This window comes from Halorubrum sp. SP9, from assembly GCF_005435015.1.
In the GTDB taxonomy this organism is placed as follows: domain Archaea; phylum Halobacteriota; class Halobacteria; order Halobacteriales; family Haloferacaceae; genus Halorubrum; species Halorubrum sodomense.
This window is the reverse complement of sequence record NZ_SGXU01000004.1, coordinates 1-107,797: the sequence shown is the minus strand read 5'-3', so window position 1 is coordinate 107,797 and position 107,797 is coordinate 1. Positions and strand designations below refer to the sequence as shown.

General features: G+C 70.4%; 115 protein-coding genes and 1 tRNA gene (1 of these 116 cut by a window edge). 60 read left to right on the top strand and 56 right to left on the bottom strand.

Going from position 1 to position 107,797, the window contains the following annotated elements; genetic code table 11:
• On the bottom strand, positions 1 to 374 hold the 5' portion of the coding sequence (locus EXE45_RS04265; RefSeq protein ID WP_092920379.1) for a thioesterase family protein. It extends 25 nt beyond the left edge of the window; the window shows 374 of its 399 coding nt (coding positions 1-374); it begins with the start codon at positions 372 to 374; the stop codon falls past the left edge of the window.
• 92 nt (positions 375 to 466) lie between these two features.
• Here EXE45_RS04265 and EXE45_RS04260 point away from each other — a divergent pair, with 92 nt between their 5' ends.
• Positions 467 to 946 (top strand): Lrp/AsnC family transcriptional regulator, encoded by a 480-nt coding sequence (locus EXE45_RS04260; RefSeq protein ID WP_092920378.1) that lies wholly within the window; start codon positions 467 to 469, stop codon positions 944 to 946.
• Between the two features lie 21 nt (positions 947 to 967).
• On the opposite strand, the gene EXE45_RS04255 is transcribed toward EXE45_RS04260, so the two are convergent.
• Positions 968 to 1,984, bottom strand: coding sequence for an amidohydrolase family protein (locus tag EXE45_RS04255; RefSeq protein ID WP_092920377.1), 1,017 nt, complete (start codon positions 1,982 to 1,984; stop codon positions 968 to 970).
• A 275-nt stretch (positions 1,985 to 2,259) separates the two neighbouring features.
• Between EXE45_RS04255 and EXE45_RS04250 the strand changes: the two genes are divergently transcribed.
• The 3 genes from EXE45_RS04250 (at position 2,260) to EXE45_RS04240 (ending at position 7,749) form a co-directional block, all read left to right on the top strand.
• A complete protein-coding gene (locus tag EXE45_RS04250; protein WP_137693633.1) occupies positions 2,260 to 3,741 on the top strand; it encodes a proton-conducting transporter membrane subunit in 1,482 nt (493 codons plus the stop codon).
• On the top strand, positions 3,731 to 6,199 hold the full coding sequence (locus tag EXE45_RS04245; RefSeq protein ID WP_137693632.1) for a DUF2309 domain-containing protein: 2,469 nt from the start codon (positions 3,731 to 3,733) through the stop codon (positions 6,197 to 6,199). Before EXE45_RS04250 ends, EXE45_RS04245 begins: the two co-directional genes overlap by 11 nt.
• 143 nt (positions 6,200 to 6,342) lie before the next feature.
• The gene (locus EXE45_RS04240) at positions 6,343 to 7,749 is read left to right on the top strand and encodes an ATP-binding protein (protein WP_137693631.1); all 1,407 of its coding nucleotides are present in this window, start codon (positions 6,343 to 6,345) and stop codon (positions 7,747 to 7,749) included.
• A gap of 39 nt (positions 7,750 to 7,788) precedes the next feature.
• On the opposite strand, the gene EXE45_RS04235 is transcribed toward EXE45_RS04240, so the two are convergent.
• Together EXE45_RS04235 and phoU are read right to left on the bottom strand one after the other, a co-directional pair.
• Positions 7,789 to 8,133: a hypothetical protein gene (locus EXE45_RS04235; RefSeq protein WP_137693630.1), complete on the bottom strand. Its 345-nt coding sequence runs from the start codon at positions 8,131 to 8,133 to the stop codon at positions 7,789 to 7,791.
• 133 nt (positions 8,134 to 8,266) lie between these two features.
• Positions 8,267 to 8,941, bottom strand: a complete 675-nt coding sequence (phoU, locus tag EXE45_RS04230; RefSeq protein ID WP_137693629.1) for a phosphate signaling complex protein PhoU — start codon at positions 8,939 to 8,941, stop codon at positions 8,267 to 8,269.
• A 165-nt stretch (positions 8,942 to 9,106) separates the two neighbouring features.
• Here phoU and EXE45_RS21665 point away from each other — a divergent pair, with 165 nt between their 5' ends.
• From EXE45_RS21665 to EXE45_RS04220, 3 genes are all read left to right on the top strand, one after another.
• Positions 9,107 to 9,241, top strand: coding sequence for a hypothetical protein (locus tag EXE45_RS21665; RefSeq protein ID WP_255510131.1), 135 nt, complete (start codon positions 9,107 to 9,109; stop codon positions 9,239 to 9,241).
• Positions 9,242 to 9,335: 94 nt separating this feature from the next.
• Positions 9,336 to 10,094, top strand: coding sequence for a carbonic anhydrase (locus EXE45_RS04225; RefSeq protein WP_137693628.1), 759 nt, complete (start codon positions 9,336 to 9,338; stop codon positions 10,092 to 10,094).
• A 124-nt stretch (positions 10,095 to 10,218) separates the two neighbouring features.
• Positions 10,219 to 11,481, top strand: coding sequence for a PQQ-binding-like beta-propeller repeat protein (locus EXE45_RS04220; RefSeq protein WP_092920370.1), 1,263 nt, complete (start codon positions 10,219 to 10,221; stop codon positions 11,479 to 11,481).
• A 66-nt stretch (positions 11,482 to 11,547) separates the two neighbouring features.
• Here EXE45_RS04220 and EXE45_RS04215 read toward each other — a convergent pair whose 3' ends face one another.
• From EXE45_RS04215 to rpl7ae, 5 genes are all read right to left on the bottom strand, one after another.
• Entirely contained in the window at positions 11,548 to 11,775 is a 228-nt protein-coding gene (locus EXE45_RS04215) for a hypothetical protein (protein ID WP_137693627.1), read from the bottom strand.
• Positions 11,776 to 12,123: 348 nt separating this feature from the next.
• Positions 12,124 to 12,603, bottom strand: a complete 480-nt coding sequence (gene ndk, locus EXE45_RS04210) for a nucleoside-diphosphate kinase (RefSeq protein WP_137693626.1) — start codon at positions 12,601 to 12,603, stop codon at positions 12,124 to 12,126.
• Entirely contained in the window at positions 12,600 to 12,794 is a 195-nt protein-coding gene (locus tag EXE45_RS04205; RefSeq protein WP_092920367.1) for a 50S ribosomal protein L24e, read from the bottom strand. The genes ndk and EXE45_RS04205 overlap by 4 nt, the downstream gene beginning before the upstream one ends.
• A 3-nt stretch (positions 12,795 to 12,797) precedes the next feature.
• Positions 12,798 to 13,022, bottom strand: coding sequence for a 30S ribosomal protein S28e (locus EXE45_RS04200; protein ID WP_004595321.1), 225 nt, complete (start codon positions 13,020 to 13,022; stop codon positions 12,798 to 12,800).
• A 6-nt stretch (positions 13,023 to 13,028) separates the two neighbouring features.
• Entirely contained in the window at positions 13,029 to 13,391 is a 363-nt protein-coding gene (gene rpl7ae / locus EXE45_RS04195; RefSeq protein WP_092920366.1) for a 50S ribosomal protein L7Ae, read from the bottom strand.
• Positions 13,392 to 13,660: 269 nt separating this feature from the next.
• On the opposite strand from rpl7ae, the gene EXE45_RS04190 reads away from it, so the two are divergent.
• The gene (locus EXE45_RS04190; RefSeq protein ID WP_137693625.1) at positions 13,661 to 15,094 is read left to right on the top strand and encodes a bifunctional UDP-sugar hydrolase/5'-nucleotidase; all 1,434 of its coding nucleotides are present in this window, start codon (positions 13,661 to 13,663) and stop codon (positions 15,092 to 15,094) included.
• Positions 15,095 to 15,197: 103 nt separating this feature from the next.
• Positions 15,198 to 15,755, top strand: coding sequence for a diadenylate cyclase (locus tag EXE45_RS04185; RefSeq protein ID WP_092920364.1), 558 nt, complete (start codon positions 15,198 to 15,200; stop codon positions 15,753 to 15,755).
• Between the two features lie 24 nt (positions 15,756 to 15,779).
• Here EXE45_RS04185 and EXE45_RS04180 read toward each other — a convergent pair whose 3' ends face one another.
• The 5 genes from EXE45_RS04180 to EXE45_RS04160 all read right to left on the bottom strand — a co-directional run bounded on the left by EXE45_RS04180 (position 15,780) and on the right by EXE45_RS04160 (position 19,454).
• On the bottom strand, positions 15,780 to 16,673 hold the full coding sequence (locus EXE45_RS04180; RefSeq protein ID WP_137693624.1) for a bifunctional methylenetetrahydrofolate dehydrogenase/methenyltetrahydrofolate cyclohydrolase: 894 nt from the start codon (positions 16,671 to 16,673) through the stop codon (positions 15,780 to 15,782).
• A gap of 93 nt (positions 16,674 to 16,766) precedes the next feature.
• Positions 16,767 to 17,561, bottom strand: a complete 795-nt coding sequence (locus EXE45_RS04175) for an aldo/keto reductase (RefSeq protein ID WP_137693623.1) — start codon at positions 17,559 to 17,561, stop codon at positions 16,767 to 16,769.
• A gap of 58 nt (positions 17,562 to 17,619) precedes the next feature.
• A complete protein-coding gene (locus tag EXE45_RS04170; protein ID WP_137693622.1) occupies positions 17,620 to 18,348 on the bottom strand; it encodes a hypothetical protein in 729 nt (242 codons plus the stop codon).
• 69 nt (positions 18,349 to 18,417) lie between these two features.
• Complete coding sequence (locus EXE45_RS04165) at positions 18,418 to 19,098, bottom strand: HAD family hydrolase (protein ID WP_092920360.1); 681 nt, start codon at positions 19,096 to 19,098, stop codon at positions 18,418 to 18,420.
• Positions 19,099 to 19,199: 101 nt separating this feature from the next.
• Positions 19,200 to 19,454 carry a hypothetical protein gene (locus EXE45_RS04160; RefSeq protein WP_137693621.1) on the bottom strand — a complete coding sequence of 85 codons (255 nt, stop codon included), beginning with the start codon at positions 19,452 to 19,454 and terminating at the stop codon, positions 19,200 to 19,202.
• Positions 19,455 to 19,466: 12 nt separating this feature from the next.
• On the opposite strand from EXE45_RS04160, the gene EXE45_RS04155 reads away from it, so the two are divergent.
• Complete coding sequence (locus EXE45_RS04155) at positions 19,467 to 20,606, top strand: CBS domain-containing protein (RefSeq protein WP_092920359.1); 1,140 nt, start codon at positions 19,467 to 19,469, stop codon at positions 20,604 to 20,606.
• Between the two features lie 145 nt (positions 20,607 to 20,751).
• Here the strand turns inward: EXE45_RS04155 and radB are convergent, their stop codons facing one another.
• Both radB and EXE45_RS04145 read right to left on the bottom strand, forming a co-directional pair.
• On the bottom strand, positions 20,752 to 21,459 hold the full coding sequence (gene radB, locus EXE45_RS04150) for a DNA repair and recombination protein RadB (RefSeq protein WP_137693620.1): 708 nt from the start codon (positions 21,457 to 21,459) through the stop codon (positions 20,752 to 20,754).
• A gap of 196 nt (positions 21,460 to 21,655) precedes the next feature.
• Complete coding sequence (locus EXE45_RS04145; protein ID WP_004595330.1) at positions 21,656 to 21,862, bottom strand: cold-shock protein; 207 nt, start codon at positions 21,860 to 21,862, stop codon at positions 21,656 to 21,658.
• A gap of 208 nt (positions 21,863 to 22,070) precedes the next feature.
• On the opposite strand from EXE45_RS04145, the gene EXE45_RS04140 reads away from it, so the two are divergent.
• The 5 genes from EXE45_RS04140 (at position 22,071) to EXE45_RS04120 (ending at position 26,337) form a co-directional block, all read left to right on the top strand.
• On the top strand, positions 22,071 to 22,781 hold the full coding sequence (locus EXE45_RS04140; protein WP_137693619.1) for an SCO family protein: 711 nt from the start codon (positions 22,071 to 22,073) through the stop codon (positions 22,779 to 22,781).
• The gene (locus tag EXE45_RS04135) at positions 22,778 to 23,323 is read left to right on the top strand and encodes a TlpA disulfide reductase family protein (RefSeq protein ID WP_137693618.1); all 546 of its coding nucleotides are present in this window, start codon (positions 22,778 to 22,780) and stop codon (positions 23,321 to 23,323) included. The genes EXE45_RS04140 and EXE45_RS04135 overlap by 4 nt, the downstream gene beginning before the upstream one ends.
• A gap of 36 nt (positions 23,324 to 23,359) precedes the next feature.
• On the top strand, positions 23,360 to 24,025 hold the full coding sequence (locus EXE45_RS04130; RefSeq protein WP_092920355.1) for a cytochrome c biogenesis protein CcdA: 666 nt from the start codon (positions 23,360 to 23,362) through the stop codon (positions 24,023 to 24,025).
• 112 nt (positions 24,026 to 24,137) lie between these two features.
• The gene (locus EXE45_RS04125; RefSeq protein WP_092920354.1) at positions 24,138 to 24,794 is read left to right on the top strand and encodes an AIM24 family protein; all 657 of its coding nucleotides are present in this window, start codon (positions 24,138 to 24,140) and stop codon (positions 24,792 to 24,794) included.
• A gap of 154 nt (positions 24,795 to 24,948) precedes the next feature.
• The gene (locus EXE45_RS04120; protein WP_092920353.1) at positions 24,949 to 26,337 is read left to right on the top strand and encodes an NAD(P)/FAD-dependent oxidoreductase; all 1,389 of its coding nucleotides are present in this window, start codon (positions 24,949 to 24,951) and stop codon (positions 26,335 to 26,337) included.
• A 68-nt stretch (positions 26,338 to 26,405) separates the two neighbouring features.
• On the opposite strand, the gene EXE45_RS04115 is transcribed toward EXE45_RS04120, so the two are convergent.
• The gene (locus EXE45_RS04115) at positions 26,406 to 27,542 is read right to left on the bottom strand and encodes a Xaa-Pro peptidase family protein (RefSeq protein WP_137693617.1); all 1,137 of its coding nucleotides are present in this window, start codon (positions 27,540 to 27,542) and stop codon (positions 26,406 to 26,408) included.
• A 173-nt stretch (positions 27,543 to 27,715) separates the two neighbouring features.
• Between EXE45_RS04115 and EXE45_RS04110 the strand changes: the two genes are divergently transcribed.
• A tRNA-Val gene (locus EXE45_RS04110) sits at positions 27,716 to 27,790 on the top strand.
• Between the two features lie 223 nt (positions 27,791 to 28,013).
• Here the strand turns inward: EXE45_RS04110 and EXE45_RS04105 are convergent.
• From EXE45_RS04105 to EXE45_RS04095, 3 genes are all read right to left on the bottom strand, one after another.
• Positions 28,014 to 28,733: a hypothetical protein gene (locus EXE45_RS04105; protein ID WP_137693616.1), complete on the bottom strand. Its 720-nt coding sequence runs from the start codon at positions 28,731 to 28,733 to the stop codon at positions 28,014 to 28,016.
• Complete coding sequence (locus EXE45_RS04100) at positions 28,730 to 29,920, bottom strand: hypothetical protein (RefSeq protein WP_137693615.1); 1,191 nt, start codon at positions 29,918 to 29,920, stop codon at positions 28,730 to 28,732. Before EXE45_RS04100 ends, EXE45_RS04105 begins: the two co-directional genes overlap by 4 nt.
• 163 nt (positions 29,921 to 30,083) lie before the next feature.
• On the bottom strand, positions 30,084 to 31,295 hold the full coding sequence (locus EXE45_RS04095; protein WP_137693614.1) for a DNA cytosine methyltransferase: 1,212 nt from the start codon (positions 31,293 to 31,295) through the stop codon (positions 30,084 to 30,086).
• Positions 31,296 to 31,435: 140 nt separating this feature from the next.
• On the opposite strand from EXE45_RS04095, the gene EXE45_RS04090 reads away from it, so the two are divergent.
• Positions 31,436 to 31,699, top strand: a complete 264-nt coding sequence (locus EXE45_RS04090) for a hypothetical protein (protein ID WP_137693613.1) — start codon at positions 31,436 to 31,438, stop codon at positions 31,697 to 31,699.
• Between the two features lie 20 nt (positions 31,700 to 31,719).
• Here the strand turns inward: EXE45_RS04090 and EXE45_RS04085 are convergent, their stop codons facing one another.
• Complete coding sequence (locus EXE45_RS04085) at positions 31,720 to 32,055, bottom strand: winged helix-turn-helix domain-containing protein (protein ID WP_092920347.1); 336 nt, start codon at positions 32,053 to 32,055, stop codon at positions 31,720 to 31,722.
• 352 nt (positions 32,056 to 32,407) lie between these two features.
• Between EXE45_RS04085 and EXE45_RS04080 the strand changes: the two genes are divergently transcribed.
• The 9 genes from EXE45_RS04080 to EXE45_RS04040 all read left to right on the top strand — a co-directional run bounded on the left by EXE45_RS04080 (position 32,408) and on the right by EXE45_RS04040 (position 39,716).
• The gene (locus EXE45_RS04080; protein WP_137693612.1) at positions 32,408 to 32,713 is read left to right on the top strand and encodes a helix-turn-helix transcriptional regulator; all 306 of its coding nucleotides are present in this window, start codon (positions 32,408 to 32,410) and stop codon (positions 32,711 to 32,713) included.
• Positions 32,714 to 32,777: 64 nt separating this feature from the next.
• On the top strand, positions 32,778 to 33,464 hold the full coding sequence (locus EXE45_RS04075) for an AAA family ATPase (RefSeq protein ID WP_092920345.1): 687 nt from the start codon (positions 32,778 to 32,780) through the stop codon (positions 33,462 to 33,464).
• Between the two features lie 108 nt (positions 33,465 to 33,572).
• Positions 33,573 to 33,857, top strand: a complete 285-nt coding sequence (locus EXE45_RS04070) for a translation initiation factor eIF-1A (protein ID WP_004595341.1) — start codon at positions 33,573 to 33,575, stop codon at positions 33,855 to 33,857.
• A 236-nt stretch (positions 33,858 to 34,093) separates the two neighbouring features.
• Positions 34,094 to 34,432: a thioredoxin gene (gene trxA, locus EXE45_RS04065; protein ID WP_092920344.1), complete on the top strand. Its 339-nt coding sequence runs from the start codon at positions 34,094 to 34,096 to the stop codon at positions 34,430 to 34,432.
• Positions 34,433 to 34,517: 85 nt separating this feature from the next.
• Positions 34,518 to 35,660 (top strand): aminotransferase class V-fold PLP-dependent enzyme, encoded by a 1,143-nt coding sequence (locus EXE45_RS04060; RefSeq protein WP_137693611.1) that lies wholly within the window; start codon positions 34,518 to 34,520, stop codon positions 35,658 to 35,660.
• An 87-nt stretch (positions 35,661 to 35,747) separates the two neighbouring features.
• Positions 35,748 to 36,305 carry a class I SAM-dependent methyltransferase gene (locus tag EXE45_RS04055; protein ID WP_092920343.1) on the top strand — a complete coding sequence of 186 codons (558 nt, stop codon included), beginning with the start codon at positions 35,748 to 35,750 and terminating at the stop codon, positions 36,303 to 36,305.
• A 119-nt stretch (positions 36,306 to 36,424) separates the two neighbouring features.
• Positions 36,425 to 37,528: a DoxX family protein gene (locus tag EXE45_RS04050; RefSeq protein ID WP_137693610.1), complete on the top strand. Its 1,104-nt coding sequence runs from the start codon at positions 36,425 to 36,427 to the stop codon at positions 37,526 to 37,528.
• Between the two features lie 85 nt (positions 37,529 to 37,613).
• Positions 37,614 to 38,900, top strand: coding sequence for a glucose-6-phosphate isomerase (locus EXE45_RS04045; RefSeq protein ID WP_137693609.1), 1,287 nt, complete (start codon positions 37,614 to 37,616; stop codon positions 38,898 to 38,900).
• 81 nt (positions 38,901 to 38,981) lie between these two features.
• Complete coding sequence (locus EXE45_RS04040) at positions 38,982 to 39,716, top strand: CPBP family intramembrane glutamic endopeptidase (protein WP_137693608.1); 735 nt, start codon at positions 38,982 to 38,984, stop codon at positions 39,714 to 39,716.
• Positions 39,717 to 39,859: 143 nt separating this feature from the next.
• Here EXE45_RS04040 and EXE45_RS04035 read toward each other — a convergent pair whose 3' ends face one another.
• On the bottom strand, positions 39,860 to 41,158 hold the full coding sequence (locus EXE45_RS04035; protein ID WP_092920339.1) for a DNA double-strand break repair nuclease NurA: 1,299 nt from the start codon (positions 41,156 to 41,158) through the stop codon (positions 39,860 to 39,862).
• Positions 41,159 to 41,428: 270 nt separating this feature from the next.
• Here EXE45_RS04035 and EXE45_RS04030 point away from each other — a divergent pair, with 270 nt between their 5' ends.
• Complete coding sequence (locus EXE45_RS04030; RefSeq protein ID WP_092920338.1) at positions 41,429 to 43,336, top strand: methyl-accepting chemotaxis protein; 1,908 nt, start codon at positions 41,429 to 41,431, stop codon at positions 43,334 to 43,336.
• Between the two features lie 53 nt (positions 43,337 to 43,389).
• Here the strand turns inward: EXE45_RS04030 and EXE45_RS04025 are convergent, their stop codons facing one another.
• From EXE45_RS04025 to EXE45_RS04015, 3 genes are all read right to left on the bottom strand, one after another.
• The gene (locus EXE45_RS04025; RefSeq protein ID WP_092920337.1) at positions 43,390 to 43,815 is read right to left on the bottom strand and encodes a hypothetical protein; all 426 of its coding nucleotides are present in this window, start codon (positions 43,813 to 43,815) and stop codon (positions 43,390 to 43,392) included.
• A 1-nt stretch (position 43,816) separates the two neighbouring features.
• Complete coding sequence (locus EXE45_RS04020) at positions 43,817 to 44,320, bottom strand: DUF2240 family protein (protein WP_199233592.1); 504 nt, start codon at positions 44,318 to 44,320, stop codon at positions 43,817 to 43,819.
• Between the two features lie 67 nt (positions 44,321 to 44,387).
• Positions 44,388 to 45,854, bottom strand: coding sequence for a Na+/H+ antiporter NhaC family protein (locus EXE45_RS04015; RefSeq protein WP_137693607.1), 1,467 nt, complete (start codon positions 45,852 to 45,854; stop codon positions 44,388 to 44,390).
• Positions 45,855 to 46,041: 187 nt separating this feature from the next.
• Here EXE45_RS04015 and EXE45_RS04010 point away from each other — a divergent pair, with 187 nt between their 5' ends.
• The gene (locus EXE45_RS04010) at positions 46,042 to 47,025 is read left to right on the top strand and encodes a GTPase (RefSeq protein WP_137693606.1); all 984 of its coding nucleotides are present in this window, start codon (positions 46,042 to 46,044) and stop codon (positions 47,023 to 47,025) included.
• 52 nt (positions 47,026 to 47,077) lie between these two features.
• Here the strand turns inward: EXE45_RS04010 and EXE45_RS04005 are convergent, their stop codons facing one another.
• The 3 genes from EXE45_RS04005 to EXE45_RS03995 form a co-directional block, all read right to left on the bottom strand.
• The gene (locus tag EXE45_RS04005; protein ID WP_137693605.1) at positions 47,078 to 47,821 is read right to left on the bottom strand and encodes an SIMPL domain-containing protein; all 744 of its coding nucleotides are present in this window, start codon (positions 47,819 to 47,821) and stop codon (positions 47,078 to 47,080) included.
• 59 nt (positions 47,822 to 47,880) lie between these two features.
• Positions 47,881 to 50,016, bottom strand: coding sequence for a formate/nitrite transporter family protein (locus EXE45_RS04000; protein WP_137693604.1), 2,136 nt, complete (start codon positions 50,014 to 50,016; stop codon positions 47,881 to 47,883).
• 166 nt (positions 50,017 to 50,182) lie between these two features.
• Complete coding sequence (locus EXE45_RS03995; RefSeq protein WP_092920497.1) at positions 50,183 to 51,457, bottom strand: TIGR00341 family protein; 1,275 nt, start codon at positions 51,455 to 51,457, stop codon at positions 50,183 to 50,185.
• A gap of 126 nt (positions 51,458 to 51,583) precedes the next feature.
• On the opposite strand from EXE45_RS03995, the gene EXE45_RS03990 reads away from it, so the two are divergent.
• Together EXE45_RS03990 and EXE45_RS03985 are read left to right on the top strand one after the other, a co-directional pair.
• On the top strand, positions 51,584 to 51,832 hold the full coding sequence (locus EXE45_RS03990) for a hypothetical protein (protein ID WP_092920331.1): 249 nt from the start codon (positions 51,584 to 51,586) through the stop codon (positions 51,830 to 51,832).
• 138 nt (positions 51,833 to 51,970) lie between these two features.
• Entirely contained in the window at positions 51,971 to 52,888 is a 918-nt protein-coding gene (locus EXE45_RS03985; protein ID WP_092920330.1) for a homoserine kinase, read from the top strand.
• 58 nt (positions 52,889 to 52,946) lie between these two features.
• Here the strand turns inward: EXE45_RS03985 and EXE45_RS03980 are convergent, their stop codons facing one another.
• The gene (locus EXE45_RS03980) at positions 52,947 to 54,656 is read right to left on the bottom strand and encodes an HTTM domain-containing protein (protein WP_092920329.1); all 1,710 of its coding nucleotides are present in this window, start codon (positions 54,654 to 54,656) and stop codon (positions 52,947 to 52,949) included.
• A 149-nt stretch (positions 54,657 to 54,805) separates the two neighbouring features.
• Between EXE45_RS03980 and EXE45_RS03975 the strand changes: the two genes are divergently transcribed.
• Positions 54,806 to 55,222, top strand: coding sequence for a thiol-disulfide oxidoreductase DCC family protein (locus tag EXE45_RS03975; RefSeq protein ID WP_092920328.1), 417 nt, complete (start codon positions 54,806 to 54,808; stop codon positions 55,220 to 55,222).
• Positions 55,223 to 55,280: 58 nt separating this feature from the next.
• On the opposite strand, the gene EXE45_RS03970 is transcribed toward EXE45_RS03975, so the two are convergent.
• From EXE45_RS03970 to EXE45_RS03960, 3 genes are all read right to left on the bottom strand, one after another.
• Complete coding sequence (locus tag EXE45_RS03970; protein WP_137693603.1) at positions 55,281 to 55,850, bottom strand: dihydrofolate reductase; 570 nt, start codon at positions 55,848 to 55,850, stop codon at positions 55,281 to 55,283.
• Positions 55,850 to 56,878: a thymidylate synthase gene (gene thyA / locus EXE45_RS03965; protein ID WP_092920326.1), complete on the bottom strand. Its 1,029-nt coding sequence runs from the start codon at positions 56,876 to 56,878 to the stop codon at positions 55,850 to 55,852. The genes EXE45_RS03970 and thyA overlap by 1 nt, the downstream gene beginning before the upstream one ends.
• A 119-nt stretch (positions 56,879 to 56,997) precedes the next feature.
• A complete protein-coding gene (locus EXE45_RS03960) occupies positions 56,998 to 57,594 on the bottom strand; it encodes a metal-dependent hydrolase (RefSeq protein ID WP_199233593.1) in 597 nt (198 codons plus the stop codon).
• A gap of 114 nt (positions 57,595 to 57,708) precedes the next feature.
• On the opposite strand from EXE45_RS03960, the gene EXE45_RS03955 reads away from it, so the two are divergent.
• The 5 genes from EXE45_RS03955 (at position 57,709) to EXE45_RS03935 (ending at position 63,356) form a co-directional block, all read left to right on the top strand.
• Entirely contained in the window at positions 57,709 to 58,794 is a 1,086-nt protein-coding gene (locus tag EXE45_RS03955) for an alanine--glyoxylate aminotransferase family protein (protein ID WP_137693601.1), read from the top strand.
• Positions 58,795 to 59,007: 213 nt separating this feature from the next.
• A complete protein-coding gene (locus EXE45_RS03950) occupies positions 59,008 to 59,514 on the top strand; it encodes a hypothetical protein (protein WP_137693600.1) in 507 nt (168 codons plus the stop codon).
• A gap of 149 nt (positions 59,515 to 59,663) precedes the next feature.
• On the top strand, positions 59,664 to 60,650 hold the full coding sequence (locus EXE45_RS03945) for an aldo/keto reductase (RefSeq protein WP_137693599.1): 987 nt from the start codon (positions 59,664 to 59,666) through the stop codon (positions 60,648 to 60,650).
• 168 nt (positions 60,651 to 60,818) lie between these two features.
• Positions 60,819 to 62,330 (top strand): lipopolysaccharide biosynthesis protein, encoded by a 1,512-nt coding sequence (locus tag EXE45_RS03940; protein WP_137693645.1) that lies wholly within the window; start codon positions 60,819 to 60,821, stop codon positions 62,328 to 62,330.
• Between the two features lie 54 nt (positions 62,331 to 62,384).
• On the top strand, positions 62,385 to 63,356 hold the full coding sequence (locus EXE45_RS03935) for a succinylglutamate desuccinylase/aspartoacylase family protein (RefSeq protein WP_137693598.1): 972 nt from the start codon (positions 62,385 to 62,387) through the stop codon (positions 63,354 to 63,356).
• A 29-nt stretch (positions 63,357 to 63,385) separates the two neighbouring features.
• Here the strand turns inward: EXE45_RS03935 and EXE45_RS03930 are convergent, their stop codons facing one another.
• From EXE45_RS03930 to EXE45_RS03920, 3 genes are all read right to left on the bottom strand, one after another.
• Positions 63,386 to 63,763 carry a DUF5811 family protein gene (locus EXE45_RS03930; protein WP_092920320.1) on the bottom strand — a complete coding sequence of 126 codons (378 nt, stop codon included), beginning with the start codon at positions 63,761 to 63,763 and terminating at the stop codon, positions 63,386 to 63,388.
• A gap of 94 nt (positions 63,764 to 63,857) precedes the next feature.
• Positions 63,858 to 64,403, bottom strand: coding sequence for a pyruvoyl-dependent arginine decarboxylase (locus tag EXE45_RS03925; RefSeq protein ID WP_137693597.1), 546 nt, complete (start codon positions 64,401 to 64,403; stop codon positions 63,858 to 63,860).
• A gap of 83 nt (positions 64,404 to 64,486) precedes the next feature.
• Complete coding sequence (locus tag EXE45_RS03920) at positions 64,487 to 65,710, bottom strand: proteasome-activating nucleotidase (protein ID WP_092920318.1); 1,224 nt, start codon at positions 65,708 to 65,710, stop codon at positions 64,487 to 64,489.
• Between the two features lie 344 nt (positions 65,711 to 66,054).
• Here EXE45_RS03920 and EXE45_RS03915 point away from each other — a divergent pair, with 344 nt between their 5' ends.
• Positions 66,055 to 66,612, top strand: coding sequence for a response regulator (locus EXE45_RS03915; RefSeq protein WP_092920317.1), 558 nt, complete (start codon positions 66,055 to 66,057; stop codon positions 66,610 to 66,612).
• A gap of 37 nt (positions 66,613 to 66,649) precedes the next feature.
• Here the strand turns inward: EXE45_RS03915 and EXE45_RS03910 are convergent, their stop codons facing one another.
• The gene (locus EXE45_RS03910) at positions 66,650 to 66,934 is read right to left on the bottom strand and encodes an amphi-Trp domain-containing protein (RefSeq protein ID WP_092920316.1); all 285 of its coding nucleotides are present in this window, start codon (positions 66,932 to 66,934) and stop codon (positions 66,650 to 66,652) included.
• 107 nt (positions 66,935 to 67,041) lie between these two features.
• Between EXE45_RS03910 and EXE45_RS03905 the strand changes: the two genes are divergently transcribed.
• A complete protein-coding gene (locus EXE45_RS03905) occupies positions 67,042 to 67,431 on the top strand; it encodes a hypothetical protein (RefSeq protein ID WP_092920315.1) in 390 nt (129 codons plus the stop codon).
• A gap of 156 nt (positions 67,432 to 67,587) precedes the next feature.
• Here EXE45_RS03905 and EXE45_RS03900 read toward each other — a convergent pair whose 3' ends face one another.
• Positions 67,588 to 68,667, bottom strand: coding sequence for an aminopeptidase (locus EXE45_RS03900; protein ID WP_137693596.1), 1,080 nt, complete (start codon positions 68,665 to 68,667; stop codon positions 67,588 to 67,590).
• A 154-nt stretch (positions 68,668 to 68,821) separates the two neighbouring features.
• Here EXE45_RS03900 and EXE45_RS03895 point away from each other — a divergent pair, with 154 nt between their 5' ends.
• Positions 68,822 to 69,808 (top strand): M48 family metallopeptidase, encoded by a 987-nt coding sequence (locus EXE45_RS03895; RefSeq protein ID WP_137693595.1) that lies wholly within the window; start codon positions 68,822 to 68,824, stop codon positions 69,806 to 69,808.
• Positions 69,809 to 70,190: 382 nt separating this feature from the next.
• Here the strand turns inward: EXE45_RS03895 and EXE45_RS03890 are convergent, their stop codons facing one another.
• Positions 70,191 to 71,498, bottom strand: a complete 1,308-nt coding sequence (locus EXE45_RS03890; protein ID WP_092920312.1) for an acetamidase/formamidase family protein — start codon at positions 71,496 to 71,498, stop codon at positions 70,191 to 70,193.
• 121 nt (positions 71,499 to 71,619) lie between these two features.
• Between EXE45_RS03890 and EXE45_RS03885 the strand changes: the two genes are divergently transcribed.
• From EXE45_RS03885 to EXE45_RS03875, 3 genes are all read left to right on the top strand, one after another.
• On the top strand, positions 71,620 to 72,570 hold the full coding sequence (locus EXE45_RS03885) for a DUF6293 family protein (RefSeq protein ID WP_092920311.1): 951 nt from the start codon (positions 71,620 to 71,622) through the stop codon (positions 72,568 to 72,570).
• 457 nt (positions 72,571 to 73,027) lie between these two features.
• Positions 73,028 to 74,488, top strand: a complete 1,461-nt coding sequence (gene cofH / locus EXE45_RS03880; protein WP_092920310.1) for a 7,8-didemethyl-8-hydroxy-5-deazariboflavin synthase subunit CofH — start codon at positions 73,028 to 73,030, stop codon at positions 74,486 to 74,488.
• Positions 74,489 to 74,621: 133 nt separating this feature from the next.
• Positions 74,622 to 74,942, top strand: coding sequence for a DUF2250 domain-containing protein (locus EXE45_RS03875; RefSeq protein WP_092920309.1), 321 nt, complete (start codon positions 74,622 to 74,624; stop codon positions 74,940 to 74,942).
• A gap of 32 nt (positions 74,943 to 74,974) precedes the next feature.
• On the opposite strand, the gene hmgA is transcribed toward EXE45_RS03875, so the two are convergent.
• A complete protein-coding gene (hmgA, locus tag EXE45_RS03870) occupies positions 74,975 to 76,198 on the bottom strand; it encodes a hydroxymethylglutaryl-CoA reductase (NADPH) (RefSeq protein WP_092920308.1) in 1,224 nt (407 codons plus the stop codon).
• A gap of 91 nt (positions 76,199 to 76,289) precedes the next feature.
• On the bottom strand, positions 76,290 to 76,763 hold the full coding sequence (locus EXE45_RS03865) for an N-acetyltransferase (RefSeq protein ID WP_092920307.1): 474 nt from the start codon (positions 76,761 to 76,763) through the stop codon (positions 76,290 to 76,292).
• Between the two features lie 209 nt (positions 76,764 to 76,972).
• Between EXE45_RS03865 and EXE45_RS03860 the strand changes: the two genes are divergently transcribed.
• From EXE45_RS03860 to EXE45_RS03845, 4 genes are all read left to right on the top strand, one after another.
• The gene (locus tag EXE45_RS03860; RefSeq protein ID WP_137693594.1) at positions 76,973 to 77,863 is read left to right on the top strand and encodes a DUF502 domain-containing protein; all 891 of its coding nucleotides are present in this window, start codon (positions 76,973 to 76,975) and stop codon (positions 77,861 to 77,863) included.
• Positions 77,860 to 78,303 (top strand): archease, encoded by a 444-nt coding sequence (locus EXE45_RS03855; protein ID WP_137693593.1) that lies wholly within the window; start codon positions 77,860 to 77,862, stop codon positions 78,301 to 78,303. Before EXE45_RS03860 ends, EXE45_RS03855 begins: the two co-directional genes overlap by 4 nt.
• Before the next feature lie 67 nt (positions 78,304 to 78,370).
• Complete coding sequence (locus EXE45_RS03850; RefSeq protein ID WP_137693592.1) at positions 78,371 to 78,913, top strand: hypothetical protein; 543 nt, start codon at positions 78,371 to 78,373, stop codon at positions 78,911 to 78,913.
• A 98-nt stretch (positions 78,914 to 79,011) separates the two neighbouring features.
• On the top strand, positions 79,012 to 80,520 hold the full coding sequence (locus EXE45_RS03845; protein ID WP_137693591.1) for an RtcB family protein: 1,509 nt from the start codon (positions 79,012 to 79,014) through the stop codon (positions 80,518 to 80,520).
• Positions 80,521 to 80,556: 36 nt separating this feature from the next.
• On the opposite strand, the gene EXE45_RS03840 is transcribed toward EXE45_RS03845, so the two are convergent.
• From EXE45_RS03840 to EXE45_RS03830, 3 genes are all read right to left on the bottom strand, one after another.
• Complete coding sequence (locus EXE45_RS03840; RefSeq protein WP_092920302.1) at positions 80,557 to 80,868, bottom strand: MTH1187 family thiamine-binding protein; 312 nt, start codon at positions 80,866 to 80,868, stop codon at positions 80,557 to 80,559.
• A gap of 89 nt (positions 80,869 to 80,957) precedes the next feature.
• Entirely contained in the window at positions 80,958 to 81,893 is a 936-nt protein-coding gene (locus EXE45_RS03835; protein ID WP_137693590.1) for an alpha/beta hydrolase, read from the bottom strand.
• Positions 81,890 to 82,336, bottom strand: a complete 447-nt coding sequence (locus tag EXE45_RS03830; RefSeq protein ID WP_092920300.1) for a hypothetical protein — start codon at positions 82,334 to 82,336, stop codon at positions 81,890 to 81,892. The genes EXE45_RS03835 and EXE45_RS03830 overlap by 4 nt, the downstream gene beginning before the upstream one ends.
• A 240-nt stretch (positions 82,337 to 82,576) precedes the next feature.
• Between EXE45_RS03830 and EXE45_RS03825 the strand changes: the two genes are divergently transcribed.
• The 3 genes from EXE45_RS03825 (at position 82,577) to EXE45_RS03815 (ending at position 85,594) form a co-directional block, all read left to right on the top strand.
• On the top strand, positions 82,577 to 83,521 hold the full coding sequence (locus EXE45_RS03825; RefSeq protein ID WP_137693589.1) for a DUF4013 domain-containing protein: 945 nt from the start codon (positions 82,577 to 82,579) through the stop codon (positions 83,519 to 83,521).
• A gap of 25 nt (positions 83,522 to 83,546) precedes the next feature.
• Complete coding sequence (locus EXE45_RS03820) at positions 83,547 to 84,614, top strand: mRNA surveillance protein pelota (protein WP_137693588.1); 1,068 nt, start codon at positions 83,547 to 83,549, stop codon at positions 84,612 to 84,614.
• 401 nt (positions 84,615 to 85,015) lie between these two features.
• Positions 85,016 to 85,594, top strand: coding sequence for a hypothetical protein (locus tag EXE45_RS03815; RefSeq protein ID WP_137693587.1), 579 nt, complete (start codon positions 85,016 to 85,018; stop codon positions 85,592 to 85,594).
• A gap of 22 nt (positions 85,595 to 85,616) precedes the next feature.
• On the opposite strand, the gene EXE45_RS03810 is transcribed toward EXE45_RS03815, so the two are convergent.
• The 4 genes from EXE45_RS03810 to infB all read right to left on the bottom strand — a co-directional run bounded on the left by EXE45_RS03810 (position 85,617) and on the right by infB (position 88,429).
• The gene (locus tag EXE45_RS03810; protein ID WP_092920296.1) at positions 85,617 to 85,943 is read right to left on the bottom strand and encodes a hypothetical protein; all 327 of its coding nucleotides are present in this window, start codon (positions 85,941 to 85,943) and stop codon (positions 85,617 to 85,619) included.
• Between the two features lie 61 nt (positions 85,944 to 86,004).
• Entirely contained in the window at positions 86,005 to 86,184 is a 180-nt protein-coding gene (locus EXE45_RS03805) for a hypothetical protein (protein ID WP_137693586.1), read from the bottom strand.
• A gap of 61 nt (positions 86,185 to 86,245) precedes the next feature.
• A complete protein-coding gene (locus EXE45_RS03800; RefSeq protein ID WP_092920294.1) occupies positions 86,246 to 86,554 on the bottom strand; it encodes an amphi-Trp domain-containing protein in 309 nt (102 codons plus the stop codon).
• An 81-nt stretch (positions 86,555 to 86,635) separates the two neighbouring features.
• Complete coding sequence (gene infB, locus EXE45_RS03795) at positions 86,636 to 88,429, bottom strand: translation initiation factor IF-2 (protein WP_137693585.1); 1,794 nt, start codon at positions 88,427 to 88,429, stop codon at positions 86,636 to 86,638.
• A gap of 222 nt (positions 88,430 to 88,651) precedes the next feature.
• On the opposite strand from infB, the gene EXE45_RS03790 reads away from it, so the two are divergent.
• The 3 genes from EXE45_RS03790 (at position 88,652) to EXE45_RS03780 (ending at position 90,558) form a co-directional block, all read left to right on the top strand.
• Positions 88,652 to 88,897 carry a PRC-barrel domain-containing protein gene (locus EXE45_RS03790; RefSeq protein WP_092920292.1) on the top strand — a complete coding sequence of 82 codons (246 nt, stop codon included), beginning with the start codon at positions 88,652 to 88,654 and terminating at the stop codon, positions 88,895 to 88,897.
• A complete protein-coding gene (locus EXE45_RS03785) occupies positions 88,897 to 89,355 on the top strand; it encodes an NOB1 family endonuclease (RefSeq protein ID WP_092920291.1) in 459 nt (152 codons plus the stop codon). Before EXE45_RS03790 ends, EXE45_RS03785 begins: the two co-directional genes overlap by 1 nt.
• Before the next feature lie 102 nt (positions 89,356 to 89,457).
• On the top strand, positions 89,458 to 90,558 hold the full coding sequence (locus EXE45_RS03780) for a DUF2891 domain-containing protein (RefSeq protein WP_137693584.1): 1,101 nt from the start codon (positions 89,458 to 89,460) through the stop codon (positions 90,556 to 90,558).
• Here EXE45_RS03780 and uppS read toward each other — a convergent pair.
• Positions 90,555 to 91,550, bottom strand: a complete 996-nt coding sequence (gene uppS / locus EXE45_RS03775; protein ID WP_092920289.1) for a polyprenyl diphosphate synthase — start codon at positions 91,548 to 91,550, stop codon at positions 90,555 to 90,557. The two genes, EXE45_RS03780 and uppS, sit on opposite strands and share 4 nt — an antisense overlap.
• 65 nt (positions 91,551 to 91,615) lie before the next feature.
• Between uppS and lwrS the strand changes: the two genes are divergently transcribed.
• From lwrS to EXE45_RS03755, 4 genes are all read left to right on the top strand, one after another.
• Complete coding sequence (gene lwrS, locus EXE45_RS03770; RefSeq protein ID WP_137693583.1) at positions 91,616 to 91,999, top strand: LWR-salt protein; 384 nt, start codon at positions 91,616 to 91,618, stop codon at positions 91,997 to 91,999.
• Positions 92,000 to 92,099: 100 nt separating this feature from the next.
• Positions 92,100 to 92,753, top strand: coding sequence for an HAD family hydrolase (locus EXE45_RS03765; protein WP_092920287.1), 654 nt, complete (start codon positions 92,100 to 92,102; stop codon positions 92,751 to 92,753).
• A 34-nt stretch (positions 92,754 to 92,787) separates the two neighbouring features.
• Entirely contained in the window at positions 92,788 to 93,132 is a 345-nt protein-coding gene (locus EXE45_RS03760; RefSeq protein ID WP_092920286.1) for a PadR family transcriptional regulator, read from the top strand.
• 25 nt (positions 93,133 to 93,157) lie between these two features.
• Entirely contained in the window at positions 93,158 to 93,640 is a 483-nt protein-coding gene (locus EXE45_RS03755) for a CopG family ribbon-helix-helix protein (RefSeq protein WP_092920285.1), read from the top strand.
• A 40-nt stretch (positions 93,641 to 93,680) separates the two neighbouring features.
• On the opposite strand, the gene EXE45_RS03750 is transcribed toward EXE45_RS03755, so the two are convergent.
• Positions 93,681 to 95,930: an AAA family ATPase gene (locus EXE45_RS03750; protein ID WP_137693582.1), complete on the bottom strand. Its 2,250-nt coding sequence runs from the start codon at positions 95,928 to 95,930 to the stop codon at positions 93,681 to 93,683.
• A gap of 118 nt (positions 95,931 to 96,048) precedes the next feature.
• On the opposite strand from EXE45_RS03750, the gene endA reads away from it, so the two are divergent.
• Both endA and EXE45_RS03740 read left to right on the top strand, forming a co-directional pair.
• The gene (gene endA / locus EXE45_RS03745; RefSeq protein ID WP_137693581.1) at positions 96,049 to 97,215 is read left to right on the top strand and encodes a tRNA-intron lyase; all 1,167 of its coding nucleotides are present in this window, start codon (positions 96,049 to 96,051) and stop codon (positions 97,213 to 97,215) included.
• 137 nt (positions 97,216 to 97,352) lie between these two features.
• Positions 97,353 to 97,955, top strand: a complete 603-nt coding sequence (locus EXE45_RS03740; protein WP_092920282.1) for an LURP-one-related/scramblase family protein — start codon at positions 97,353 to 97,355, stop codon at positions 97,953 to 97,955.
• Between the two features lie 66 nt (positions 97,956 to 98,021).
• Here EXE45_RS03740 and EXE45_RS03735 read toward each other — a convergent pair whose 3' ends face one another.
• The 7 genes from EXE45_RS03735 to EXE45_RS03700 all read right to left on the bottom strand — a co-directional run bounded on the left by EXE45_RS03735 (position 98,022) and on the right by EXE45_RS03700 (position 104,823).
• Complete coding sequence (locus EXE45_RS03735) at positions 98,022 to 98,954, bottom strand: ABC transporter permease (RefSeq protein WP_241989419.1); 933 nt, start codon at positions 98,952 to 98,954, stop codon at positions 98,022 to 98,024.
• On the bottom strand, positions 98,951 to 100,012 hold the full coding sequence (locus tag EXE45_RS03730) for an ATP-binding cassette domain-containing protein (RefSeq protein WP_137693580.1): 1,062 nt from the start codon (positions 100,010 to 100,012) through the stop codon (positions 98,951 to 98,953). Before EXE45_RS03730 ends, EXE45_RS03735 begins: the two co-directional genes overlap by 4 nt.
• Before the next feature lie 152 nt (positions 100,013 to 100,164).
• On the bottom strand, positions 100,165 to 101,025 hold the full coding sequence (locus EXE45_RS03725) for an NAD(P)H-binding protein (RefSeq protein WP_369333746.1): 861 nt from the start codon (positions 101,023 to 101,025) through the stop codon (positions 100,165 to 100,167).
• 105 nt (positions 101,026 to 101,130) lie between these two features.
• Positions 101,131 to 101,586: a cupin domain-containing protein gene (locus tag EXE45_RS03720; protein WP_137693579.1), complete on the bottom strand. Its 456-nt coding sequence runs from the start codon at positions 101,584 to 101,586 to the stop codon at positions 101,131 to 101,133.
• Between the two features lie 69 nt (positions 101,587 to 101,655).
• The gene (locus EXE45_RS03715) at positions 101,656 to 102,063 is read right to left on the bottom strand and encodes a helix-turn-helix domain-containing protein (protein ID WP_137693578.1); all 408 of its coding nucleotides are present in this window, start codon (positions 102,061 to 102,063) and stop codon (positions 101,656 to 101,658) included.
• 339 nt (positions 102,064 to 102,402) lie between these two features.
• Positions 102,403 to 103,773: a serine--tRNA ligase gene (serS, locus tag EXE45_RS03705; protein WP_092920278.1), complete on the bottom strand. Its 1,371-nt coding sequence runs from the start codon at positions 103,771 to 103,773 to the stop codon at positions 102,403 to 102,405.
• Between the two features lie 501 nt (positions 103,774 to 104,274).
• Positions 104,275 to 104,823 carry a hypothetical protein gene (locus EXE45_RS03700; protein ID WP_092920277.1) on the bottom strand — a complete coding sequence of 183 codons (549 nt, stop codon included), beginning with the start codon at positions 104,821 to 104,823 and terminating at the stop codon, positions 104,275 to 104,277.
• Between the two features lie 128 nt (positions 104,824 to 104,951).
• On the opposite strand from EXE45_RS03700, the gene EXE45_RS03695 reads away from it, so the two are divergent.
• Positions 104,952 to 106,349 carry a dihydroorotase gene (locus EXE45_RS03695; RefSeq protein ID WP_092920276.1) on the top strand — a complete coding sequence of 466 codons (1,398 nt, stop codon included), beginning with the start codon at positions 104,952 to 104,954 and terminating at the stop codon, positions 106,347 to 106,349.
• A gap of 290 nt (positions 106,350 to 106,639) precedes the next feature.
• The gene (locus EXE45_RS03690; RefSeq protein ID WP_137693577.1) at positions 106,640 to 107,686 is read left to right on the top strand and encodes a MoxR family ATPase; all 1,047 of its coding nucleotides are present in this window, start codon (positions 106,640 to 106,642) and stop codon (positions 107,684 to 107,686) included.
• The last annotated feature ends 111 nt before the right edge of the window (positions 107,687 to 107,797 follow it).

Below are 107,797 nucleotides of genomic sequence, written 5' to 3'. Positions count from 1 at the left end.
CCGGCCCGGTGTTCCTCGGGGATCGGCGCCGGCTTCCCGGTGTCGGGGTCCAGCGAGACGAGCGTCGCCTCGGCCGCCGCGGCGACCGCGTCACCGACCCGGACCTCGTGGGTCATCGTCGCGCTCGACCGCCCGAGGTCCGCCACGTCGACGGTGACCGTGACCTCGCCGTCAGCGAGTTCGACGGGGGACCGGAAGTCGATCGATATCGACGCCAGCACGGTCGACGCCCGCGAGATGTCGACATCGAGCACGTCGCGGAAGTACCGCGTCCGCGCCTGTTCGATGTACGTCGCGTAGACGGCGTTGTTGACGTGGCCCATCGCGTCGATGTCGCGGAACCGCACGTCGATGTCCGCGGTGTACGTTCCCATATTCGACCCACTGACGGCGACCGTATGTAGGCGTCGGGATCGGAGCGGTGACTCGACAACGTATAAAAACGAGACGCGCCTACGACGAACGCATGGACAACGGCGCGATAGACGACGTCGACAGGGCGATCCTGTACGCGCTACAGGCGGACGCCCGAAACACATCGTCCGGGGACATCGCGGAGCGGACCGGCACCTCGGACAGCACCGTCCGCAAGCGCATCCGGCGCCTCGAGTCCGACGGCGTGATCAAGGGGTACAGCGCCAGCGTCGACTACCAGCGGTCGGGGTACCCGCTCCGGATGCTGCTCTACTGCACCGCGTCGATACCGGAGCGCGGCGAACTCATCCCCGACATCCTCGACATCGACGGCGTCGTGTCGGTCCAGGAGCTGGTGACCGGCGAGCAGAACCTCCTCGTGACCGTCGTCGGCGAGTCGGACAGCGACATCACGCCCGTGGCGCAGGCCCTCCTCGACATGGGCGTCACCGTCGCCGACGAGGTGCTCGTGCGGACCCACGAGACGACCCCGTTCGGTAGGTTCGACGCGGAGCGTCACGACGAGGAGTGAGGCCTCCTCCGTCGGCGTCGGTCAGGCCACGACCCGCTCAACGTCCAGCCCGGTCGCCCGCCGGACGACCGCACTGACCGGATCGTCCGACCCGGACAGGTTGTCCGAGTCGCCGTCGAGGACGACGAGCGCCGCCCGCCGACCGGGCTCGACGACGCCGCAGTCGAGGCCGGCGATCTCCGCCCCTGCGGCGGTGGCCATCCGCAACGCCTCCCGGTCGGTCACGTCGAACCGCTTCGCCGTGTACGCCATCTCCCGGAACATCGACGGCTGATTCAGCATGGCGTTGTCCGTCCCGAGCGCGACCGTCGCGTGGTCGAGCAGTTCGCGAACCGGCGGTTCCCCCACGTCGAGGACCGCGTTCGCGCGCGGACAGACCGCGACCGGGACCGACCGGTCCGCGACCCGTTCCAAGTGCTCCCGCCCGGCGTGGACCATGTGAACGAGGAGGTCCGGGTCGAGGTCGAGCGCCGGGTGGATGTCGGTCGCGTCCGGTTCGCCCGCGTGGATCGCGAACGGCCGGTCGCGCTCCTCGCAGGCGGCGCGCTCCGCGGCGAAGTCGCCGTCGTTCGCGCCGGACGCGCCGTAGCCGTCGGCGACGTCGAGGACGGACGGGTCGCCGCTCCCGAAGATGAACGGGTCGACCCCCGTCTCCGCGGCCGCCTCGCGGAGCGCCCGCGCCCCGGCACGCCCCGATTCGCGGAAGTCCAGGGCGGAGACGGTGCCGGTCCGCCGCATGAACCGGAGGGTCCGGCGCATCGCCGACACCAGTTCCTCGCGGTCGGCGGCCGCCAGCCGGCGGTGTTTCAGGCTGTCCGGCGGCACCACCGCCTCCTCGAGCGACAGGCCGACGGCCGCCTCCTTCGCGACCGAGTCGCCGAGGTGGGTGTGCGCGTTGACGAACGCCGGCAGCACGATGTCCGTCGAGTCGGTGTCCGCCTCCTCGACCGCCTCGATCCGTCCGTCCTCGACGACGACGCGTCCCCGAATCGGGTCGAACGACTCGCCGGCGAGGACGGTTCCCGAGAGCGTCTCCATACCGTCCCTGCGAACTCGGGGACGATATGAGTTCCTGAGTGGCGACGGCGAACGACGCGCGAGTCTCGCCGCTGCGAGGAGAGCGAGGGCCGGCGGGTCGCCCGCCACTCCTCGGCCCCGCAGAAACATAATGTTCTATAATTCGCAATTTACGAACGATTTGTGAATAAAGACAAGTTTAATACCCGGAGTGTTCTCAGGTGGTGTAGAGAGCGACCGAAATCGGATCTGAACTCGTTTCGGATTCCGGAACCGGTCGCACAACGGATCGACCGATGTCAGGACGCACCTCGAAACCGACGGTCGGAGCGCTCCGGGAGGCGGCGAACGCGTCGTCCGCTCCCGTCGTACTAACGCGGCTCGCGTGGGCGCTGTTCGCCGCGAGCGTCGTCGCGCTCGTCGCCCGACTCCGACTCGACGGGGCGTGGGAGGTCCCCGGCGCCGTCGCCGTCGACGGACTGACCGTCCTGCTGTGGGTCGTCGTGACGTTCTTCAGCGGGATCGTCCACAGCTATTCGCGCCGCTACATGGCCGGGAGCGCCCACGAGACTGAGTTCTTCCTCGGGGTCTTCGGGTTCACGCTCGCCGTGATGGCGCTCGTCGCGGCCGACCACCTCGCGCTGTTCTGGTGCTTCTGGCTGGCGATGGGGCTCCTGATGGCCCGGCTCGTCGGCACCGTCGACGGCTGGCCGCAGGCCCGGGCCGCCGCGGGCGTCGCCCGCCGGCACTTCCTCGCCAGCAGCGCGCTCCTCGGCGTGGCGCTGACGGCGCTGTGGTGGGCGACCGGCGAGACGACCATATCGGGTATCGCCGCGAGCGCCGACGGCCTCGGCGGGCCCGCGTGGCTCGTCGCGGGCGTCGCGCTCGTCCTCGCGGCGATGATCCAGTCGGCGCTCGTCCCGTTCCACGGCTGGCTGCTCTCCTCGATGACCGCCCCCACGCCGGCGTCGGCGCTGATGCACGCGGGGTTCGTCAACGCGGGCGGAGTCCTGCTGACTCGCTTCGCGCCCGTCGTGACCGCCGAGACCGCGCTCATGCTCGGTATCGCGGTCGTGGGCGCGGCGAGCGCCCTGGCCGGGAAGCTACTCAAAACGGTCCAGCCGGACGTCAAGACCGAACTGGGCTGCTCGACCGTCGGACAGATGGGGTTCATGATACTCCAGGCCGGCCTCGGCTTCTTCGGCGCCGCGATCACGCACCTGATCGTCCACGGCTTTTATAAGGCGTACCACTTCCTCAGCGCGGGCGAGGAAGTCGAACACACCGGTCCGACCGGAGAGGACCTCCCCGGGACGGGCTTCGCGGGCGCGGTCGTCGTCCTGCTGACCGCGCTGGCCGGCGGCGCGACGTTCGCGCTCCTGACCGGGAAGGGAACGAGCGTCGACGGCGGACTGCTGCTCGCGTCGCTCGTCGCGCTCACGACGCTCCACGCGGCCCGGAGCGCGGTCAGACGCACCGGCCTGCCGGCGACGGCGCGCTACGGCGCGGTCCCGCTGGTCTTCCTCCCGGCCATCGCGGGCTACGCGCTCGTCTACGAGGCCGTTTCGAGCGTCCTCTCGGGGGTCCCGATGGTCTCCGCACCGACCGAACTGACCGCGCTTCACGCGGTCGTCGCCGTCGCCTTCCTCGCGGCGTACGTCGCGATCGAGACCGGGGTGTACGAGCGGAGCGAACGCCTCTACGTCGCGCTGTTGAACGCGGGCCAACCCGCCCCGGACACCGTCTTGACCGCCACGGAGGAGTACGATGAGCACTGAACGCGCTATCGAGGACCGCGTCGACGAGGCCGCGACCGCCGTCGGATCGGTGTGGCCGATCCACTCGTTCGTGACCGCGAACCCCCTCTCCGGCTTCGAGGACCTGCCGTTCCCCGAGGCCGTCGAGCGGGCGTCCGACCGCCTCGGGGGCCGCGGCTATCCGAGTCCGGAGACGTTCCGGGCGGCCCTCGACGAGGGGCGGATCGACCGCGACCGCCTCGACTCGGAACTGGCCGAGCGGGGCTACGAAGCCGACCCGGAGAGCCTGCTGGCGCGGGCGGAGACCGCCGCCGAGCCGGAACCGTCAAGCGCCGCGGAGGCGGCGGACTCCCGGAACGCCGCCGAGGAGGCGGGCCCCGCCGACGCCGAGCGCGTCGACCGCGTGCTGACGAAGTGGCTGTCGGTGTTCCTCGACGAGGGGCGGGCCCAGTGGTCGATGCCGAACCGCGAGGACGGGTTCTACGACGCCTTCCGGTCGGTGGCCGCGTACGACGACGAGGTTCCCGAGGGGGGCCTCGTCACCGATCTGCCGGACTCACCGATCGAAGCGATCGAGTCCGCGCTGGAGTCGCACCCCGAGGGGCGGTGGAACTCCGTCTTCGAAGCGCAGTTCGCGGCGCTGCCCGGATGGACCGGCCTGCTCAAACGCCGTGCCGACGACGGCGGCGCGTGGCAGTCCGCGTACCCGATCACGCCGGAAGGGTACCTCGCGGTGCGGCTCGCGCTGGCCGACGCCTTCGACGTCGACGTCGCGCCGCCGACCGAGTCGGGCGACACGGCGACCGGAGCGTGTGAGGCGCCGACCGAGGGGAGCGACGGAATCGCCGAGGCGTTCCTGAGCGCGTGGGAGGCCACGTACCGCGGTGAGCTCGTCGGCCGGGTCGCCGCGGAGAGCGAGGCGCTCGACGACGGCGACGCCTCGGGTCGGCCGGCCGCCCAGTTGGTCTTCTGTATCGACACGCGCTCGGAGGTCATCCGCCGCCACGTCGAGGCGACCGGCGACTACGAGACGCACGGATACGCCGGCTTCTTCGGCGTTCCGATGGAGTACCGGGGATACGACTCCGAGGTCTCGGTCGACGCCTGTCCGCCCATCGTCGACGCGCAACACCGCGTCTCGGAGGTCCCGGTCGACGACGACGCGCGGGCGAGTCGCGACCGCCTGGCGGGCCTCCGCGAGGCCGCGGGCGAGGTGATCGAGACGCTGAAGTCGAACCCGGCCACCGCGTTCAGTTTCGTCGAGAGCGCCGGGAGCGGGTACGGGCTCGCGCTCGCGGCCCGCACGCTCGTGCCCGGTCGCGTCCGCGACCTGCTCGGCGGCGCGGACGACGCGGTGCCGGGCGACCACGAGTTCTGCGAGCCCGGTGTCCACGAGCACGACGACTCCGGCGAGGGGCTCCCGACGGGCCTGACCCGCGACGAGCGGGTCGAGTACGCCGCGACCGCGTTCGAGCTGATGGGGTTCGAAGAGTTCGCGCGGCTCGTCGTCTTCACCGGTCACGCGGCGGAGACGGCGAACAACCCCTACGACTCCAGCCTCGACTGCGGCGCCTGCGCCGGCAACCCCGGCGGCCCGAACGCCCGCGCCCTCGCCGCGATCTGTAACGACCCCGACGTGCGGGCGGGGCTGCGCGAGCGCGGGATCGACGTGCCCGACGACACCGTCTTCCTCGCCGCCGAACACAACACGACGACCGACGAGATCGAACTGTACGACGGCGACGTCCCGGACTCGCACGCCGCGGACCTCGACCGGCTGCGCGCGGACCTCGACGCCGCCCGCGAGGGCGCCGCCGCCGAGCGCACCGGGTCGGACGAGGGGACGCCGGCCGTTCGCGAGGCGGAGCGCCGCGCCGCCGACTGGGCCGAGGCGCGCCCCGAGTGGGGACTGGCCGGCAACGCCGGGTTCGTCGTCGGGCCCCGGGAGCTGACGAGCGGGCTCGACCTCGACGGGCGCGCGTTCCTCCACTCGTACGACTGGACGACCGACCCGGACGGCGACGCGCTCGAAGCGATCCTCGCGGGGCCGACCGTCGTCACCCAGTGGATCAACGCCCAGTACTACTTCTCGACGGTCGACAACGCGGCGTACGGAAGCGGGTCGAAGGTGACTCACAACCCGGTCGGCAACGTCGGCGTCTACCAGGGCAACGGCGGCGACCTGATGACCGGGCTCCCGCTCCAGTCGGTGATGGCCGACGCCGACGCCCCGTACCACCAGCCGCTCAGGCTCTCGGCGGTGATCCACGCGCCGGTGGACCGCGTCACCGAGGCCCTGCGCGACGCCGAGACGGTGACCGGGCTGCTGGACAACGACTGGCTCTCGCTGACGGTGATCGACCCGACGCGGGACCACCGCGCGTTCCACTACGAGGGCGACCTGGAGTGGGCGCCGGCGCCCGAGGCGACAGACGCGAGCGCCGAGCCGCGGACGGCGCCCGCCGTCGCCGACGACTGAGTCGGGAGGGTCCGGAACCGCACCGTTCCGTCCGGTGCCGGGTCCGGGACCGCAGCGTTCCGGCGGGTCGGGGGGCGACAGCGAGGTATCAGAAGTGATTGTCGCGGGACAACGACTTTCGGGTCGCTTCCGGTAGCGGGGGCATGAGAAGCGACCCTCCCGTCGATCTGCTGTACGTCAACGACGACGACCGGCTCCGGGAGCTGGTCTCCGCGCAGCTGCGCGCCGAGAGCGACCGGCTCCGGATCGAGACCGCGGACTCCGCGGCCGAGGGCGAGCGGCTGCTGGCGGCGGAGCCGATCGACTGCGTGCTCTGCGATCACCACATGCCGGAGGTGACCGGCGTCGAGTTCCTGAAGCGGGTCCGCGAGGACCGCCCGGACCTCCCCTTTCTGCTCTTCACGAACACCGGGACCGAGGCCGTCGCGAGCGAGAGCATCGAGGCCGGCGTCACGGACTACGTGATCCAGGACGCCATCGAGAACCAGGCGCCGCTGCTCGCCCGGAAGATAATCACCTACGTCGAGCACCGGCGGGCGCAGCGCGAGCGCGACCGGACGAACGAGCGGCTCCGCCAGATCGCCTCCGTGACCGACCAGGTGTGGTGGGTGTTCTCGCCGACGTGGGACGAGCTGCGGTTCATCAACGACGGCCACGAGGCGATCTTCGGCCAGCCGGTGTCGGAGCTCCGGGCCGATCCGACGACGTTCCTCGACCGCGTCCACGGGGACGACGCGGACCGCGTCCGGCTGGCGATGGAGTCGGCCTCGAAGGGGACGCCGCAGGTGGTCGAGTACCGGGTCGAGAAGTCCGATGCGGTGCGGCTCTGGGTCGAGTCGCGGTGTAAGCCGATCACCGACGACGCCGGGAACGTCACCTCGCTCGTCGGGCTGACGCGGGACGTGACCGACCGGAAGCTGTACGAGCGGGAGCTGACCGAGACGGTCGACCGGCTGGAGGAGTTCACCGCCACCGTGTCTCACGACCTCCGGAATCCGCTGAACATCGCGGCCGGGAACCTCCAGCTCGCGCGGGAGCGCGACGGGGACGAGCACCTCGAGACGGCGATCGACGCGGTCGCGCGGATGGACGACCTCATCGAGGAGGTGCTGACGCTCGCGAAGGAGGGCCGGACGCTCGGCGAGCGGCGGGACGTTCCGTACGAGGAGATCGTCGAGAAGAGCTACGAGAACGTCCGGGCGTCCGAGAGCAGCCTACGGGTCACGGGGAGCGTCTCGCTGTCGTGCGACTCCGCGCGGCTCACGCAGGCGTTCGAGAACGTCGTCCGCAACGCCGTCGAGCACGGCGGGAGCGGCGTCACGCTCACCGCCGGCGTGCTCCCCGACGAGGCGGGCGTGTTCGTCGAAGACGACGGGCCCGGGGTCCCGCCCGCGGAGCGAGACCGCGTCTTCGAGAAGGGACACACGACCCGCCGGGACGGGAGCGGGTTCGGACTCGCGATCGTCGAGCGGATCGTCGACGCGCACGGCTGGGACGTGCGCCTCACCGAGGGGACGGAGGGCGGCGCTCGCTTCGAGATCCTCACCTGACAACGCGGACGGAAGGGAGAAGAGCGGAGTGCGACCCGTTCAGACGCCGGGGACGCCGAACGCGCTGATTCCGAGGCCGAGGACGCCGTCCAACACCACGATGACGACCAGCGCGGCCGCCCACGCGACCAGCCCCATGATCGCCGCGTCCTTCCAGCTTCCGGGGTACCGCCACTTGATCACCCACACCCACGCGACCAGCGCGACCACCGATCCGACGACGGGGATCAGCGACCCGATCGCCCACGCGACGGCGCCGAGCAGCGCCGTGACCACCGCGTGCGAGTAGTCGTCGACGCCCGCGACGAGCCGGCCGCTGACGTGAATTCCCAGCCCACCGACCAACAGCGCGACGACGAACGAGACGATCGCTCCGAGTACCATGTGTACGCCGTCGCCGGTCGGAGGGATATAACGGGGGGACAGCGTCACGCTCGGTGATAGGTTCGGGGCTGCCGGCGCGCTCCGGACGGGTCGCCGGCGTGAATCGTTCGGACCGAACCGGAGCGACCGCCGCTCAGTACAGCAGCTCGTCGTCGTTCTCGATCATGTACAGCGACCGGGCGGCGATGTTCACCGCGTGGTCGCCGACGCGTTCGAGGTCGCGGATCGTGAGGAGGAGCCGCGAGACGTTCCGCATCGTCGCCTCCACGTCCTCCTCCTCGCGGAGCTCGTCGCGCTCGATGAGGTCGCGGACGACGAGCTCGCTGGCGGCCTCGCAGGCGGCGTCGACGTCGTCGTCCGCCTCGGCGACGGCGTAACAGCGCTCGGGGTCCGACTCCGCGTACGCGTCCATCGCCTCCTCGAGCATCGCCAGCGTGTCGTCTCCGATGCGCTGAGCGTCGACGTCCGAGAACACCTCCCGGTCGGCCTGCTTGGCGTACTCCCCGAGGTTCGTCGCGAGGTCCGCGATCCGTTCGAGGTCGGTGATGATCTTGAACGACGCCGCGATGAACCGCAGGTCGCCCGCGACCGGCTGTTGAAGCGCGATGAGGTCGGTACACTGGCCCTCCAGTTCGAGGTACAGGTCGTTGATCTCGGCGTCGCCGGCGATCACTTCCTCGCCCAGCTCCTCGTCCTGCTGTTCGAGGGCGTCGAGTCCCATGCGGAGGCGCTCCGCGACCAGTTCGCTCATGTAGAGGACGTCGGCGCGGAGCCCTTCCAGTTTCGTCTGATACTGTTCGCGTGGCATCGTGTTGGCGTATCCGCCACGCCGGACGCACAAAAACACGTCGCCGGGGGTGATTCACCGAGGAATCCACGCGGGAGAGCCCGGTCGACGGGGCGACCGGACGAGGACCCGACGGTCCCGCGGTCGAGCGAAGCGTTCAAACCCCGCCGCGACGAGAACTCGGACATGCAGAACATGGAAGGCCTCGTCCTCGACGAGAACGAGGAGGCGCTCGCGCCCGCGGTGGTGATAGCGACGATCGCGCTCCTCGCGGTGTTCGTCGTCGGGGCCCTGGTCTCGGTTGTCGGCCTCGTCGCCTGATCCGGCCTCCGTTCCGGCGGCAACGGCCGACGCTCCCGCATCGGAGCGTTCCCGTGCCCGCGGCGTTTTTGCCTCTTCGACGGATCGGGACGGTATGGACCAGCGGATACTCGGCGACCTCCTCGACCGCAACGACGACCACGTCGCTGCGCTCCCGTCAGGCGCCTTCGACCGGCACCGCGACGGCCAGCGTCCCGGGGTGGTCTCCGTCTGCTGTTCGGACTCGCGCGTCTCTCAGGAGGGGATGTTCGCCGTCGACGAGCCGGGGTTCCTCTTCACGTCCGGCGCCATCGGCAACGGCGTGAGCGCGCTCGTCGACGGCGAGCGGGTCCTCGACGGGAGCGTGGCGTATCCCCTCCGTCACACGCACACCGAGGTCCTCGTCGTGGTGGGTCACACCGGATGCGGCGCGATCGGCGCCGCGCTCACGGCGGCTCGCACCGGGGAGTTCCCGGCCGAACCGGGAGTCCGCGCCGACGTCGAAGCGCTGGTGCCGATCGTCGAGGCCGGACTGGACGATCCGGCCGTCACCGGAAGGGGAGGCGGCGGCTCCGATACGCAGAGCGACGGCGCCTCCGATACGCAGAGCGACGGCGCCTCCGACCGCGACGACGACGCCCGGATCCGCGACCGCCTCGTCGAGTACAACGTCCACGAGCAGGTCGCGTTCGCCCGCGAGAGCGAGGAGACGGCCGACGCGACCGTGTACGGGTTCGTCTACGACCTCCACGGCGCGTACGGCGACCGCGACGGCGCCGCCTACCTCGTGAACGCCGACGGGGAGCGGGACCCCGCGGCGCTGCGTGACCTCGTCGGCGACGCGCGCGGCCACCACGTGGCCACGCTGTTGTAGCGGGACGCAGTTCCCTCGCGCGCCCCGGGACACGCGTTTCGGTCGCCCGGTGCGTGCTCCGGGTCCCGACGGCCGGGAGGCACATCCGACAACCGTTTCACCGCGACGCCCGAAGTGGGTTCAAATGGACCGACGCGTCCTGTTCGCGACGCTTATCTTGCTGGCCGGGGGCGCGACCGGCGTCGGCGTGTCGCTGTTCGCGTTCGTGGGCATCGACGACGCGACCGCGGAGACCACGGTCGTCTGGGAGTCCGAGCCGGCGGCCGGCGACGACGGCAGCGGGGCGGTGGTCGCGACGGTCGACGGCGATCCCCTGATCGTCCGGCCCGCGGTCGAAAACGGGTCTCGCGCCGTCCGCGCGACGGTCGTGGGGACCGACGAGACGGCCTGGACGACCCCGATTTCCGGACCAGACGCCGAGCGCGGCGGCGGCGACGCGAGCGGGAGCGGCGGCGACTCGGGCGAGAGCGGCGGCGGTCCCCTCGGCGTCAGCGGGCTCGTCACGGGGACCCTCGGCGGCGACCCGGTGATCGCGCTCACGACGGCGCCGGGAGAGCTCGTCGTCCTCGACGCGAGCGACGGGTCGGAGCGGTTCGCGGTCGAACTCGGCGGTCCGGGAGGACTCCGACCGGCGGTCGGTGACCTCACCGGCGACGGGAGCCGAGAGGTCGCCGCGGTCGCGACGGACGGGAGCGTTCGCGTCGTCGACGGCGGGGGCGACCCGGTGGCGGAGGCCGCGGTGCCGGGCGACGTTACCCGACGACCGCTCCTCGTCGAACCGGACCTCGAAGCCGGTGAACGGGGCGGACTCGCGGTGTTGACGACCGTCGGTGACCCGGCGACGATCCACATGCTCGACGGGAGCGGCGAGACGCGCTGGACGACGACGCCGAGCGTGAACCCGCTGAGTTGGAGCGCCGCGGACAGCGGCAACGGTCCCGTGCTGGCGCTCGGCGGGTCGAACGGGAACCTCGAGACCATCGAGACGAGCGACGGGTCGACTCGCTACGAGGTCGGCCTCCAGGACCTCCCGATCGCCGTCGGCGACGCGGACCCCGGACGGGTGTACGTCGGGGGGTCGGGAAGCGTGTGGGCCGTCAGCCTCCTCGACGGCGAAGTCGTCTGGAAACAGCAGTACGACGCCGGGACCCGTATCAACGAACCGCGCGTCGGTGATGTCGACGGCGACGGCGAAATCGCCCCGGTGGTGGTCAACCGCGCCGGCGAAGTCCTCGCGATGACCCGGAAGGGTCGCGTTGTCGCACGGGGCGGTCCCGACGACGTCGTCGCGTACGGCGGCCCGCTGTTCGCCGACGTCACCGACGACGCCGGCGACGAGGTGATCGTGGTCGCGGCCGACGGGACCGCGATCGCGGTCGACACCTGAGCCGTCGGGCGCGCTGTCGGTCGGGGTGGCTCAGACGGTGCGCGTTCACGCGGGCGAAGTCCTGAGTCACAACCCGTCGAGAATAACTCCGACTCCGAACAGCGCGATAAACGCGCCCGCGATCCTGCCGATCATAACCGACACGACACTCATCTCGATGTCGGCCGCGGTCTGTTTCGTTCCCCGCGACTTCACGACGCGATTGAACGCGTCCACGAGAGGGTGATTCACCACGGCCAATCCGCCCATCAGTACGAGTACGAGCCCCGTCCCGACCGGGAGGAAGTCGACCACGGAAGCCGTTCGGCGCGCTTCGAACAAATATTTTCTTGTCGCTTTCCGTTCGCACACCGCTCACTGCGATAGATTCGGAGGGACAGAACCTGTACTTACCGACGTAGCCGATCGCGTCCGGCCGTGTCCCGGCCGATTTGCGCTCGGCATTCGACGCGGCCCCGACGAACGATCAGCGCTCAATGGTCTCAGCGGAGCCGTCGGTTTATAACCGATTTTCTTTCGAAAACCGCGTGACTGCGGACCGTTTTCTTACGAGGTTCACCGGAAATGCGGTGTGTCGAGGGAGCGGGGGCTCGGCGGGACGGGTCGGTCCACAAAAGGTTCAAAAATCGGAGCGTGACCGCGTCAGTGGTCCTCGTCCTCGTACACCCACGCCGAGGTGTCGAGGTCGTAGTCGACGAGCTCCGCCTCGTCGAAGAACAGGTCGATCTCGCGCTCGTTGGCGCCCTCGTCCTCGTGGTCCGACGCGTGGATCACGTTGTGGCCGAGGTCTAAGCCGAAGTCGCCGCGGATCGTGCCCGGAGCGGACTCGGCGGGATCGGTCTCTCCGACCATCGCGCGGACCTGTCGGGTCGCGTCCGCGCCCTCCCACACCATCGCGAAGACGGGGCCGGAGGTGATGAACTCGACGAGGCCGTCGAAGAACGGCTTGTCCTCGTGTTCGCCGTAGTGCTCGTGGGCGAGCGCCTCGTCGATCCGGATGAACTTCCCGCCGACGAGCTTGAGCCCGCGGTCCTCGAAGCGAGAGACGATCTCGCCGATGAGTCCGCGCTGGACGCCGTCGGGCTTCACCATCACGAAGGTGCGCTCGTCGTGGTGGCTCACCGGTCGTCGCCTCCGGCTCTACGACCCTCCTCGGTCCACTCGAGGTCGCGAGCCTCGCGGCCGAGGAAGTAGTTCTTCTCCGCCTTCGAGTCGACGAAGTGGAGGATCTGTCCGTCCGTCTTCACGTACATCGTGCCCGTGCCGGGCTCGATCTCCTCGCCGGTGTAATCGCAGGTGCGTGTCTCGACCATTGGTTATCGGCCTCCGATGGAGTCGGCGTCGCGCTGGGTCTCCCGCAGCTGGAGCACGTCGCCCAGACGGACGGGACCCAGGACGTTCCGGGTGATGATCCGTCCCTGGTTCGATCCCTCCTGGATGCGGCACTTGACCTGCATGGCCTCGCCGTGCATCCCGGTTTTGCCGACGACCTCGATGACCTCCGCGGTCGTCGAGTCGCCGGTACCCTCTTCTGCGCTCATGGGTGGTTATCGGAGCTCCGCGACCTTCTCGCCGATGTCCTCGACATCGTCGTCGGCGTCGCCGGCATCGACGACGGCGGCGGCGGCCGAGCCGACCTCGAGGCCGGCGGCCTGGCCGACCTCGTCCTGCGTGTCGACGAAGACGACGGGGATCCCCTTCTCCTCGGCGAGCTCGGGGAGATGCATCACGATCTCCTCGGGGGAGACGTCCTCGGCGACGATGACGAGGTCCGCGTTGCCGCGCTCGACGGCCTTGGTGGTCTCGTTGGTTCCTTTCTTCACTGTGCCGGTGTCTCGGGCGACCTCGAGCGCTTCGAGGGATCGCTCCGCGAGGTCCGCTGGGGTGTCGTAGTCTACGTAAACGGGCATATGTTTCTCCTGTCCTCCGCGCGGGCTCGCGTGTCCGTCCCGTGGTCGGTCCCTAACGGAACGGCACATCATCAACCCCACAGAGGCTGTGCCCCGTCGTAGTCAGGACATCCATAAAAGCGCTTTCAATGTCTCGTGCGTGTGCGAGCGCGGGTCACGGGTCGGAACCCCGAGAGAACACGAGAAGGCGACGCCGGCGAGCCGCGGCCACCGAGGCGGGCGAACTCCGCGTTTTTTAAGCGTCGCTCGCCCCTCCGGACGCACGTCCGATGGTCCGTCTCGTTCACTACTCCGATATCGAGAACGTCTTCGACGCCCCCGAGCGGGCGGCCCGGCTCGCCGGCCGGCTCCGAGCGCTCTCGGGCCCCGACGCCGCGGTCGTCGCCACCGGCGACACGACCGCGCCGGGCGTCCTCTCGCTGGTCGCGACCGGCAGGCAGGTCCTCGACTTCTACGACGCGACCGACACCGAACTCGACACGTTCGGCAACCACGAGTTCGACTACGGTCCCGACGCGCTGCGCGACCTCGTCGCCGACTCACCGGCGACGTTCGTCTCCGCGAACGTCCGGGACGAGGACGGCGATCCGTTCGGCCGCGACGAGGGCGTCGTTCCGTGGGCGATCCGCGAGGTCGACGGCGCTCGGATCGGGTTCGTCGGCGTCACCGACCCCGCGACGGACTCGCTGAACCCGATGGCCGCCGACCTCTCCTTCGACGACCCCGTCGGCGCGGCGCGCGACGCGCTCGCGGAGATGCGCGCTGCGGCCGCCGAGCGAGGGAAAGACGCGTCGGTCGACGGCGCGACGGGCGGGGGACTCGACCGGGTCGTCGTCCTCTCGCACCTCGGGGCGGGCGACGACGACCTCGCCCGCGAGCTCGACGCGGACGCGATACTCGGCGGCCACGTCCACAGCCGTCGGAACGAGACCGTGGCGGACACCCTGCTCGTCCGGCCCGGCGTCAACGGGGAGACGGTGGCCGAGGTCGACCTCGACGCCGACCCGCCGACCGCGACGCTACACGAGCCGGACGGGGCCGAGCCCGCTCCCGGGCTGGCGGACGCGCTCGCGGCGCGGATGGCCGCGGCCGACCTCGGCGAGGTCGTCGACGCGGTCGAGGAGCCGATCGATCGCTCCGGGGACGTGGTCCACGGCGGGGAGTGCCGCGTCGGCAACTTCGTCGCGGACGCGTTCCGCTGGGTCCACGACGCCGACGTGGGCCTGTCGAACGCCGGCGGGCTCCGGCAGGGCGATCCGTGGGACGGCGACGTGACGAAGGCCGACCTGATCAGTCTGATCCCGTTCGAGGAGCCGGTCGCGCTCGCGTCGGTCACCGGCGCGGAGCTCCACGACGTGTTCCGCGAGATGGCCGCCCCCGACGTGGACTTCGGCGAGGAGGACTGGTGGCACGGTCACGTCTCGAACGCCCGGGTCGTCTGGGACGACGAGGCCGAACTAATCCTCGAAGCCACCGTCGGCGGCGAACCCATCGACCCGGACGCGCGCTACACGGTCGCCGTCTCGGAGTACCTGCTCCACTCCGAACACGAGTACCCGACGCTCGCACAGCGCCACCGGATCGACGAGGCCGGCATCCAGTACGAGGTGTTGGCCGACTACGCCCGCGAACACGGAATCGACCCCGAGATCGAGGGCCGGATCGAGATCCGGAACCGCGCCGCCGCGGCCGACGACGACTGAAGCCGGCGGAGCGGACCGCGCTCCCGTCGCGGGCGGCTCGTCCGCCGTCTGCCGCGTCGTGACGGAGTTTTAACAGTATCCGTGCCGTTGTGTCACACACGGTATGGAGTCGCTCGACCGAGTCCTGAAGAAGTACGCGACAAGCCAGGACCTGATGGACCAGATCAGGTACACCGCCGAGGCGCTCAGCCTCGGCTTCGACCAGTGGGACGAGCAGTACGTGAGCGGTCCCAGCCTCTACGTGCTGATCGTGGCGGAGGTCAACTTCGACGAGTACACCGACCCGCTGGGCGACAACCGGTGGCCGGTCGACCGGTGTCAGGTCGTTACCGAGTCGCCCGACGTGTTCACGAAGGTCGCCCGCGACGTGGCGTTCAGTCGGGACGGGGCCGTCGTCGTGACCGGCGACGGCACCATCCAGCGACAGATGGTCCGCGTTCGGAGCCCCTTCGAGGAGGAGGTGCCGGGCGTCGCCGCCCTGGAGTTCCCCGATTGGATGGGCACGAAACACATGAGCGCGCTGGAGACGTCGCTGCGCGACGACGTCCTCTGGGCGATCACGCTCAGCGAGGAGGACGGCCGCGTCACCACGTTCCTCGACGGCACGTACCAGGACTACCCCCGCGACGACATCGGCGGCCGCTGGCGTCCCGAGGGGTAGGGGACGGCGGCGGTCGACGCCGCGCTACTCCAGACGCACGTCGACGCCGCGCTGGATCCCGGCCGCCTTCACCGTGTTATACAGGAGCATCGCGCGCGTCATCGGCCCCACCCCGCCGGGGACGGGCGTGATCGCCTCCGCCACTTCGCTCGCCGACTCGTAGTCCACGTCGCCCACGAGCTCGTACCCCTTCTCCGTGTCCGCGTCGACGCGATTGATCCCCACGTCGATCACGGTCGCGCCCTCCTTGAGCATCGAGCCGTCGACGAACTCCGGGATGCCGGCGGCGGCGACGACGAGGTCCGCGCCGGCCAGCTTCGCCTCCAGGTCCTCCGTCCGGGAGTGACAGACCGTCGTGGTCGCGTTCCCGGTCGGGGCCTTCTGGATCAGCAGGTTCGCCATCGGCTTCCCGACGATGTCGGAGCGGCCGACGACGACCGCGTCCGCGCCCTCCGTCGCCACGTCGTAGGCGTCGAGCAGCTTCTGGACGCCGTGGGGGGTACACGGCTTGAACCGGGCGTCGCCCGCGACGAGCCGACCGACGTTCTCCGGGTGGAAGCCGTCCACGTCCTTCTCGGGGTCGACCCGCCGGAGGACGGTCCGCTTGTCCACGTGGTCCGGGAGCGGGAGCTGGACCAGAACCCCGTGGACGTCGTCGCGGCCGTTGAGGTCGTCGATGGTCTCGTACAGTTCGCTCGCGGGCGCGTCGGCATCGATCTCGACGTGGAAGCTCTCGATGCCGACCTCCTCGCAGTCGCGCTGTTTCATCGAGACGTACGTCTCGCTGGCGGGGTCGTCGCTCATCAGCACCGTGGCCAGCCCCGGTTCGACGCCGGCGTCGGAGAGCCGCGCGACCTCGTCGGCGACCGCGTCGCGCACGTCGGCCGCGACGGCCTCCCCGTCGATGATCTCTGTCACGGGAGGACGTCGACGGCGGCGGAATAAAAATCATACGGGATCGTGGTTATCGAACCTCGAACAGACCTAAATCGATCCAAAAATACGGATCAACTACGCGGGGAACAGCTCCTCCTCGCGATCGACGGCGTCGATCGCGGCGACCTCCGCGTCGGTCAGTTCGAGGTCGGCCGCCGCGAGGTTCGCCCGGAGGTGGTCCTCGGTCGACGCCTTCGGGATCGTCACCACCGGCTCCTTGGCGGCGGCCCACGCGATCGCGACCGCCTCGGGCGCCGTCCCGTGCGCCTCGGCGGCCTCGACGACCGGCTCCACCTCCCGCACCCGCCCGCCGGCGAGCGGCGAGTAGGCGACGACCGGATAGCCGTGTTCGCGGGCGTGATCGAGCAGGTCCGGCCGGAAGAACAGCGGGTGGAGTTCGGTCTGGTGGGCCGCGGGCGGCCGGCCGATGACCTCGATCGCGCGGTCCAGGTCCGCGATCTCGAAGTTCGAGACGCCGAGGTTCCGAACGAACCCCTCGTCGACCAGTCGATCGAGGGCGGGCAGCGTCGCCTCGGGGTCGTAGTCGCCGCGCGGGCGGTGGACGTACAGCAGGTCGAGCGCGTCGACCCCGAGGCGGTCCGCGCTCTCGCGGGCGGCGGGCGCGACCGTGTCGGCCGCGAGGTCGTCGATCCACAGCTTCGTCGCGACGGTCACGTCCTCGCGGTCGAGGTCGCGGTCCGCGGCGCCGACGGCCCGGTCCAGCCCCGCGGCGAGCCCCTCGCCGACGACCGCCTCGTTCTCGTAGATCCGAGCGGTGTCGAGGTGGCGGTAGCCGGCGGCGAGCGCGGTCGCGACCGCGTCGGGGTCGTCGATCCCCATCGTGCCGAGACCGACGGGCGGAAGGTCCATGGTCCGGCGTGGACCGACCGGGGCAAAAAGCGCCCGACTTCCCGCGCCGGGCGAGCGGCTACGAGCGGGGCGCGGTCGACGAGACCGCGAACGAGACGTCGCGGGAGACGGTCTCGTACCCCTGCGCGGCGAGCGCGTCGGCGTAGTACCGCTCGGCGACCAGCGTCTGCGGCAGGCTGCGGAGGCCGAACCGCCGCCGGGGGCGCAGTTCGACGTCGACGACCGTCCGGCCCGCCGTCCCGTCGGCGGCCTCTCGGACCGCGGCCGCGTACGCGCCCCACGGCCGGCCGTCGAGCGTCCCCTCTATCAGGACGCGCGCCGCCGGGTCGCCGTCGACCGCGCTCGCGCCGTCCGACGGCTCCGCCTCCGTGTCGACCGTCAGCGAGTGGCTCCGGAGCCCGAGGAGCCACTCGTGTTCGTAGACGCCGCCCGCGCCGTCGGACGCCGGGCGGACCTCGTCGGCGACCCCCCACTGGAGGGCGAGGACCGGCGGCGTCGCCGACGCGAACGCCTCGGTCACCTCCTCCGGGGGCGCGTCGGTCCGGAGCCTCGTCGTCCCGCCCCGACGCAGGACCGGCGCGCGCAGCGCGACGGCGAGGACGAGGGCGACCGCCGCGCCGTGCCAGAGCGAGAACGCGGCGACCGCAGCGAGGAATGCGCCCGCGGCGAGCAGCGCGAGCGTCCAGCTCGCGACCCGTTCGGTGCGTCGGTACCCCGTGACCGCGGCGTCGAGCGCGTCTCGGTCGACGCGGCGACGCGACTCGACGGGAGCGGAGGGCTCGGGCATGGCCGCCGACTCGGCGGGACCGCAGTTCAGAATTTCGGTCGATGCGGTCGGCCGCGGCGGCGGGCGCCCTCAGGCCGAGTCGTCCGCCTCGGGGGCCCGCCCGCAGAGGCTCACGAGGTCGTGGAGGTCGTCGATCTCATAGGTCGGCTGACAGGTGAGATCCGTCGACCGGCGATGGGGCCGGCGGACGAACGCGGAGTCGATGCCGGCGTTGTCGGCCGCGCGCACGTCCGACTCGTTGTCGCCGACGAACAGCGCCGTCTCGGCGCCGAGGTCTTCGAGGGCGCGCTCGATGTAGTACGGCGAGGGCTTCTTCCGCGAGAGGCTGGCGACCGAGGGCTCGCGGCCGTACGCCACCTCGAAGCGGCCCGCCAGCCCGAAGTGGTCCAGCAGGGCGTCGACGGTCGCCTGCTGGTTCGAGGAGACGACGCCGAGCGGGGCGTCCAGCGCGCGCAGCGCGTCGACGTCGTCGTACGGCGTCTTCCGTCCCTTCCGGGCGGCGTCGATCTGCGCCGCGGCGGCGGTCTCGTCCCTGACCCGCCAGAACTCCGTCGGGTCCACCCCGTAGCGCTCGCAGATGTCGGTCAAGGTCGCGGGGTCGACGCCGATCGCGACGTCGTCCACGTGGGCCAGGTCCGGGTCCTCGACGCCGAGGCTCACGAACGCGTCCCAGGCGGCCTCGCGGAGCGTGTCGAACGGCGTCCGCCCGATCAACACCCCGTCATTGTCGAGGACGACGGCGTCGTACACGCCTTTTCTTGGGGCGGTAACGGGCAAAAAGGTTTCACACGCCGGGACGGCCGCGCCCCACGGGCCGCGGGGCGTCGCCTCACGCGCCGAGCCGACGGCTCTCAGACGCCGAACAGCCGGAGGAAGAGCCCGGCGAACAGCGAGAGCGCACCGGCGAGCGGGCCGATAAACGGGGTCGGACCCGGGAGGGGAGTCACGATCAGCGCGACGCCGACGGCGATCAGCGCGGTCGATGGCTTCGCGCCTGAACTTCGGTCGCCGCGCGGAAATACCTTCAGGCGGATTCCGCTCGTCGGACGGCGGCTGTCGGCGCGCGCGACGACTCCCGCACTTTCAATACCCGGCCCGTCGAACACGTAAATCGGACCATGAACATCTCTGATATCGCGGTACCGGAATACGTCGAGGTCGACGTCGATGAGCGGCTCGCGAAGGTCCGTTCTATCTTCGAGCGAGAGAATCCCAAGGGGATCGTCGTCGTCGAGGACGGCGAGTACGCGGGCGTCGTCGGTGAGAAACAGCTCATGCGCTCGCGCATGGAGGACGACACGAAGGTGTCGGCGGTGATGAAGCCCGCGCCCTCGGTCGACCGCCACGAGGACGTGCGCGAGACCGCGCGGCTCCTCGTCGAGGGCGACGTGAAGATCGCGCCCGTCTACGAGGGCGAGAAGCTATACGGCATCGTCACGGTCGATCAGATCCTCGAGGCGGTCCTCGACAGCCTGGACGCGATCACCGTCGAACAGATCGCGACCGAGGACGTGATCGGCATCGGCGAGACGGAGAGCGTCGGCCGAGCGATCAACCGCCTCCGCGAGAACGGCGTCTCTCGGCTCCCCGTGCTCGACGACGACGGCGACCTCGTCGGCGTCGTCACCACCAACGACATCGTGGAGTTCGTCGTCCGCGACCAGGAGCGACAGGGCAGCGGCGACCGCGCGGGCGACATCGACCGGATGCTCGACATCCCCGTCTACGACATCATGTCGAGCCCGGTCGTCACCGCGACCGACGACGAGACCGCTCAGACCGTCGTTCAGCGGATGTTCGACAACGAGGTCTCCGGGCTCGTCGTCACGCCCGGGGACGCCGACACCGTCGCCGGAATCGTGACGAAGACCGACGTGTTGCGCGCCCTTACCTTCACCGAAGAGGACTCGATGGACGTCCAGATCACGAACGTCGACCTGCTGGACACGACCTCTCGCGAGCACATCGTCCAGTCCATCGAGCAGGTCGCGGACAAGTACGCGGACATGCACGTCATCCACGCGCACGTCCGGCTCCACGCCCACAAGGAGAAGCTCCGCGGTACGCCCCTGATCCAGTGTCAGATCCGCCTCCGCACCAACGAGGGGCAGGTCGGCGGCTCCGGCGAGGGGTACGGCGCCGAACACGCCTTCCACGTCGCGCTCGACAAGCTGGAGCGGAACGTCTTAGAGATCAAGGGCGTCAACGCCGACGAGGAGTACCGCGGCCAGCTCCTCCGGAAGCTCGGCCAGCTGTGAGCCGATAGACGCTCGGCCTAGCGGCGGCCCGCGTCGCCGGGCCGTCGGCGGGCCGCGGTCGCTCGCTGCGAGCGTTTCGGTCCCGGTCTCCGCTTCTCCGGCCTCCGCTTCTCCGCCCTCCGCTTCGACACGTCCCCCGCGACGCTCAGGCGTCGGTCCCCTCCGCGAGTCCGTCGGCGACGATGCGGAAGGTCGCGGTGTCGCCCCCGGGCTTCGAGCGGTGTTTTTCCAGAGTGGCCCGACGGTTCCCGCCGCGGAACCGGTCGACGCGGACGATCGCGCCGGTCCAGTGGTTCAGCGTGTTGCCACCGAGCGCGCGGTCGCGGTCGCCGTCGGGGTCGGTGAACACCTGGTTCGTGATCACGACGGCGAGGTCGTGACGGCGGGCCAGAGAGAGGAGGTGAGTCACCTGTTTGGCGACCCTGCGGAGCGACTCGCCGCCCTCGGTGTCGCCGGCGCGCTCCAGTCGGTAGAAGCCCGTCGCGGAGTCCAACACGATCAGTTCGACTTCCTCGGCCAGTTCCTCCGCGTCGCGGACCGCCTCGCGCTGGTCGTCGAAGTCGTACGCCTCCGATATCACCAGCCGCGAGGCGATCTCCTCGACCGTCTCACCGTCGTCGTTCCGACCGACCTTCCCTTCGGCGATCTGCTCGAACCGGTCGATCGAGAGCCCCTCGGTGTCGATGTAGAGGACGCGGTCGCCGCCGGCCGCGACCTCGACCGCCGCGGCGAGCGCGAGGTTCGTCTTCCCCGCGGCCGGCGGGCCGTACACCTGCGTGACGACGCCGCGCTCGAAGCCGCCGCCCAACAGCTCGTCGACCGGGCGACAGCCGGTCGGGATCGGATCGCTCACTAGCGAGAGCTTCGCTCGCGTTCGTATTTAAACGGTCGATCGCGTCGCTCGTCGGGGGAGAGTCGCCGCTCGTCGGATGGGGCCGTCGCTCGTCGAGGCGTGATAAGTGTGAAAAAAGCGGAGATAGGCGTCGATCGCGTCGAGCGACGGCCGAAATCCGGTAGTGCGTGCGGACGCGTCGTCCGCTACGTGGGGGTTAGTTGCGGACGAGGTTCGTCGCGCGGGGTCCCTTGGGGGACGATTCGATATCGAATTCCACTTCCTGACCCTCCTCGAGGTCCGGGCCGCCGACGTCTTCCATGTGGAAGAACACGTCTTCGTCGTCGTCGAGGTCGCCGTCGTCAGTCGAGATGAAACCGTAGCCGCCAGTGTCGTTGAAGAAATCAACCTTACCGTTTGCCATTGCGAATATACGTACAGCCCGTTCGGGGATAACCCTTGCGAGGGTCACGGTACCACGGAGGTTCCGGACGTTCGTCTATTCGAGAAACCCCGAATACCGCCTCGTCTCTGGCCGCTACGGTCGATGTTCGAACTCTCCCGGTCGTGTTCACTGCGCGCCACCAGGCGCGGGGTTCATTTACGAGCGACCACGTAGTTTCGACGACAACATGGACCGCCGCCACTTCCTCCGCTCGCTCGCCGCGACCGGCGCCGCCGCCGGCGCGACCGCTACCGCCGGCTGTGCCGGCGTTATCGGAGACACTGGCCTCCTCGGCGACGACGGGACGGTCCTGAGGCCCCCGGAGCAGACCCGCGGCGATCCGGTCCACCCGATCCACGGCGACGAGATGCCCGAGTTCAGCGTTCCCGACCCGATTTCGGGAGAGGAGATATCCACGGCGCAGTTCGAGGGCGAGCGCGCGTTCCTGTGGACCTCCTTTTACACGAGCTGTCCCGACGGCGTCTGCCCGGCGCTCATCCTCCGGCTCCGGCGCGCCCAAGAGGTCGCGGCCGAGCAGGGGTTCGGCGACGAGGCCGCGTTCCTCCCGCTCACCTTCGACCCCGAGCGCGACACCGCCGAGGTCCTCCGCGAGTACGCCGCCCGGCGCGGGGTCGACCTCGACGCCGGGAACTGGCACTTCCTTCGGCCGGAGAGCTACGAGGCGGGAAAGGAGCTGATGATGGAGAACTTCGGGCTGAAGATCGAGAAGTACCCGGACGAGAACGACCAATACGAGAATCTGGAGTACACGTTCCCGCACTACGGGCTCATCCTCCTCGTCAACAAGCGGGGAATCGTCGAACGGGCGTACCCGCGCGGCCCGGCCACCGACGTCGAACGGATCGTCGGCGACTTCCGACGGGTGGTGACGGCGTGAGGCGACGGCACCTGCTGGCCGGGCTCGCGAGCGTCGGGGTCCTCGGCGGCGCGGGCGCCGTCGCGACCGGCGGGGTACCGGACGCGCTCGGCGGCGAGGAAGCGCCCGAGCCGATCGAACCGGTGACGCTCGACACGGTCGACGCGCCCGGGAGCCGCGACGGCGAGGTGACGATCCCGGCGCCCGACCGGCCCACGTTCGTCGACTTCTTCGGGACGTGGTGTCCGCCCTGTGCCGAGCAGATGCCGGCCCTGGCGGCGGCCCACGATCAGATCGGCGACGAGGTGCTGTTCGTTTCGGTGACGACGGAGCCCGTCGGCGGCGCGGTCAGCGAGGAGACGATAGTCGACTGGTGGACGAAACACGGCGGCGACTGGCTCGTCGCCGCCGACGTGACCGCCGCGCTCGCGGCGCGGCTCAACGTCGGTAAGTACCCCAGCGCGCGCGCCATCGACGCCTCGGGACGCGTCCGCTGGGCGACCTCCGGGACCCACACGGCCGAGGAGTTCGTCGAGGGAATCCGGCGAGCGATCGACCGATGACGGGGCGGGCCGATCGATGAACGGACGGGCCCGCCGATGACGGACGTCTCGCTCGCGACGAACGTCCCGTTCGCCGTGACCGCGGGCGTGGCGACGTTCTTCTCCCCGTGCGCGTACCCCCTCCTGCCGGGGTACGTCGGTTTCTACGTGAACTCCGTCGACGCCGACTCCGCGTCCGTCCTCGGCGCCGGAGTTCGCGGCGTCGCGGCCGCGGTCGGCGTGCTGGCGACGTTCGCGCTGCTCGCCGGCGCCACCGTCCGGATCGGTTACTCGACGCTGTCGAACATCACCGTCTTCGAGACGTTCGTCGGCGGGCTGTTGATCGCCTTCGGACTGCTCGTGGTCGCCGGGCGCGCGCCGTCGGTGTCCGTACCGCTGCCGCAGCGACGCACCGGCGTGTTCGGCTTCGGCGTCTTCGGGGCGGGGTACGCGCTGGCCGGGGCCGGTTGCGTGGCGCCGGTGTTCCTGGGCGTCGTCGCCCGCGCGATCGCCCTCCCGTCGGAGGCGGCTGTTCTCGTCGTCGCCGTCTACGCGGGCACCGTCGCGGTCCTGATGGCCGCGACGACCGTCGCGACCGGCGTCGGTCTCATCAGCAACGCCAATCGGGTGATGGCGCACGCCGGCCTGCTGAAACGGATCGCGGGCGCCGTGATGATCGCCGCGGGAATCGGACAGCTGTACCTCTCGCTGGTCGTGTACTGACCGACCGCGGCACCGTCCGATCCCTGCCAAACGTTCGCACGCAGCCCGTACATTCTTAAGCCATAGCGCGGAACCCTCTTGTAGCCGAACCGAACGGTTCGGTCCCCGCACCATGAATCTCGATCAGTTCACCGCGGAGAACGCACCGACCGACAGCGCGGAACCGTTCCAGCGCGAGAACAGCTACACCCTCGACGTCGAGGTCGCCGGCACCGTCATGGCGAAGGCGGGCTCGATGGTCGCGTACACGGGCGACGTCTCGTTCACCGGGAAGGCCTCCGCGGAAGGGGGTATCACCGGATTCCTCAAGCAGTCCGCGACCGGCGAAGGGACGCCGATCATGGCCGTCGAGGGCGACGGTCACGTCTACTTCGCGGACAACGGCAAGAAGGTACAGGTGGTCGAACTCGGCGCCGACGAGTCGATCACGGTCAACGGCGAGGACGTGCTCGCGTTCGAGGAGTCGCTCACCTACGAGATCAGCACCATCGACAGCCTCGCCGGAGCGTTCGCGGGCGGCTTCAGCAACGTCTACCTCGAAGGGCCGGGGTACGCCGCGCTCACCACCCACGGCGACCCGATCGTCTTGGAACCGCCGGTGGCGACCGATCCGAGCGCGACCGTCGCGTGGAGCGGCACCTCCCCGGACGTGGAGGTCAACCGGAGCCTCTCCGACATGGTGGGCCAGGAGTCGGGCGAGCGCTACCAGATGCGCTTCGACGGCGCCGGCGGCTTCGTCGTGGTCCAACCGCACGAGGAGCACGTCTGAGACGGCGCCGCTCCGAAGGGATCGGACACCCACCGGTTCCGACCGATCGGCGGCCGGCCTGAACGCGGAGATTCGAACGAAACCGACACCGCGAAAGCGACGTCGTGCCGCAACGGACCGTGAATTTAATAGCCGGACGGGAACCTCTCGGGGTATGGAACGCGTAGACGTCGCGATCGTGGGCGGCGGGCCGACCGGGTCGTCCGCGGCGCACGCCGCCGCGACCGGCGGAGCGGACGCCCTGGTCCTCGAGAAGGGAGTCCCCCGAGCCGACCGCGAGGGGCTCGGTCCCGACTCGACCGACGCGGCCGGAATCTTGGATTACTGGGTCGACATCATGGGGATCCACCCCGACGAGTTCGGCGACGGGGTCGTCCAGCGCGAGCTGAACCGCGCCGAGTTCCGCGGCCCCGACGAGTCCGCGACGCTCACCTCGACCGGGATCGACTCCTCGTACGACAAGTTCGGGTACACCTTCCACCGCGCACGCTTCGACGACTGGCTCCGCGACCGCGCCGAGGAGGCCGGCGCCGAGTACCGTGCCGGGACCTCCGTCCGCGGCGTCGACACCGACCTCTCGGTCGGATCCGGTGACGAGGAGCCGCGCCACACGCTCGAACTCGCGGACGGCGGGACCGTGGGCGCAGACTTCGTCGTGCTCGCCGACGGGCCGCAGCGAACCGTGACCAACCGGGTCCTCGACGAGTACCTGCCCGCGGACGCGGCCGCCTCCGACCGGCTCGCTTCCCGCACCGCGAACCACATCGCGTACCAGGAGTACCGGCGCGTCCCCGAGGCGGTGTTCGAGGAGGTGAACGACGCCCTCGTCTTCTGGTGGGGCGTGATGCCGGGCGAGACCGCCTACCCGTGGATATTCCCGAACGCGGACCGCGTCTGTCGGGTCGGGCTGACGATGCCGATCGGACTCGACATCGAGGAGTTCGACCGCGACGCGTACGCGCTGCTCGACGCCGACGACGAGTCGATTCCGCGGGGCGGCGAGTACGTCCGCCGGCTCTTAGAGTGGCAGTACGGCGACGAGTACGACATCGAAGAGGAGTTCCCCGTCGTCGACGACGCCGGGAAGCGGAACGGGACGGAGACCTACCCGATCTCGTCGACGCGACCGATCGACTCGCCGGTCGAGGCCGGCATCGCGGTCGCGGGCGGCGCGATGGGGACGACCTCGGCGTTCCACGAGGGCGGCGACCACGTCGCGGTCCGCACCGGCGCGATCGCGGGCGAACTCGCCGCCGAGGGCGACCTCGCCGCGTACAACCGCCGCTGGAAGGAGGCGATCGGCGACGAGACCGTCCGCAACGTGACGATGGCCGACATGGTCGCGGAGTACGAGCCGGACGACTGGAACCGGGTCATCGGCGCGGCCGACGCGATGCTCGCCGCCGAGACCGGTGACAGCCTCCTCTCGCAGCCGTACCGCTCCGGCTGGGAGTCGCTGAAGCTCATGCTCGGCTACAAGTGGAACAAGCGCCGGGTGAAGAAAGACTACGTCGGCATCGACGAGAGCGAGTACGTCTACTGACGCCGCGTTCGCGCGGCGCGGTGCGGCGTTCGGGCGGCGGCGGCGCGTCCTCCGCCGAGTCCGTCCCGTTACCGGATTACCGGCGCCGCCAGCTCGACGGGCTCGGCCTCGATCCCCGCGACATCGACCGGTTCGACCTCGTGAGTCGGCCACCGACCGGTCTTCGTGAGCCGTTCGGTCAGATCGGACGTGACGAGGTGGGTGTCTTCGCTTTTCGTGCCCTGAACCGTCGGATTCCACGCGTAGCCCATCGGCCGCCGGACCGCCTCGTCGCCGTCCGGGGTCGCGAACCACTCCCGGCCGGCGAATCCGGCGGCGCCGCCCTGGTGGTGGTTCTCCCACTCGTCCGCGAAGCCGACCGCGTCGTACGCCGCTTGGATGGCCTCGAAGACGTCGCCGGCGGTGTCGGGGGCGGCGTCCTCGGTACCGCCGTCCCGCGAGAGCGCTCCGGCCGCGGCGGCCTCGGTGGCGCGGACCGCGGTCGCCTCGACGCGCGCCGCGGCGCGGTGGCGCTCCTCGAACCAGTCGGGGGCGTCGAAGGCGACGGTGCGCGTCATCGAGGCGTACAGCCCCGCGCGCTCGGCGGTGACCGACACGAGCGCGTAGTCGCCGAGGGCGGCGTCAGTCGGCGTGTAGTGACGGAACGCCTGCGCCCGGTCCGCGCCGCCGACGAGCACGACCGGCGTGTCCACGTCGCGGGAGGCGAGCGAGATGTCGATGCCGGCCGCGACCTCGTACTCGGGGTCCTCGGGTTCGAGGTTCCGACAGACGGTCTCGACGGCGGCCGCGACCTCGCGGCCCAGCTCGCGGTAGCGCTCGACGTCGTCGTCGGTGAGCGGCTGTCGGAGGCGGCTGCCGTCGACGGCCTCGAAGCCGGGCACGTCGAAGTCCGCGGCCGCGGGGGCGGGCGAGCGCTCGGCGACCGCCTCGGCGAGCGAGTCGGCGTACCACGGGACCGACTCGACCGCGAACGCGTCCGGGAGCTCCTCCGCGGCGAGCCGGTCCGCCTCGATGTTGTCGGTGATGACGCGGAGGTCGCCGTCGTAGCCGGCGGCCGCGACGCCGGTCGGCGCGTCGGCGTCGACGACGTTGTCGCCGCCGGTGAGCCACGCGAAGCCGTTGGGGCGAGCGAACCAGACCGCCTCGAGCCCGCGCTCGTCGAGGTACGCGTCGAGCCTGTCGGTGCGGGCGGCAGTTTCGACCATACGAACGGACTATCGGCGAGCGGGTAAAAACGGTCGAAAGCCTCGCGCGCCGTCGGCTTCGGGGGCCCGCCGTCGCCCGATCGGCGGGTAGTGACTCACCCCGTCCGGATCCCCGAAACGAAAGGTTCAATTACGTCCCCCGGGTACGACGAGACGCGTCAGTAAGCCCCTGCGGGTTGGTAGTCTAGTCCGGTTATGACACCTCCTTGACATGGAGGAGGCCGGCGGTTCAAATCCGCCCCAACCCATTTTTGTCGACACCGCAACCGCGAGCGACAGCGAGCGGTCCGTGTCGACAAAATGGTGCCGCGGATTTGAAGCAGAGAACGGAGCGAGCGCTAGCGAGCGGAGTGACTGAGGTTCAAATCCGCCCCAACCCACTTTTGATTCCTCGCAATTTTGGTAGCATCGCCCGCAGGATATCCGTCTTTTAACAGCGCGTACTGCTGCGCTCTGAGCTTTTCCACTCGGTTATACCGAGTAGTCTGGGTCGAACTCAGCGTGGGCCTGTTTGTACTCTCGAAGGAGATCTCCCACTCCGGTAATCGCAGACTCCATCTCGATGATCGGGTTCTTCCGCATCTCGTGAAGCCCGACTTTCGCCTTTAGCTCGCTGGTGTTCGTCCGGTTCGAGCCCTCGGCGTCGCGGTACTCCCAGTCCTCGTGGTCCATGCTCGCGCACAGGACCTGTGTGACATCGATAGGCGGCGTCTCGTTCGGGGCGGGGGCGTCGTCCGTGGTGGACTTGCTCCGCGCGTTTATCCGATAGTGGATTCCGAGGAGCCACCCCTCGACATTGTGGTGTGCGTAGAACGTGTTCCCCTTCGACGCTTTGACTTCCAAGCCCGGACCGTTGTCGGAATCCTTGACTGCGTAATTGTCCGGCCATTCGTGATCGGTCCCATCGTAGAGCAAGTCCGGGTATCCGTCGTCGAGACGGTTGAGGACGAAGTCCGGAGACTCTTCCGCAAAACGAGTGGTTAGTCGGTGACTGACGAAGCCACCAATCGCGTTGTTCGCTCGGAACTGCTCGTGGAACCGTCCGTACCCTTGTTCGAGGTGCCACTCATTCACCTCGTGCCAGTACTCGTAGAAGCTCTCGATCGCGCTTACGACCTGCGAGACTTCGAGTCCATAGGGGAGTTCCGCGTCGCGGTTGACGAAGCGCTCTCGGACCTCTGGCCGCTTCATGTTTCGTCGAGCCCCATCTGTACGTCCGAGTCAGCGAGATGGTCGAGGACGCGGTTGTCCGGGTCGATGCTCGCAACGAACCGTAAGAGTCGCTGAACGCCGTCTGGATTCTCCTCGATGTTGGCGAAGAAGTGAACCATCCCGTGAAGCGCCCGGTTCTGCTTGTGGTAGTCCCAGAATCGAAGCTGTCGGCTGATGTCCTCGTCATCCAGAACCCGGACATCTGCTTCTTCGAGCGTTTCGCGGGCTTCCGGACTCACCTCTGTACAGATCGCGATGGCGATGGCGGTCGTGTTCTGTGCGACCTTCATCATCGTGCCGAGTTCGGCACTGACGTTCGATTCATCGATAACGCGGCCTTTGACCTCAACCGAGATCATGAGGTCGGGACCGTGGTACCCGTCAATGTCGCCGTACCGCTGTTGACGCGAGGAGCCGGTTCGGACCTTACTCGCGCGGAGAGACAAGTGCGGCCACTCCGCTTTGACGTACCCGTAACAGAGTGCCTGGTACGCCGATCCGCCCTGTTCATTTGGGGCCTTGCGTGTGTAGTCTCGGAGTACCTTCAGGAAGGGCTCTTCGAACGGCGGGTCACGCCGTTCGTACTCGCTCGATTCCAACCGCTCTAGGCCGAGGTCGAAGAGTTCCTGCGCGGCGACGAAGCGACCGTCGCGAGAGAGCCGGAACGCGAGTTCGAGCATGTCGTCGTACCGCTCCCACTCGCCGGTGTGGTGGCCCGGTGAGCTCGGGAAATTGGTTCGGTTCAGGTCCTCCCGGAACAGTTCGATCAGCTCGTTGTGGAACGCTCGGATCCCTTCCCGAGTGTCACCGCGTTTCAGTGTCAGCGACGACTTCGCCGTGCTCTCGTAGCGGTCGAGGATGTCGTCGACAGTGATGTCAGAGTTGAAACCGGCCAGCCAGTCGTCGTACTTTGCCAGTTCTTCGGCGAGGACAACAAAGTCGATCGCGAGCCCTAGCGTCCCTTTCGAAGATGCGAACTGCGTCCCCGCCTCAGAAACGAGCGCATCAATCACATTGCGCTCAGCGTCTGAGATCCCATCGCCAAAGCCGTCGGATGCCGACAGATCCGATTGATTCCCGAAATAGGTGGCCGGGAAATGGCTCTGTAAAAACATCTCTATCGCTTCATCGTCGTGGTCGGCACGATCGTCGCTCCATTTACTCATCTGCGTATACTGTCCGGTCAACAGACACGCTTAGAAAAGTTGGCATTGGAAAACGAGAAACTAAGTAGAGGAAAATTCACGCTAGACGTTCCCTACTGGGACTGATTCCGATGGCGCTTCCGAGGTTGTTTTTGGAATCTGCCAGAAAACTATTCGACTCCTATTAGTCAGCGAAGTCAAGCGTGACCTGCTGCGCGTGGCCGCCGATATCCGACTTCTCCTCCTCGAACTCGGCGAGGTCCATCCCACCACAGCGGAGCTTGTAGATGCGCTCTCGCTCCTCGTCGGTCAGCGTCTGGCTGTAGACGCTCTGCTTGAGGTAGTAGCCGACGGACTCCGCGAGGTACGGCGGCACCGCGTTCCCGATCTGTTTCCGGACCGAGACGAGGCCGCCATCGAAGCGGTACCAGTCGGGGAACGTCTGTAAGCGCGCCCCCTCGCGCGGCGTGAGCCCGCGATGCTGGAACGGATGGATACACCGGGCGCTAGAGGGCTTCGACATGTTCGAGGTGATCGCGACGGCCGGCTCCCGCGAGTCGAGTCGAGAGTAGGAGTTGTGGTAGCCCGAGGACGGCTGGAGCTCGTCCGGGATCTCGGTTCGGTTTCCACCGTCAGAGATGTGCGAAATCATCTCCACCATGTCCTCGGTGTGGTTCGCGGCTTGGTGGTGGGTGAGATCGGTGTTGTCGCCGCGGAGGTCATCCTGAATGACCGTCGTCGGCTCGACGTCGTACTCGGTCTTCTCCTCGCCGGGACCGACTTCGGGGAGGTCGCCGATTCCGGCGATCACGCCGGGGGTCTCGATCGGGTCTAACTCGAAGCCGTCGAAGGGGAACTCGGTCGTCGAGCGCTTCGTCGCGAGCACCAGCAGGCGGTGACGCTGCTGCGGGACGCCGAAGTCGGACGCCTTTACGACGCGGTAGCTGACGTCGTAGCCCATCTCGCCGAACGACTCCTCGACGGCGTCGAGAAACTTCCCGTCGGCGGTGTTTTGCATCCCGCGAACGTTCTCGAACAGCGCCGCCTTCGGGTCGAGCTCGTTCACCCACGAGATGAAGTTCACGAAGAGGTGGTTTCGGTCGTCGCTCCCGTCGGGGCTGACGACTTCGGAGAATCCCTGACAAGGCGGGCCGCCGGCGACGAGGTCGACGGTGTCGCGGCCGACGACCTCGGTGACATCTTGGTTGTCGACCTCACGGATGTCCTGCGTCAGCTCCGCCGGCTCCAGACCCTCGCGATTGTTCGCGAACGAGGCGCGGGCGTCGTCGTCGACCTCGACCGCGTGGACGAGCTCGAAGCCGGCGCGTTCGAGGCCGACGGAGAGTCCGCCCGCTCCCGCGAACAGATCGACGTAGGTCAGGTCCTGCTGACTCATCTATCGGAAAGTGCCGCTCAACTGTATTTAATCGTTGGTACTGGGAAAATCGTTAGGGAGACGACTCGTCCGGGTGACGCTCGTCACGGAGCCGGATCTTCCTGAGCAAATTTCATATCGTGGGGCGCTGAAGTCGACGTATGAGCGGTGACCTCGTTGAGCTCCCGATCGAAGTGGATGTCACACCGGAACGGTACGGGACACTTCGATCGGTGAATGTCGTGTCTGGAGACGATATTCCGCCGGCGTTGGATTCGCAGGAGTGGCGGCTCGAAGAGCTCTCCGTGGAGTCGCACGTCCGGGATCAGATCGATGTTAGAGCGATTGATGAAACAACGAACGTCGGTGTACTTCGAGTTGATACTAATACGCTAGAGTGGGAGTTCCTCGAAAATAAACGCTGACCCTTGTATAGATCTATAACTCACATTCGGGTGGCGTCCCCGTTCGAGGCCTCACTGTCCGTCGGGTTCTGTGCCTCGACGGCATCATTGTCGTCATCAATGTAGGTCCAATTCTCGGTGTCGAGTCGGCCGTCGAGATACGCCTCACCGTCGTCAGTGATCATGTAGACACCGTTTCCGAGATCTTTGACGAGACCCTCTTCAGCTAGCTTCTTACATCGTCGGTGGACCTGAACACGTGAATATCGAATCGGTCCCTCCCTCTTCATTTTCGTTGGAGAACCAGATTCGTGTTCAGAGAGATACTCCAAAATCCGATCGTCAGCAGCAGACATCCACTCTCCCGCATATCTCATATAATACACTGGCGCACCCATATTTAATATAAGACCGTATAGTGTTTTTAATCACTTTCCGTACATTCAAGTAACGAGAGAATTCATATGTAGCCACAGAACCCAAGTGACGAGCCCTCGGCGAGTGACAAAATGTAGGAATCCCGGCCGCGGTGTTGGAGCACCCGGCCGGGTCGGGTTCTGTGCCGTGACACAGAACCATGCCAACGATGGCAACTGCGGGGCTTAAGCCCTGCGTGACGACCGGAGAATCGAGCGAACCCACCGACTGCGCACGCTGTCCAGCGCCGGCTGACGGCTACGACGCCGCACGCGGCGTGCCCGTCTACCACGACTGCGCGGAGGACGACGCATGAGCGCGGAGTGCGCGCCTGACCGCAATGCGCTCGCCGACCTCACCGCGTTCCGGCGCGACCTGCTCTGGGCGCTCTCCCACGAGAACGCCCGCAAGGGGACGGCCCTGAAGGCGGACCTCGCCGACTACTACGGCGAGGCGATCAACCACAGCCGCCTCTACCAGAACCTCGACAGGCTCGTCGAGCGCGACCTCGTCGCCAAGCGGGCACGCGACAGGCGCACCAACGAGTACCGACTCACCGAGACCGCGCGTCGCGCGCTCGAAGTGCGCCGCGCGTGGCAGGCCGGGGGTGAAGCGTGAGAGTCGCCCACGGCGACCTTCAGATGCGAACTTTCTTTTACCTCTCCTGGGTGGATTCGGGTAGATGAGTGACCGAGGCGGTCGAGCGCCGGATCGGACCGAATCGCCGGCTTCGAACGGTGAAACGGCGGATTCCCGCTCTCCAACGCCGTCCGCCTCGCCCGCCGACGCGGCCGACGACGGGGCGTCGACCGGACGGCTGATCGTCGTCTGTGGGCTTCCGGGCGTCGGCAAGACGACCGTCGCCGAGCGAGTCGCGGCCCACGTCGACGGTCGGATCCGGCGGACCGACGTGATTCGCAAGGAACTGTTTCCCGACCCCGAGTACACCGACGCGGAGACCGAGGCCGTCTACGCCGAGCTCCTCTCTCGCGCCCGCGAAGACGTGGAGGCCGGCGGCGCCGTCGTCCTCGACGCGACGTTCGCGGACGCACGGTTCCGGACGCAGGCCCGCGAGACGGCGGCCGAGGCCGGAGTCGCGTTCGACCTCGTCGAGGTCGCCTGCGACGAGGAGGTCGTCGAGCGCCGGATCGAGCGCCGCGACGGGATCAGCGACGCCGACTTCGAGATCCACCTCCGTTTCAAGGAACTGTTCGACGAGGTGGCGGCCGACCACGTCGTCGTCGACAACTCCGGCACGCAGGCGGAGGCGTTCGCGCAGGTCGACGCCGCGTTCGGAACGGACGTGTCGGCCGAGGACGCGACGGTCGATTCCGACGGCCGATCGGCGGCGCTCACCGACGCGGAGTGAGGCGGCCACGGGTCGACGCATGACCGTCGCAGTCGTGCGAACGAGTCGCGTGGCGGGCGCACACACCCATCTCCAATCACTTATACGGGCGAGCGTACAACGGAAGGTATGAGCGAAGAATCCGGGCGGAAGAACCTCCGAATGCCCAACGACGACGAAGTGTTCGCCGTGGTGACGGAACACCTCGGCGGCAACCACGTTCAGCTGCGCTGCGCCGACGGCGAGGAGCGGCTCGGCCGGATCCCCGGCCGCATGAAGTACCGAACGTGGATCAGCGAGGGCGACGTGGTCCTCGCCGAGCCGTGGGACTGGCAGGACGAGAAGGCGAACGTCGAGTGGCGGTACGAGGACGAGGACGCCGACCAGCTCCGCCGCGAAGGCCACATTCAGTAGTCGAAGTACCCGCGCCGCACCGCGTCGCCGCCGACTGTCTCCTTGCGATCTCTCTCCGCTCCGACACCGTCAGGTCCGGGGTTCGCTCGCTCGATCCGACGGGATTTTCGAACGCGGATAGCCACCGCACCGGCTCGTATCGCGACGCTGCCGGACGGCCGGTACGCGCTTTTCTTGCCATAGTATTGTGAATACTATCCAAAACCATTATCACCACGCGGCGCGTAGGCGTAGGTATGAGTTCGACAGAAGCCGCACCCGGAGAGCCGATCCAGCTGACCGACGCCGACGCGTTCGACGAACACGTCGCCGACGGCGTCGTCCTCGTCGACTTCTACGCCGACTGGTGCGGCCCGTGTCAGATGATGGAGCCCGCCGTCGAGGCGGTCGCGGAAGACACCGACGCGACGGTGTTGAAGGTCGACGTCGACGTCCACCAGGCGCTGGCCGGCGAGTACGGCGTTCAGGGCATCCCGACCCTGCTCGTGTTCTCGGACGGCGAGCTCGCAGAGCGCATGGTCGGGGCGCAGAGCGAGCGGGCGCTTGCCGACGCGATCGGCGAGCACACCGCCTGAGCGTACCTTCGGGCATCGCACACGGAATCACCCGAACGCGGTCACCGATCGGCCAGTCGCGGCCCGAGTGGCCGAAACCGACACCATGAGAACGATCCAACTCGACGACGACGGTATGACCCCGAGAGAGCTCCGCGCGGACGTCCCGGCCCTCGGCGACGCGGCGTACTTCAACTTCGGCGCGCACGGACCGAGCCCGGAGTACGTCGTCGAGGCGGCCGCCTCGTTCATCGAGGAGCACGAGTACGGCTCCGCGGCGACCGACCCGTACGAACACGCGTTCGAGACGTACGAGCGGGTGCGCGAGCGGATCGCGGCGTTCGTCGGCGCCGCCCCGGAGGAAGTCGCGCTCACGGAGAGCACCACCGACGGGATCACCCGCGTGGCGGGCGCTATCGACTGGGAACCGGGCGACGTCGTCGTCCGAACCGACCTCGAACACCCGGCCGGGGTCCTCCCGTGGCAGCGGCTCGAACGCGAGGGGATAGAGGTGCGCGTCCTGGAGACCGAGGACGGCCGCGTCGACCGCGAGGAGTACGCCGAGGCCGTCGCGGACGCCCGCCTCGTCTGCTTCAGCGCGATCACGTGGACCCACGGCACTCGCCTTCCGGTCGCCGACCTCGTCGAGGTCGCGAACGACGCGGGCGCGTTCACCCTCGTCGACGCGGTCCAGTCGCCCGGTCAGGTCCCGATGGACGTACACGAGTGGGGCGCCGACGCGGTCGCCGCAGCCGGCCACAAGTGGACGCTCGGCCCGTGGGGCGCCGGCTTCCTCTACGTCGACCGCGACGCCGCGGCCGACCTCGCGCCGCGCGCGGTCGGCTACCGGAGCGTCGAGGACCCGACCGGCGAGGCGATCGAGTTCAAGCCGGCGGCGGGACGCCTCGAGGTCGGGACGACCACCGCCGCGGCGCACGTCGGCCTCGCCGAGGCGCTCGACGCGATCGACGCGGTCGGCCTGGACGCGATCGAGTCGCGGATCGAGTCGCTCACCGATCGCCTCAAAGCCGGCGTTCCCGACGACCGACTCCTCAGCCCGCGGTCCTACGAGTCGGGACTCGTCACGATCGACGTCGACGATCCGGAGGCGACCGTCGAGCGACTGGCCGACGACGACATCGTCGTCCGGTCGCTGCCGCACCCCGACGGGGTCAGAGCGTCGGTTCACGCGGTCTCGACGGAGGCCGAGATCGACCGGCTGATCGACGCGCTCGACGCGGAGTGGTGAGCCGCGATCGGAGACGCCGCCGCGCGGACCCGTGCTCGGACACCGGGCGACCGGACGCGTTAAAGCACTCGCCGTACAAGACCGCGCATGGGATTTCACACGTTCGACGCCGACCGGGCGGAGCGGCTAGATCGACCCGACCGCTACCGCTGGGTGTCCGCGGAGGAGCTGGTCGGTCCGCTGATCGAGGGCGGCGTCGAGGTCGTCGCCGACCTCGGTAGCGGCACCGGTTTTTACACCGACGACGTCGCCGAGCACGCCGAGACGGTCTACGGCGTCGATGTCCAGTCCGAGATGCACGAGTACTACCGCGAGAAGGGCGCTCCAGACAACGTCGACCTCGTCGCGAGCGACGTCGCAGACCTCCCGTTCGCGGACGGCGAGATCGACGGCGCGTTCTCGACGATGACGTACCACGAGTTCGCGAGCCCGGAAGCGATCGACGAGGTCGCCCGCGTCATCCGCTCGGACGGACGGCTCGTCGTGTTCGACTGGTCGGCCGACGGCGGCGGCGACCACGGGCCCCCGGTCGACGAGCGCTACCCCGTGAGCGACGCGCGCGACGCGCTCGCCGAGGCCGGGTTCGACGTAGAGCGTGCGGAGACGCGGACCGAGACGTTCGCGCTCGTCGCGCGAGCGCCGTAGGCGGCGGCCCCCTGACGCGGCTATCGAGCGGCTCGAAGCGGCGCAGAAACGACCTACAGGGTCGGATTCGAACGTTCGTGAAGAAATACCGTTAGGTGCGTTCGGCTCGTACGCGGGGTATGTCCGTTCGTCTCCGATCGGTTGCCGTCGCAGCGTTCGCCCTGTTCGCGACGCTCGTCGCTCGGCCGGCCGCGGCCCACGTCGACTACGTCACCGAGGACTCGGGCGACCCGCTCGACGCGATGGCGTTCATCGCGGAAGTGCTGTCGGACCCGTTCAACGCGGCACTATTCGCGGGCTCCGGGCTCCTCGCGACCGCCGGAATCGGCGCGTACCTCTGGGTGCGCCCGACCGTCGTCGACGTCGTCGTCCTCCGCGAGAAGCTCGCCGGCTACGGCGACCTCGTCCCGTGGATGCTGCGGCTCGCCGTCGGGCTCCCCCTCGTCGGCGCCGGCTTCCAAGGGTACCTGTTCGCACCGACGCTCTCGTTCGAACCGGCGACCAGCCCGCTGCTCCGCGTCCTCTTCATCGGGCTCGGCTTCTTCACCCTCTTCGGGCTCGCGACGCGGATCACCGCCGCGGCCGGCCTGCTGACGTACGCGTGGGTGCTCGTCGCCGTCGACCCGCTCGTCGTTCTCGCCGTGGAGTACGTCCCGGTGCTCCTCGCGCTGCTCGTCCTCGGTGGCGGTCGGCCGAGCGCCGACGACATGCTGCTCGAGGTCGCCAGCACGCCGGGGTCGTACTACGGCCGGATCGACCCGGTCCACCACCTGAAGTCGTTCCTCGACGAGGCGACCGCCCCGCTCAGGCGGTACGTCCCCACTGTGCTCCGGGTCGGCATGGGCGTCTCGTTCGTCTACCTCGGCCTGATCCAGAAGCTCGCCGATCCGGCGAGCGCGCTACAGGTCGTCGAGAAGTACGACCTCACGTCGGTCGTCCCCGTCGACCCGGGGCTGTGGGTCGTCGGCGCCGGCGTTACCGAGGTCGCCGTGGGCCTCGCGCTGATCGCGGGCTTCTTCACCCGGGGCGCGGCCGCGCTCTCGTTCGTCCTGTTCACGACGACGCTGTTCGGGCTCCCGGACGACCCGGTCCTCGCTCACGTGGCGCTGTTCGGCCTCGCGTCGGCCGTCTTCGCGCTCGGCGCCGGCCCGCTCTCCGTCGACCGGCTGATCGGTCGCCCGGCGCTCGACGACGGCGAGGAACCGGTCGCGGCGGCCGACTAACGTTCCGGTCGCCGCGTCCTCGCTGCGGGGGCGGCGCTCAGCCCGGTCGGCGGTTTTTAAGTCGCTCTCGCGCGGTGAGACACGTATGCGCGTGGACCTCGGCAACGCCCTGGAGACGACCCCCGGGCTCACGACGGAAACGCTGGACAGACTCGACGACCGCGTCGCGGCCGCGCACGAGCGGATCGCGGCCGGGATGGCCGACGACGAGTTCGGGTACGCCGCCCTGAACCTCCCCGAGACCGCGGACCCGAGCGAGATCCGCGCCGCGGTCGACGGGTTCGACCGCCCCGAGGCGGTGCTGACGGTCGGTATCGGCGGGAGCGCCCTCGGCGCGGCGACGCTCGCGACGGCCCTCGACAGCGACGTCGACGCGTACTTCCTCGACAACGTCGACCCGGACGACACCCGGTCCATGCTCGCGTCCCTCCCGCTCGACGACACCGTCGTCAACGTGGTCTCGAAGTCGGGGACGACCGCGGAGACGCTCGCGAACTTCCTCGTCGTCCGCGAGGCGATGGCCGACGCGGGCGTCGACTGGACCGAGCGGACCCTCGTCACCACGGGCGAGTCGGGGAACCTCCGCGAACTGTCCGACCGTCACGACCTCCCCTCGCTACCGGTTCCCGACGGGGTTCCCGGACGCTTCTCGGCGCTGTCGACCGTCGGACTCGCGGTCGCCGCGCTCCAGGGTCACGACATCGAGGCCGTCCTCGCGGGCGGCCGCGACGGGATGGACGCGCTGGCCGGCTCGCTGTACGAGTCGCCCGCGTACGCCTACGGCGCGGCGACGTACGCGCTCGCGGAGCGGGGCGCGCTCACCAACGCCGTGATGCCGTACGCGGAGTCGCTGGAGACGTTCGCGGAGTGGTTCGCCCAGCTCTGGGCCGAGAGCCTCGGGAAGGACGGACTCGGGCAGACCCCGGCCCGCGCGCTCGGCGCGACCGACCAGCACTCCCAGCTCCAGTTGTACCGCGCCGGGCCGCCGGACAAGCTGGTGACGCTCGTGCGACCCACGGAGCGCGCCGACGTGCCGATCCCCGAGACAGACCTCGACGGGCTCGCGTACCTCGGCGGCTCGTCGCTCGGCGGGCTGCTCGACGCCGAGTTCGAGGCGACGGAGGCGAGCCTCGCGGCGGCCGGCGTCCCCAACGTGCGCGTCGAGATCGACCGCGTCGACGAGCGCGCGCTGGGCGAGCTGCTGTTCGGGACGGAGGCGGCCTGCGTGCTGTACGGCGAACTCGCGAGCGTGTCGACGTTCACGCAGCCGGCCGTCGAGTGGGGGAAGAAGGCGGCCCGGGGGCTGCTCGGCGGTGGCGACTTCGCGGAGGCCGAGGCGGTCGAGGAGAAGCGCGAGCTACGGATCGACTGAGGCCGCGGCCGGCGGGTCGAGAGTCGACGCCGCCGATCCCCTTCCGGTGCGTCTAAAGCCCCGCGAACCGTACACCCGACGATGAGCGAAGACCCCCTGACGGCCGCGGTCGGGGAGCGGGTGTTCCGCGTCGCGAGCGCGCTGTTCGCGATCGTGTTCGCGTTCCTCGTCGCGAGCGCGATCACCGCGCCGGGGGCGAGCCTCGCCGCCTCCGTCGGGCTGGTGTCCGAGGGGTCGACCGGGTATCAGCTGCTCCGGACGCTCCTCCAGTTCGCCGGGTTCGCGCTCGCGGTCGCCGGGTACCTCGCGATCACCGACGAGTGGGAGATCGTCCGATTCTCGCGGCCGACCGCCCGCGAGACGGCGGTCATCGTCGGCGGGGGGATCGCCCTCTTCGCGTTCCAGTACGGCGCCCTGTTCGCGCTCGATCAGGTCGGGCTCTCGACCGGGCAGAACCAGGCGGTCGTCCCCGCCGGTGACCCCGTTCCGTACTACCTCGCGATGATCGCGGTGTCGCTCGCGGTGGTCGGGCCGGTCGAGGAGCTGCTGTTCCGCGGCGTCGTTCAGGGCGGCGTCCGGCGCGCGTTCGACGCCCTCCCCGCGGTGCTCATCGCGAGCCTCGCGTTCGGGCTGATCCACCTCCCGTCCGTCTCCGGGACGCCGGTCGAGCGGTGGGCGTACGTCGGCGTCGTGGTCGTGTTGGGGTCGGTCCTCGGCGCGCTCTACGAGTGGACGGACAACGTGCTGGTCCCGGGACTGATACACGGCATATACAACGCGGTTACCTTCGCGGTGCTGCTGGCAGGGGCGATCTGAGAGCGGACGCGACCGTTCTGCGGACGGTCGACTCCGTCTGACCTCCGCGGCGGCGCGTGCCTGCGAGGCCGCCTCGCGGTCGGGGCGCCGGAGGCGTCCACCGCTACTCCGCCGTCGACTGCTCATGGAAGAGCGACCGCGTCTCAGTACGGCTCCTTCCCCCAGCGCAGGTCGTCGTAGGTCGCCTGCTGGTCGCTGCCGAGCCGCTCCTCGAACTTCCGACGGAGCGCGGCCTTCTCCGTGGCCGAGATCCGCGCCAGCTCGTCCGCCTTCGCGACCGGCTCCGGCGGCCCGCGCGTCGCCGCCACCTCCGCGACGACCTGCCGGGTGAGCCGCTCGCGGGTCGCCTCGTCGCGGGTGAACGCGTACGGCGCCTCCAGCTTGTACGTCACGTCGGTCCGCGGGTCGTAGACGACGGTGAACGTCGGCTCGTACAGCGCCGGGTCGAGTTCGCGCTCGACGCCGAGCGCGTCGCCGTCGGCGGCCATCGGCGCGTCCGCGCCGCCGCGACTCCGGAACCAGGTGGTGAACGTGAGGTCGTCGTCGAGGCGGGCGCCGCGGTCGGCGGGGCCGCCGGTGTCTCGGTCGCCGGTCGGTGCCGCGCCGTCCCCGTCCGGCTCCCGCCGCTCCAGCAGGCGGGTGAACAGCGCGGTGTCGTCGGGCCACGGCGACTCCACGCCGGCGCGAGAGAGCGCTCGGACCGCGGTGCCGCTCGCGGGATTTTTGACGAAGCCGGCCAGCGGCACGTCGCGCTCGACGAACCGCTCGACGAGGCGGACGTACTTCTCGATGACGGCGCGGGGCTTGGCCTCCCGGGCGAGCGCGCCGAGCTCGGGGTCGCGGTCGGCCCACGTGAACAGCTCCTTGGGGTAGACCGGTCCGTCGAGGACGAGCAGGTCGTCGACGCGGTCCGCGTGGTCGAGCGCGTGAGTCCCCTCCGCGAGGTAGAGGGCGAGCGCGTGGACGACGCGCTCCGCGTAGCGGTTCACCCGCGGGACGTGGAGGACGCGCTGGCGGGTGTGCCCCTCGTCGCGGCGGGCCCACTCGCTGTCGAAGCCGGCGGTCGAGTCGCCGGCGTGGACCGTGGCGACGATGGTGCGGTCGCGGTGGAGGTCGAGATCCGTCGGCGAACTCGCCATCGCCGCGTGCGCGACGTCGACGACGAGCCCGTTCTTGAACGTCGTGGGGTTGATCGTTCCGGAGTCGAGGCCGTGGACCGTCTCGAACGGGCGGTCGACGAGCGCGACGTCGTCGATCGCGGCCCGTCGGCGCTCGTGGTCGCCGAGCGCCTCGATCACGACCCGGCCGTCGCGGCGGAGGTCGGGGAGCCACTCGCGCCACACGCGCTCCGCGAGGTCGTCGTGGTCCGTCGCGTCCACGTCGCCGCCGATGCCGTACGCGAGTTGCGCGATGTTCTCGACGTGGATCGGATCGAGCGTCACGACCGTACGGCGGACCGGACCGATATAAAAACCGTCGGCCGCGCGGTCGACCCCGCGACCCGTCCGGCGACCGCGGTCCCGAGGGGTTCGCCTCCCCGGCCGCCGAACCGATTCGGCTTTCGTCGAGAAAGAAGCAAATCGAGCGGGGTATCGATAGCTCCGCGGCGGGGCCGGGATCAATTTATTACCCGCACTACGGGAGCTAAACGACGGTATCAGCGGTAATAGTTGGAGACGACGTGTTTTTATATCATACGACAATCGCCGGGTATGGCAGAGACTGCGACCGAGACGCGATCGGGAGAATCGGGCGGGCTGGCGGCGAGCGTGCGGGACGTGATCCGATACATCCCGGACGGCACCTCGATGCCGGACGAGATGTGGGCGCCGCGGCACCGGAACATCCTGATCGCCACCGTGGTTCAGGTCCCGTTCCTGATCGGCCTCGGGCTCTACGACGGGACTGAGTCGTTCACCGGCGCGCAGATCCCGGCGACGCCGCTGTGGATGCTCGGGGGGTTCGTCGCCGTCATCCTCGCCACCGCCGGGCTGGCGAGTTGGCCGCGGCTCGGCCGCCGTCAGCGGACGGTGCTCACGGCGTTCAGCCTCATGACCGTCTCGATGGCGATGGTGAAGCTGTCGGGCGGGTACATCGAGGCGCACTTCAGCTTCTTCGTGTTCATCGGCGTGCTCGCGCTGTACGAGGACTGGCTCCCGTTCGCCGTCGGCGTCGTGTACGTGGCGGTCGGCCACGGCGCGTTCAGCCTGATCGATTCGAGCCTCGTCTACAACCACACCGCGGCGATCGAGAACCCGATCGTCTGGGGCGGGATCCACGCGGTGTTCGTCCTCGCGCTGGCGGGCGCGCTGATGGTCAACTGGTACTCGATCGAGAAATCGCGCGAGGCGGCGCGCGAGCAGCTCGAACTGGCGGAGCAGAAGCAGTCGGAGATCCAGGACGTCGAGGCCGCGAAGGCGGAGGTCGAACAGCGCCGCGAGGAGGTCGAGCGGCTGAACAGCCACCTCGAGACGAAGGCGGACCACTACAGCGCCGCGATGGACCGCGCGGCCGACGGCGACCTGACGGTTCGGCTCGACGCCGAAAGCGAGAGCGAGGCGATGGCGCAGATCGGCACGGCGTTCAACGGGATGATGGACGACATCGACGAGGCGATGAGCGAGGTCCGGTCGTTCGCCCGGGAGGTGTCGGACGCGAGCGAGAACACGGTCCGCGGCGTCGAGACCGCGAGCGACCGGAGCGAGGCCGTCAGCCGGTCGGTAAGCGAGATCGCGGAGGGGGCCGACGAGCAGCGCGAGATGCTCCGGCAGGTGTCCGACGAGATGAACGACCTCTCCGCGACGATCGAGGAGGTGGCCTCCTCGACCGAGACCGTCGTCGAGGTCGCCGAGCAGACCGCCGACATCGCCGACGAGGGCGAGGAGACCGCCGAGGCCGCGATCGACCGCGTCGAGGAGTCCCGCGAGGCGCTCGACGCCGCCGCGGGGACCGTCCAGCAGCTCGACGAGCGGATGGAGGACATCGGCGAGATCGTCGACCTCATCGGCGACATCGCCGAGCAGACGAACCTGCTCGCCCTGAACGCCAACATCGAGGCCGCGCGGGCCGGCGGGGGCGGCGGCGGGAGCGACGGCTTCGCGGTCGTCGCGGACGAGGTGAAACAGCTGGCCGAGGAGACCCAGGACGCGGCCACGGAGATCGAAGAGCTGATCGGCGCCACGCAGTCGCAGACCGAGGGGACGGTGACGGCGGTCCGGAGCGCCGAGGAGAACATCGCCGCCGGCGCCGACGCCGTCGAAGACGCCGCCGGCGCGTTCGCGCGGGTGTCGGAGAACGCCGCGGAGACCGACGAGGGGATCCGCGAGATCAGCCGCGCCACCGACGATCAGGCGGCCAGCACCGAGGAGACCGTCTCGATGGCCGAGGAGGTCGCGGACATCAGTCAGTCGACCGCCGACGAGGCGGACGCGGTCGCCGAGGCCGCCGACGAGCAGCTGACCGCGATGAACGAGGCGACCGCGGAGGCCGGCTCGCTGGCGGAGCAGGCGGAGCGGCTCGGGGCGCTCGTCCGCGACTTCGACGTCACCGGCGAGGCGGCCGACCCCGACGGCTCGCCCGGGCCGAACGCCGCGGTCGGCGACGGCGGACGGCCCGAGTGAGCGCGCGGCGAGGCGGCGAGAACTCGTTTCAGCGGATCGGCGCCTGCCGTCGGCTACTCGTCGTCCGACGCGTTTCGGATCGCTTCGAGGACCGGTAGCACTCGCTTCACCTGCGCGCCGTCCTCGACGAACACCAGCGTCCGCGGCGGGCGGACCGCCTTCGGACGGACGCGGAGGTCGCCCTCCCTCGCCGCCGTCGCGGCCGCGTCGGGGCCGGCGATCGCCTCGATCCGGGCGCGGTCCGGCTGGACGTACACCTCGGCGATCGGCTCGCCGGGAGTCGCCTCGTCCGTCGCGCCGGCTCTCCCCTCCGGCGTCTCGCGAGCGATCCGGTACGCCAGCGCGCCGTCGGGAGTCGGCTCGACGTCTCGGTCGGCGTCTGCGACCGTCAGCCCGCGGAGCCGGCTCTCGTTTCCCGTCACCTCGGAGGCGAGCAGCTGAGCGATCCGGACGCCGTCGGAGAGGCGGTCCGCGACCATCTCAGGCGGCCCCCGAGTCGTCGGTCGCGTCGTCCGCGACCGTCGCGCCGTCGCCCGCCTCGGCGGCGAGTTCCTCGCGCACCTCGGCGGCGAGGCGGTCGACCGCGGCGCCTCGCTCGCGGGCGTAGAGGACCGCGGCGGCCTCGATGGTGACCGCGAGCGCGCGCTGTCGCTCGTTGATCGCGGCGACCGCGCGCTGCTTCTCGACGCCCGCGGCGACGATGGCGTCGAGCGCGCTCTCGAAGGTGGACTGCTCGCGGAGGATCGACTCGTCGGGCGAGAACCCCTCGGGAACGGTCACCTCAGTCGGGTCGAACCGCGGGACCAGATCGCCGTCCTCGGACGCCAACAGGCCGCGACCGACCGCGACGTCGACGAGGCGCTTCGCCTGATCGGGCGAGAACCACTCCCGCTCCAGCGACAGCGCGACGACGAACTCCCCCTGTCCGAGCCGGTCCCTGGCTCGGGCCTTGAACGGGGCGGCGACGGCGACCTCCAGACTCATGTGGAACGAACGGCTCGGCGGGCGCGTAAACGTGTCGAACGCGGGGTCGATCGCCCCCTGTTGAGAGTCAGTCGTCGCTTCCGGGGGTCGGAGCGGCGGTCTCGCCCGGGTCGGCGTCGGCCGCGAGCGGCCCCACGTCGATGGTGTAGCCGGTCGCGGCCATAACGAACAGCACGAGCGGCGAGAGGAACGCGAACAGGTAGTAGGGGGCGTACTCCAGCGTCGGCACGCCGGTGGCGCTCGCCATGAAGACGGCACCGGCGTGCCACGGGAACAGCGCGCCGGTCGGCGTCCCGGCGGCCTCGACCGCGCGGGAGAGCTGGTCGGTGTCGAGGCCGAACTCGTCGTAGGTGTTCCGGAGCGTGACGCCCGGCAGGACGATGCTCATGTACTGCTGGGCGGTGAGCGCGTTGATGACGATCGCCGAGACGCCGGTGCCGGCGACGAGCGCGCCCGGGCTCCGGACGGCCGACGTGAACGCGTGGGCGATCACCGCGAGGATGCCCGTGCGCTCCAAGATCCCGCCGAGCGACAGCGCGGCGACGACGACCGTGATCGTCCACGCTGAGCCGGTGAGCCCGCCCGTCGCGAGGAGGTCGTTCACCAGCTGCGAGCCCGACTCCGGCGCGGTCCCGGACATGAACGTCTCCCAGGCGGCGACGAAGCCGGCCCCCTGGACGAGTATCGTCGTGAGCACGCCCGCGAACACGCCGGCGACGAGCGTCGGGAGCGCGGCGTACCCGCGGATCGCCAGCCCGAAGGTGACGACGAGCGGGACGAACGCGACGACGGTGATCGCGTACGTTCCGGTGAGCGCGCCCTGGATGTCCGCGATCCGGCCCGCCGGAATGGCCCCGCTCGCGCGGAGGCCGAGCGCGGCGAAGCCGAGCACCGCGAGCCCGAAGGCGATCGCGGTGCCGGTCCGCATGCGGCGGATGTGGCCGTACAGGTCGGTGTTGGTGACGCCGGCCGCGAGGTTCGTGGTGTCGGAGAGCGGCGACTGCTTGTCGCCGGCGTACGCGCCGGAGAGGACCGCGCCGACCGTCATCGGGGCGGGGACGCCGAGCCCCGCGCCGATGCCGACGAAGGCGACGCCGAGCGTCCCGACGGTGGTCCACGAGGAGCCGATCGCGAACGCGACGACCGCGGCGACGACCGCGGCCGCCGGGAGGAACGTCGTCGGCGAGAGGATCTCCAGCCCGTAGTACATCAGCCCGGGGATCGTGCCGGCGCTGACCCACGTGGCGATCAGCCCGTAGATGGTGAAGATGATGAGGATCGCCTGGAGCCCCATGACGAGGCCGTTGGCGATTCCGTCGAACAGCTCGTCCCAGTCGTAGCCGAGCCACAGGCCGAACGCGCCGACGAAGGCGATACTCCAGAGGAGCGGCGGGTGCGGGTCTAAGCCGAGAACGGCCGAGCCGATGCCGAGGAACGCCACGACGGCGAGGACCGGGACCAGCGCCGCCGCGAGGCTCGGGCGACGGTCCGGGTCGAGGTCCTCGTACGCCGTGGGCGTGAACGAGCGTGGCATGGCCAGTCGTATTCTTTTGGGGCATAAATATATCTCGAAATATGCGCGAGATAGATAACGAACGTTCGTCGTCGTTCGCGGTCGGGAACGCTCTCCGGGAAGTCAGCGCGTTCGACCGTGCGCCGCCGTGTCGCGGCGGTACGCGAACGGACGGTCTTATACGCGTCGGCGGCCAAGCCGCGGTAACATGATATTTGAGGGCCTCCCGACGACTCCGCGCGCGGAGGAACTCGTCGACAAGGCGTTCTCGCGGGCGGCGCGGGCCGGGCGAGCGAAGCGCGGCCACGAGGCGCAGGAGTCGATGCTACGGACCGCCGGCAACGTGCTCTCGGACAACCTCGAGAACGTCGTCACCTCGTGGCCCGACTTCGGCTTCGACGTCGACCCGTTCTACTACGAGCTCGCGGACGCCATCGTCGACGTCGACCGCCTCCGACAGGCGCTCTCGCAGGTGATGTGGGCCAGCCGCCAGATCGAGGACCTCCGCGACGAGTACACGACGAAGATCCGCGACTCCGACGTCGACACCGCGCGGAAACACCGCAAGCAGGCGTTCGCCCGCATGGCGGACGTGATGGACCAGATCGAAGACGACCTCCGCTACATCGGCGACTCGCGCGACCAGCTGAAGGTGCTGCCGGACGTCCGGCCCGACGAGCCGGCCATCGTCGTCGCCGGCTACCCGAACGTCGGGAAGTCCTCGTTCGTCAACCGGGTCACCCGCGCGTCGAACCGGATCGCGGAGTACCCGTTCACCACGAAGGGGGTCCAGATCGGCCACTTCGAGCGCGACCACGTCCGGTACCAGATCGTCGACACGCCCGGGCTGCTCGACCGCCCGGAGGACGAGCGAAACGACATCGAGCGGCAGGCGGTGAGCGCGCTCGAACACCTCGCGGACGCCGTCGTCTTCGTCCTCGACCCCTCCGGCGACTGCGGCTACCCGCTCGACGTCCAGTTAGAGCTGCGCGAGGAGGTCCGCGAGCTGTTCGGCGCCGACGTGCCGCTGCTCACGGCCGCGAACAAACACGACCGCTTCGAGGCGGTCAAAGCCGAGTCCGTCGACGCGACGATGAGCGTCACGGAGGACGAGAACGTCGAGGCCGTCCTCGACATGGCCGTCGACGCGGTGGGTTACGAGCCGGACCTCCCCACCCGCGACGGAGAGTAGCCGGGCGCCGACCGCGACGCTCGCACGCGGGAGGGGCCGGTCGCTCGCGCCGTCAGGCCGGGACGGCTTCGTACACGACCTTCACCGAGACGCTCACGGTCACGTCACCGGCCTCGATGGCGGTCGAGGCGCCCGCGTCGCCGCCGCCAGCGGCAGCGGTGGCGCGCTCGACGTACACCCCTCCTCCCGACTGCGCCGTCGACACCTCGTAGACGCCGGAGACCTCCAAGCCGCTCGCGTTCGCGAGCGCGGCCGCGTCGGCGTCCGCGTTCGCCATGGCCTTCGCGATCGCTTCCTCGCGGACCTCGCGTTCCGTCTCCTCGCTCAGTCCGAACTGGATCCGCTGGACCCGGTCGGCGCCCGCGTTCACCGCCACGTCGATCACCTCTCCGACGGCGTCGACGTCGGCGAGGTCGATCGCGTACTGGTGGACGCCCTCGTACCGCGTCCGGTTCGGGTCCTCGCGGGTTTCGTAGCTCTCGCGGACATCGTACTGGGCGGTCCGGATCGCGTCGTCGTCGAGCCCCCACTCCGTCAAGGCCGCCCGCAGTTCTTCGTCGCCCGCGTCGAGTTCGTCGCGGACCGCCTCGGCGTCGGGGCCGGTCGCGGTGACCGCGACGCGGAGGGTGGCGCGGTCGGGCGCCGACGTCGCCTCGCCCGTGGCCGTCACTTCGATGCTCCGTTCCAGTTGCGCCTCGTCGCCGCCGGCCGGAGTCGCGGTTCCCGCGAGCCCCGAGCAGCCGGCCAGCGCGACGAGCGCCGCGATGCCGATGAGTGCCGTCAGTCGCCTGTCCATACGCTCCGAATCGATCCCGGACACCTATAAGCCGCCGATAACGCAAAGAGCCGTTTTCGCTATCGCCCGTCGCCCTCACCGACCGTGTCCTCGGGGTCCGCCCCGCCGGCGGCCTCCTCGTCGGCGTCGTCGTGGTCGGCGATGTAGCTGTCGTCGGGAGGCGGCCGTTCGTCGGTCGAACCGCCGGCGTCGACCCCCTCGTCGCCGGCGGCAGCCGTCCCGTCGGTGTCGTCGTCAGCCACCTCCTCGCCGTCGGTGTCGTCGCCGGCGTCACGGTCGCTCTCCCTGCGTTCGGCGGACCCCACGTCCGTGCCCTGCGACAGCTCCGCGTCGCGGTCGACGCCGGCCGACATGTCGGTGGCCCGGCGGCCGGAGCCGAACAGCCGCTCGCGCAGCGACCGGGCGCTGGGCCGTTCGGTGAGCAACACTGAGGCGTCCACGTCGTGGATGACGTCGAGGTGGAGCGAGTTCGAGACCAGCCGGGAGAGCAGCCCCTTCTCGGTGGCGCCGATGATGATCAGCGTTTCGTCGGCGGCCGCACGCGCGATGCCGGCCTCGACGTCGCCGCCCTCGTCGACGACGAGCTCCGCGTCGTCGAGGCCGTGTTCGTCGGCCCACGCCGCGAGGAACGCCTCGCCCCCCGGTCGCTTCTCCGGACCGTCGACCACGTGAAGCAGCGTCACCTCGGCGCCGGCGGTGTCGGCGAGCACCTTCGCGACCTCCGCGCTCAGGTCCGAGTCCGGGCCGCCGGACGTCGGGATGAGGACCCGGGAGGTGTCGAGCTCGTGCTCGTTGAGGATGAGGAAGTCACAGGGGAGCTGGTTCGTGAGCTCGTCGATTGGCCGCTCCGCGCGGGCGGCGCCCCACAGCTGGTCGTCGCCCCACCCCATCAGGACCGCGTCCGGGCGGGTCCGCCGCGCCGCGTCGAACACCTCCTCGAACGAGCGGTGCGAGACGACGGTCGAGGTCGCCACCTCGACGTCGTACTCCGTCGCGGTCGACCGGAGATCGGCCATCCCCTCGGCGGAGACGTCCGCGATCCGGCGCCCCGCGTCCCCCGAGGACAGCGACATGCGCTCTGGCGCCTGGACGACGTGGACGATATGGACGACGCCCTCCTCGTGGCTGCTCGCGAGCCGCGCCCCCAGTTCGACGATCGGGCCGTCAGTCCGGGGGTTCGTGATCGGGACCATGATCCGATACCCCTCGCCCGCGAACAGCCCCGCCTCGGTCGCGTCCAGTATCGGGACGTACGAACGTCCGGCCGCGCGGCCGAAGGCCCACTCGGGGACCGTCAGCCGACGGGTCACCCCCTCGAAGCGCGCCTCCTCCAGGCGCTCCTCGCTGGTCTGGAAGTAGTTGACGAGGGTGACCAAGACGACCCCGCCGATGGTGTTCCCGAGCAGGACGGGGATCACGAAGCCGACGAGTCCGGAGTAGAGGCTTATCTCCGCGCCGTACAGCGGGATGCTGTACTCGAAGAACAGGTAGAGCACCTCCGTGAAGGAGACGACCACGTGGAACAGGTCGCCGAGCGGGATCGCGAGGAACGCGAGGTAGACGACGAGCATTCGGCTCACGGAGTCGGTGGAGGCGAAGCCGACCCAGACGACGCCGGCGACGATCAACCCCGCCATCGCGACCTTGAAGAACAGCGGGACGGCACCGACGTCGAACCCGCCCCGAGAGATGTACCGCGCCGCCCCGACGGTGTCGCCGGTGAAGACGCCGCCGTACGAGAGGACGGCCGCGCCGATCGCACCGCCGGTGAAGTTCCCGGCGAGCACGATCGTCCAGTGGCGAAGCAGCGTCGGGATGCTCGCGAGCCGTTCGAGCGTGAGCGCCACCGGCGGGAGGGTGTTCTCGGTGTACAGCTGGTAGCCGCCGATGATGATGTAGATGAATCCGAGCGGATAGAGAAGGACGCTCAACACGGGGTGAGAGTCCGTCGACGCGGTCAGCGACGCGTACAACATGAACGTGATCGTGATCGCCAGCCCGGCGGCGAGCCCGCTGAAGAACAGCTCCCGACTCCCCGAGGTCACCTCCTCGTCCGCGGCCGCGATGATCCGCTGGAACACCTCGTCCGAGGAGAACCGGTCCCGGACCGCCTCTCCGACCGCCGGCGCACCGCTCCGAGACCGCTCGACGACCTCCCGCATCGAATCGTCGTCGGGTCGCTCTGAGTCCGTCACTGGCCGGTGCGACGGCGGCCCGATAAAAATCCCTTGCTCTTCCGGTCACGCGGTCGGAAAACGACCGACTGCGGCGGCGTCACCCCGGGTGATCGCGGGCGACACGGTCGTGAGTGCGGCGGCGTCGCCGGGTGACCGCGGGCAGAGGGTGACCGCCGAGGCAGATTCAGGCGCGCTCGACGGTCACCGTGCGGACCTCGACGGTGACTTCGCTGCCGATCACGGTCTCGATCCGGTCGTCGATCGCGGGCGCGATCCCCTCGACGGAGCCGCCCGGTGGCACGCCGACCGTGATCACCACCCGCTCGGTTTCCAGCGGCGGGACCGTTCCGGTGCGCTCGACCGACAGTTCGAGGAGTTCGAACTCCGAGTCCAGCGCCGTCAGCTCGTCGCTCGCGGCGGCGCGGATGTCCGCCTCGGTGGTCGAGGCGACGTACGACTCGTAGGTGACGCCGCCGAGGAACACCGAGAGGAGCGCGATCGCGACCGCCAGCACGGCGGCGCGCTTGAGGAACGCCGAGCGCGCGTCGTCCTCGCGGAACCACCGCTGCGGGCGGTACCCCTCGTACCACAGCATGACGAGCGCAGAGAGATTGATCGAGAGGACGTTCACCGCGACGATGACGCCCGCGCCGATCACGAGCCGCGGGATCCGGAAGGCGATCCCGATCCCGACCGCGGCCGCGGGCGGGATGAGCGCCACCGCGATCATCACCCCCACGAGCGTCGCGGAGACGCCGGTCATCAGCGAGACAATACCCGCGATCCCGGCGCCGACCGCGACGACGAGAACGAGGACGTTCGGCGCGACCCGCTCCGACACCTCCGCGAGTTCGAGCGGGTCGAGTCCGGGCGGAACCAGGGCGAGCGACCGCAGCGCGAACGCGAACACCGTCGCCGCGAGGACCGCGACCGCGACGCCCAGTATCTGCATCCGCACGCCGCGCCGGAACAGCGCCTCGTCGTCGACGACGGTGCCGACCGCGGCCGACATCGCCGGCCCGATGAGCGGCGCGATCACCATCGATCCGACCACGGTCGCCGGGGAGTCGAGCAGCAGCCCCGCGGTGGCGATCACCGCCGAGATGACGGTCATCAACACGTACGTCCCCCTCCCCGACGCGAGGCCCTCGGCCTTCGCCTGAAGCTCCTCCCGGGAGATGTGGTCGCCGCCGTGTTCGGCGTCCTCCGCGTACTCGTCTTCGAGCGCCTCGAACCGCCGCGAGATGACCGTCTCGGCCGCGACGATGACCGTGTAGGTGCTCTCGTCGATCCCCGCCTCCCGCAGGCGGTCGAGGACGGGTTCGACGGCGGCCGTCGGCAGCGGGAAGGTCGCGACCGCGGTGTACTCCCGGCCGCTCGTCTCGTCGGTGACGACGTAGTCGACCCCCTCGTCGTCGAGCGCGCGGACGACCGCGGCCCGCTTGCCCGCCGGAATCATGACCTGAACGAGTCGCACGGTCGCCGGTCGTGCCGGCGATCCTTATAATATCGGCACGCGGCGGTCGGTCCCGAGCCGCGAGAAACGGAACTTTAATGCGCGAATCGCTCGCACCTTCGGCCAAGAATGCTCTCGCCGCTGGTCATCGACACGTTCCTGCTCGACTACCACCTCGGGCATATCGTCCTGTTCGGGCTCCTCGTGTCGCTTCTGGGCGCCGCGCCGCTGAAGTCCCAGAAGGTCATCGCGTCGATTCTGGCCGTCTTCGGGGTCGTCTTCCTGATGGCGCCGTACACGACGATGCCGAAGACGTTCATCCTCCTGGGCATTCCCCTCGTCTTGGTCGGCGCGCTGCTGTGGACGATGGCCCGCTGACGCCGACCCGCGAAGCCCCCGCCCGTCCCCCCTCCGCGCCGTGTTTTCTCCCCCGCCCCGTCTCGACGACCCCGACCGATCTCGCCGTCGTTCTGTGCGATCCCGCTCCTTTTTGCCCCACCGGTGACACTCCCCGTCATGGTAACGGTACGGGCCCCCGCGACGAGCGCGAACCTCGGGAGCGGCTTCGACGTGTTCGGGGCGGCCCTCTCGCGGCCGGCTGACGTCGTCACGGTCGAGAAGGCGGCCGAGACGACGATCGAGGTCACCGGCGTCGGCGCGCAGTACATCCCGGAGGACCCCGAGAAGAACACCGTCGGCGCCGTCGTCGAGGCGCTCGACGCGCCCGCGCGGATCCACATCGACAAGGGCGTGCGCCCGGCCTCGGGGCTCGGCTCCTCGGCCGCGAGCGCCGCGGGCGCCGCGGTCGCGCTCAACCGACTGTACGACCGCGGCCTCTCGCGGAAGGAGCTGGTCCCGATCGCCGCCGAGGGCGAGGCGGTCGTCTCCGGCGTCGCGCACGCCGACAACGTCGCCCCCTCGATCCTCGGCGGCTTCACCGTGACGACCGCCGAGGGAACCCGGTCGGTCGACGCCGCGATCCCCCTGGTCGTCTGTCTGCCCGACGTGGCGGTCTCGACGCGCGACGCCCGCCGGGTCGTCCCCGAGACCGCCTCGATGGAGGAGCTGGTCGAGACGGTCGGCAACGCGGCGACGCTCGCGATCGGGATGTGTCGCTCGGATCCGGACCTCGTCGGGCTCGGCATGGACGACCCCGTGGTCACCCCCGAACGCGCCCGCCTGATCACCGGCTACGACGACGTGCGCGAGCGCGCCTTCGACGCGGGCGCGACCGGCGTCAGCGTCAGCGGCGCCGGACCGGCGGTGATCGCGGCCTGCCGAGAGCGCGACCGCCGCGACATCGCCGCCGCGATGCTCGACGCCTTCGCCGGCGCCGGGATCGAGGCGCGCGCCTACCAGACGCGGGTCGGTCGCGGAACGACCGTTCTCGAGGAGCGAGCGGCCGCGGACCGGACGCCCGCTCGTTCGAACTAGGCGCCGCCGTCCCCGGCGAAGCGACACCGCCGACGACCGGCGGTACCGAGGCGGGCGATCACGCGTCTTGAACGAACTCGCCCGAGCAGTCGTACTCGATCAGTTCGAACTCGTTCGCGGCCTCGACCGTCCCGTTGTACGGATGGATCCGCTCGTACAGCCGATAGATGGTCACGGTTTCGACGTCCGTCTCGTGGGTGCGGTTCCAGTCCGTACAGAGGTAGTTCGCGAGGTACGAGCGGTGGTTCTCGTTGTCGGCGGCAGAGACCTTCTTGAGGTACTTCCGCCAGCGCGCGGTCCGGTAGGTGGTCTCCGCGCGCGCCGGCCGATCGAAGTCGACGGTCGAGTCCCGGAACACGTCCCGTTCGGTCCCGTCTTCGAGCGTCCCGGACGCGACGTACCACCGGGTCGTGTGGATCGGATCGGGCGCGAACATCTGCCACGACTGCTGCATGTCGACGGCGTCTAAGGCGTCGGCGGCGGGATCCGGGACCTCGGCGTAGCCGACCGATCCCGCGCTCGACAGGAGGATCAACACGAGGAAGACGGTCGGCACGACCGCCGAGAAGCGGGCGCGTCCGCGGGCGATACCGGCGGCGAGGCCCTCGCTCCGGAGGCCGTCGAGACGCCTCGAGGCGGTCGGTCGGGGGAGCGACGCGGCGAGCGAGCGAACGGCCCTCGCCAGAGATTCGAGTCGGGCCCGCCAGCGCGCGAGCCGCGTCGACCGGTTCAGGCCGGCGACGGCGCGGTCGAGAGCGTCCCAGACGGGCGTCTGGAAGAACGGGATGAGGCCGACGACGACGATGACGGGGAAGAGACCGACCCGTATCGAGACCGCCATCCCGAGGTGCATTCCGGCGAACAGCGAGGCGAGCACGGCGCGTGGAGTCCCGGTGAGCAGGAGCAACAGCGGCGACGCGAACAGCAGCGCGACCCACAGGAGCGTGAACGCGCGGAGGAGGCCGCTGAACTCGGCGAGGTGGTTTCCGAGGTGGTAGGTGAACTGGTCGGCACGCATGACGTACGCGACCGCCTCGCCGCCCATCCAAAGGTCGCTCCTGTACTTGTGGACGGCGTTCGTCAGGTACATCACCAGTATCTGTACCAGGATCGCCATCGTGGCGACGCTCGCCACCGCTGGCTCGCTCGGACCCGGCGTCGAGGGACCGCCGCCGTCGCCCGACGCGGGACCGCCGCCGTCGCCCGACGCGGGACCGCCGACGGGATCCGCGGTGGGAGCGGCGTCGGCTGCCGCGTCGGCCCCCCGGTCCGCTCGCCTGACGGCGTCGACCGACCAGCGCGCGCCGAGCGGGAGGAAGGCGCTCCAGAAGAGCAGCATGCGAAGCAGACCGTCGCCCGAGTTCAACACCATCGGGTTCCGAGCGTGGAGCGAGAACAGCAGTAGCCACGAGACGACGGTCGCGAGTCGCGTCCGGTACCCGACGAGCAGCGCGAGGGCGACCCCGCCCGCGACCGCGAACAGCGACGCGATGGCCCACGGCTCGCCGGAGAGCGCGTGGAGCGAGTAGCTCGTCGAGTAGTCAGAGAAGAACGCCCGGCGCGGGAGCACGCCGTAGTCGGTGTAGAAGGCGGTCAGCGAGCGCGAGCGGAGGAGCAGGTCGGCGATCAGCAGCGCTCCGAGCCCGATCCGGAACGCGGCGAGCGCGCGGGGGTCCACCGAGACGCGCGCGGCGACCGCCGCCGAGAGCCGTCGGACGACCGCGGAGAGCCGCGACCGGACGCTCGCGGTCGAGAGGTTCCGAGCCATACTCTGTACTTCGGCTTGTTGGAGAGGTACCGGGACGATAAGTTTTCCGTGCGCGGAACGGACGTCTCCGTCTCGGCGGTCGCGAGAGGGTCCCTCGGATCGAATCCATCGGAATCCTCAACTGCGACGGCGGCGTACCTCCGAGAGTGATGGACGAGGGTCTCCCGGAGGACGCCTCGATCGTTCTCTTCGACGGCGTCTGTAACCTCTGTAGCGGGTTCGTACAGTTCATCCTCCCCCGCGATCCGGAGGGCAAGTACCGGTTCGCCTCGCTCCAGTCCGACGTCGGACGGGCGCTGCTGGCCGAACACGACCTCGCGACCGATGAACTGGAGTCGATCGTGCTGATCGAAGACGGCGAGAGCTACGTGAAGTCGTCCGCGGTCATCCAGATCGCGACGGGGCTCGGCGGACGCTATCGACTGCTCTCCCCGTTCCGATACGTCCCCGCGGCGGTCCGCGACCGCGTGTACGACTTCGTCGCCGACAACCGGTACCGCTGGTTCGGAAAGAAGGACCGGTGTACGATGCCCTCGGGCGGCGCGGAGTCGCGATTTCTGGAGTGAGTCGCGGGCTCGGTGCGAGCGGGGCGCGTCCCGGCGCTCGGTCCCGCTCCGACGCCGCTCACTCCGCGTCCCGCCGCTCGTAGGTGACGAACGCGAGGTCGCCGTCGGTCTCGCGGGCGCGCTCGACCCACGCGTCGGAGTCCCACTCGGGGAACCGCGTGTCGCCGTCGGGCCGCTCGGGGATTTCGGTGATCACCATCCGGTCGGCGGGGTCGAGGAACGCCTCGTAGACGGTCGCGCCCCCGATGACGAAGACCTCGTCGACGCCGCGGTCGGCGGCGTCCGCGGTCGCGCGCGCGAGCGCCGATTCGGTGTCGTGCGCGACGACCGCGCCCGCCGGGAGGTCGTCGTCGCTCAGGGGGCCGGTCGTCAACACGACGCTGGTCCGGTCGGGAAGCGGGCCGCCGATCCGGTCGGCGATGCGCTCGTACGTCTTCCGGCCGACGATCACCGGGTGGCCGGTCGTCAGCCGTTTGAACTGCGCGAGGTCGGCGGGGTAGTGCCACGGCATCCCGTCGTCGGCACCGATCACGCCGTTCTCGGCGACGGCGGCGACGAGGACGAGGTCGGGGTCGAGCGCGCGCTCGTCGGAGCCGTCGTCCCCGGCGTCGGAATCCGCGTCCCCCATCACTCCGCGACCGCGAACGAGATGCCGTCCGCGGAGTCGTAGTCGACGACCGCGACGTCCTCGTAGGTCAACTCGTCGAGCGGCTTGTCCGCGATCTCGATCCGCGGGCGGTCGCGGGGGGTTCGCGAGAGCTGTTCGAGGAGGCCGGGCACGTGGTCGTACCCCTCCTGCCCGTTCGGCTCGTCGGGCGCGGTGCGCTCGACCCAGCTCTTCACGTCGAGGTAGTCGCCCTTGCGCTCGACGTTCGCGAGCCGCTCCTGGACGTACCGGAGGTTGTTGGCGTACCACTTCCCGCGGTCGCCCCGGCCGCAGTAGACGTGCGCGTCGACGACGGTGTGCCCGAACTCCCCGACCTCGAAGTCGGTCCGCTGGGCGAGCGCGTTCGCGAGCAGCGCGTACGCCGCGATGTTGAACGGGACGCCGAGCGCGATGTCGCCCGACCGCTGCGTCAGGTGGAGGTTGAGCCGGCCGTCCTGGACGTTCACCACGAAGGTGTAGTGGCAGGGCGGCAGCGTCGAGACGGCGGCGTTCGCCGGGTGCCACGCGTTCACGACCATCCGCCGGGAGTGGGGGTTCTCCTCCAGCGTGTCGAGGACGTACCGGATCTGGTCGAACGTGCGACGCGTCGTCCCGTCGGCGTCCTCCTCGACGGTGACCCAGCGGTCCGCGTCGTCGGGCCACGTCTCGCCGGGGAGCGCGGCGGCCTCCTCAGGAACCGGGTAGCGGCGCCAGAACCGGCCGTACGCGGTGTCGAGCTTCCCCTCCTCGTCGGCCCACGCGTCCCAGATCTTCGTCTCCTCGCGGAGGTTCCGGACGTGCTCTTCACCCGAGAGGTACCACAGCACCTCGTGGATGAGCGAGTTCCACCGATAACCGTCCATCTTCTTCGTGGTCAGGAGGGGGAACCCCTCCGCGAGGTCGACGGTGTACTGCCCGCTGAACGTCGCGATGGTGTCGACGCCGGTCCGGTTCGGCTTGTACGTGCCCGTCGAGAGCGCGTCGTCGACGAGGTCGAGGTACTGTTGCATGGTGGGTTCGGCGCGCCGGGATCGGATCGGTCGCCGGCGCGGACTGTTGTCTGGTCAAACGAGGCGGGAAAAGTAAGCGCGTCGGTCCGATGGTCGGGTGGCGCTCGTCCGCCGCGGCCTCACCGGTACCGCTCGGGGAGGTACGGGTCGAACGCTGCGGGAAGCAACGGGATCACGGCCGCCGCGATCTCCGCGAGCCGGCGGCGGAGGACGGTGTAGACGACCGCGATCGCGAGCGTGCCGAACACGACCGCACGGATCGGGGGGTCGACCAGCACGAGCAGCGGGACCGACAGCCCGACGCAGAGCGCGAGGTCCTCGACGGCGCCGTCGTACCGGACGCCGCGTTTGGGTGAAATCCACGTTTCGCGGTGGTGGTCGTACACCGCGCGGTCGGAGTTCCCCTCCCACGGGCGGAGCTCCAGGCCGCCGCCGTACATGTCCGAGACGCTGTGGAGCGCTGCGCCGAGGAGAAAGAGCGCGACGCCGACGGTGAGCGTCGAGGGCGCCAGCACGGCCGCGAGGAGCGCCGGGACGGAGAAGGCGGAGTAGTAGACCGGGTAGTGGAGCGTCCGCCGGTGGCCGGTGTACATGTCGAGGTCGGGGACGAGTCCACCGAGGAAGCCGGCGGCGAACCCGACCGGCGCCAGTTCCGGCGCCACGCGCACCAGCGGGGTCGCAAGCAGCATCCCCGCCAGCACGTGGGTCGGAAGCATCATCGTACCGGAACGCAGGCGACAGAAATATATCAGCGTGTCGGCCCGTCGGTCACCGCGAACTCGGCACGACTCGCGCGGACCGTTTATGTACCGCCGGCCGAACCGACGCGTATGCTCATGACGCCGGGACCGACCGCGGTCCCCGAACCGGTGCGCGACGCGATGTCCCGCGAGCTTATCAACCCCGACGTGGACCCGCGGTTTCGGGAGATATACGACCGCCTCACGGAGCGGCTGGCGAGGGCCTACGGCGTCGACCCGAGCGTGCCGGCCGCCGCCGGCGGGCGCGACGTCGTCGCCCTCGGCGGCGAGGGCATCCTCGGGCTGGAGGCCGCGGTCGCCTCGCTGGTCGAGCCCGGCACCGAGGTGCTGTGTCTGGCGAACGGTCTCTACGGCGAGGGGTTCGCGGACTTCGTGGAGGCGTACGGCGGCGAGGCGACGCTGGTCGCGGCCGAACGCGACGAACCGCTGCCGCTCGACGCGCTCGACGAGGCGCTGGCGGGCGACGAGAGCGACTTCGACGTCGCGACGGCGGTCCACTGCGAGACGCCGACCGGGACGCTCAACGACGTCGCCGCCGCGCTCGACCGCATCGAAGCCGCGGATCCGGAGATACTGACGGTCGTCGACGCCGTCTCGTCGCTCGGCGGCGTCTCGGTGCCGACCGACCGGATCGACGTGTGCCTCGGCGCCTCACAGAAGTGTTTCAGCGCACCGCCGGGGCTCGCGACCGCGGCGGTGAGCGACCGGGCGTGGGCCGCGATGGAGGAGCGCGACCCCCACTCGCTGTACGCGAACTTCCTGCCGTTCCGCGACGTGAGCGAGGGCTTCCCGTACACGCACCTGACGACCGAGGTCGTCGCGCTCGACGCGGCGCTCGGCCTGCTGCTCGACGAGGGGCTCGACGCGGTGCGGGAGCGACACGAAACGGCCGCGACGCGGTGTCGCGAGCGCGGCGCCGAGTTGGGGCTGGAGCCGGTCCCCGACCCGGAGCGCAGTTCGCCGACGGTGACCGCCTTCGAGGTCCCCGGCCGCGCCGAGGCGCTTCAGGAGACGCTCCGGGAGGAGCACGACGTGGTGCTCGCGACCGGGCTCGGCGACGGTACCGAGGACGTCCTCCGCGTCGGTCACATGGGCCATAACGCGCGCGTCGGGCGCGTCGAGGAGACGATGGACGCGCTAGCGGACGCGCTGTGACCCGCGGGCGGACCGATACACCGGTTCCAGCCCCGAGGCGGGGCGGACCGTTCGCGCGGGGACCCTGTCGAGGTTCCCGGCCGAGCGCCGACGGAGACCGCCGCTCGCGAGGGTTTTGACGCAATGTTGAACGGAGTTCGCAGCGAGTTGGAAAAATATTCTTTAAGCGACCATTCGTCGGTGAAACCGGAGGCAGAGCGCCTCCGAGAACCAATGAACGGAACGAACACCCAGACGCGACGACGGGTCCTCCGGGCCGGAACGGCCATCGCCGTCGCCGGCGTCGGCGGTGCCGGCGTCGCCGCGGCGAATCCCGGGAAGGGAAGCGAGAAGGGGAACGGAAAGACGTTCGGGCGGGTGTACGCCGAGGGCGACCTCTGGCGCACGAACGTGGTGAAGGTACTCGACGAACGCCCGGATCCCGAAGACAAGATCTACTTCCTCCACGACGGAGAGCGACCCATCGTGGCGAACGCGGACGCGAGCGACGCCCAGCGCTCGCCGTTCGTCTCGGAGTCGGCACCCGGCGAGGAGGGGTGGAACGGCGGCCAGTGGACGCATTTCTCGGCGGAGGTGACGGACGTCGACGCGTTCAATCGCGACGCCCCGCTGACGAACGACGACGACGTCCTGGACAAGGAGTACGTCACGGTTACGCTGGGCCGACCGGGGTTCGGCCCGCCGGACTTCTTCGTCTGTCCGCTCAACGGTCGAGCGTAGCGACCCGCTGAGGCGGCCGCCGCGCTCCCGCCGTTCGCGACACCGCCAGCGGGGTCGGCGTCGGGGGTCCTCGACGCGGCCGGCCGCGTCGCTCGGCCGCTGCCGCCTCCGGAACGCCCTTGCCCCCGCCCCGATCAGATGCGGGCGACATGAACCACCGCGAACTCGGCGGCGTCGGCGCAGTCAGCGAGGTCGGCTACGGCGCCTGGCAGATCGGCGGCGACTGGGGCGAAGTCAGCGAAGCGGAGGCGGTCGCGGCGGTCGAGGCCGCCCGCGACGCCGGGATCGACTTCTTCGACACCGCCGACGTGTACGGCGACGGCCGGTCGGAGCGGATCGTCGGGGAGACGCTCGCGGACGAGATCGAGAGCGGCGACGTGACGGTCGCGACGAAGGCCGGCCGCCGGCTCGACCCGCACAAGGCCGACCGCTACACGGAGCCGAACCTCCGGCGGTTCGTCGACCGCTCGCGGGAGAACCTCGGGACCGACACGCTGGACTTGGTCCAGCTCCACTGCCCGCCGACGGACGTCTACTATCGACCGGAGACGTTCGACGCGCTCGAAACGCTCGCGGACGAGGGGCGGATCGCGAACTACGGCGTCAGCGTCGAACGCGTCGAAGAGGGGCTGAAGGCGGTCGAGTACCCCGGCGTCGAGACGGTCCAGATCATCTTCAACCCGTTCCGGCGGCGGCCTGCCGAGCTGTTCCTCGACGAGGCGGCCGCCCGCGACGTGGGCGTGATCTGCCGGGTGCCGCTCGCCTCCGGGCTGCTCACGGGCGCGCTCTCGCGCGACGACGAGTTCCCCGAGGACGACCACCGCAACTACAACCGCGAGGGCGACGCCTTCGACGTGGGCGAGACGTTCGCCGGCGTCCCGTTCGAGGCGGGCCTCGACGCGGTCGACGCGCTCGACGAGCGCCTCCCCGACGACCGCCCCCTGCCCGAGTTCGCGCTGCGCTGGATCCTCGACCACGACGCGGTCTCCACGGTAATTCCGGGATCGACGACGCCGGCGCACGTCCGGGCGAACGCGGCCGCGAGCGAGGCGGACTCGCTCTCCGACGCCGAGCGCGAGGCCGCAAGCGAGGTGTACGACGACTACGTGCGCGAACACGTCCACCAGCGCTGGTGAGCCACGGCGGCGCGGCGGCGGTCCCGTCCGGACCGGCGGCGAAACGCGTCCCTTTTTTGACCCGACCGAAACCGAACCGGTAGAGCCCCCGTGGCGAGCGCCCCCGACGACGCCGGCCGACGCGCGGAGAGTCCGGAGAGCGGTGCGCCCGCCGAGCGGGACGCCGCGATCCCTGACGACGAGCGCGAGGCGCTGGAGACGATCGCCCACGGCGCGGTGCTCACCTCGGGGGGCGTCGCCGGCCAGCGCGCGCTGATCGCGGCGACCGAGTTCGCGCTGGCTCGCGGGCTCGGCCCGACAGCCTACGGCGTCTACGCGCTGGCGTGGCGGATCGCCCAGCTGCTCTCTCGGCTCGTGACGTTCGGCAGCGTTCCCGCCATCCAGCGCTACCTCCCGGAGTACGGGGACGACCCGGAGCGGCAAGGCGCGGTCGCCGGCCTCGCGTACGCGACGACGGTCGGGTTCGGGGTCGCGATCGCGGCCGGGGTCTGGCTCGCCGCGCCGGCGATAAACGCCCGCACCGTCACCGAACCGGGGTTCCCGGGAACGATGCGCGCGTTCGGGGGACTCGTCGGGCTGCTCGGCGTCGTGATGGTCGCGTCCGCCCTCCTCCGGGCGGTCGGGTCGGCCCGCGGCGAGATACTGTTCAACAAGCTGTTGCGCCCGGGGGCCCGGCTCGTCGGCGTCCTCGGCGCGCTCGCGCTCGGCTACTCCGTCGTCGGCGTCGCCGGAGCTATCGTCGCCGCGACCGCGTCCCTCGCCGCGGTCGCCGTCCCGCTCTCCGCGTCCGTCACCGGCGTCCGTCCGTCGCTCCGGAGCGCTCGCGCAGAGGCGCGGCGGTTCTACGACCACGCGGCGCCCGTCGCGATGAGCAGCCTCGGAAAGGTGTTCCAGAACCGCGTCGACGTGCTGCTCGTCGGCGCGCTGCTGACGGCGACCGCGGCGGGCGTCTACAACGTCGTCCTCGTGGTGATCGCGGTCGCGTGGATCCCCCTCCTCTCGTTCAACCAACTGCTTCCCCCCGTCGCCTCGGAGCTGTACGCGAGCGACCGGACGGCGACGCTCAACGCGGTGTACGGCTCCGTCACGCGACAGATCGTCACGGCGGTCGTCCCGATCCTCGCCGTGTTGACGGTGTACGGCCGGGAGATCCTCGGACTGTTCGGCGACGCGTACGTCGCGGGGTACGTGCCGCTCGTCGTCTACCTCGGGGGCGTCTTCGTCGGGAGCGCGGTGGGGGCGACCGGCTGGCTCCTGATGATGACCGACCACCAGTACGCGCGGATGGCGCTCGACTGGCTGCTCGCGGTCCTCAACGTCGGGCTCACGTACGCGTTCGTCGTCCGGTACGGGCTCGTCGGCGCCGCGCTCGGCACGTCACTCGCCATCGCGGTTCAGAACGGGATCCAGGTCCTCCTCCTGCGCCGCTTCGAGGGGCTGTGGCCGTTCGACCGGAGCTTCCTCATCCCGCTCGCGGCGGGCGCCGTCGCCCTCGGCGCGATGTACGGAGTCCGGACGCTCCTGACAGGGCCCTCGGCGGTCCTCGCGGGGAGCGCGGTCGGCCTCGCGGCGTACGTCGGCTCGCTCCGCCTCCTCGGCGTGGACCCCCGGGACCGCTTCGTCGCGAGGCGGCTGGCGCGGCGGTACCGGGCCGCGCTCGCGAAGCGGTTGGGCCGGTGAACTCACTGACCGCGGACCGCGACGATTTATGGTCCGACGGCGGATACCGACGGTATGGAAACGTTCGACCGCGGGTCGGCGGGGTCGGCCCGCGTCGCGATCGTCGGCGGGATCCACGGTGACGAGCCCGCCGGCGTGCGGATAGTGGAGCGGCTCGCGGCGGAGCTCCCCTCGCTCGCCGCTGCCGACAGAGAGGGCGGAGACGGCGGGCTCGTCCGGCTCGTCCTGGCCAACGAGCCCGCGATCGAAGCCGAGACGCGCTACACGGACGCGGACCTGAACCGGTCGTTCCCCGGCGATCCCGACAGCGAGGAGTACGAGCGCGCGCTGGCGCCGCGGCTCACCGCCGAGCTGGAGGGGTTCGACGCGGTGCTCGCGCTCCACACCTCCCACAGCGCGCCGCCCCCGTTCGCCATCTTCAGCGACCTCGCGGAGTCGGTCCGCCGTACCGTCACCGGGCTCCCCGTCGACCACGTCGTCGACGCGAGCGGGCTGCGGTCGACGACGCTCGACTCCACGGTGCCCCACACCGTCTCGATCGAGGTGGGCCGCCAGGGCAGCGAGGGGGCGGTCGAGTTCGGCTACGATGCCTGCCTCGCGTTCCTCCGAGTCCACGGCGCGCTCGCGGACGAGCCGCCGACGTTCTCGGAGACGGTCGTCGTGAAGGGCAGCGAGGAGGTACCGAAGGGCGGCGGGGACCCCCGCGTCCACTTCGCGAACTTCGAGGAGATTCCGGAGGGCGCGGTGTTCGCCGAGGACGACGTCCACACCCACCAGGTCGAGGAGCCGGGCGTGGTCCCGATCCTCGCGAGCGAGAACGGGTACGACGACATCTTCGGGATATACGGCCGCGTCACCGGCGTCGTGAAGCCGCCGGGCGAGGGCGAGCCGCGGGTGTACCCGCGCGACGACGGCGACGAGCGCGACGACGGCGACGGGCGCGCCGAACGCGAGGAGCGCGGCGGCTCGGGGGGCGACGGTGAGGGCGGAGAGAACGGTACGGGCCGGTCGGAGCGCGCGGAGTAGCTCAGCGGCTCAGTTCGCGGGCGGGCGGCTCACTTCGCGGTCGGCGTGATGTCACCGACGGCGTCCATCACCTGGACTGCCGCGCTGGCGGCGAGACCGCGGGCGACCTCGTCGGTGTCGGACTCCGCGATGCCGGCGTCGAGGTCCTCCGGATCGGGGGTGAAGCCGGCCGAGACGGGGTGACCGGCCGGGGGGTTCACCGCGACCGTCGCCTGCGGACCGTCGGCGCCGACGGACAGCTCTGAGCCGACGGCGTAGCTGTCTGGGAGATACGATTCCGTGCGCGATACGATTCCGGCGACCGCGCGCCGGAGCTGTTGTTCCTGGTCCGGAGAGAGGTCGACGGTCGCGGGCGAGCCCGCGTCCGTCATACCCGGTGCCCCGGCGTACGGGTTGTTGCCGTTCATTCGAAGCTACGTCTCGTACGCGGAGCCGAGTCAAAAAGGCGTCGGCGGCGGCGACCGCGGCGTCGGCGCGGGCCGGGTCCGTCCGCTCGGCCCGCTACAGGATCGGCTCGGATTCCCCGTACGCGGCGATCACGATCGCGGTCGCGTACCGGTCCGGCTCGGCCGCGACCGTCTCGACGCGCGTCTCGCGGTCGGGCAGCTCCCAGTCGCGGAGGTCGGCTCCGGCGTCGAGACCGTCCCCGATCCGCTCGCGAACGTCGTCCGGGTCCTCGCCGGTCACCTCGTAGAAGATCCCCGGGCCGGGGCCCGTCGCCCAGCCGAGACCCGCGACCGCGTCGGGGCGGCGGCGAGGCGCGCGCTTCGACTCGGCGCCCTCGGCGCCCGCGCGGCCCCCCTCGCGGAAGTCCACCTCGTCGTCCGGACCGATCGTCCGGCGCGCCTCGACGACGGTGAGTCGATTCCCCGCGGGGCCCAGGTCGGGGACCTCCGACACCGCTTCGACGGTCGCCTCGGCGGGAACGACGGAGGAGACCGCCACGAGGTTGTAGTTGTGGAGGTTCGCGTCCGCGAGCGCGGCGTCGTAGGAGGCCATCGCCGTGTCGGCGACCCCGACGCCGCCGGCGACGTGAATGATGTTCATTGACGGCGAGTCGGCGGCGAGCGCGGTAAGGGGTTACGAACTGCCCGCTCCGGGAGCGAACGGCGAAACGGGAGACCGGGGGTTCAGTACTGGTAGTTGATGACCCGCTCGTCTTCCGTCTCGGCGTCCTGAAGCTTGTCTCGGGCCTGTTCGAAGTCCGCCTGCGTCACCTCGGTGCGGCCGTCGCGGATGGCGAACATCCCGGCCTCGGTCGCCAGCGAGGCGATGTCCGCGCCGCTGTACCCGTCGAGGTCGCGGGCGACCGCGCCGAGGTCGACGCCGTCCGCGACGTTCATGTCTCCGGTGTGGATCTCCAGGATGCGCTCGCGGCCCTCGGGGCCGGGCTCGGGCACCTCGATGAGGCGGTCGAAGCGACCCGGACGGAGGATCGCCTCGTCGAGCATGTCGAAGCGGTTGGTCGCGGCCATGATCCGGACCTCGCCGCGGTCGTCGAAGCCGTCCATCTCGGAGAGCAGCTGCATCATCGTCCGCTGGACCTCGGCGTCGCCCGAGGTCTTCGAGTCCGTGCGCTTTGCGGCGACCGCGTCGATCTCGTCGATGAAGATGACGGCCGGTTCACGCTCGGCGGCGAGCTCGAACAGGTCGCGGACGAGCCGCGCGCCCTCGCCGATGAACTTCCGGACGAGCTCGGAGCCGGCCATCTTGATGAACGTCGCGTCCGACTCGTTGGCGACCGCCTTCGCGAGCATCGTCTTTCCGGTGCCCGGCGGGCCGTGGAGCAGGACGCCGCTCGGGGGCTCGACGCCGACCTCCTCGAACTGCTCGGGGTTCTCGAGGGGGTCCTCGACGGCCTCGCGGACCTCCCGGATCTGGTCGTCGATCCCACCGATGTCGGCGTAGGTGACGTCCGGGGACTCGGTGACCTCCATCGCCTGCGCCCGGGAGTCGGTCTCGTCATCGAGCACCTGCTGGACCGCGAAGGAGTCGTTGATCGCGACGCGGTCGCCGGGGCGGAGATCCTCGTCGAGCCGCGAGGCGGCCTGCGTGAGCACCTCCTGATTGTTGCCGTGCTGCTTGATCACGACGCCGTCGTCGGTGATCTCCTCGACCGACGCGATGTACAGCGAGGAGGTCTTGAGAACCTCGTTTTCGCGTTTCAGCTGTTCGACGTCGCCTTTCAGTTCCCCGCGGCGCCCCTCGGCGTCCGCGAGCCGGGCTTCCAGTTCCTCGTTCACCTGAACGATCCGCTGGTAGTGCTGACGGATCGCTTCCAGCCGCTCCGCGTCGCTCATCTCGGGGTCGAGCTCCAGCCGCGGGCGGTCGGGTAGTGAGGGGCTGTGAGACATTCGTTGTGCCCGGATAGGTTACGGGCGTAAATGTGCCTTTGGGTCACGGAGAGCGCGTCGGATCGATGCGCGGAGCGCGGAGGGCCGTCGCCGTCTACGCGGCGAGAGAGCTCGACCCGACTCGGCTCCGGTCCGGTGATCGCCGTCGGCTCCGGTCCGGTGATCGCCGTCGGCTCCGGTCCGGTGATCGCCACGCCGACGCGCAGAGATATCAACGCCGATAACGGAGGGTCAATGTTTTTACACGGAACGGAACAAGGCGTCCGTATGGACGCACGAACGGCGGGCGGACGCAACGGTTCGGCGCTCGCAAATAGCGAGACGCCGACCGGGAGGTCCCCCCCATGACCGGGAGCCCGGAGGCGACCGTCCTCGCGGTCGACGACGAGCCGGACCTCGCGGAGCTGTACCGGGTGTACCTCGACCCGGCCTACGACGTTCGGATCGCGACCGGCGGCGAGGAGGCGGTCGACGCGATGGACGAGACGGTCGACATCGTCCTGCTCGATCGCCGGATGCCCGACATGTCGGGCCACGAGGTGTTAGAGGCGATCCGGGACGAGGGGTACGACGCCCGGGTGGCGATGCTGACCGCCGTCGAGCCCGACGTCGACATCGTCGAGATGCCGTTCGACGACTACAAGACGAAACCGGTCACCAAGGAGGACCTGCTCACGCTCGTCGAGGTGCTCCTCCACCGCGCCGCGTTCGACGAGCGGAGCCAGGAGTTCTTCGCGCTCGCCTCGAAGAAGGCGGCGCTGGAGGCCGCCGGCACGACCAACTCCGAGGAGTACGAGGAGCTCGTCGAGCGGATGGAGTCCGTGCGCCTCGAGGTCGACGACACGCTCGATCACCTCTCCGCGCGCGACGCGTTCGTCGAGGTCCCCGGCGAAGTGCCGTAACCGACGAAACGCCGCGGTCGGCGGCTTCCTCCGCAAACTACTCTATCTCTAACTCGGCGTCGGCGCTCTCCTCGTCGCCGTCCTCGTCCCACTCCAGCTCGAACTCGACGCTCAGCTCGCCCGGCCCGTCGGCGGGCCCCTCGCGCTCCGCCTTCACTTCGAAGGTCGGTCGCGCGGGCGGGTCCAGCGTCGTCGACTCGTCGCCGCGTCTGAGCGTGATCGCGTTCCCGGCGTCGAGCGAGTCCGCGACCGTCCGCAGGTACGCGGCGATCTCCTCGCGGCTCCGGCGGCTCTCCGACTCGAAGAGGAGTTCTTCCGGCATGCGCGGTCGTACGCGTTCCCGGAGTATAAATACCGCCGCGGCCGCCGACGGGATGCCACGCGGGACGCCCCCGATCGTTTTGTGCCGTCCGGTCGAACCCACACGCCGTGTTCGTCCCCGACTCGCTCCGCACGGCCGTCGCCGTCGCCGTCTACTGGGCGGCGATCGCCCTCGGCGGGAGCGTTCTCCTCTCCGATCCGACGAGTCCGCTCGTCGCGGTCCCGGTCCTCGGCGGCGGTGCCGTCGTCGCGCACGCGGCGAGAGCAGACCGGCTCGTCGAACTCGGCTACGCGGTGGGAACGATGTGGATCGCCGTGCTCGCGCTGTCGATCGGGACCGGCGTCGTCGACATCGTCGCGCCGCCCGACGGAGAGATCGCGCCGCTGGCGGACTATCCGGGGGTCGCCGCTATCGGCACGTTCGGGCTGGTCGCCGTCCTCGTCGCCGCGTACGCGGCGTTCCTCCGCCGGAGCGCCGAGCGTGGCACGGCCGAGTGAGCGTCGACCGCGACGGAGGCGACGAGGGAGACCCGTCCTCGAAGACGAACGTCCCAGTCACACCTTTTCCCGGCCTCGCTCCGCTCGGCCGGCAAAAATCTGTACCAAAAACCGCACCCGTGAGGACGGCTGTCGATCGAAAGCCGCGACCGCCCCTCAGAACCCGTCCTCGAAGACGAACGTCCCGTTCCGCTGGACGACCTCGCCGTCGACCTCGATGACCGAGTCCTCGCTCATGTCGACGATCATGTCGACGTGCTCGGCGGATTCGTTGACCTCGTTGTCCCCGCCGACCGTCTCCGGGTACGCGGAGCCGACCGCCATGTGGACGGTGTCGCCCATCTTCTCGTCGAACAGCATGTTGTAGGTGAACCGGTCGATCTGCCGGTTCATCCCGATGCCCAGTTCGCCGAGGCGCCGAGAGCCCTCGTCGGTGTCGAGGATGCCGGTGAGGAGGTCCTCGTTACGCTCGGCGGAGTGCGAGACGACCTCGCCGTCCTCGAACCGGAGCCGGACCCCCTCGATCTCGCGACCGTAGCGGTAGAGCGGCAGGTCGAAGTGGACCTCGCCGTCGACGCCGTCGCGCGTCGGCGCGGTGAACACCTCGCCGCCGGGGAGGTTCGCCTCGCCGTGGTCGTTGAGCGTGGAGTTGCCCGACACGTCGAGGGTGAGGTCGGTCTCCTCGCCCGACGCGATCCGGACCTCGTCGGCGTCGTCGAGGATCTCGACCATGTTCGACTGGAACTCGCGCTGTTCGTCCCAGTCGAGCGAGACGGCGTCCCACACGAAGTTCTCGTACGCCTCGGTGCTCATCCCGGCGAGCTGGGCGTGGCTCGCGGTCGGGTACTGCGTGAGACACCACGTCTTCGAGAGGCGCGTGCGCTTGACCTCCTCCATCGCGCGGTTGTGCGCGGCGTTCGTCTCGGGGTCGACGTCGGCGTCCTCGGTGGCGTTCGCGCCGCCGCGCGCGATGACGAACACGTCGGCCTCCTCGTAGAGGGCGCGCCGGTGGCTCGGTTCGGTGAACTCGTCCGAGGAGCGCTTGAACGCGCGCTGGGCGCGCTTCGAGTAGTTGAGGTGGACGGGGTTGGCCCCGCGGTCGCCGCAGACCTCGTGGAGCGCGACCGCGAGGTCCTCGGCCTCCTTCGGCATCTGGATGACCACGTCGTCGCCCGACTCGATGCCGGTGGCGTGGTCGGCGATGATCTCCGCGTGTTCGCGGACGCGTGCGTCCATGACACCCGATTTCGCCGCCGGGGAATTACGGCTTTTCCTTCCGGCGGCCCGGGTGGGGGAGTCCGAAGCGGGGGGCACCGGAACGCGGCGACGACGACCCCCGCGGGCCATCTCGGCCGCAACGCGTTTGCCCCGTCGTCGCGTAATTCCGGACATGTCCCGGCTCGCGTTCCGCGCGGCCGCGGCGGTCGTCGGCGTCGCCCTGCTCGGCGCCTACCTGACCGCGGCGCTGTTCGTCGCCGACCTGCTGCGCGCGGCCTGGGCCGCCCGCCCCGACCTCCCGGCCCTCCTCGCGCTGGCGGCCGCCGTCGCGCTCGGGTCGGCGTACCTCAGCTACCGGCTCGGCACCGCGCAGGTCCTCGCGAACCTGGAGGGCGATCGCGTCCCCCGGAGGCGGGCGTCCGACCTCCACCGGCGGATCGACGCGCTCGCGGCGCGGATGGAGGTCAAGTGTCCGGACCTGTACGTCACCGACGCCCGCGCGCCGAACGCGTTCGCGGTCGGGGGCGGGACGACCGGCGGCGCGCTGGTGATCGACCGCTCGCTGTTCCGCCTCCTTTCGCCCCGCGAGATCGAGGCGATCCTCGCGCACGAGCTGGCGCACTTGGAGACGAACGACGGGTTCGCGATCGCGATGGCCGACGGGGTCGGACGCGTCCTCGTCGGGTTCGCCACCGTCCTCGCGCTGCCGGCGCTGCTCGCGCTGTCGGGCCTCGCCGCCGCCTCGGCGTGGATCCGCGGCCGGCCGGGCGACCGGTCGGGCCCGTTCGCACGGCTCCATCGGGCGCTCGCCGGCGCGCTGTTCGCCGGGTTCGTCCTCGCGACGCTCGTCACGCGGTCGCGGTCGCGAAAGCGGGAGTTCGCGGCCGACGACCGCGCCGCCGAGGTGACCGGCGACCCGATCGCGCTCGCGCGGGCGCTGCGCCGGATCGAGCGCGCGACCGACCCGTCGTGGCCGCTCGCTCCCTTCTCGGCGCACAAGCGGACCGACGGGGCGGCCGAGCGCTGGCTGTCGACGCACCCGTCGACCGACGAACGCGTCGAGCGCCTGCGGGAGCGGGCCGAGTCGGAGGGCCCGACGCGACGGATCCCGGCAGGGCCGTCGGGGGCGACCGGCGGGCGGGGACGGTCGCGGCGGTGAACGCTGTGCGACACGGGATTCGGCCGCTACTACGGCGGCGCGTGCCTGCGAGCGGCCGCCCTTGGCGGCCGCGAGACAGCACCGCGCGAGGGAGTCGGCCGACCGAAGGGAGGCCGACGAGGCTGGGGAGGCGCGAGGCGTGGTCGCTGTGCGGGGCGGTCTCGCGGCTGGGGCTTTGGCGGTGTTCGTTACCGCTCCGCCAGCAGTCATCTATAAGCAAGCGGCGGGGGTTTTGACGGTGTTTGTCACCGATCTGCTGGAAGCTATTTATAACCGAGCGGCCGGGGCTTTGGCGGTCTCCGTCGTCGATCTATTGGTAGTCGTTTATAAAATAAGAAGCCAGAGATCTGGCTGTCTCCGACGCCGATCCGCCAGCAACGACTTACAAGTCGTACTGGGCGCGCGTCACGTCGTCGAGTCCGGATGCTTCCAGCACGTCGGACGGGACCAGCATGTCGAGCTGGACGACGCCCGGGAGCCGGCCGATCTGGACGCCGCCGGTGAACGTACACCGGGCGCGGACCTCGCCCTCGCTCATGCCGAGCAGGGTCCCGGCGCGGTCGAAGGCGTTCCGGGTGGCGTCGTTGACGGTCGCGCCGGAGCCGATCACCTGGATCGGGGCGGCGTCGGTGTCGACGTCGACGCCGTGTTCGTCCCCAAGGTCCTCTCCCGCCTCGATCTCCTCGTCGCTGTACGGCGCGCTGATGAACGGGAGATCCTCCTCGTTCGGCAGGAGGACCGGGCCGTCGAGGTCGAGGTCCTCGATCACCTCGACGTCCATCGTGACGGTGCCGCTCACGTCGGTGGTGTGTAAGGACAGCTCCCCGTCGCCCTGGTTCGCGTGGAGGTCGCCCACGTAGACCCCGCCGCCGTCGACGACGACCGGGCAGATCAGCGTCGCGCCCGCGCGGACCTCGGGCACGTCCATGTGGCCGTCGGTGCGCAGGTCGAGGTCTTCCTCGGTCTCGACGCCGTAGTCGTGGTCGGCGCCGATCAGGTTCTGGCCGAAGTCGCCCGCGTTGTGCGAGTCGGGCATCGTCACCGGCGGCGTGGTGCCGATGTTGCCGATGAACGGGCGGAGGCGGCCGAGCGCGCCGGGCATCCCGTCCGGCTCGTACAACAGGATCGGGTGCTGCCGGGCGTTCTCGGGGATATCCATCACCTCGTCGGCGTCGAGCGCGAGCTCGTGGGCGCCCGCCTCGTCGAGGGTGATCCCGACCGCGTTCTCGTGGTCGAACGCGACGGTGTAGCCGTACTCGAAGCCGAACGAGGAGGCGTTGGCGCCGCACTCCGCACAGCGGATCGCGTCCTCGCCGGTGCCCTCGACGACGGAGTCCGGCCACGTCGTGCCGCACTCCGGACAGCGGTGGTCGACGAATGGGTCGTCGCCGAACGCGCCCTCGCGCTCCGCCATCGACCCCGTGCTGGTGGCCATGCTCGTCACCTCCACGTCGCGGATGTGGATCGCGACGGCGTCGCCCACCTCGGCGCCCTCGACGCGGATCGGCCGGGTCACCTCGTGGCCGCCCCGGAACGATGGCGTCACCATCGGCCCCCAACAGCCCGGGGGCGTGTACGTCGTCACCGTCCCGCCGTCCGCGACCGTGCCGGCCCACTCCTGGTCGGGCCCGACGAGCCCGAGCGTGTACTGGTCGACGTACAGCTCCTCTTGAACGCCTTGCTGTGACATACCGTGTCAGCGTACGGCACAGACCGAAATAACCCTACTGCTCGCGGAAGGGGCGGCCGACCCGCCGGCACCGAACTCGGGTGCGGCCGTTTATCAGTACGTCCCGCCAAACGCCTCGCGTATGCAGACCCACATCGTTCCGGTCGGGTTCGACTACGACCGGATGATCGCCCCCCTCATCCGGGACCAGTTCGATGTCGACCGGGTGATACTGCTGGAGGGGACGGTCGGCAGCGAGGCCAACGTCGAGTACTCGCGCAACATCGCGCGCAAGCTCGAACAGGACTTCCGGAACCTCCTCGGCGCCGAGACGGTCCGAGAACGCCTGGACGACGTGTACGACTACGACGCCGCCTTCGAGCGCGCCTTCGACCTGATCAACGCCGAACTGGACCGCGACGAGGGCGTCGACGACACCGACGACCGCGAGGTGTGGGTGAACCTCTGTTCGATGCCGCGACCGGTCTCGTTCGCGTTCGCCACCGCCGCCCACTCGATCATGGTCGAGCGGCAGGCGGACCGCGACCGCATCCACACCTACTACACGGCCCCCGAGAAGTACTTGGAGACCGAGCTCGCCGAGGAGCTGCGCGCGACGCGGGACCTTCTGCGCGACCTCGACGCCGGCGACGACGCGGCCATCGCCGAGGCGGGCGTCGACCCCGACCGCGTCGCGGACCGGCTGGCGAGCACCACGGACCGCCTCGCGGAGTTCGACGAGCGCGGCACCACCATCGGCGCGAAGCGCATCGGCGACAGCCACGTGATCGAGCTGCCGGTCGCCTCCTTCCAGAACGTCAAGCCGTTCGAGGAGCTCGTGCTGTTCACGCTGGGTGAACACGGCGAGTTCGAGTCCGTCTCGGAGCTGGCGGAGACGCTCGCGGCCGAGCTCAACGAGGAGTACACCGACTCGTTCCGCTCGAAGGTCATTTATAATGTCGACCGGCTCGGGCCCGGCGGTAAGGGGTACATCGAGCGCGAGGAACACGGGAAGTCCTACCGGACGAGCCTCTCGCGGATCGGCGAGCTGTGGGTCCGCGCGCACGCCGACGAGGACCGAGACGTTGCGTGAACAGGGAGTGGTGAATCGGTCGTTTACTTATAAATAGGTTCTGGCGGATCGGCTACTAACTCCGCCAAAGCCCCGGCCGCTCGCTTATAAACAGTCGACTACAAATACGCGAAGGACTCCGCCAAAGCCCCAGCCGCGAGGCGCGTAGCGCCACGGCCAACCGGCGGCGGAGCCGCCGGTGACTGCCCCTTTGAGTCCCACCCCGCACAGCGACCGCACCTCACACCTCCCCAGCCTCGTCGGCCTCCCTTCGATCGGCCGACTCCCTCGCGCGGTGCTGTCTCGCGGCCGCCAAGGGCGGCCGCTCGCAGGCACGCGCCACCGCAGTTGTGTATAAATAGATGTAGCGTCGCTCGGAGCTGTTTATAAATAGCCGTTCGCAATCGGCGCCCTCTTCCCGACCCGATCGGTGTCGCGACCCGCCCGTTTATCAGGGTGGAACCGGGAGCGTTAGGGGATGAGTTCGGGGGACAGTTCCGGCGCGAGCGGAACGGACGAGGCCGGCGGCGGCGAGTCGGAGAGCGGCGCGAACGAGTTCGACTTCGCGACGCCCGCGACCGACCAGTCGTTCGAGAACGCGCTCGCGAAGGCCCGCGACGGCGCCCGGCTGACGGTCGCCGACGCGACCGAACTGCTCGCCACCGGCACGGCGTCGTCGGGAATCGACCCCGTGCGCAAGGAGGCGGTGTTGGAGGCCGCGGACCGGCGCAGGGCCGAGGAGGTCGGCGACGAGGTCACCTTCGTCGCCAACCTCAACAACAACGTCACCACGGCCTGCAACACGGGCTGCCTCTTCTGTAACTTCAAGGACTCCGCGCACGCGTTCGAGGCCGACAGCGACGTCGAGCACGCGGGCTTCACCAAGCCGCCCGCGGAGTCGCGCGCGGTCGTCGAGGACGCCCTCGACATGGGAATCTACGAGGTGTGTTCCGTTTCGGGGCTCCACCCGGCGTTCGCGCTGAACGAGGAGCATCACGAGATCCTCGCGGCGCACGGCGACCCCGCGAGCGAGGTGAACTACAAGCCGCCGGAGGCGTACGCGACCGACCCGGGCACCTACGCCGAGCAGATGGACGCGATGTCGGTCGGCGGCGTCCACCTCCACTCGATGACGCCGGAAGAGGCGTACCACGCCAAACGCGGCACGGACTGGGAGTACGAGACCGTCTACCGCGAACTGGCCGACGCCGGACTCGACTCCGCGCCGGGCACCGCCGCCGAGATCCTCGTCGACGAGGTCCGCGACGTGATCTGCCCGGGCAAGATCCGCACCGACGACTGGGTGGCGGCGATCGAGGGCGCGGCGGCCGCCGGCCTCGACGTCACCTCGACGATGATGTACGGCCACGTCGAGACGGTCGCACACCGCGCGCGGCACCTGAAGGTGATCCGGGACCTCCAGGACCGCACGGGCGCGATCACCGAGTTCGTCCCGCTCTCCTTCATCCACCAGAACACCCCGCTGTACCGCCGGGGCGTCGTCGACTCCGGCCCCTCGCGCGCCGAGGACGAGCTCGTCGTCGCGGTCGCGCGGCTCTTCCTCGACAACGTCGACCACGTCCAGGCCTCGTGGGTGAAGTCGGGCGACGCCCACGGGCTGAAGCTGCTCAACTGCGGCGCCGACGACTTCATGGGCACCATCCTCTCGGAGGAGATCACCAGCCGCGCTGGCGGCGAGTACGGCGAGTACCGCTCGTTCGACGACTACGTCGAGATGATCGCGGCGATCGGCCGGACCCCGGTCGAGCGCTCGACGGACTACCGGACCCGGCGCCGCATCGACCCCGACGACGGCCCGCACGGCCCGCGGCTCGGCCCGCGCGCTGACGGGACGCCGATGCTTCCGGACCGCCAGTCCGGCGGCGAAGGGGCCGGGGGCGACGCGACCGGGACGCCGCCCGCCGACGCCGACGACTGAGCCGGGGAGGCCGACGAGACGGCCTCGGTCGGACCGGTCGGATCCCGAACACGTTCCGCAGATCGGCCGCGGCTCCCAGCGAGTGGGAACCGCCGGTGGCCCCTTTATCGTGACACACGTCACCACGTGTGAGATGGCCGCACCCGACGCGCAGCCGACCGACCGTTCGGCGGGAAGTGCCGAAGACGGGGGGAGCGACGATCGGATCGGTCCCGGCCGGCAGTCGCTCACGCGCTCCGACGAGCGGCTGCTCTCGTACCTCGCCGACGTCGGTGCGGACTACCAGGCGTTCATCGCCGGGAACACGGGCCTGTACGGCGACCACGCCGAGTCGCGGCTGACCGCGCTGGAAGACGCCGGGCTCGTCGAGCGCGTCTCCGGCGAGGCGGTCTACCGGGTCACCGACGCGGGGCGCGAGGCGCTCCGCGACGACTGCCCGCGCTGGTCGGACTGAGGGAGGGAGCGTTCCGCGGGCGGCGGCGCTGCCTACCGGCCGAGCTCCTCGTGCGCCGACGAGAGGTGTCGCGAGCCGAGCGCCGCGAGCAGGGAGAGCTCGCCCGCGAGCGCGCAGACCGCGATCGACTCCGCGAGCGCGTCGGCGTTGCTGCCGGCCGGGTCGCCGCCGCCGGCGACGCCGAGGATCTCTAAGCTCGCCCGCTGGGTCGGCAGCTTCGTCCCGCCGCCGACCGTCCCGACCTCCAGGCTCGCCAGCGAGACGGAGACGTAGAGGTCGCCGTCGGCGGTCGTCTCGGCGGTCGTGATCGCGTTCGCCCCCTCGACGACCTGCGCCTCGTCCTGCCCGGTGGCGAGGAACATCGCCGCGACCGCGTTGGCGACGTGGGCGTTGAAGCCGAGCGCGCCCGCCTTCGCGGAGCCGACGAGGTTCTTCCGGGTGTTGATCTCCGCGATCGCCTCCGGCGTGGTGTGGAGGCGGTCCTCGACGACCTCGCGGGGGACCGTCGCGTCCGCGACGACCGAGCGGCCGCGCCCCTCGACGGCGTTGATCGCTGCCGGCTTCTTGTCCGAACAGAGGTTCCCCGACAGCGCGACGAGCGAGGCGTCCGTCTCCGCCTCCACCACGTCGCAGGCCTCCCGCGTCGCGATGGTGGCCATGTTCATCCCCATCGCGTCCTTCGTGTCGTAGCGGAACCGGCAGAAGACGTTGTTGCCGACGACGTACGGCGTCACGTCCAGCAGCTCGCCGTGGCTCGTCGTCGACTCCGCGGCCTCGGCGAGCGCGGGCTCGTTGTCGCGGACCCAGGCGACGAGCGCCTCGGCCTCGGCGACGCCCGCGACCCGGAAGACGGGCGCGCGGGTCATCCCGCTCTTCGTCACCCGCGCGGTCGCGCCGCCGGCGTCCTCGACGACGGAGCAGCCGCGGTTGATCGACGCGACCAGGGCCCCCTCGGTGGTCGCCAGGGGGAGGTAGCGCTCGCCCGAGCGCGCGCCGCCGTCGATCGTCACCGGCCCGGCGACGCCGACGGGGACCTGGACGCCGCCGAGGGTGTTCTCGATGTTCGAGCCGTGGACCGCGTCGGCGTCGAACGCGTACTCGCCGAGGGGGTCGAGGTCGGCGTCGGTCGCCTCCGCGACGAGTAGCCGGCGCGCGGCGGCCGCGGCGTCGGCGTCGGCGTGGTCTTCCAGCTCGTGGAAGCGGAGGTCGCCGTCGCGGACCCGAGTCGCGAGGTCCGCGGGAGTCGGTTGCGACATGCCGGCTCCTCCTCGCGGCGGGCGCTAATGACTGTCGGTTCGGTGGCCTTCCGGTCGAGCGGAGCCGACGGGGACGGCGAGGAACGACCGCCTACCGGCCGACGAACCCGGAGAGCCGTTCCCGGAGCGACTCGCCGCCGAGCTTGAGGTAGTAGGCGTCGCCGCCGTCCTCGTAGTAGTCGTCGATGCGGCGGATCACCTCGAAGCCGAGGTGCTCGTAGAAGCCGAGCGCCTGCCGGTTCGTCGTGCGGGCGTGGCAGGTCACCGACCGGTGGTTCTCCGCGATGTCGGCGACCAGCCGCTCGGCGTGGCCGCGGCCGCGGTGGTCCGGGTGAACGGCGAGAAAGAGGATGTAGCCGTCCCGGCGGACGGAGGCGAACGCGACGAGCCGGTCGTTCTCGACGAGCAGATGGGCGGTGGATCGGCGGTACGCGTCGACGAAGAAGCCGCGTCGCTGTCGGAGGACGCCCTCCGCGGACCGAATGCGCTCTTTGAGCTCCCACGCGGCGGTCGCGTAATCGGACTCGCCGGGGGGGTCGGTCCGCTTCTCGACGTTGACGCTCACTGGGATGACCTAACACGCCAGCGGAATATAACTCCACCGCCAGCGGGGACCGTTGCGAGCGGCGATGCCACCGGCGAGCGCGGTTGCGAACGGCGACGCCACCGGCGAGCGCGGTTGCGGGGGCAGCCCTTCTCTCGGCGGGCCGGAGTCGATCCCCGCCGAATCCGCGACGGAAACGATTTTGTCGCAGTCGCGCGTGAAGACGGGTAATGACCGACGAGTCGTCGGGAGCCGAACTCCTCCGACGGGCGTTCCTCACGGGCGTCGCCGTCATCGTCCCCGCCGTCATCACGCTGATCGTCCTCACGTTCGTGTTCAACGCGGTGTACAACTACCTCGACGTGTTCTCGTCGGCGGTCGTCGCCGTGTCGCCCGGGAACGGGCTGCCGGTGATCAGCGTCATCTCTCGGGAACTCGCGATCGAGATCGCGACGCCGATCGTGTTCGTGGGCCTCATCCTCCTCATCGGCGCGGGCGTCGAGTCCTCGCGGTACGGCGAACGCGCCGTCGACTACGTCGACGACGCGGTCGAACGGCTGCCGGGCGTGGGCTCCGTCTACCAGGGGTTCCGGCAGATGAGCGACGCCATGCTGGACTCGGACGGCGGGAACTTCCGCGAGGTCGTCCTCGTCGAGTTCCCGACCGAGGACACGTACACGCTCGCGTTCGTCACCAGCGAGACGCCGGCCGTCATCGCGGACCACGCGGACAGCGAGGGCGAGGGGATGCGGACGCTGTTCATGCCGATGGCGCCGAACCCGGTGATGGGCGGCCACGTCGTCTTCGTCCCGGATCGGCGGGTAGTCGACGTCGAGCTGACCGTCGACGAGGGGATCCGCGCGCTGGTCACGAGCGGCGTCGCGCTAGAGGAGGTCGCGGCCGACCTCGACGACGTCGACTCGGGGGACCTCCGCGCCGGCGCGCCGGAGCGGACTATCGACGCGCGCTTCCCGGCCGACGAGCGGCCGGGGAGCGCCGAGGAGTCCCGCGCCGGGACCGAGGAGGGAAGCGACGAGCGGTATCGGCCCCGCGCCGGCGACGCCGGACTCGGCTCCGGGGACGGATCCGGCGGCGACGCCCGCGAGGGCGACGAGCGATGAGCCACGAACTGTGCGACCACACCGCAGACGTCGCCGTCGAGGCGACGGCCGACACGCTCTCGGCGCTGTTCGCGGCGGTCGCGGACGGCCTCACGGCCGCGAGCGCGGAGTCGATTCCGGCGGCCGGCGACCGGTTCGAACTCGCGGTCGCCGCCGAGAGCCGCGAGGCCCTGCTGTTCGACTATCTCGATCGGCTGATCTACGAGCGCGATGTCCGGCTCGTCCTCCCGGCCGACCACCGGTGTACGGTCGTCGAAGCGGAGGAGACGGACCGCCCGGACGGCTCCGGGGACGCCGAGAGGTGGCGGCTCGCGGCCAGCGCGCGCGGCGTCCCGCTCGACGCGGTGGCCGCCCGGGAGATCAAGGCGGTCACCTACTCCGAGATGGCGCTCGAACGCCGCGGCGACGAGTGGTACGCGTACGTCGTCTTCGACGTGTGAGGCCGCGAACCCCCGTCCGACGCCCGACCTGAAAAACCGTTATATTTATCGAGTGCGTTGCTAACGTATGTCGCACTCAGATCGGAGCGAGGGGAGCGAATCGCCCGCCCAGGGTCGGCGCTGGCGCGCGGGGGCGGTCGGCGGGCTCGTCGCCGGCGCCGCGATGGGCGCCGTGTTACATTTCGGCCTCGGGCTCATGTCGACGATCGGCGCGCTGATCGGGGTCGAGACGGTCCTCGCCGGGTGGGCCGTCCACCTGTTCAACAGCGCGCTGTTCGGCGGGCTGTTCGTCGCCGTCTTCGACCGGCCGTTCTTCGCCGACCTGCGCGGGGACGTCGGCGGGTGTCTCTCGCTCGGCGTCGCCCACTCCGCGCTGTTGGGCGTGATAACCGGCGGCCTGCTGTTGCCGGCCGCGATCGCGATCGAAGGCGCCACCTCGCTGCCGGTGCCGACGCTCCCGGTGCCGGGACTGACGGCCAGCTTCGAGTTCGGCGCGGTCATCGCGGTCGCACACCTGCTGTACGGGCTGGTGCTCGGACGGGTCTTCGCCGCGTTCACGCTCGCGGACGGTGAGATCGGCTGGCTCCCGATCGATCCGGTCGATCGGTGAGATCGCGGGCGAGCGGACGGCCTCGGCGCCCGCGGAACCCGACGGCCCCCGCGCCCCGCTGACGCAACGCCCTTGCCTCCCCGCGTCGAACGCCGGGTATGACCACGCGCGAGTTCGACGGGATCCGGCTGGAGAAGGTGCGCGAGCACGTCTGGGAGATCCCCCGCGGGGGCGAGATGAACGTCCCGGCGCGGGTCCTCGCCAGCGAGAGCCTGCTGGAGGAGATCGGCGACGACGACTCGCTTCAGCAGTTGAAGAACGCGACCCACCTGCCCGGCATCGTCGAGCCCGCCCTCTGTATGCCCGACGGCCACCAGGGGTACGGCTTCCCGGTCGGCGGCGTCGGCGCGATAGACGCCCGGACCGGCTGTATCTCGCCCGGCGCGATCGGCTACGACATCAACTGCGGCGTCAGGATGGTGAGAACGAACCTCACCTACGACGACGTGCGCGGCCGCGAGGAAGAGCTCGTGGACGCGCTGTTCGAGGCGGTCCCCGCCGGGCTCGGTGGCGGCGGCGTGATCGACGGCGACGCCGACGCGATCGAGGGCGCCCTCGAACGCGGCGTCGAGTGGGCGGTCGAGGCGGGGTACGGGATCGAGAGCGACCTCGCGCGCTGCGAGGACGAGGGGCGGCGCCCCGACGCCCGCCCGGAGTACGTCTCCCAGAAGGCGACCGACCGCGGGCGCAACCAGATGGGGTCGCTCGGCTCGGGCAACCACTTCCTGGAGGTCCAGCGCGTCACCGACGTGTTCCGGGAGACCGTTGCCGAGGCGTACGGCCTCGAGGAGGACGGGATCGTCGTCCTGATCCACTGCGGGAGCCGCGGGCTCGGCCACCAGACCTGTAACGACTACCTCCGCCGGATCGAGACGGAGCACGCGGACCTCGTCGCGGAGCTCCCCGACAAGGAGCTCGCGGCCGCGCCGGCCGGGTCGGCGCTGGCCGAGGAGTACTACGGCGCGATGGGCGCGTGCATCAACTTCGCGTGGGTGAACCGCCAGCTGATCACCCATCAGGCCCGCGAGACGTTCGGCGAGGTGTTCGACGCCGATCCGATCGCGGACCTCGGGATGGAGCTGCTGTACGACGTGGCGCACAACATCGCGAAGAAGGAGACGCACGAGGTCGGCGTCGACGCCGAGGGGCGCCCCGCCCTCGGTGACGAGGCGGTCGACCGCGAGGAGCGCGAGCTGTACGTCCACCGCAAGGGCGCGACGCGGGCGTTCCCCGCGGGCAACGAGGACGTGCCCGAGACGTACCGCGACGTGGGACAGCCCGTCATCATCCCCGGCAGCATGGGCGCCGGCTCGTACGTCCTCCGCGGCGGCGACGAGTCGATGTCGGTCTCCTTCGGCTCGACCGCCCACGGCGCCGGGCGGCTGATGAGCCGGACGCAGGCGAAACAGGAGTTCTGGGGCGAAGACGTCCGCGACGACCTCGAGGACGGCCAGCGGATCTACGTGAAGGCGCAGTCCGGCGCCACCATCGCGGAGGAGGCGCCCGGCGTCTACAAGGACATCGACGAGGTGATCCGCGTCAGCGACGAGCTCGGCATCGGCGACAAGGTCGCCCGCACCTTCCCCGTCTGTAACATCAAGGGGTGAGCCGGGCGCGACCGCCAGCGGGGCCGCTGCGCCGGGTCAGCGCTCCCGCTTCGCCGCGCGTCCGAGGTGCTCCTCGACGGCGTCGACCTTCTCCGCGGCGGTCCCGTCGCTCGTCCGCTTGTCGTCGATCTTCAGCACCGTCGAGACGCGGTCACCGTCGACGGCGTCGTGGGCGGCCGCCGCGGCCGCGAACAGCGTCTCGGCGTCGTCCGCCTCGATGACGGTCCCCATCGGGTTCGTCTCGTAGCTCACGTCGAACTCGTCGAGCGCGGCGACGGCCTTCGCCACCTCCTCGGCCATGCTGTCCTCGATAACCGGTGCGACGCTCAGCATCGCGATGGCTGTCATACCCGGGCGTGCGCCGCGGGCTCACTTAAGTGGTCGCGCGAGCGGTCGGCCCGCCGTCGACCCGCGAGCGGGGGCGTCGCCGCGCCCGCTCACTCCAGCGCGTCGCGGAGGAAGGAGAGCTGGTGACCGATCGCGCCCTCGAAGTCGTCCCCGAGGACCGAGAAGTGGTCCGCGGGCATGGTGACGACGGTCCCTCGCGAGAGCCCCTCGCCGGCGGCGGCGACCGAGTCGGCGTCGACGATCGCGTCGTCGGTCCCCGCGAGCAGCAGCGTCGGGGCGTCTATCTCGTCGAGCCGCGTCACGGGCCGGTAGCCGACCAGGCCGAGCAGCGACCGCGCGGGGGTCTCGTTGCGCCACGCCGACTCGCGGTCGACGAGGTCGAGGTACTTCCGCTTCGTCCCCGGCTCGGTGATCGCCGCGCACTCCTCCGCGCCGCCGACGATGGGGACCGTGCGGCCGCGACCGACTCGGTGACCGAGCAGGTCGCGGAGGCCCGCGACGCCGGAGCGGAGGAGGTACCGCCCGCCGCGCCGCGCGGCGACGGCGCGCCCGTCGAGCATCGGCACGAGCCCGACGACCGCGTCGACGTCGCGGCGCTCCGCGGCGAGCGTCAGGACGTGCGCGGCCGACAGCGACGCGCCCCACAGCACGAGGTCGTTCCCGACGCTGTCGACGCGCTCCGCGCGGTCGACCGCGCCCTCGTACGCCGCGCGCTGGCGGGCGAGGTCGACGGCCTGCGAGTCGCCGTCGGAGCCGCCGAACTCGGGGTGATCGAAGAGGAGCGCGGCGTAGCCCGCGTCCGCGAACCGCTCCGCGACGGCGGGGTAGCCGAAGGTCCGCTCCGCGCCGAGGCCGGGCGCCATCACGACGATCGGGGGGTCGTCCGCGTCGCCGCCGGGGAGGTACAGCGTCCCGCGACAGGTCGCGCCGTCGACGTCGAACGCGACCGCCCGGGTGGCGAACCGCTCGCGGGCCGGACGCGCGAGGCGGCGCTGCGCGCGGTTGACCGGATCGCGGCGGGTCACCGGTCGGCCTCCGCGTCGCTTTCGGGTCCGGTATCGGCCCCGCCCTCGCTCTCGCCGCCGGTCGCCGTGGCGTCCTCGCCCTCGGGACCGTCCGCGGGCTCGTGGCTCACGGTCTCTAACACGCGGCTCGAGAACTCCGTCTCGGATATCTCGTAGCTCATGAGCGCCTCGAACCACGCCGCCTCGGCTCGCCACGTCCCCAAGACGTCGCCGGGAGACCGAACGACCGTGCCCTCGACGCGGACCGGGTCCCACTCGTCGGCCTCCGCGCGGTCGATGAGCGCGTTGAGCGCGCGTCCGATCTCGCCGCGGTGGATCTCGCGGCCGGGGAACGCAGTCATGTACGTCAGCTCCAGCGGGTCGCCGCCGTCGATCGATTCGACGCTGACGCCGTAGCTCCTGAGCTCCGGCTCCAGATCGGCCGTCCGCTCGTCGCCGGTCATACCCGATCCGTCGGCGGGGCGGGATAAATCGGTACCGGCACGCGACGGAGACCCGTCTGGGGGAAGCGGAGCGCGTCGGGCAAAAGCCGCGGACGGGGGTGCGACCGCCGAAGGGCGGCCGCAGGTGGGTTGTCAGAGGCACACGATTGTCCCGCGCGGCCAGCCCACAATACTCCCCGGAGTGATATAAACGCTCGGGCCGGGGACCATTTATGCTGCTCCCGTTCTGTACCAAGTCACATGCTCACCGCGGCCGCGGCGGCGCTGGCGCGAACCGACGACGCGGCTGGCGTCGTCCTCGTGGGCGGCGCCGTGACCCTGCTCGCGTGGGTCCTGACGCCGCTGTGGCTCGTCGGCGTCCTCTTCGTCAGCCCGGCGGTCGCCGTCGCGGCCCCGGTCGCGCTCGCGCCGTCGCTCGTCGCGCGCGGCTACTTCGTCCGCGTCACGCGCCTCGCGGTCGAGGCCGGGAACGCGGACGGCGCGCCGTCGCTCGTCGCGTGGGGCGAGTTGGTCAGGGACGGCGCCAAGTCGGCGCTGCTGTCGGCCGTCCTCCTCGCACCGCTCGCTGGCGGCCTCGCGGTCGCCGGCGGGGGCGTCGCCGCGCTCGTCGGCGCGTACCTCCTCGCGTTCGCGTACGTCCGGCCGGCGGCGCTCGCCGCGTTCGCCGCGTCCGGGCGGCTCAGGGACGGACTGGATCCGCGGACGGTGGCCGGCGTGGCCGCGACCGGACCGTACGCCACCGGGTGGGCGCTCGCGGTCGGGGCGCTCGCGGTCGGCTACGCGGTCGCGGCGCCCGCGGCGCCGCTGGTCGTCGGGGTCGCGCTCGCGTTCGCGGCCCGCGTCGTCGCCCACGGGCTCTACGGACGAGGTGCGGCCGACGCCTTGGGGGGAGACGCGACGAGAGGCCCAGCCGCTCGGCCCGACCCCGACGAGCGCGGGGTTCACAGCACCGTCCGGTCGCCCGAGTCATCGCCGGTCCCGGTCGTGTCGGGCGACGGCGGGCGACCGATCCGGAGCGAGCCGTCGGCAGCGGTACAGGTCGGCCGCGCCGTCCCGATCGGTGACGGGAGCGACGGCAACGGAAACGACGGGACGGGTGCGGAGAAGGCGGCCGGGGCGAACGAGCCGGACGAAACCGGCTTCGAGTGGGGGTCGGTCCTGAACGACGCGGAAGACAAGAGTTGATACGGCCGCGAGCGAACCGACGGGCATGCGCATCTCCGAGCGGGGGTACGGCGAGGAGGGCCGGGAGCGGCTCACGCTGGTCCCCGAGAACGTGGACGACCTCTGGCACCTCGCGCACGTCCTCGAACCCGGGGACCTCGTCGAGGGCGACACCACCCGACGCATCCAGCGGAACGACGACCAGATGCGGGACACCGGCGGGCAGCGCGAGCACATCTTCGTCACGCTGGAGGTGGAGGACGTGGAGTTCGCGCGGTTCGCCAACCGCCTCCGCGTCTCCGGGGTCATCGTCGGCTGCTCGCGGGAGGACCAGCTCAACGCCCACCACACGCTCAACGTCGAGGAGCACGACGAGATAACCGTCGAGAAGCATTTCAAGCCGGACCAGACCGAGCGGCTTCAGGAGGCGACGGAGGCCGCGGAGAACCCCGACGTGGCCATCGCGACCGTCGAGGAGGGCGCGGCCTACGTCCACACGGTCCAGCAGTACGGCACCGAGGAGTACGCCTCGTTCACGAAGCCGACCGGGAAGGGCGAGTTCTCCCGGCCGCGCGAGGAGCTGTTCGCGGAGCTGGGCGAGGCGCTCGCGCACCTCGACGCCGACGCCGTGATCCTAGCGGGACCGGGGTTCACCAAGCAGGACGCGCGCGACTACATCGACGAGGAGTACCGCGACCTCTCGGACCGGATCACCACCGTCGACACCTCCGCCGCGGGCGACCGCGGCGTCCACGAGGTACTCAAGCGCGGCGCGGTCGACGAGGTCCAGAAGGAGACTCGCATCTCGAAGGAGGCGAGCCTCATCGACGAGCTGACCGAGAACATCGCCAAAGAGGAGAAGGCGACGTACGGCCCCGACGACACCGCCGAGGCCTCCGAGTTCGGCGCGGTCGAGACGCTGCTCGTCGTCGACGAGCGCCTCCGGACGGAGCGGCAGGGGGACGGCGACTGGGAGATCGACGTCAACGAGGTGATCGAGTCGGTCGAGCGGCAGGGCGGCGACGTGGTCGTCTTCTCCTCGGAGTTCGCCCCCGGCGAGCAGCTCGCCAACCTCGGCGGTATCGCCGCAATCTTACGCTACCGGCTCCAGTGAGCGGCTGACAGTCGAAATGCGGTGGCGCGTGCCTGCGAGGCCGCCCCGCGGCCGAGCAGCACGCGCGAGGGAGTCGGCCGCCCGGAGCGAAGCGGAGGGCGGCCGACGAGGCTGGGGAGGTGTGAGGTGCTGGGCGGTGCGGGGCGGGACTCGAAGGGGCAGCCGCGAGGGAGGCGCAGGCGACGCAAGCACTGGAAGGAGCGAGTGTAACGAGCGACTGAAGCGCGCAGCGAGCGTGCGCCTCCCTCGCGGCTGGGGCTTCGGCGGTCGTGTTCGAGTCGGTGAGCACGTATCACATAGCGGCCGAGCCTTCGGTGGCTCGGCCCACGAGCCGTCCGCTACGAAAGCAGTCACGTATAGCGGCCGTGACCTTATGAGAGCGCGTCGCCAACCCCGGGTCGATGGCGGACCGATCCGGCGGTGACGGGAGCGTCTCGACGACCGCCGACCCCGAAAGCGCCGACGACGTCAACGGCGATCCGATCTCGGCCGACGCCGAGGCCCTCCCCGACGACCTCGACGATGCGGGCGTCGACGAGGCGGTGAAACGGCGGCTCCGCGAGGCGTACCTCAACGACGAGGAGAACGTGCTGATCGTCACGCGGGTGCGCTCCGTCGGCAACCGCGTCGCCGTCGAGATGCGCCCGCCCCACGGCGACGCGACCCACACTGAGCGGTTCGACGCGCCCCGCGACGGGTCGCTTCGGGAGTCGAAAAAGTTCCTCGAATTTCTCGAGGCTGCGGGCGTCTCGCCGCTGGACGTCGACGAACTCGTCGGGACCCGGGTGCCGGCGACGTACGACCCGGAAACCGGCTGGCGCGTCGACCCAGAGTACCGCGGCGAGTCGGCGGAAGGCGGCGAAAACCGGTTCGCGGCGGCCCGCGAGTGGCTCTGGACCTACCGGGCGTGGCTCCTCGCGGCGCTGCTCGTCGGCGGCGAGTTGGCGTTCGTCGCGGTGATCATCCTCGTGTACGCCTGAGTCGAAGTCGCGGCGCGTCGGCTCAAAGCACGCGGAGTCGGTACCCCTCGGCGGCGGTCTCGTCGGTGACGCGCCCCGCATCCAGCGCCGCGTCGAGGACCTCGGCGACGAACTCCTTCGGCACCTCGACGCCGATGAAGTCGGTGCCTTCGCGCGCGGTCGTGAGCCGTGCCATTGTTCGCTTCGTACCGTCGTCGTTATAGACGCTCCCGACGCGCTCGCCGTCGCGGAGGAACCGCAGCGTCACGTCGGTCGGTTCGAGCGCGTCGAAGCGTACCTCGAACACCCGGTCGTCGCTCTCCAGCCGCGCGAGGATCGCGCCGTCGTGTTCGACCGCAGTAGTCTCCATACGTCGCCTACGCGCTCGACACACATAACGGCGACACGCGGTCGACGGTCGCGCTCGGGCGTCAGTCCGAGTCCTCGGCGTCCAAGTAGCCGATCACCGCCTGCGGCGCCACGACGGAAACGAATATCAGCACGCCGATCAGGAGGTCGTCGCTCAGGCTGGTCGCGACGCGACCGCCGTACGCCAACGCCAGCCCGGCAGCCATGAACAGGAGGACGACCGCGTTCTCTCGGGAGACCATGCGCGTCGCTGACCGCTCGAACGACAAATACTCTGTGGGGCGGTACTCGACGCCGCGCCGCTCACTCGACGGTCGGCGCCTCCTCGTCGGTCGTCCCCGGGATCTCGAGTTCGATCTCGAGCGCCCGTTCGCCGTACCCCTCGTACTCGACCTCGAGTTCGACGGGCTCGCCGAACGAGAACGGGAGCGTCCACTCGTCGCCGGTGAGGGTGAGCTCGTCGCCCTCCTGAAGCTGCTCGCCGACTTCGACGAGGAAGCGGCCGGCCTCGGCGGCAGTCAGGCGGTACTCCTGTTCGAAGTCTCGGCCCTCCCTGATGAGGGTCAGGTCGTCTTCGGGCTCGTCTCGCGAGTCGGTGTCCGTCGCTGTCATCCCCCGCTGATTGCCGGCGCACGCGAATAAGCCGTGCGGTGAGGGGGTCGACCGTGCGGTGAGGAGCCTCGACCGCGCTCGTCACTTCCCCCAGAAGGGGTCGCGCTTGCGGCGCGTGTCGAGGTACCCCTGGAGCGCCTCGCGCTCGTCGGCGGTGATCTCCTCCTTCAGTTCCTGTTCTAAGATCTTCGCGTGTTTCTCGGGCACCTCGGTCCAGAGCGTGTCGCCCTCCTCGATGTCGCGGCCGACGGTCGGCCCGTCGATGGCGATGCTGACGCGCTCGCCCGAGCGCGCCTCGTCGACGTCCTCGCCCTGCTTTTGAATCCCGGAGAGGCCGCCGACGCGCTCGAACTCGTTGCCCTCGAAGAAGCCGACGTTGCGGTTGTTCTGGAGCGTGCCGGAGATGATCTCGACGCCGACGACCGCGGGGTCGTTCTGCCGGAACGTGTGGTCGGGGAGGATGCGGAAGCGGGCGGGGCGGACGACCTTGTCTAACACCGTCTCCTGTTGCGCGCGCTGCTTCTCCTCGACGTAGCGCTCGTAGTCCTCGACCAGCTGGTAGATGACCTCGTTCTTGAACAGCTTCACGTCCGCGTTCTCGAGGTCGGACTCGGCGTTCTGGAGGAGGTCGACGTTGAACCCGAGGATCGCCTTGTGCTCGTCCTGGTTGGCGGTCTCCGCGACCGCGATGTCGCGCGGCGCGATGTCGCCGACCTCGGCGCGGAGGATGGGGACCTCGGCCTCGCGGAGGGCGTTCGCCATCGCCTCCAGCGAGCCGAGCGTGTCCGCCTTGACGACGACGCCGTTGTCGGCCGTCTCGACCTCGATCTCCGCCAGTTCCGCCTTCACCTCCTCGACGACCTCGTCGACGGTGCGGTCGCGGACGACGCGGACCGGCGCGCCCGCCATCGCCTCGTCGAGGTCGGGCGCGGCGATCTTCACGCCGGCCGCGGCGCCGATCTCCCCGACCTTCTCGAACTCCTTTTCGGTGCGGATCTCCGCGAGGGGGCGCGGGCGGAGCAGCGCGCGGACCTCGGTGACGATCGGCTCGTCTTGCCCCCCGACGACGACGGTGTCGCCGTTGCGGATCACGCCGTCGTAGACGACGGTGTCGACGGTGGCACCGAACCCGCGCTCGTCTTTCACTTCGAGGACCGTCCCCTCGCCCGGCCCCGTGACGTCGATCGCCATCTCCTCTTTCATGAACCGCTGGGAGAGGCCCATCAGGACGGTGAGGAGGTCCGGAACGCCCTCGCCGGTGAGCGCCGACAGCGGGACGACGCCGATGTTCTTCTGGAAGTCCTGGACGCGCCAGTAGAGGTCCGCGGAGAACCCGGCGTCGGAGAGCTGACCGATGATCTCGTAGAGGTTCTCGTCGAGCATCGACTTCGCGCGCTCGGACTGCGCCTCCATGCTCCGCTGGATCGGCTCGCCGTCCTGCGGGTTCCACCCGGGCGTCGTGTCGACCTTGTTGGCGGCGACGACGAAGGGGGTGCCCGTCCGGCGGAGGATGTCGATCGCCTCCTCCGTCTGCGGCTGGAAGCCGTCGTTGACGTCGACGACGAGTACCGCGATGTCGGCGAGCGCGCCGCCGCGGGCGCGCAGCGTCGAGAAGGAGTGGTGGCCCGGCGTGTCGATGAACAGCAGGCCGGGGAGGTCGAAGTCGGACGGGTCGATGAGCTCGCCCGCCATCCCGGAGATGGTGTCGAGCGGGATGTCCGTCGCCCCGATGTGTTGGGTGATCGCGCCGGCCTCGCCCTCGCTGACGGCGGAGCCGCGGATCGTGTCGAGCAGGCTCGTCTTGCCGTGGTCGACGTGGCCCAGCACGGCGACGATGGGGGTTCGCAGGGTGTCCGCGTGTGTGTGGTCGGTCATATGTGATCGCCCCGAGAAGGTTATACCGTCTCTTCCGCCCGGCCGTCAGTTAAGCCTTTCAAAATGCCGCGACGAACCGCGACGGCGGAGCCGGACCGTCCGGTCGTGGTTCGGCCGGTCGTGGTTCGGCCGGTCGTGGTTCGGCCGGCGACGAGCGCTCTCGCGTCGGTCGCCCGTCCGACGCCCCGTGGCGTTTAATACCGTCGCCCGGGACCGTGAGGTATGGTCGACATCCTCGCGGAGAACCTCTCCGGGAAGGCGGTAATGAGCGCCGACGGCACCGAACTCGGGGACCTGTACAACATCACGATGAACCTCGAGTCCGGAGAGCTGAACCACCTCCTCGTCAGCCCGCACGAGCAGCTCAGGCCCGAGCGCGTCGACTTCGAGGTCGACGAGATGGGGCGGCTCCGCGTCCCGGTCGCGAACGTCCAGGCGGTGAAAGACTACATCGTCGTCGCCCGCTGATGCAGGTCCTCGACTCGTCCGCGTTCATCCACGAGTACACGACCGACGACGACGTTGTCTCCATCCCGGCGGTCCACGACGAGCTCACCGGCGAGGTTGCCCTCCGCTTCGACGCGATGGAGGGTTCCGGAATGACCGTCCACGTCCCGGCGCCGGAGGCGGTCGACCGCGTCCGCCGCGCCGCGAAGGGGTCGGGCGACGCCGCGGAGCTGTCCGACACCGACGTCCGGCTGATCGCGACCGCCTTAGAGCTTCACGCGACGCTCGTCACCGACGACTACGCGATGCAGAACGTCGCCGAGCGGCTCGACCTCCCGGTGGAGGCCATCGCCCGCGACGGCATCTCCGAGGAGCGCGAGTGGCGCTTCCAGTGCGTCGGCTGTAACCGCACCTTCGACGAGAACAAGGAGCGGTGTCCGATCTGCGGCAGCGACCTGACGCGGAAGAACCCGGCGTGAGCGGGCCGAGAGCGTAGCGACGTCCGAACTGAAACTGATTCTGCGTGCCGGCGTCCCGCGGGCGACCGACCGATTGAACAGGCGCCCCGCCGACCGCTCGTCATGAACGCCTTCGAGGAGCTGTCGCCGGACGCGCTCCGCGCCGGACGGGCGGACGCCGTCGACGACGCCGTCGCGACGGCGCTGGCCGCCCACCCGCTCGACGGGGTCGAGACCGAGTATCCGCACTATCAGGGGGTCGTCGAGGGGGCGGAGGCGCCGCCGCGTCCCGCCGAGAGGCACCCGGTCTTTTACGGCTGTTTCGACTGGCACTCCGCGGTCCACAGCCACTGGGCGCTCGTCCGCGCGCTGCGGCTCGTCCCGAGTCACCCGAACGAGGCCGAGATCGCGGCGGGCATCGAGGGGCGGCTGACCCCCGAGAACGTCGCCCGCGAGGTCGCGTACCTCGACGAGAACCCCGGCTTCGAGGAGCCGTACGGCCGGTCGTGGCTGCTGCGGCTCGCCGCCGAGCTCGCCCTGTGGGACGACCCGCGCGCCGACGCGTGGCGCGAGGCGCTCCGCCCGCTGGAGGACCGAGTCCGCCGCGGGACCCGCGAGTCGTTCCTCGAGATCGACCGCCCGCACCGCGTCGGCACGCACGGCAACACCGCGTTCGCGCTCGCCGGCGTCCTCGACTACGCGCGGGTCGTCGGCGACGCCGACCTCGAACGCGAGGCCGAGGCGACGGCGCGCCGGCTCTACGGGGACGACACCGCCGCGGTCGTCGGCGCGGAGCCGGTCGGGTGGGACTTCCTCTCGCCCGCGCTGACGGAGGCGGACCTGCTGCGCCGCGTCCTCGATCCCGACCCGTTCGCGGCGTGGCTCGACGGCTTCCTCCCGGACCTCACCGCGCCGCCGCACGACGCGCTGCTGTCGCCCGTCGACGTCGAACCGGACGAGGGCGACGGCGCCGCGATACACCTGATCGGCCTCAACGTCTCCCGGGCGTGGTGTCTCGCGGGGCTGGCTGACGCGCTGGCAGAGGGGGACGGACCGGCGGCGGCCCGGCTCCGCGAGCCGCTGGACGAGGCGGCGCGCCGTCACGCCGAGGCGGGGGCCGCGGACGTGCTCACCGACGACTACGCGGGGTCGCACTGGCTCTCCTCGTTCGCGCTGTACCTGCTGACGCGGCGCGAGGACGGGATCGCGCCGGGGGCGTGTTAGTCGGCCCCCGTGGAGTCCGCGGCGTCGCCGTCGATCCGACCGCCCGAGTCGCCGTCGCCCGGACCAACGCCGTCGCGTTCGGTGATACCGAGGGCGTCGTCGGAGAGGTCGCTCCCGTCGAGCCGGGGGACGCGCTCGCGAAGCCGAGCGGCCGCGGCGCGGGCCTCCGCGAACTCCACCTCGGCCAGCGCGCGCACCAGCGCGGCGGCCCGCTCCGCCCGGGCCCGCTGCCACGACTCCTCTCGCGACTCGTAGGTGCGGATCGCGCGCAGGAAGTCGGCCTCGGAGAACTCCGGCCAGTACGGCGCACAGAAGTAGACGGCGGCCTCGTTGCCGTTCGCGTGCCACGGGAGGAAGTTCGAGGTGCGCTCGTCGCCGCCGGTGCGAACGATCAGGTCCACGTCGCGGATCGGGCGGTCGTACAACCGGGATTCGACGGCATCGATGTCGACGTCTTCCGGGTCCATCTCGCCGGCCTCGACGTCGCGGGCGATGGCGCGCGCGGCGTCCAGCAGCTCGGTCCGGCCGCCGTACGCCAGCGCGACGTTGAGCGTGAAGCGGTCGTTGTCGGCGGTGCGTCGCTCCGCGTAGTCGACCGCGTCGCGGACGCGGGGCGGGAGCCGGGGCACGTCGCCGATGGCCCGGACGCGAACCCCCTGCTCGTGGACGCGGTCGGCGTCGGCGAACTCGCGCAGCTTGTGTTCCAACAGGTCGAAGAGGGGTTCCAGCTCCTCGTCCGGGCGAGCGAAGTTCTCGGTGGAGAAGGCGTAGAGGGTGAGCTCCGAGACGCCGAGGTCGGCGCACCAGTCGAGGACGCGCTCGGTGGTGTCGGCGCCGGCGCGGTGGCCCTCGGGCGCGTCGTCGCCGCGCTCGCGGGCGTACCGCCGATTGCCGTCCTGGATGACGGCGACGTGGTCGGGGACGTCGTCGATCTCACGGCGGAGGTGTCGCCGGTACGCGCGCCCGACGAGCCCGCGGAGTCGGTCCAGCATCTTCCCTGACACAGACGGCTGAGCGGTATGTACTTTTACCCTCCGAGTCCCTCTCGCCTCCACGGATGGAGGCCGCGTACGTCTTCCGCGTCGGCGTCCGGCTGGATCCGCCGGCCGCAACCGTCGACCCCGATCGGTTCGAGACGACGATGGAGATACCCGCGGACGACCCCGGAACCGACGGCTGGCTCTTCTTCCGCGACCGGCTGTGGCGCGGCGAGATCGGCGACGAGCCCTCGTTCCGGCGGCCGGCCGAGGAACGGCTGGGGATCGCGGACGCCGCGGGCGTCGAAGTCGCCGCAGCCGACTTCCGCGAGCTCCGGACCGACGAGGCGTACCTGGACGCGCTGAAGGCGGCGGTCGCCGACGACCTCGGCCGGTTCAACGCCGACTCGGTCGACGAGGTCCTGCGCAAGTACCTCGGTTCGTCCGTCCACGTGCGGGAGTGAGCGGTGACCCTCTGAACAGGACCAGGCGGACGGCCGCGGCCGCGACCCGGGCAACCGAACCCGCAACGCACTTGCCGGCCCCCGACGTACGGTGAGGTCGATGGCCCTCGCCGACTACGATTTCCACCTCTTCGACCTCGACGGGACCCTCGTCGACGCCGAGTGGGAGTACACTCGGACGGTGTTCGACCGCGTCGGCGACCGGCTGGGCCGCGAGTTCTCCGACCGCGAGGCCCGCGTCCTCTGGAACGGTCTCGGCGGCTCCCGCGCCGAGACGCTCCGCGAGATGGGGGTCGACCCCGACGCGTTCTGGCCCGCGTTCCACGCCGTGGAGGACCCGGTCGCCCGCGCGGAGGCGACGTACCTCCACGACGACGCCGCGCGCCTCCTCGACCGCGTGAGCGAGGTCGGCGGCCCGACCGGCCTCGTGACCCACTGTCAGGAGTTCCTGGCCGAGCCCGTCCTCGACCGCGTCGGCCTCGACGGCCGGTTCGACGCCGTCGTCTGCTGTACCGACGAGACGGGCTGGAAGCCCGATCCCGGTCCGATCGAGGCCGCGATGGGCGAACTCGGCGTCGACCCGAACCGGGGCCGCGGCTACTACGTCGGCGACGGCGAGAGCGACGTGGCGGCCGCCTGGAACGCCGGTCTCGACGCGGTCCACGTCGAGCGCGTCGGCCGCGACGAGCGCGGGCGGTGTATCCTCGGCGACCGGCGCGTCGACCGGCTCGACGAACTGGTGGACGCGTCGTGAGCGATTTGTTGCGTTCCGGGGCGAGGCGCGACCCATGACGAAGTGGTTCCACAGCGGCCGGCGCCGCGACCTCTGCGCGCTGCTGTACGACCACGGCGAGCTGCGCGCGCAGTCGCTGAAGAGCCGGCTCGAATCCCACTACGACGAGCGGATCGACCCCGGCTCCTTCTACGGGACCCTCTCCGCGCTGGTCGAGGCCGGCTACCTCGACCGCCGAACCGAGGGCATCGCGGACGTGTACGCGCTCACCGAGACGGGCGAGACAGCGCTGCTCGACCACTACGCGTGGCTCGGCGATCGGATCGAGGGAGGCGGAGGGCCGGGGGCGCGAGGCGCGAACCCGCCGACGGACGGCGGCGGTTCGGACCTCAACGATTAACAACTCCGGCGGCGTGAGTTAATATATGACGGTCGTCAGCGTGTCCATGCCGGAGGAGTTGCTCAATCGGATCGACCGGTTCGCCGACGAACACGGGTACACCGGCCGCAGCGAGGTCGTTCGCGAGGCCTCTCGGAACCTCCTCGGGGAGTTCGAGGACGCCAAGCTGGAGGACCGGAGCCTGATGGCCGTGGTGACGGTGCTTTTCAACTACGAGACGACGAACGTCGAAGAGCGGATGATGCGGCTGCGACACGAACAGGAGGGGATCGTCGCCTCGAACTTCCACAGCCACGTGGGGTCGCAGTACTGTATGGAGCTGTTCGTGCTGGAAGGCGAGCTGGCGGAGATATCGACGTTCGTCGGGAAGGTCCGCGCGACGAGGGACACGCTCACGGTCGATTACAGCGTCACGCCCGTCGACGAGTTCGGCGCCGGCGCGCTCGGAGAGGGGCACGCGCACGGACCCGGGCCGGACGACGAGACCGCTGCCACCGAGGAAGACTGAGGGCGGCGCGGGTCAGGCGGTCCGGACCGCGCTGTCTCGGTCAGGCGGTCCGCGGGCGGACGGACTCGAGCGCGGCGTCGAAGTCCTCGCCGGTAATTCCGACCTCGTCGGCGTGGTCGTTGGCCGCCTCGCCGTGTTCGTCTGCGACGCGCTCGATTGCGCGCATCGCGGCCGCCCGCGACAGCGAGGCGATCTCCGCGCCGGAGTACCCCTCGGTCTCGTCGGCGACCCGCTCCAAGTCCACGTCGTCGGTCAACGGCTTCTCGCGGGTGTGGACCTCCAGGATCTTGCGGCGCGCCTCGCGGTCCGGTTCGGGCACCTCGACGTGGGTCTCCAGGCGGCCGGGGCGGAGCAGCGCGGGATCGAGCGCGTCCCGCCGGTTGGTCGCCGCGAGAACGACGAGGTTCGGGTTGTCGCTGGCGCGGTCGAGCTCGGTCAACAGCTGCGAGACGACCCGCTCGCTCACGCCGGAGCCGTCGCCGCCTGCCGCGTCGCGGTCGGTCGCGACCGCGTCGATCTCGTCGAAGAAGACGATCGCCGGCGCGGCCTGGCGGGCGCGGTCGAACAGCTCGCGGACCGCCTTCTCCGACTCGCCGACGTACCGATCGAGCAGTTCGGGGCCGGCGACCTGGATGTAGTTGACGCCGCTCTCGCCGGCGATGGCGCGCGCGAGCAGCGTCTTCCCGGTGCCCGGCGGCCCGTGGAGGAGGACTCCGGTCGGCGGGTCGGCGCCGGCCGCGTCGAACAGCGGGCCGTACGACAGCGGCCACGTGACGGCGCGTTCCAGCTCCGCCTTCGCGTCGTCGAGGCCGCCGACGTCGGCGAAGTCGGTGGTCGGCTGCTCGGCGACGTACTCGCGCATCGCGCTCGGCTCGACGTTCGCGTGGGCGGCCTCGAAGTCCGCCTTGCCGACGGTCACGTCGTCGAGCGCGCGCGAGTCGGACTCCCGTGCGCGGCGGAGCGCGGTCATCGCCGCCTCCTGGGCGAGCCCCTCGATGTCGGCGCCGACGAACCCGTGCGTGCGGCTCGCGATCCGATCTAAGTCCACGTCGTCCGCGAGCGGCATCCGCCGCGTGTGGACGTCGAGGATCTGCCGACGGCCCGCCTCGCCGGGGACGCCGATCTCGATCTCCCGGTCGAACCGCCCGCCGCGCCGCAACGCCGGGTCGATCGTGTCGACGCGGTTGGTCGCCCCGATGACGATCACGTCGCCGCGGGCGTCGAGCCCGTCCATCAGCGAGAGCAGCTGGCCGACGACGCGGTTCTCCACGTCGCCGCCGTCGTCGCGCTTGCCCGCGATCGAGTCGATCTCGTCGAAGAAGACGATCGCAGGGGCAGCCTCGCGGGCCTCCGCGAACTTCTCGCGGAGCTTCTCCTCGCTCTCGCCCTTGTACTTCGACATGATCTCCGGCCCGTCGACGGTGACGAACGTCGCGTCGACCTCGTTGGCGACGGCGCGGGCGATCAGCGTCTTCCCGGTGCCCGGCGGCCCGTGGAGGAGGACCCCCTTCGGCGGGTCGATCCCGAGCCGGGTGAACACCTCCGGCTCGGAGAGGGGGAGCTCTATCGTCTCCCGGACCAGCTCCAGCTCCTCGTCGAGGCCGCCGATGTCCTCGTAGGTCGCGCCCGCGGTGTGTTCGGCCGGCGGGGAGTCACTGGCCTTCGGGCGCGCGCCGTCGCCGGGCGGGTCGGCCCCCGAGCCGGCGCCGGTCGCGGGTCCTCCGGCGCTGTCGCCCCGGGTCTTCGCCGGCGCGTCGGCGTCGCCGCTCGCCGGCTCCGCGTCGCCCTCGTACTCGACGGACACGTCGGTCGAGGACGTTATCCGGACCGTCCCCGCGGGCGCGGTCCGGGCGACCACGAAGCGGAGCCCGCCGAGCCGCTCGACGTGGACGGCCTCCCCCTCGGTGACGGGGCGGTCCCGGAGCTCGCGGGAGAGCGCCCGTTCGACCACCTCGCGGCTCACGTCGACCTCGGCGAGGCGGCCGGGAGCGGTCAGCGTCACGCGCTCCGCGTCGGAGACGTCGACGGGGGCGATGGCGACGGTGTCACCGACCTTCACGCCGGCGTTCGCGCGGGTGTCGGCGTCGATGAGCACGGTGCCGTCGGCGGCGTCCGGGCCGCCGGGCCACACCTTCGCGACCGCGGTGCGCTCGCCGCGCACCTCGACCGTGTCGCCGCTGAGGAGGGCGAGCCGCTTGCGGGCCGACTCGGGGAGCCTGGCGATGCCCCGGCCCGCGTCCCGCTTCTCGGCGGCACGCACCGTGAGCCGGAGCCCTGCGGTGTCGTTCATACCGCGTCGTTCTCGCCGGCGGCTCTTTACGCTTGTCCGGTCCCCTCCCCGTCATCGAACCGCGGTCCCGCGAGTCCCGACCGCAACCCCCTTCCCTCGGCCGGCCGCGATGGCTGGTATGCAACCGACCGGCCACCTGCGGGGCGACGCGGTCCGCGTCGGCGGGGACGCCCGCCAGCGCTTCTACGACGCCCGGGGATACGGGCGACCGCTCGACGGCGACGAGATCGCGCTCTCGCGGGTCGAGGCCGCCCACCTGCTGTTCCGCGGCGACCTCTCGGGGATAACGCTGAGCGATGGGTCGGATCCCGTCGGCTTCGAGCGCTTCTTCGTCGCGAGCGCGGCCGCGGCCGACCGCTTCGCGGTGCGCTTCCTCGTCTACTCGGACCTCCGCGACCGCGGCTTCTACCTGTCGCCCGCCCGGGAGCCGTGGCCGGGCTGGAGCGACGCGCCGGGCGACGCGGTCGACTTCGTCGCCTACGAGCGCGGCGAGACGCCCGACACGGGCAACGTGAAGTACCCGATCCAGGTCGTCGGCGAGCGCGGATCCGTCGCGACCGCGGGGCTCGCGGGGCGCACGCTCGCCGTCGTCGACGAGGAGTCGGACATCACCTACTTCGCGGCCGAGGAGGGTCGCATCGACGGCGCGACCGACTACGATCCCCCCGCCGACCTGACCGGCGCCCTCCTCGCCGACCGCGTCGTCGTCTGGGACGCCCCCGAGAGTCTCTACGAACACGGCTTCTACGGGCGACCGCTCACCGGGCGGGCCGCGAACGTCGAGGGCGCGCTCCAGCTCTCCCTCGTCGAGGCCGCGTCGCTGGCCGCGGACGGCCGGCTGTCGCTGACGGCGTCGGTCGCGGGTGCCGACGACGGCTCGGAGACGGACGCGAGCGAGACCCCCGCCGCGGCCGCCCGGATCGTCGCCCGCGGCCGCGACGTCGAGGGCGAGCGCTTCGACCGCCGACTCGTCGTCTACCGACGCCTGCGGGCGGCCGACGCGGTCCCGAAGACCGGTTTCAAGTTCGGCGCCGACTTCCGGACGTACCTGGACGTGGAGACGGTCGAGGACCTCCCGCACTCCGAACACCTCGTGCGCGTGGTGGGTCCGGACCACGAGTTCTCGCCCCGCGAACTGTCGCTCGACGTGCGGCTCGCGGGGGGCGTCCGGAAGGAGATGGTGTTCGCGCTGACCGCGGAGGGGAACGATCACCCGGGAGACGGCGGTAACGCGGCCCGCGACGCCGACGTGGAGTGGCTCTCGGTTGACCGCCTGACGCCGTGACCGCCCGGGAGTCCGATCCGCAGTCGCCGTCCGCTCGGATCGAATCGGATCGACCGGAGGCTGGAGCCGTTCCGGTCGGAGTTCCCTCCAGAACCGGATCTAATACTTTATAACGGAAAACGACCCTCGAACTACCCATGGACGATTCCTCCATGTTCCCGTCGGAGTCGAGCGCGTACGATATCTCGACCGTCGACCTCAGCGACGACCGGTACGAGGTCAAACAGTCGATGGTTCGGAACAAGTACACCGTCCGCGACGGCGCCGGTGACGTCGTCCTCCGCGGGAAACAGAAGATGTTCAAGCTGAAAGAGGAGTTCCCGTTCGTCACCGGCGACGACGAGGACGCCTTCTCGGTGAAGGCGGGCGGGATTATGGACATCGGCGGGAACTACGCCATCACCGACGCGGGCACCGGCGAGGAGGTCGTGGTCCTAGACGAGGACTACTCGCTGTTCGTCGAGAACTGGACGATCCGCGACCCCGAAACGGGGGAGGCGCTGGCGACGATCGAGTCGAAGAACAAGCTGCTGTCGGCGCTCCGTCACCTCGTCGGCGCCGCGAACCTCATCCCGAACAAGTACGAGATATTCGACGCCGACGGCGGCCACGTCGGCGACATCGAGGGGAAGTTCTCGCTGCGCGATGCCTACACGGTCACCATCGACGACGCGAGCGACGTGCCGAAGGAGGCGGTGATCGCCGCCGCGTGTATCCTCGACGCCTTAGAGAACCAGTAGGACGACCCGAGCGCGAGGCGTCACGCCCCGAGGCACAGCGGACCCGCTCGGGCCCCTACCCTGCCGTCACTTCACGTCGGAACTCGACGCGCGCGACAGCAGGTAGACGGCGACGCCGCCCAACAGGAGGTCGAGTCCCGCCAGTACGGCAACGCCGGGAGCGACGCCGTCGAGCGTCCCGCCGAACCACGAGACATCGATGACGGTCATCACGTCTCGGTCGACCATGAGCGAGCGCGCGGCGTCGACGCCGTAGGTGACGGGGTTAAAGCGCGCGAACGTCTGGATCCAGCCGGGGAGCGCTCCGAGCGGGAGGAACGCGCTCGACAAGAACAGGAGGGGGAACTGCAACAGGTTCGCGCCGATGATCGTCGACTCCTGATCGCGTGTGAGAAGCGCTAACGCGTTCGAGAAGGCGACGAACCACAGCGAAAACAGGATCCCGACGGCAACGATGCCGACGACGCCGACCACCCCGCTGACCACCTCGGCGCCGAGCGCGACGCCGAGGCCGATGATGATCGCGATCTGGACGGCGATCCGGAACACCTCGGCGGCGGTCTTGCCGACGAAGACGGCCGTGCGGTTCATCGGCGTGACGAGCACCTTCTCGAACATCCCGTTCTCGATGTCGTTGACCAGCCCCACGCCGGAGGTTATCGCCGCGGCGAGCGCCACCTGAACGGCGATCGCGGGCACCAGATACGTCTCGTAGCTGATCCCCGGGATCCCCTGATTCACCGCGCCGCCGGCCACCGTACCGAACACCTCCGTGAACAGCACGAGGAAGATGATCGGCTGGACGAGCGACACGACCAGCACGAACGGGTTGCGGACGGCCTTCAGATTCCACCGTTTGAAGTTCACCCACACGTCGCCGAAGAACGAGTTTCCGGAGCCGACGGGACCGCGGCCGTCGGTGGCGGCGCGGGTCTCGTCGGTGGCAGCAGTCGCTCCGTCCGCGGACGCGACCGCTCCGTCGCCGTCGGAGCCGCTCATCGCGACCCCTCCGCGTCCGCCTCGCTCGGCTCGTCGGCGTCGAGCTCTTCCCCGGTGATCGCGAGGAACACGTCGTCGAGGGTCGGCGCCCGGATGTTGAAGCCGGTGACCGTCAGGTCCGCGTCGCGGAGCGCGACGAGCAGGTCGGTTCCGTGCTCGCGGGCCGTCTCGGCGGTGACGCTGATCCCCTCGTCCGTCTCGGTCACGGACGCGTCCGCGAAGGCCTCGAACTCCCTCGCGATCGTCGCGGCCCGCGAGGACGCGTCCCCGTCGGCTTCGAGTTCCACGTCGAGCACCTCGCCGCCGACCTCGCGTTTCAGGTCTGCCGGACTCCCGTCGGCGACGATCTCGCCGTCTAAGATCACCGCCAGTCGGTCACAGAGCTGGTCGGCCTCCTCGAGGTACTGCGTGGTCAGGAAGATCGTCGTGCCGAGGTCGTTGATGCGTCGGAAGTACTCCCACAGCCGGTTGCGGGCCTTCGGGTCGAGTCCCGTCGTCGGCTCGTCGAGGAAGACGAGCGGCGGCCGGTGGACCAGCGCGGTCGCGGCGTCCAGCCGCTTTTTCATCCCGCCGGAGAACTCCTCGGACCGCTTGTCGGCGACGTCGGCGAGGTCGACGAGATCCAGCAGTTCGGTGACTCGTTCGTCGCGCTCGGCCGACGGGACCCCGTACGCCTCGCAGGCGAACCGCACGTTCTCCTCGGCGGTCAACTCGGGGTCGATGCTCGTCTCCTGGGCCATGTAGCCGATCGTCTCGCGGATCGCCCGCGGCTCGGAGCGCACGTCGAAGCCGTTGACGCTGACCTCGCCGGCGGTCGGCGAGAGGAGCGTCGCGAACACCTTGATCGTGGTCGTCTTGCCCGCGCCGTTCGGCCCGAGGAAGCCGAAGAACTCCCCCTCTGGAACGGTCATGTCGACCCCCTGGACGGCGGCGGTCCCGTCCGAGTACACCAGTTCGAGGCCGTCGACGTCGATGGCGGCGTTCGCCGGCCCGTCGGACGCCGCGCTCCCCTCGTCGCGCGAGGGTTCGACCCCGGCCCCGGGATCCTGTGATGACATGGGTCCGTTAGGTCGCCCGGCGGGTTATACTCCCGACTTCGAGGGAGGTGTGTGACTTCGAATATCGAAGTCAAAGCCGTTCCCCGGGCGCTCCGCGCCGAATCGGCCGACGGATGACGGCACCGAAAACGCCGCCGAGACCGGTTTGGGCGCTACGGGCGGGACGGCGAGTCCCCGGCGGCGCGGAACGCGTCGGCGTGGTCGTCGACGAACTCGCGGAGCGTTCGCGGCGGTCGCCCCAGGACGGTCTCGACGTCGTCCGTCGTCCGGCCGGAGAGGCCCAGTCGCACCAGCGAGTACTCTGCGATCATGAACGCGACGAACCCGGGCGAGAACCCGCGCCGGTACATCGCCAGCCCGAACGCCGGCCGGGAGGGGTCCGCGTAGCCGATCGGCCTGTCGAGCACGTCCGAGAACACGTCGGCGGCCTCGCGGAAGTCGAGGGCTGCGGGGCCGGTGAGGTCGTAGGCGCGGTCCGCGTGACCGGACTCGGTGAGCACCGTCGCGGCCACCGCGGCCACGTCCCGCGCGTCGGTGAAGCTCAACACGCCGTCGCCGGCGGGGACGAATATCTCGTCGCGGTCGACGATCTCCCGACGGTGGATCTCGCTCAGGTTCTGGGCGAACCAGGAGGCGCGGAGGAAGGTACACGCGATCCCCGTCCCCGCCAGGTGCGTTTCGATCCGGCGATGCGGGAGGACCGGTAGCTTCTCCGCGCCGAGGATCGACAGGAAGGCCGCGCGGTCGACGCCGACCCGCTCGGCGGCGTCGGCGAACTCGGTGACGGCGCCGACGCCGCTCTCCGGCGGGAACAGCAGGAACAGGCGGTCAGATCCCGCTAGGGCCGTCCCCCACGTCTCGGGGCGACCGAGGTCGAACTCGACGTACTCGGGGACGTCGCCGAACTCGTCGCGTGCGCGCTCCGGGTCCCGCGTCGCGACGCGCACCGGGGTCCCGTCTTCGAGGAGCCGCCGGACCAGCGGCTCTCCCACGGTCCCCGTCGCACCGGTCACGAGGACGCGGTCCGGTTCCCCGTCCGAGTCGTCGGCCGGACCGTCGGCCGAATTGTCGGCCGGACCGTCGGACCCGCGCACCCCGCCGTCGCCGTCCGGCACGGCTCAGCCCTCCAACTCGGCGTCACACTCCGGACACCGGAGGTCGAACCCGTCGTCGCCGGGAATGGCCCGCATGTCCTCGTGACCGCACGCCGGACATTTCTGCGGGATTCGAACGTCCTCGCTCTCTCGGGGAGCGCCGAGCGCGAGCGCGACGACCGGTTCGTCGCCGTCGTTCTTGCCGGACTGGAACTCGCCCGGTGCGAACCGGACCGCCTCGCCCGCGCCGACGGTCACCGGCTCGTCCGGCGTCTCGAAGGTCGCCTCGCCCTCGACGACGACGAAGAGCTCCTCTTGATCCATGTGGGCGTGGAGTCCGCCGGAGAACCGCTCGCCCGGGTCGAGTCGGTAGTGGTTGACCGCGACGTCCGTCGCGCCGAGGGGCTCGGAGAGCCCGCGTCGGTCGACGTCGCTTCCGACCGCGTTCGGCTTGACCTCGTCGATGGAGACTCGTTCCATGGCCGTCCGTTCGCTCCGCCGACAATTATAGGTGCGACTTCGAGGGTCGGTAGCGAGGGACGGCTCCGGCTACAGCTCGTGTTCGATCGCCCAGTGGTGGAGGTGGGCGAAGACGGGGAACAGCGACTCGGCCCTCTCCGTCGGCGTGTACTCCACGCGGGGCGGGACCTCGTCGTAGGCGTCCCGTTCGAGCAGCGCCGCTTCGTTCAGCTCGCGCAACCGCGTCGAGAGCGTGTTCGGCGCGATCCCGAGTTCGGCCTCCAGGTCGCTGAACCGGAGCGGCCCCTCGGCGAACGCGAACTCGCTCAGGACCGCCATCGTGTGGGCCTTCCCGAGCAGGTCGAGGAGCTCCGCCACCGTCCGTCGAATGCGCTCCTGTTCCGCGTCTTCGAAGGACTCGCGCAGCGCGATCGCCTCCTCGCGTGACAGCCCCGAGTCGAGGTCGGGGACCGCCGGTGGGTCGGTGGGACCGGTCATTGATCGCCACCACGAGACTTGCGATATTGTACCTTTGGTCGCGAGTCCTCGAAAGCCCATTACTTCGAAGTATCGGAGTCACTCCGATATGCTCCGAGCGCACCCATGTGTCGCGTGCGAATCGCCACCTTCGGTGCGGGCGGTCGAACCGGCCGCCCCCTCGTCGAACGGACGCTCGAACGCGGCAACGAGCTCGTCGCCTTCGTCCGCGAGATGCCGAAGATAGCGGACGCGGAAAGGTCACGGGAGGCCCGAACCGAGGGGGAATCGGAGAGCATGTGGGCGTCGAGAGCGGTCGGGCGGGCTCGCGACCGCCGGGTTTCCCCGCCGAGTCGACCCCTATTCCTCGCCCAGCTTCGACTCGCCGACCGCGTCGTGGCCCTCGATGACCTCCGTCCCGCCCATGTACGGACGCAGCGCCTCCGGGACGGTGACGGTGCCGTCGTCGTTCTGGTAGTACTCCAGGATGGCGACGACGACCCGCGGCACCGCGAGCCCCGAGCCGTTCAGGGTGTGGAGGTACTCGGCGGACTCGTGGTGCTCCTCGCGGTACCGGATGCCGGCGCGGCGCGACTGGAAGTCCTCGAAGTTCGAGACGGAGGAGACCTCCAGCCAGCGGCCGCCCACGTCGGGCCCCTCGTCCATGTCGTCGGCGGGCGCCCACACCTCGACGTCGTACTTCTTCGCCTGCGTGAACCCCAGATCGCCGGTACACATCTCCAGGATGCGGTACGGGAGGTCGAGCCGACGGAGAACCTCCTCGGCCTCGTCGACGAGCCCCTCGAAGCGCTCGTCGCTCTCCTCGGGCCGAACGAAGTTCACCATCTCCACCTTGTTGAACTGGTGGACGCGGACGATCCCGCGCGTCTCGGTGCCGTGCTCGCCAGCCTCCTGCCGGAAGTTCGGCGTGTACGCCTGGTACTTCAGCGGGAGGTCCTCGCCGAGGAGGATCTCGTCGCGGTGGAGGTTCGTGACGGGCACCTCCGCGGTCGGGAGCAGCCAGAGGTCGTCGTCGTCGTACGCGTCCTCGTTCGACCCCTCGACGCGGTAGGCGTCCTCGGTGAACTTCGGGAGCTGGCCGGTCCCGCGCATCGACGCGGAGTTGACGGGGATCGGCGGGAACACGTCCTCGTACCCCTGCTCGCGGTGGACGTCGAGCATGAACTGGATCAGCGCGTGCTCGAGGCGGGCGCCGTCGCCCTTCGCGACGTAGAACCCGCCGCCCGCGACCTTCGCACCGCGCTCGAAGTCGAGAATTTCGAGGTCCTCGCCGAGGTCGTAGTGCGGCTCGATCTCGTCCGGGACGTCACGGAGGTCGTCGAACCCCTCGCGACGCACCTCGACGTTCTCCGACTCGTCCGCGCCCACGGGGACCGAATCCTGGGGTATCTGGGGGAGTTCGAGTAAGGACTCCTCCAGTTCGGCCTCCAGTTCGTCGGCGCGCTCCTCGATCTCCTGAAGCTCCGACTTGAGCTCCTGCGAGCGCTCGATGGCCTCCTGGGCCGCCTCCTCCTCGCCGGCCCCCTTCAGCTCGCCGATCGTCGAGGAGACCTCGTTGCGCTCGTGGCGCAGGTCGTCGCCGCGCTGTTTCAGCTCCCGCCACTCCTCGTCGACGTCGAGTATCCGGTCGAGGTCCACGTCGACGCCCTTGTTCGCGAGCGCCTCGCGGACGACCTCGGGGTTCTCCCGGACGAACTGTCGAGACAGCATTTGTCGGGGGTTCCGCGGGGCGACCCAAAACCGTATCGGAGCGTCGGTAACGTCTCACAGCGTCTTCTTTTAGTTAGCACTCGGTGATCGGCAGTGAACACTGCCGAAGCCCCAGTCGCTCGCTTATAAATAGTTGACAGCTGATCGGCGGCGAACACCTCCAAAGCCCCAGTCGCGAGGACGGCGCAGGCGACGTAAGCACTGGAAGGAGCGAACGGAGTGAGCGACTGAAGCGCGCAACGAGCGTGCGCCGTCCTCGCGACTGCCCCTTTGAGTCCCGCCCCGTCCCGCACCGCGACCGCACCTCTCACCTCCCCAGCCTCGTCGCCGGCGGCGAAGCCGCCGGCTGCCAGAGGCGCGTCGCGCCTCGCTGCCGCTCACTCCCTTCGGTCGCTCGCGGCGTCCCTCGCGCGTGCTCCTCGCGGCCGCCGATGGCGGCCACTCGGAGGCACGCGCCGACCGCCTCGTCCATTTATAAATCGACGACCGGTGACTGAATCGTCAGTACCCGCCCGGCAGCGCCATCCCGACGGCGAGCGCGACGAGCGGGACCGCGGCGACGAGCGCGTACCACAGGCCGGCACCGACGAGGAGGAGCCACGTCGAGTAGCCGTACCCCGTCGGATCCCAGTCGACGCCGAGCCGCGGCAGGCCGATCACGGCGACCGCCGGCGCGACGAGGGCGACGAGGACCGCGCCGAACAGCGCCGTCGTGAGGAACCCCTCGCTCCAGGCGGGACCCGCCTCGCCGGCGTACGCGACGGTGAGCGCGACGCCGGCGACGTACGGGACCGAGAGCCCCACGGACACTCCGAGGTACGAGGGCAAGACGCGTCCCGCCGGCGGGAGCGCGTCGAACAGCGCCCGGAGGCGCTCGGCGGCAAGGCACGGCGCGCACAGTCCGGCGGCGACGAGGCCGGGGAAGAGGAACAGCGCGACCGTCCACAGCCAGCCGACGACCGCGTCCGCGACGGCGGGGACCCCGAGGGAAGCGGTCGAGCCCCGGAGCGGAGGGACGACTCCCGAGCGGGCGGGGAGAAGGAACGTCATGCGGTGGAGAGCCCCCGCCGGCGACAAACGTCTTGTGGTTGCTCGGAGCGCGTCGCCGCCGACGGCCGCCGATCTCGCGACCGGGAACCACCAGCGTTTATTCCGCGCGCCGCGACCGGCCGACAACGATGCTCATCACGGGCGCGACGCTGGCCGACGGCCGGGTTCGGGACGCGCGGATCGGCGACGACGGACGGATCGCCGCGGTCAGCGAGGGGCTCGGCGCCGACGCCGGCGAGCGCGTCATCGAGGCCGGCGGGCGGCACCTCCTGCCCGGCGCGATCGACGTCCACGTCCACTTCCGCGAGCCGGGCGGGAGCCACAAGGAGACGTGGGCGTCGGGCTCGCGGAGCGCGGCCGCGGGGGGCGTCACGACCGTCGTCGACCAGCCGAACACCTCGCCGCCTACCGTCGACGGCGCGGCGTTCGACGAGAAGGCCGACCTCGCGGCCGACTCGCTCGTCGACTACGGGATCAACGGCGGCGTCACCCCCGACTGGGACCCGGAGAGCCTCTTCGACCGCCCGCTGTTCGCGCTGGGGGAGGTGTTCCTCGCGGACTCGACCGGCGACATGGGGATCGACGCCGACCTGTTCGCGGACGCGCTCGACGAGGCCGCGGCGCGCGACGCCCCCGTCACCGTCCACGCCGAGGACGCGACGCTGTTCGACGAGTCGGCGCTCGACGGCGACCTCGGCGGCGGCGGCACGGCCGCGACCGCCGACGCGTGGTCCGCCTACCGGACCGCCGCCGCCGAGGTCGCCGCCGTCGAGCGCGCTATCGCGACCGCCGCGGACCGCGACGCGCAGGTCCACGTCGCGCACACCTCGACGCCGGCGGCGGTCGACGCCGTCGTCGAGGCCCGGGAGGACGAGTCGACGGCGGCCGACGGGGACGGGGACGAGGTCGACGCCGACGGCGACGGAGCCGACGCCGCCGCCCGGCGGGTCACCTGCGAGGTGACGCCGCACCACCTCTACCTCTCCCGGGAGCGGGCGCGATCACTGGGGACGTTCGGACGGATGAACCCGCCGCTCCGGTCCGAGTCGCGGCGGGAGGCGCTGTTCGCCCGGCTCGCCGAGGGCGCGGTCGACGTGGTCGCGACCGACCACGCGCCCCACACGGTCGCGGAGAAGCGGGAGGGGCTCGTCGACGCGCCGAGCGGCGTTCCGGGCGTCGAGACGCTGTACCCGCTCCTGCTCGAATCGGCCCGGAAGGGCGAACTGTCGCTCAAACGCGTCCGCGACGTCGTCGCCGCGAACCCGGCCGAGATATTCGGCCTCGACCGGAAGGGACGGGTCGCCGAGGGGTACGACGCCGACCTCGTCCTCGTCAACACCGCCGACCCGCGCGAGGTGGAGGCCGCCGCGCTCCACAGCGCCTGCGCGTGGACCCCCTTCGAGGGGCTTCGAGGTATCTTCCCCGAGGTCACGCTCGTCCGCGGCGAGGTCGTCTACGAGCGCGACCCGGCGACCGGGGCCGCGTCGTTCGGCGATCCGGTCGGGCGGAACGTCAGGGAGCCGTAGTCGGGCCGGGGACCCCGGGCGGCCCGAAACCTCGGGTGCGCTGAAACCTCAGGTGGCCTGAAACCCCGGGGAGTTTGAAAACTCGGGCGCCCCGAAACTCGGGACTCCGTCGGGGATCGCGGGCCCGTCCGGAGGAGGCCGAGGGGCCGAAATCGGCCGCGACGAGCGGACGGCCGGCGGCGGAACGCATATGCCGTTGCTCGCCTTAGCCGGGGTATATCGATGATCACGGGGAGCATTCGCACGGTCGTCTCCGGACGGGAAGCCGACCCCGGCGAGGCCGACCGAACATGACGGACCCCGGAGAGCCGGGACCGATCGGGACCGGTCCCGCGGAGTCGGCGGACGCCGAGGCGGAATCGACCGGCGGCGAGCGCGCTGGCGCGGCGGCCGGTGCCGCCGCGGCGAGCGCCCCCGAGACCCCCGCGGACGTCGCCGCGCTCGCGGACCGGATCGTCGGGGCGGTCGAGGACGTGATCGTCGGCAAGCGCGACGCCGTCGAACACGTCCTCGTCACCGTCTTGGCTCGCGGCCACCTGCTCGTCGAGGACGTTCCGGGCGTCGGGAAGACGACGCTCGCGAAGTCGGTCGCGCGGTCGATCGACGGCTCGTTCAAGCGCGTCCAGTTCACCCCCGACCTCTTACCCTCCGACGTCACCGGCGTCAACGTCTTCAACCGCCGGACCGACGAGTTCGACTTCCAGCCCGGTCCGGTGTTCGCGAACGTCGTCCTCGGCGACGAGATCAACCGCGCCCCGCCGAAGACGCAGTCGGCGCTGTTGGAGGCGATGGAGGAGAACCAGGTGACCACCGACGGGACGACCCGCGACCTCCCCGACCCGTTCTGCGTCATCGCGACCCAGAACGACGTGGAGCCCGGACAGACGTACGAGCTCCCGGTCGCGGAGGTCGACCGCTTCACGAAGAAGATCCGGCTCGGCTACCCGGACACCGAAGAGGAGGCCGCGATCCTCGGGCGCCTCGCCGGCGATCACCCGGTCGACGCGGTCGAGCCCGTGGCGACGATCGCGGACGTCCGGCGGGCCCGCCGGATCGTCGGGGAGATCGAGACCTCGGAGGCGGTCCGGAACTACGTGGCTCGCCTCGCGGTGTACACCCGTCGGAACGCCCGGCTCGGGGCGAGCCCGCGCGGAAGCCTCGCGCTCGTCAGGGCGTCGCAGGCCCGCGCCGCGCTCGAAGGTCGCGGCTACGTGATCCCAGACGACGTCCAGGCCGAGGCGCCGACCGTGCTCTCACACCGGATCCGGACCGAATCGGGCGGGACCGACGGCGCGGACATCGTCGACGACGCGCTCGACCGAATCCGGGTGGAATGATGACGGTGACGCCGACCCCACTCAGGTCAGGATGACGCCGGCACTCACCCGCCGGGGGCGCGTCGCCGGCGTCGTCGGCCTCGTCGCGGCCGCCAGCGCGCTCGCCGCCGG

Excerpts from the sequence above, each read along its gene's own strand:
- EXE45_RS04260 (WP_092920378.1), top strand. The coding sequence starts at position 467 with ATGGACAACGGCGCGATAGACGACGTCGACAGGGCGATCCTGTACGCG.
- EXE45_RS04255 (WP_092920377.1), bottom strand. The coding sequence starts at position 1,984 with ATGGAGACGCTCTCGGGAACCGTCCTCGCCGGCGAGTCGTTCGACCCG.
- EXE45_RS04250 (WP_137693633.1), top strand. The coding sequence starts at position 2,260 with ATGTCAGGACGCACCTCGAAACCGACGGTCGGAGCGCTCCGGGAGGCG.
- EXE45_RS04245 (WP_137693632.1), top strand. The coding sequence starts at position 3,731 with ATGAGCACTGAACGCGCTATCGAGGACCGCGTCGACGAGGCCGCGACC.
- EXE45_RS04240 (WP_137693631.1), top strand. The coding sequence starts at position 6,343 with ATGAGAAGCGACCCTCCCGTCGATCTGCTGTACGTCAACGACGACGAC.
- EXE45_RS04235 (WP_137693630.1), bottom strand. The coding sequence starts at position 8,133 with ATGGTACTCGGAGCGATCGTCTCGTTCGTCGTCGCGCTGTTGGTCGGT.
- phoU (WP_137693629.1), bottom strand. The coding sequence starts at position 8,941 with ATGCCACGCGAACAGTATCAGACGAAACTGGAAGGGCTCCGCGCCGAC.
- EXE45_RS21665 (WP_255510131.1), top strand. The coding sequence starts at position 9,107 with ATGCAGAACATGGAAGGCCTCGTCCTCGACGAGAACGAGGAGGCGCTC.
- EXE45_RS04225 (WP_137693628.1), top strand. The coding sequence starts at position 9,336 with ATGGACCAGCGGATACTCGGCGACCTCCTCGACCGCAACGACGACCAC.
- EXE45_RS04220 (WP_092920370.1), top strand. The coding sequence starts at position 10,219 with ATGGACCGACGCGTCCTGTTCGCGACGCTTATCTTGCTGGCCGGGGGC.
- EXE45_RS04205 (WP_092920367.1), bottom strand. The coding sequence starts at position 12,794 with ATGGTCGAGACACGCACCTGCGATTACACCGGCGAGGAGATCGAGCCC.
- EXE45_RS04200 (WP_004595321.1), bottom strand. The coding sequence starts at position 13,022 with ATGAGCGCAGAAGAGGGTACCGGCGACTCGACGACCGCGGAGGTCATC.
- rpl7ae (WP_092920366.1), bottom strand. The coding sequence starts at position 13,391 with ATGCCCGTTTACGTAGACTACGACACCCCAGCGGACCTCGCGGAGCGA.
- EXE45_RS04190 (WP_137693625.1), top strand. The coding sequence starts at position 13,661 with ATGGTCCGTCTCGTTCACTACTCCGATATCGAGAACGTCTTCGACGCC.
- EXE45_RS04185 (WP_092920364.1), top strand. The coding sequence starts at position 15,198 with ATGGAGTCGCTCGACCGAGTCCTGAAGAAGTACGCGACAAGCCAGGAC.
- EXE45_RS04175 (WP_137693623.1), bottom strand. The coding sequence starts at position 17,561 with ATGGACCTTCCGCCCGTCGGTCTCGGCACGATGGGGATCGACGACCCC.
- EXE45_RS04170 (WP_137693622.1), bottom strand. The coding sequence starts at position 18,348 with ATGCCCGAGCCCTCCGCTCCCGTCGAGTCGCGTCGCCGCGTCGACCGA.
- EXE45_RS04155 (WP_092920359.1), top strand. The coding sequence starts at position 19,467 with ATGAACATCTCTGATATCGCGGTACCGGAATACGTCGAGGTCGACGTC.
- EXE45_RS04145 (WP_004595330.1), bottom strand. The coding sequence starts at position 21,862 with ATGGCAAACGGTAAGGTTGATTTCTTCAACGACACTGGCGGCTACGGT.
- EXE45_RS04140 (WP_137693619.1), top strand. The coding sequence starts at position 22,071 with ATGGACCGCCGCCACTTCCTCCGCTCGCTCGCCGCGACCGGCGCCGCC.
- EXE45_RS04130 (WP_092920355.1), top strand. The coding sequence starts at position 23,360 with ATGACGGACGTCTCGCTCGCGACGAACGTCCCGTTCGCCGTGACCGCG.
- EXE45_RS04125 (WP_092920354.1), top strand. The coding sequence starts at position 24,138 with ATGAATCTCGATCAGTTCACCGCGGAGAACGCACCGACCGACAGCGCG.
- EXE45_RS04120 (WP_092920353.1), top strand. The coding sequence starts at position 24,949 with ATGGAACGCGTAGACGTCGCGATCGTGGGCGGCGGGCCGACCGGGTCG.
- EXE45_RS04115 (WP_137693617.1), bottom strand. The coding sequence starts at position 27,542 with ATGGTCGAAACTGCCGCCCGCACCGACAGGCTCGACGCGTACCTCGAC.
- EXE45_RS04105 (WP_137693616.1), bottom strand. The coding sequence starts at position 28,733 with ATGAAGCGGCCAGAGGTCCGAGAGCGCTTCGTCAACCGCGACGCGGAA.
- EXE45_RS04100 (WP_137693615.1), bottom strand. The coding sequence starts at position 29,920 with ATGAGTAAATGGAGCGACGATCGTGCCGACCACGACGATGAAGCGATA.
- EXE45_RS04095 (WP_137693614.1), bottom strand. The coding sequence starts at position 31,295 with ATGAGTCAGCAGGACCTGACCTACGTCGATCTGTTCGCGGGAGCGGGC.
- EXE45_RS04090 (WP_137693613.1), top strand. The coding sequence starts at position 31,436 with ATGAGCGGTGACCTCGTTGAGCTCCCGATCGAAGTGGATGTCACACCG.
- EXE45_RS04085 (WP_092920347.1), bottom strand. The coding sequence starts at position 32,055 with ATGAGATATGCGGGAGAGTGGATGTCTGCTGCTGACGATCGGATTTTG.
- EXE45_RS04080 (WP_137693612.1), top strand. The coding sequence starts at position 32,408 with ATGAGCGCGGAGTGCGCGCCTGACCGCAATGCGCTCGCCGACCTCACC.
- EXE45_RS04075 (WP_092920345.1), top strand. The coding sequence starts at position 32,778 with ATGAGTGACCGAGGCGGTCGAGCGCCGGATCGGACCGAATCGCCGGCT.
- EXE45_RS04070 (WP_004595341.1), top strand. The coding sequence starts at position 33,573 with ATGAGCGAAGAATCCGGGCGGAAGAACCTCCGAATGCCCAACGACGAC.
- trxA (WP_092920344.1), top strand. The coding sequence starts at position 34,094 with ATGAGTTCGACAGAAGCCGCACCCGGAGAGCCGATCCAGCTGACCGAC.
- EXE45_RS04060 (WP_137693611.1), top strand. The coding sequence starts at position 34,518 with ATGAGAACGATCCAACTCGACGACGACGGTATGACCCCGAGAGAGCTC.
- EXE45_RS04055 (WP_092920343.1), top strand. The coding sequence starts at position 35,748 with ATGGGATTTCACACGTTCGACGCCGACCGGGCGGAGCGGCTAGATCGA.
- EXE45_RS04050 (WP_137693610.1), top strand. The coding sequence starts at position 36,425 with ATGTCCGTTCGTCTCCGATCGGTTGCCGTCGCAGCGTTCGCCCTGTTC.
- EXE45_RS04045 (WP_137693609.1), top strand. The coding sequence starts at position 37,614 with ATGCGCGTGGACCTCGGCAACGCCCTGGAGACGACCCCCGGGCTCACG.
- EXE45_RS04040 (WP_137693608.1), top strand. The coding sequence starts at position 38,982 with ATGAGCGAAGACCCCCTGACGGCCGCGGTCGGGGAGCGGGTGTTCCGC.
- EXE45_RS04030 (WP_092920338.1), top strand. The coding sequence starts at position 41,429 with ATGGCAGAGACTGCGACCGAGACGCGATCGGGAGAATCGGGCGGGCTG.
- EXE45_RS04025 (WP_092920337.1), bottom strand. The coding sequence starts at position 43,815 with ATGGTCGCGGACCGCCTCTCCGACGGCGTCCGGATCGCTCAGCTGCTC.
- EXE45_RS04020 (WP_199233592.1), bottom strand. The coding sequence starts at position 44,320 with ATGAGTCTGGAGGTCGCCGTCGCCGCCCCGTTCAAGGCCCGAGCCAGG.
- EXE45_RS04015 (WP_137693607.1), bottom strand. The coding sequence starts at position 45,854 with ATGCCACGCTCGTTCACGCCCACGGCGTACGAGGACCTCGACCCGGAC.
- EXE45_RS04010 (WP_137693606.1), top strand. The coding sequence starts at position 46,042 with ATGATATTTGAGGGCCTCCCGACGACTCCGCGCGCGGAGGAACTCGTC.
- EXE45_RS04005 (WP_137693605.1), bottom strand. The coding sequence starts at position 47,821 with ATGGACAGGCGACTGACGGCACTCATCGGCATCGCGGCGCTCGTCGCG.
- EXE45_RS03995 (WP_092920497.1), bottom strand. The coding sequence starts at position 51,457 with ATGATTCCGGCGGGCAAGCGGGCCGCGGTCGTCCGCGCGCTCGACGAC.
- EXE45_RS03990 (WP_092920331.1), top strand. The coding sequence starts at position 51,584 with ATGCTCTCGCCGCTGGTCATCGACACGTTCCTGCTCGACTACCACCTC.
- EXE45_RS03985 (WP_092920330.1), top strand. The coding sequence starts at position 51,971 with ATGGTAACGGTACGGGCCCCCGCGACGAGCGCGAACCTCGGGAGCGGC.
- EXE45_RS03980 (WP_092920329.1), bottom strand. The coding sequence starts at position 54,656 with ATGGCTCGGAACCTCTCGACCGCGAGCGTCCGGTCGCGGCTCTCCGCG.
- EXE45_RS03975 (WP_092920328.1), top strand. The coding sequence starts at position 54,806 with ATGGACGAGGGTCTCCCGGAGGACGCCTCGATCGTTCTCTTCGACGGC.
- EXE45_RS03970 (WP_137693603.1), bottom strand. The coding sequence starts at position 55,850 with ATGGGGGACGCGGATTCCGACGCCGGGGACGACGGCTCCGACGAGCGC.
- thyA (WP_092920326.1), bottom strand. The coding sequence starts at position 56,878 with ATGCAACAGTACCTCGACCTCGTCGACGACGCGCTCTCGACGGGCACG.
- EXE45_RS03960 (WP_199233593.1), bottom strand. The coding sequence starts at position 57,594 with ATGCTTCCGACCCACGTGCTGGCGGGGATGCTGCTTGCGACCCCGCTG.
- EXE45_RS03955 (WP_137693601.1), top strand. The coding sequence starts at position 57,709 with ATGCTCATGACGCCGGGACCGACCGCGGTCCCCGAACCGGTGCGCGAC.
- EXE45_RS03950 (WP_137693600.1), top strand. The coding sequence starts at position 59,008 with ATGAACGGAACGAACACCCAGACGCGACGACGGGTCCTCCGGGCCGGA.
- EXE45_RS03945 (WP_137693599.1), top strand. The coding sequence starts at position 59,664 with ATGAACCACCGCGAACTCGGCGGCGTCGGCGCAGTCAGCGAGGTCGGC.
- EXE45_RS03935 (WP_137693598.1), top strand. The coding sequence starts at position 62,385 with ATGGAAACGTTCGACCGCGGGTCGGCGGGGTCGGCCCGCGTCGCGATC.
- EXE45_RS03930 (WP_092920320.1), bottom strand. The coding sequence starts at position 63,763 with ATGAACGGCAACAACCCGTACGCCGGGGCACCGGGTATGACGGACGCG.
- EXE45_RS03925 (WP_137693597.1), bottom strand. The coding sequence starts at position 64,403 with ATGAACATCATTCACGTCGCCGGCGGCGTCGGGGTCGCCGACACGGCG.
- EXE45_RS03920 (WP_092920318.1), bottom strand. The coding sequence starts at position 65,710 with ATGTCTCACAGCCCCTCACTACCCGACCGCCCGCGGCTGGAGCTCGAC.
- EXE45_RS03915 (WP_092920317.1), top strand. The coding sequence starts at position 66,055 with ATGACCGGGAGCCCGGAGGCGACCGTCCTCGCGGTCGACGACGAGCCG.
- EXE45_RS03910 (WP_092920316.1), bottom strand. The coding sequence starts at position 66,934 with ATGCCGGAAGAACTCCTCTTCGAGTCGGAGAGCCGCCGGAGCCGCGAG.
- EXE45_RS03900 (WP_137693596.1), bottom strand. The coding sequence starts at position 68,667 with ATGGACGCACGCGTCCGCGAACACGCGGAGATCATCGCCGACCACGCC.
- EXE45_RS03895 (WP_137693595.1), top strand. The coding sequence starts at position 68,822 with ATGTCCCGGCTCGCGTTCCGCGCGGCCGCGGCGGTCGTCGGCGTCGCC.
- EXE45_RS03890 (WP_092920312.1), bottom strand. The coding sequence starts at position 71,498 with ATGTCACAGCAAGGCGTTCAAGAGGAGCTGTACGTCGACCAGTACACG.
- EXE45_RS03885 (WP_092920311.1), top strand. The coding sequence starts at position 71,620 with ATGCAGACCCACATCGTTCCGGTCGGGTTCGACTACGACCGGATGATC.
- cofH (WP_092920310.1), top strand. The coding sequence starts at position 73,028 with ATGAGTTCGGGGGACAGTTCCGGCGCGAGCGGAACGGACGAGGCCGGC.
- EXE45_RS03875 (WP_092920309.1), top strand. The coding sequence starts at position 74,622 with ATGGCCGCACCCGACGCGCAGCCGACCGACCGTTCGGCGGGAAGTGCC.
- hmgA (WP_092920308.1), bottom strand. The coding sequence starts at position 76,198 with ATGTCGCAACCGACTCCCGCGGACCTCGCGACTCGGGTCCGCGACGGC.
- EXE45_RS03860 (WP_137693594.1), top strand. The coding sequence starts at position 76,973 with ATGACCGACGAGTCGTCGGGAGCCGAACTCCTCCGACGGGCGTTCCTC.
- EXE45_RS03855 (WP_137693593.1), top strand. The coding sequence starts at position 77,860 with ATGAGCCACGAACTGTGCGACCACACCGCAGACGTCGCCGTCGAGGCG.
- EXE45_RS03850 (WP_137693592.1), top strand. The coding sequence starts at position 78,371 with ATGTCGCACTCAGATCGGAGCGAGGGGAGCGAATCGCCCGCCCAGGGT.
- EXE45_RS03845 (WP_137693591.1), top strand. The coding sequence starts at position 79,012 with ATGACCACGCGCGAGTTCGACGGGATCCGGCTGGAGAAGGTGCGCGAG.
- EXE45_RS03840 (WP_092920302.1), bottom strand. The coding sequence starts at position 80,868 with ATGACAGCCATCGCGATGCTGAGCGTCGCACCGGTTATCGAGGACAGC.
- EXE45_RS03830 (WP_092920300.1), bottom strand. The coding sequence starts at position 82,336 with ATGACCGGCGACGAGCGGACGGCCGATCTGGAGCCGGAGCTCAGGAGC.
- EXE45_RS03825 (WP_137693589.1), top strand. The coding sequence starts at position 82,577 with ATGCTCACCGCGGCCGCGGCGGCGCTGGCGCGAACCGACGACGCGGCT.
- EXE45_RS03820 (WP_137693588.1), top strand. The coding sequence starts at position 83,547 with ATGCGCATCTCCGAGCGGGGGTACGGCGAGGAGGGCCGGGAGCGGCTC.
- EXE45_RS03815 (WP_137693587.1), top strand. The coding sequence starts at position 85,016 with ATGGCGGACCGATCCGGCGGTGACGGGAGCGTCTCGACGACCGCCGAC.
- EXE45_RS03810 (WP_092920296.1), bottom strand. The coding sequence starts at position 85,943 with ATGGAGACTACTGCGGTCGAACACGACGGCGCGATCCTCGCGCGGCTG.
- EXE45_RS03805 (WP_137693586.1), bottom strand. The coding sequence starts at position 86,184 with ATGGTCTCCCGAGAGAACGCGGTCGTCCTCCTGTTCATGGCTGCCGGG.
- EXE45_RS03800 (WP_092920294.1), bottom strand. The coding sequence starts at position 86,554 with ATGACAGCGACGGACACCGACTCGCGAGACGAGCCCGAAGACGACCTG.
- infB (WP_137693585.1), bottom strand. The coding sequence starts at position 88,429 with ATGACCGACCACACACACGCGGACACCCTGCGAACCCCCATCGTCGCC.
- EXE45_RS03790 (WP_092920292.1), top strand. The coding sequence starts at position 88,652 with ATGGTCGACATCCTCGCGGAGAACCTCTCCGGGAAGGCGGTAATGAGC.
- EXE45_RS03785 (WP_092920291.1), top strand. The coding sequence starts at position 88,897 with ATGCAGGTCCTCGACTCGTCCGCGTTCATCCACGAGTACACGACCGAC.
- EXE45_RS03780 (WP_137693584.1), top strand. The coding sequence starts at position 89,458 with ATGAACGCCTTCGAGGAGCTGTCGCCGGACGCGCTCCGCGCCGGACGG.
- uppS (WP_092920289.1), bottom strand. The coding sequence starts at position 91,550 with ATGCTGGACCGACTCCGCGGGCTCGTCGGGCGCGCGTACCGGCGACAC.
- lwrS (WP_137693583.1), top strand. The coding sequence starts at position 91,616 with ATGGAGGCCGCGTACGTCTTCCGCGTCGGCGTCCGGCTGGATCCGCCG.
- EXE45_RS03765 (WP_092920287.1), top strand. The coding sequence starts at position 92,100 with ATGGCCCTCGCCGACTACGATTTCCACCTCTTCGACCTCGACGGGACC.
- EXE45_RS03760 (WP_092920286.1), top strand. The coding sequence starts at position 92,788 with ATGACGAAGTGGTTCCACAGCGGCCGGCGCCGCGACCTCTGCGCGCTG.
- EXE45_RS03755 (WP_092920285.1), top strand. The coding sequence starts at position 93,158 with ATGACGGTCGTCAGCGTGTCCATGCCGGAGGAGTTGCTCAATCGGATC.
- EXE45_RS03750 (WP_137693582.1), bottom strand. The coding sequence starts at position 95,930 with ATGAACGACACCGCAGGGCTCCGGCTCACGGTGCGTGCCGCCGAGAAG.
- endA (WP_137693581.1), top strand. The coding sequence starts at position 96,049 with ATGCAACCGACCGGCCACCTGCGGGGCGACGCGGTCCGCGTCGGCGGG.
- EXE45_RS03740 (WP_092920282.1), top strand. The coding sequence starts at position 97,353 with ATGGACGATTCCTCCATGTTCCCGTCGGAGTCGAGCGCGTACGATATC.
- EXE45_RS03735 (WP_241989419.1), bottom strand. The coding sequence starts at position 98,954 with ATGAGCGGCTCCGACGGCGACGGAGCGGTCGCGTCCGCGGACGGAGCG.
- EXE45_RS03730 (WP_137693580.1), bottom strand. The coding sequence starts at position 100,012 with ATGTCATCACAGGATCCCGGGGCCGGGGTCGAACCCTCGCGCGACGAG.
- EXE45_RS03720 (WP_137693579.1), bottom strand. The coding sequence starts at position 101,586 with ATGGAACGAGTCTCCATCGACGAGGTCAAGCCGAACGCGGTCGGAAGC.
- EXE45_RS03715 (WP_137693578.1), bottom strand. The coding sequence starts at position 102,063 with ATGACCGGTCCCACCGACCCACCGGCGGTCCCCGACCTCGACTCGGGG.
- serS (WP_092920278.1), bottom strand. The coding sequence starts at position 103,773 with ATGCTGTCTCGACAGTTCGTCCGGGAGAACCCCGAGGTCGTCCGCGAG.
- EXE45_RS03700 (WP_092920277.1), bottom strand. The coding sequence starts at position 104,823 with ATGACGTTCCTTCTCCCCGCCCGCTCGGGAGTCGTCCCTCCGCTCCGG.
- EXE45_RS03695 (WP_092920276.1), top strand. The coding sequence starts at position 104,952 with ATGCTCATCACGGGCGCGACGCTGGCCGACGGCCGGGTTCGGGACGCG.
- EXE45_RS03690 (WP_137693577.1), top strand. The coding sequence starts at position 106,640 with ATGACGGACCCCGGAGAGCCGGGACCGATCGGGACCGGTCCCGCGGAG.